108 protein-coding genes, 7 tRNA genes and 2 pseudogenes (1 of these 117 cut by a window edge) are annotated in these 114,974 nt (G+C 53.8%); 67 read left to right on the top strand and 50 right to left on the bottom strand.

From position 1 onward, the window contains the following. Positions 1-632: the 3' portion of a sulfate/thiosulfate ABC transporter ATP-binding protein CysA gene (gene cysA, locus ACMGGS_RS22535; RefSeq protein ID WP_176918577.1), read on the top strand. Its footprint begins 463 nt before the window's first position; only the last 632 of its 1,095 coding nucleotides appear in the window; its start codon lies off the left edge, out of view; the stop codon is at positions 630-632. Positions 633-751: 119 nt separating this feature from the next. Continuing rightward, positions 752-1,663: a cysteine synthase CysM gene (gene cysM, locus ACMGGS_RS22530; protein WP_414164451.1), complete on the top strand. Its 912-nt coding sequence runs from the start codon at positions 752-754 to the stop codon at positions 1,661-1,663. Between the two features lie 32 nt (positions 1,664-1,695). Here the strand turns inward: cysM and ACMGGS_RS22525 are convergent, their stop codons facing one another. Continuing rightward, positions 1,696-2,055: a YfeK family protein gene (locus ACMGGS_RS22525; protein ID WP_414164450.1), complete on the bottom strand. Its 360-nt coding sequence runs from the start codon at positions 2,053-2,055 to the stop codon at positions 1,696-1,698. A 257-nt stretch (positions 2,056-2,312) separates the two neighbouring features. Here ACMGGS_RS22525 and pdxK point away from each other — a divergent pair, with 257 nt between their 5' ends. Continuing rightward, positions 2,313-3,179 (top strand): pyridoxine/pyridoxal/pyridoxamine kinase, encoded by an 867-nt coding sequence (gene pdxK / locus ACMGGS_RS22520; protein ID WP_414164449.1) that lies wholly within the window; start codon positions 2,313-2,315, stop codon positions 3,177-3,179. Positions 3,180-3,221: 42 nt separating this feature from the next. Here pdxK and crr read toward each other — a convergent pair whose 3' ends face one another. The 5 genes from crr to cysZ all read right to left on the bottom strand — a co-directional run bounded on the left by crr (position 3,222) and on the right by cysZ (position 8,070). Beyond that, positions 3,222-3,731 carry a PTS glucose transporter subunit IIA gene (gene crr / locus ACMGGS_RS22515; RefSeq protein WP_049841435.1) on the bottom strand — a complete coding sequence of 170 codons (510 nt, stop codon included), beginning with the start codon at positions 3,729-3,731 and terminating at the stop codon, positions 3,222-3,224. A gap of 40 nt (positions 3,732-3,771) precedes the next feature. Further along, a complete protein-coding gene (ptsI, locus tag ACMGGS_RS22510) occupies positions 3,772-5,499 on the bottom strand; it encodes a phosphoenolpyruvate-protein phosphotransferase PtsI (protein ID WP_414164448.1) in 1,728 nt (575 codons plus the stop codon). 44 nt (positions 5,500-5,543) lie between these two features. Next, positions 5,544-5,801, bottom strand: a complete 258-nt coding sequence (gene ptsH / locus ACMGGS_RS22505) for a phosphocarrier protein Hpr (protein ID WP_002913505.1) — start codon at positions 5,799-5,801, stop codon at positions 5,544-5,546. A gap of 383 nt (positions 5,802-6,184) precedes the next feature. Continuing rightward, positions 6,185-7,156, bottom strand: coding sequence for a cysteine synthase A (gene cysK, locus ACMGGS_RS22500; protein WP_414164447.1), 972 nt, complete (start codon positions 7,154-7,156; stop codon positions 6,185-6,187). Positions 7,157-7,308: 152 nt separating this feature from the next. Further along, a complete protein-coding gene (gene cysZ / locus ACMGGS_RS22495) occupies positions 7,309-8,070 on the bottom strand; it encodes a sulfate transporter CysZ (protein ID WP_414164446.1) in 762 nt (253 codons plus the stop codon). Between the two features lie 230 nt (positions 8,071-8,300). On the opposite strand from cysZ, the gene zipA reads away from it, so the two are divergent. The 3 genes from zipA (at position 8,301) to ACMGGS_RS22480 (ending at position 11,614) form a co-directional block, all read left to right on the top strand. Next, positions 8,301-9,308, top strand: coding sequence for a cell division protein ZipA (gene zipA, locus ACMGGS_RS22490; RefSeq protein ID WP_414164445.1), 1,008 nt, complete (start codon positions 8,301-8,303; stop codon positions 9,306-9,308). Positions 9,309-9,376: 68 nt separating this feature from the next. Beyond that, positions 9,377-11,395 (top strand): NAD-dependent DNA ligase LigA, encoded by a 2,019-nt coding sequence (gene ligA, locus ACMGGS_RS22485; protein WP_414164444.1) that lies wholly within the window; start codon positions 9,377-9,379, stop codon positions 11,393-11,395. Then, on the top strand, positions 11,396-11,614 hold the full coding sequence (locus ACMGGS_RS22480; RefSeq protein ID WP_414164443.1) for a DUF3820 family protein: 219 nt from the start codon (positions 11,396-11,398) through the stop codon (positions 11,612-11,614). Here the strand turns inward: ACMGGS_RS22480 and ACMGGS_RS22475 are convergent. After that, positions 11,611-12,609 (bottom strand): bile acid:sodium symporter family protein, encoded by a 999-nt coding sequence (locus ACMGGS_RS22475; RefSeq protein WP_414164442.1) that lies wholly within the window; start codon positions 12,607-12,609, stop codon positions 11,611-11,613. The two genes, ACMGGS_RS22480 and ACMGGS_RS22475, sit on opposite strands and share 4 nt — an antisense overlap. A gap of 89 nt (positions 12,610-12,698) precedes the next feature. Here ACMGGS_RS22475 and ACMGGS_RS22470 point away from each other — a divergent pair, with 89 nt between their 5' ends. Then, positions 12,699-13,625 (top strand): LysR family transcriptional regulator, encoded by a 927-nt coding sequence (locus tag ACMGGS_RS22470; RefSeq protein WP_414164441.1) that lies wholly within the window; start codon positions 12,699-12,701, stop codon positions 13,623-13,625. On the opposite strand, the gene ACMGGS_RS22465 is transcribed toward ACMGGS_RS22470, so the two are convergent. The 5 genes from ACMGGS_RS22465 to ACMGGS_RS22445 form a co-directional block, all read right to left on the bottom strand. After that, the gene (locus ACMGGS_RS22465) at positions 13,616-13,918 is read right to left on the bottom strand and encodes a FlxA-like family protein (RefSeq protein ID WP_414164440.1); all 303 of its coding nucleotides are present in this window, start codon (positions 13,916-13,918) and stop codon (positions 13,616-13,618) included. The two genes, ACMGGS_RS22470 and ACMGGS_RS22465, sit on opposite strands and share 10 nt — an antisense overlap. Before the next feature lie 207 nt (positions 13,919-14,125). Further along, positions 14,126-14,201 (bottom strand) — tRNA-Lys (locus ACMGGS_RS22460). Positions 14,202-14,205: 4 nt separating this feature from the next. Further along, a tRNA-Val gene (locus tag ACMGGS_RS22455) sits at positions 14,206-14,281 on the bottom strand. 46 nt (positions 14,282-14,327) lie between these two features. After that, a tRNA-Val gene (locus ACMGGS_RS22450) sits at positions 14,328-14,403 on the bottom strand. Positions 14,404-14,447: 44 nt separating this feature from the next. After that, positions 14,448-14,523: transfer RNA gene (locus ACMGGS_RS22445), tRNA-Val, on the bottom strand. Between the two features lie 256 nt (positions 14,524-14,779). Here ACMGGS_RS22445 and gltX point away from each other — a divergent pair. Continuing rightward, on the top strand, positions 14,780-16,195 hold the full coding sequence (gltX, locus tag ACMGGS_RS22440; RefSeq protein ID WP_414164439.1) for a glutamate--tRNA ligase: 1,416 nt from the start codon (positions 14,780-14,782) through the stop codon (positions 16,193-16,195). A gap of 49 nt (positions 16,196-16,244) precedes the next feature. Here gltX and ACMGGS_RS22435 read toward each other — a convergent pair whose 3' ends face one another. Both ACMGGS_RS22435 and ACMGGS_RS22430 read right to left on the bottom strand, forming a co-directional pair. Beyond that, complete coding sequence (locus ACMGGS_RS22435) at positions 16,245-16,637, bottom strand: YfeC-like transcriptional regulator (protein WP_414164438.1); 393 nt, start codon at positions 16,635-16,637, stop codon at positions 16,245-16,247. After that, complete coding sequence (locus tag ACMGGS_RS22430; protein ID WP_194206247.1) at positions 16,634-16,999, bottom strand: YfeC-like transcriptional regulator; 366 nt, start codon at positions 16,997-16,999, stop codon at positions 16,634-16,636. The genes ACMGGS_RS22435 and ACMGGS_RS22430 overlap by 4 nt, the downstream gene beginning before the upstream one ends. 220 nt (positions 17,000-17,219) lie before the next feature. On the opposite strand from ACMGGS_RS22430, the gene ACMGGS_RS22425 reads away from it, so the two are divergent. Together ACMGGS_RS22425 and ACMGGS_RS22420 are read left to right on the top strand one after the other, a co-directional pair. After that, positions 17,220-17,295, top strand: a tRNA-Ala gene (locus ACMGGS_RS22425). 39 nt (positions 17,296-17,334) lie between these two features. Further along, positions 17,335-17,410: transfer RNA gene (locus tag ACMGGS_RS22420), tRNA-Ala, on the top strand. A gap of 182 nt (positions 17,411-17,592) precedes the next feature. On the opposite strand, the gene nupC is transcribed toward ACMGGS_RS22420, so the two are convergent. Further along, the gene (gene nupC, locus ACMGGS_RS22415) at positions 17,593-18,795 is read right to left on the bottom strand and encodes a nucleoside permease NupC (RefSeq protein ID WP_103674456.1); all 1,203 of its coding nucleotides are present in this window, start codon (positions 18,793-18,795) and stop codon (positions 17,593-17,595) included. A gap of 349 nt (positions 18,796-19,144) precedes the next feature. On the opposite strand from nupC, the gene ACMGGS_RS22410 reads away from it, so the two are divergent. Beyond that, a complete protein-coding gene (locus ACMGGS_RS22410) occupies positions 19,145-20,386 on the top strand; it encodes an Nramp family divalent metal transporter (protein ID WP_194206248.1) in 1,242 nt (413 codons plus the stop codon). A 37-nt stretch (positions 20,387-20,423) separates the two neighbouring features. Here ACMGGS_RS22410 and ACMGGS_RS22405 read toward each other — a convergent pair whose 3' ends face one another. The 3 genes from ACMGGS_RS22405 to ACMGGS_RS22395 form a co-directional block, all read right to left on the bottom strand. Then, positions 20,424-20,759, bottom strand: coding sequence for a DUF2502 domain-containing protein (locus ACMGGS_RS22405; protein ID WP_414164437.1), 336 nt, complete (start codon positions 20,757-20,759; stop codon positions 20,424-20,426). A 124-nt stretch (positions 20,760-20,883) separates the two neighbouring features. Then, a complete protein-coding gene (gene mgrA, locus ACMGGS_RS22400) occupies positions 20,884-21,882 on the bottom strand; it encodes an L-glyceraldehyde 3-phosphate reductase (RefSeq protein WP_414164436.1) in 999 nt (332 codons plus the stop codon). Positions 21,883-22,022: 140 nt separating this feature from the next. Then, positions 22,023-23,258 carry an ion channel protein gene (locus ACMGGS_RS22395; protein ID WP_414164435.1) on the bottom strand — a complete coding sequence of 412 codons (1,236 nt, stop codon included), beginning with the start codon at positions 23,256-23,258 and terminating at the stop codon, positions 22,023-22,025. A gap of 205 nt (positions 23,259-23,463) precedes the next feature. Between ACMGGS_RS22395 and glk the strand changes: the two genes are divergently transcribed. Next, positions 23,464-24,429, top strand: a complete 966-nt coding sequence (gene glk / locus ACMGGS_RS22390) for a glucokinase (protein ID WP_414164434.1) — start codon at positions 23,464-23,466, stop codon at positions 24,427-24,429. 42 nt (positions 24,430-24,471) lie between these two features. On the opposite strand, the gene ACMGGS_RS22385 is transcribed toward glk, so the two are convergent. Next, on the bottom strand, positions 24,472-25,203 hold the full coding sequence (locus ACMGGS_RS22385) for a LytR/AlgR family response regulator transcription factor (RefSeq protein ID WP_194206253.1): 732 nt from the start codon (positions 25,201-25,203) through the stop codon (positions 24,472-24,474). Positions 25,204-25,215: 12 nt separating this feature from the next. Continuing rightward, positions 25,216-26,913: a LytS/YhcK type 5TM receptor domain-containing protein gene (locus ACMGGS_RS22380; RefSeq protein WP_414164433.1), complete on the bottom strand. Its 1,698-nt coding sequence runs from the start codon at positions 26,911-26,913 to the stop codon at positions 25,216-25,218. A gap of 387 nt (positions 26,914-27,300) precedes the next feature. On the opposite strand from ACMGGS_RS22380, the gene alaC reads away from it, so the two are divergent. Next, a complete protein-coding gene (alaC, locus tag ACMGGS_RS22375; RefSeq protein WP_414164432.1) occupies positions 27,301-28,545 on the top strand; it encodes an alanine transaminase in 1,245 nt (414 codons plus the stop codon). A gap of 41 nt (positions 28,546-28,586) precedes the next feature. Here alaC and ypdK read toward each other — a convergent pair whose 3' ends face one another. The 6 genes from ypdK to ACMGGS_RS22345 form a co-directional block, all read right to left on the bottom strand. Next, entirely contained in the window at positions 28,587-28,658 is a 72-nt protein-coding gene (ypdK, locus tag ACMGGS_RS22370) for a membrane protein YpdK (protein ID WP_099458783.1), read from the bottom strand. Between the two features lie 384 nt (positions 28,659-29,042). After that, positions 29,043-30,206 carry a beta-aspartyl-peptidase gene (gene iadA, locus ACMGGS_RS22365; protein ID WP_414164431.1) on the bottom strand — a complete coding sequence of 388 codons (1,164 nt, stop codon included), beginning with the start codon at positions 30,204-30,206 and terminating at the stop codon, positions 29,043-29,045. Positions 30,207-30,218: 12 nt separating this feature from the next. After that, on the bottom strand, positions 30,219-30,680 hold the full coding sequence (locus tag ACMGGS_RS22360; protein ID WP_414164430.1) for a YjiG family protein: 462 nt from the start codon (positions 30,678-30,680) through the stop codon (positions 30,219-30,221). A 1-nt stretch (position 30,681) separates the two neighbouring features. Next, positions 30,682-31,338, bottom strand: coding sequence for a nucleoside recognition domain-containing protein (locus ACMGGS_RS22355; RefSeq protein WP_414164429.1), 657 nt, complete (start codon positions 31,336-31,338; stop codon positions 30,682-30,684). 186 nt (positions 31,339-31,524) lie between these two features. Then, a tRNA-Arg gene (locus ACMGGS_RS22350) sits at positions 31,525-31,599 on the bottom strand. A 75-nt stretch (positions 31,600-31,674) separates the two neighbouring features. Further along, complete coding sequence (locus ACMGGS_RS22345) at positions 31,675-32,604, bottom strand: formate/nitrite transporter family protein (RefSeq protein WP_414164428.1); 930 nt, start codon at positions 32,602-32,604, stop codon at positions 31,675-31,677. A gap of 311 nt (positions 32,605-32,915) precedes the next feature. On the opposite strand from ACMGGS_RS22345, the gene mlaA reads away from it, so the two are divergent. Next, positions 32,916-33,668, top strand: coding sequence for a phospholipid-binding lipoprotein MlaA (gene mlaA / locus ACMGGS_RS22340; protein ID WP_414164427.1), 753 nt, complete (start codon positions 32,916-32,918; stop codon positions 33,666-33,668). Positions 33,669-33,777: 109 nt separating this feature from the next. On the opposite strand, the pseudogene ACMGGS_RS22335 reads toward mlaA, so the two are convergent. Then, positions 33,778-34,179, bottom strand: a pseudogene (locus ACMGGS_RS22335) (transposase); the annotation flags it as partial. 244 nt (positions 34,180-34,423) lie between these two features. Between ACMGGS_RS22335 and ACMGGS_RS22330 the strand changes: the two are divergent. Together ACMGGS_RS22330 and ACMGGS_RS22325 are read left to right on the top strand one after the other, a co-directional pair. Further along, positions 34,424-38,584: an RHS element core protein gene (locus ACMGGS_RS22330; protein WP_414164426.1), complete on the top strand. Its 4,161-nt coding sequence runs from the start codon at positions 34,424-34,426 to the stop codon at positions 38,582-38,584. A 55-nt stretch (positions 38,585-38,639) separates the two neighbouring features. Continuing rightward, positions 38,640-39,407, top strand: a complete 768-nt coding sequence (locus ACMGGS_RS22325) for an ankyrin repeat domain-containing protein (RefSeq protein ID WP_414164425.1) — start codon at positions 38,640-38,642, stop codon at positions 39,405-39,407. A 107-nt stretch (positions 39,408-39,514) separates the two neighbouring features. Here the strand turns inward: ACMGGS_RS22325 and ACMGGS_RS22320 are convergent, their stop codons facing one another. Then, a complete protein-coding gene (locus ACMGGS_RS22320) occupies positions 39,515-39,781 on the bottom strand; it encodes a hypothetical protein (protein WP_414164424.1) in 267 nt (88 codons plus the stop codon). A 460-nt stretch (positions 39,782-40,241) separates the two neighbouring features. On the opposite strand from ACMGGS_RS22320, the gene ACMGGS_RS22315 reads away from it, so the two are divergent. The 3 genes from ACMGGS_RS22315 (at position 40,242) to ACMGGS_RS22305 (ending at position 41,219) form a co-directional block, all read left to right on the top strand. Then, positions 40,242-40,469 carry a hypothetical protein gene (locus tag ACMGGS_RS22315; protein WP_414164423.1) on the top strand — a complete coding sequence of 76 codons (228 nt, stop codon included), beginning with the start codon at positions 40,242-40,244 and terminating at the stop codon, positions 40,467-40,469. 144 nt (positions 40,470-40,613) lie between these two features. Further along, complete coding sequence (locus tag ACMGGS_RS22310) at positions 40,614-40,856, top strand: hypothetical protein (protein ID WP_414164422.1); 243 nt, start codon at positions 40,614-40,616, stop codon at positions 40,854-40,856. Positions 40,857-40,889: 33 nt separating this feature from the next. Next, entirely contained in the window at positions 40,890-41,219 is a 330-nt protein-coding gene (locus ACMGGS_RS22305) for an ISAs1 family transposase (protein WP_414164421.1), read from the top strand. Between the two features lie 53 nt (positions 41,220-41,272). Here the strand turns inward: ACMGGS_RS22305 and ACMGGS_RS22300 are convergent, their stop codons facing one another. Together ACMGGS_RS22300 and ACMGGS_RS22295 are read right to left on the bottom strand one after the other, a co-directional pair. Then, positions 41,273-41,509 (bottom strand): non-oxidative hydroxyarylic acid decarboxylases subunit D, encoded by a 237-nt coding sequence (locus ACMGGS_RS22300; protein ID WP_414164420.1) that lies wholly within the window; start codon positions 41,507-41,509, stop codon positions 41,273-41,275. A gap of 10 nt (positions 41,510-41,519) precedes the next feature. After that, complete coding sequence (locus ACMGGS_RS22295) at positions 41,520-42,947, bottom strand: non-oxidative hydroxyarylic acid decarboxylases subunit C (protein ID WP_414164419.1); 1,428 nt, start codon at positions 42,945-42,947, stop codon at positions 41,520-41,522. 208 nt (positions 42,948-43,155) lie between these two features. Between ACMGGS_RS22295 and ACMGGS_RS22290 the strand changes: the two genes are divergently transcribed. Further along, positions 43,156-43,560 carry a MarR family winged helix-turn-helix transcriptional regulator gene (locus ACMGGS_RS22290; protein WP_414164418.1) on the top strand — a complete coding sequence of 135 codons (405 nt, stop codon included), beginning with the start codon at positions 43,156-43,158 and terminating at the stop codon, positions 43,558-43,560. Between the two features lie 30 nt (positions 43,561-43,590). Here ACMGGS_RS22290 and fadL read toward each other — a convergent pair whose 3' ends face one another. After that, complete coding sequence (gene fadL, locus ACMGGS_RS22285; RefSeq protein ID WP_194206267.1) at positions 43,591-44,952, bottom strand: long-chain fatty acid transporter FadL; 1,362 nt, start codon at positions 44,950-44,952, stop codon at positions 43,591-43,593. A 362-nt stretch (positions 44,953-45,314) separates the two neighbouring features. Between fadL and ACMGGS_RS22280 the strand changes: the two genes are divergently transcribed. The 4 genes from ACMGGS_RS22280 (at position 45,315) to sixA (ending at position 49,908) form a co-directional block, all read left to right on the top strand. Then, positions 45,315-45,599 (top strand): YfcZ/YiiS family protein, encoded by a 285-nt coding sequence (locus ACMGGS_RS22280; protein ID WP_414164417.1) that lies wholly within the window; start codon positions 45,315-45,317, stop codon positions 45,597-45,599. Between the two features lie 159 nt (positions 45,600-45,758). Next, the gene (fadI, locus tag ACMGGS_RS22275) at positions 45,759-47,069 is read left to right on the top strand and encodes an acetyl-CoA C-acyltransferase FadI (protein WP_414164416.1); all 1,311 of its coding nucleotides are present in this window, start codon (positions 45,759-45,761) and stop codon (positions 47,067-47,069) included. Continuing rightward, a complete protein-coding gene (gene fadJ / locus ACMGGS_RS22270; protein WP_414164415.1) occupies positions 47,069-49,234 on the top strand; it encodes a fatty acid oxidation complex subunit alpha FadJ in 2,166 nt (721 codons plus the stop codon). Before fadI ends, fadJ begins: the two co-directional genes overlap by 1 nt. A gap of 188 nt (positions 49,235-49,422) precedes the next feature. Continuing rightward, a complete protein-coding gene (gene sixA / locus ACMGGS_RS22265; RefSeq protein ID WP_176920293.1) occupies positions 49,423-49,908 on the top strand; it encodes a phosphohistidine phosphatase SixA in 486 nt (161 codons plus the stop codon). 37 nt (positions 49,909-49,945) lie between these two features. Here sixA and smrB read toward each other — a convergent pair whose 3' ends face one another. Then, entirely contained in the window at positions 49,946-50,497 is a 552-nt protein-coding gene (gene smrB / locus ACMGGS_RS22260; RefSeq protein ID WP_176920294.1) for an endonuclease SmrB, read from the bottom strand. Between the two features lie 166 nt (positions 50,498-50,663). Between smrB and prmB the strand changes: the two genes are divergently transcribed. The 6 genes from prmB to ACMGGS_RS22230 are packed head-to-tail and all read left to right on the top strand — an operon-like array spanning position 50,664 to position 55,207. After that, positions 50,664-51,596 (top strand): 50S ribosomal protein L3 N(5)-glutamine methyltransferase, encoded by a 933-nt coding sequence (prmB, locus tag ACMGGS_RS22255; RefSeq protein ID WP_176920295.1) that lies wholly within the window; start codon positions 50,664-50,666, stop codon positions 51,594-51,596. 39 nt (positions 51,597-51,635) lie between these two features. Further along, positions 51,636-52,721: a chorismate synthase gene (aroC, locus tag ACMGGS_RS22250; RefSeq protein ID WP_414164414.1), complete on the top strand. Its 1,086-nt coding sequence runs from the start codon at positions 51,636-51,638 to the stop codon at positions 52,719-52,721. 2 nt (positions 52,722-52,723) lie between these two features. After that, positions 52,724-53,548 carry a penicillin-insensitive murein endopeptidase gene (mepA, locus tag ACMGGS_RS22245; RefSeq protein ID WP_414164413.1) on the top strand — a complete coding sequence of 275 codons (825 nt, stop codon included), beginning with the start codon at positions 52,724-52,726 and terminating at the stop codon, positions 53,546-53,548. Further along, the gene (locus tag ACMGGS_RS22240) at positions 53,549-54,358 is read left to right on the top strand and encodes a sulfite exporter TauE/SafE family protein (RefSeq protein WP_414164412.1); all 810 of its coding nucleotides are present in this window, start codon (positions 53,549-53,551) and stop codon (positions 54,356-54,358) included. Further along, positions 54,358-54,903 carry an elongation factor P hydroxylase gene (locus ACMGGS_RS22235; RefSeq protein WP_414164411.1) on the top strand — a complete coding sequence of 182 codons (546 nt, stop codon included), beginning with the start codon at positions 54,358-54,360 and terminating at the stop codon, positions 54,901-54,903. Before ACMGGS_RS22240 ends, ACMGGS_RS22235 begins: the two co-directional genes overlap by 1 nt. 25 nt (positions 54,904-54,928) lie before the next feature. After that, positions 54,929-55,207 (top strand): YfcL family protein, encoded by a 279-nt coding sequence (locus ACMGGS_RS22230; RefSeq protein WP_194206274.1) that lies wholly within the window; start codon positions 54,929-54,931, stop codon positions 55,205-55,207. Between the two features lie 139 nt (positions 55,208-55,346). Here ACMGGS_RS22230 and mnmC read toward each other — a convergent pair whose 3' ends face one another. After that, positions 55,347-57,359 carry a bifunctional tRNA (5-methylaminomethyl-2-thiouridine)(34)-methyltransferase MnmD/FAD-dependent 5-carboxymethylaminomethyl-2-thiouridine(34) oxidoreductase MnmC gene (gene mnmC / locus ACMGGS_RS22225; protein WP_414164410.1) on the bottom strand — a complete coding sequence of 671 codons (2,013 nt, stop codon included), beginning with the start codon at positions 57,357-57,359 and terminating at the stop codon, positions 55,347-55,349. A gap of 157 nt (positions 57,360-57,516) precedes the next feature. On the opposite strand from mnmC, the gene fabB reads away from it, so the two are divergent. Beyond that, positions 57,517-58,737 carry a beta-ketoacyl-ACP synthase I gene (gene fabB / locus ACMGGS_RS22220; protein WP_176920302.1) on the top strand — a complete coding sequence of 407 codons (1,221 nt, stop codon included), beginning with the start codon at positions 57,517-57,519 and terminating at the stop codon, positions 58,735-58,737. 97 nt (positions 58,738-58,834) lie between these two features. Next, positions 58,835-59,494, top strand: a complete 660-nt coding sequence (locus tag ACMGGS_RS22215) for a lysostaphin resistance A-like protein (RefSeq protein WP_414164409.1) — start codon at positions 58,835-58,837, stop codon at positions 59,492-59,494. Between the two features lie 78 nt (positions 59,495-59,572). On the opposite strand, the gene ACMGGS_RS22210 is transcribed toward ACMGGS_RS22215, so the two are convergent. The 3 genes from ACMGGS_RS22210 to ACMGGS_RS22200 form a co-directional block, all read right to left on the bottom strand. Continuing rightward, positions 59,573-60,103 (bottom strand): YbjP/YqhG family protein, encoded by a 531-nt coding sequence (locus ACMGGS_RS22210; RefSeq protein ID WP_414164408.1) that lies wholly within the window; start codon positions 60,101-60,103, stop codon positions 59,573-59,575. Then, complete coding sequence (locus ACMGGS_RS22205; protein ID WP_414164407.1) at positions 60,103-60,471, bottom strand: hypothetical protein; 369 nt, start codon at positions 60,469-60,471, stop codon at positions 60,103-60,105. Before ACMGGS_RS22205 ends, ACMGGS_RS22210 begins: the two co-directional genes overlap by 1 nt. A 152-nt stretch (positions 60,472-60,623) precedes the next feature. After that, positions 60,624-60,887 carry a helix-turn-helix domain-containing protein gene (locus ACMGGS_RS22200; RefSeq protein ID WP_414164406.1) on the bottom strand — a complete coding sequence of 88 codons (264 nt, stop codon included), beginning with the start codon at positions 60,885-60,887 and terminating at the stop codon, positions 60,624-60,626. A 210-nt stretch (positions 60,888-61,097) separates the two neighbouring features. On the opposite strand from ACMGGS_RS22200, the gene ACMGGS_RS22195 reads away from it, so the two are divergent. The 3 genes from ACMGGS_RS22195 to ACMGGS_RS22185 all read left to right on the top strand — a co-directional run bounded on the left by ACMGGS_RS22195 (position 61,098) and on the right by ACMGGS_RS22185 (position 64,445). Then, complete coding sequence (locus tag ACMGGS_RS22195) at positions 61,098-61,472, top strand: hypothetical protein (RefSeq protein ID WP_414164405.1); 375 nt, start codon at positions 61,098-61,100, stop codon at positions 61,470-61,472. Positions 61,473-61,625: 153 nt separating this feature from the next. Further along, positions 61,626-62,804 (top strand): MFS transporter, encoded by a 1,179-nt coding sequence (locus ACMGGS_RS22190; RefSeq protein ID WP_414164404.1) that lies wholly within the window; start codon positions 61,626-61,628, stop codon positions 62,802-62,804. A gap of 318 nt (positions 62,805-63,122) precedes the next feature. After that, positions 63,123-64,445, top strand: a complete 1,323-nt coding sequence (locus ACMGGS_RS22185; RefSeq protein ID WP_414164403.1) for a PTS sugar transporter subunit IIC — start codon at positions 63,123-63,125, stop codon at positions 64,443-64,445. A gap of 40 nt (positions 64,446-64,485) precedes the next feature. Here ACMGGS_RS22185 and flk read toward each other — a convergent pair whose 3' ends face one another. After that, a complete protein-coding gene (gene flk / locus ACMGGS_RS22180; RefSeq protein WP_414164402.1) occupies positions 64,486-65,490 on the bottom strand; it encodes a flagella biosynthesis regulator Flk in 1,005 nt (334 codons plus the stop codon). 107 nt (positions 65,491-65,597) lie between these two features. Here flk and pdxB point away from each other — a divergent pair, with 107 nt between their 5' ends. The 9 genes from pdxB to purF all read left to right on the top strand — a co-directional run bounded on the left by pdxB (position 65,598) and on the right by purF (position 74,592). Next, a complete protein-coding gene (pdxB, locus tag ACMGGS_RS22175) occupies positions 65,598-66,734 on the top strand; it encodes a 4-phosphoerythronate dehydrogenase PdxB (protein ID WP_414164401.1) in 1,137 nt (378 codons plus the stop codon). A 63-nt stretch (positions 66,735-66,797) separates the two neighbouring features. Further along, the gene (locus tag ACMGGS_RS22170; RefSeq protein ID WP_414164400.1) at positions 66,798-67,808 is read left to right on the top strand and encodes an aspartate-semialdehyde dehydrogenase; all 1,011 of its coding nucleotides are present in this window, start codon (positions 66,798-66,800) and stop codon (positions 67,806-67,808) included. A gap of 2 nt (positions 67,809-67,810) precedes the next feature. Further along, positions 67,811-68,623: a tRNA pseudouridine(38-40) synthase TruA gene (truA, locus tag ACMGGS_RS22165; RefSeq protein ID WP_176920310.1), complete on the top strand. Its 813-nt coding sequence runs from the start codon at positions 67,811-67,813 to the stop codon at positions 68,621-68,623. A gap of 27 nt (positions 68,624-68,650) precedes the next feature. Then, positions 68,651-69,310, top strand: a complete 660-nt coding sequence (locus tag ACMGGS_RS22160; RefSeq protein ID WP_176920311.1) for a DedA family protein — start codon at positions 68,651-68,653, stop codon at positions 69,308-69,310. Positions 69,311-69,455: 145 nt separating this feature from the next. After that, positions 69,456-70,370, top strand: coding sequence for an acetyl-CoA carboxylase, carboxyltransferase subunit beta (accD, locus tag ACMGGS_RS22155; RefSeq protein WP_414164399.1), 915 nt, complete (start codon positions 69,456-69,458; stop codon positions 70,368-70,370). Between the two features lie 70 nt (positions 70,371-70,440). Then, a complete protein-coding gene (folC, locus tag ACMGGS_RS22150) occupies positions 70,441-71,709 on the top strand; it encodes a bifunctional tetrahydrofolate synthase/dihydrofolate synthase (RefSeq protein WP_414164398.1) in 1,269 nt (422 codons plus the stop codon). After that, positions 71,699-72,388 (top strand): cell division protein DedD, encoded by a 690-nt coding sequence (gene dedD / locus ACMGGS_RS22145; protein ID WP_414164397.1) that lies wholly within the window; start codon positions 71,699-71,701, stop codon positions 72,386-72,388. The genes folC and dedD overlap by 11 nt, the downstream gene beginning before the upstream one ends. A gap of 164 nt (positions 72,389-72,552) precedes the next feature. Then, positions 72,553-73,041 carry a colicin V production protein gene (gene cvpA / locus ACMGGS_RS22140; protein ID WP_176920315.1) on the top strand — a complete coding sequence of 163 codons (489 nt, stop codon included), beginning with the start codon at positions 72,553-72,555 and terminating at the stop codon, positions 73,039-73,041. A gap of 33 nt (positions 73,042-73,074) precedes the next feature. Beyond that, positions 73,075-74,592 (top strand): amidophosphoribosyltransferase, encoded by a 1,518-nt coding sequence (purF, locus tag ACMGGS_RS22135; RefSeq protein WP_176920316.1) that lies wholly within the window; start codon positions 73,075-73,077, stop codon positions 74,590-74,592. Positions 74,593-74,822: 230 nt separating this feature from the next. On the opposite strand, the gene ACMGGS_RS22130 is transcribed toward purF, so the two are convergent. Both ACMGGS_RS22130 and ACMGGS_RS22125 read right to left on the bottom strand, forming a co-directional pair. Continuing rightward, on the bottom strand, positions 74,823-76,784 hold the full coding sequence (locus ACMGGS_RS22130; RefSeq protein WP_414164396.1) for a glycoside hydrolase family 127 protein: 1,962 nt from the start codon (positions 76,782-76,784) through the stop codon (positions 74,823-74,825). Between the two features lie 7 nt (positions 76,785-76,791). Then, on the bottom strand, positions 76,792-78,195 hold the full coding sequence (locus tag ACMGGS_RS22125; RefSeq protein ID WP_414164395.1) for an MFS transporter: 1,404 nt from the start codon (positions 78,193-78,195) through the stop codon (positions 76,792-76,794). 449 nt (positions 78,196-78,644) lie between these two features. Here ACMGGS_RS22125 and ACMGGS_RS22120 point away from each other — a divergent pair, with 449 nt between their 5' ends. Both ACMGGS_RS22120 and ACMGGS_RS22115 read left to right on the top strand, forming a co-directional pair. Further along, positions 78,645-79,652: a LacI family DNA-binding transcriptional regulator gene (locus tag ACMGGS_RS22120; RefSeq protein WP_414164394.1), complete on the top strand. Its 1,008-nt coding sequence runs from the start codon at positions 78,645-78,647 to the stop codon at positions 79,650-79,652. Between the two features lie 40 nt (positions 79,653-79,692). After that, complete coding sequence (locus ACMGGS_RS22115) at positions 79,693-80,274, top strand: UbiX family flavin prenyltransferase (protein ID WP_414164393.1); 582 nt, start codon at positions 79,693-79,695, stop codon at positions 80,272-80,274. Between the two features lie 82 nt (positions 80,275-80,356). On the opposite strand, the gene ACMGGS_RS22110 is transcribed toward ACMGGS_RS22115, so the two are convergent. Both ACMGGS_RS22110 and ACMGGS_RS22105 read right to left on the bottom strand, forming a co-directional pair. Then, a complete protein-coding gene (locus ACMGGS_RS22110; RefSeq protein ID WP_414164392.1) occupies positions 80,357-81,040 on the bottom strand; it encodes a hypothetical protein in 684 nt (227 codons plus the stop codon). Positions 81,041-81,065: 25 nt separating this feature from the next. Next, on the bottom strand, positions 81,066-81,503 hold the full coding sequence (locus tag ACMGGS_RS22105; protein WP_414164391.1) for a DUF5675 family protein: 438 nt from the start codon (positions 81,501-81,503) through the stop codon (positions 81,066-81,068). Between the two features lie 1,039 nt (positions 81,504-82,542). On the opposite strand from ACMGGS_RS22105, the gene argT reads away from it, so the two are divergent. From argT to hisP, 5 genes are all read left to right on the top strand, one after another. Beyond that, positions 82,543-83,325, top strand: a complete 783-nt coding sequence (argT, locus tag ACMGGS_RS22100; protein ID WP_414164390.1) for a lysine/arginine/ornithine ABC transporter substrate-binding protein ArgT — start codon at positions 82,543-82,545, stop codon at positions 83,323-83,325. 251 nt (positions 83,326-83,576) lie between these two features. Beyond that, on the top strand, positions 83,577-84,359 hold the full coding sequence (gene hisJ, locus ACMGGS_RS22095; protein ID WP_176920319.1) for a histidine ABC transporter substrate-binding protein HisJ: 783 nt from the start codon (positions 83,577-83,579) through the stop codon (positions 84,357-84,359). Positions 84,360-84,416: 57 nt separating this feature from the next. Beyond that, on the top strand, positions 84,417-85,103 hold the full coding sequence (locus ACMGGS_RS22090; protein ID WP_414164389.1) for a histidine ABC transporter permease HisQ: 687 nt from the start codon (positions 84,417-84,419) through the stop codon (positions 85,101-85,103). Then, complete coding sequence (locus ACMGGS_RS22085) at positions 85,100-85,816, top strand: ABC transporter permease (RefSeq protein ID WP_194206292.1); 717 nt, start codon at positions 85,100-85,102, stop codon at positions 85,814-85,816. The genes ACMGGS_RS22090 and ACMGGS_RS22085 overlap by 4 nt, the downstream gene beginning before the upstream one ends. Positions 85,817-85,823: 7 nt before the next feature. After that, positions 85,824-86,597, top strand: coding sequence for a histidine ABC transporter ATP-binding protein HisP (hisP, locus tag ACMGGS_RS22080; protein WP_414164388.1), 774 nt, complete (start codon positions 85,824-85,826; stop codon positions 86,595-86,597). A 29-nt stretch (positions 86,598-86,626) separates the two neighbouring features. On the opposite strand, the gene ACMGGS_RS22075 is transcribed toward hisP, so the two are convergent. The 3 genes from ACMGGS_RS22075 to yfcG all read right to left on the bottom strand — a co-directional run bounded on the left by ACMGGS_RS22075 (position 86,627) and on the right by yfcG (position 88,836). Further along, entirely contained in the window at positions 86,627-87,148 is a 522-nt protein-coding gene (locus ACMGGS_RS22075; protein ID WP_414164387.1) for a GNAT family N-acetyltransferase, read from the bottom strand. A 78-nt stretch (positions 87,149-87,226) separates the two neighbouring features. Beyond that, positions 87,227-88,120, bottom strand: a complete 894-nt coding sequence (locus ACMGGS_RS22070; protein ID WP_414164386.1) for a TIGR01777 family oxidoreductase — start codon at positions 88,118-88,120, stop codon at positions 87,227-87,229. Positions 88,121-88,206: 86 nt separating this feature from the next. Further along, positions 88,207-88,836 carry a GSH-dependent disulfide bond oxidoreductase gene (gene yfcG / locus ACMGGS_RS22065; protein ID WP_414164385.1) on the bottom strand — a complete coding sequence of 210 codons (630 nt, stop codon included), beginning with the start codon at positions 88,834-88,836 and terminating at the stop codon, positions 88,207-88,209. Positions 88,837-88,965: 129 nt separating this feature from the next. On the opposite strand from yfcG, the gene yfcE reads away from it, so the two are divergent. Further along, a complete protein-coding gene (gene yfcE / locus ACMGGS_RS22060; RefSeq protein WP_414164384.1) occupies positions 88,966-89,517 on the top strand; it encodes a phosphodiesterase in 552 nt (183 codons plus the stop codon). A 55-nt stretch (positions 89,518-89,572) separates the two neighbouring features. Continuing rightward, on the top strand, positions 89,573-90,118 hold the full coding sequence (gene yfcD / locus ACMGGS_RS22055; RefSeq protein WP_194206296.1) for an NUDIX hydrolase YfcD: 546 nt from the start codon (positions 89,573-89,575) through the stop codon (positions 90,116-90,118). A 2-nt stretch (positions 90,119-90,120) separates the two neighbouring features. Here yfcD and ACMGGS_RS22050 read toward each other — a convergent pair whose 3' ends face one another. Beyond that, on the bottom strand, positions 90,121-91,140 hold the full coding sequence (locus tag ACMGGS_RS22050; RefSeq protein ID WP_414164383.1) for a LacI family DNA-binding transcriptional regulator: 1,020 nt from the start codon (positions 91,138-91,140) through the stop codon (positions 90,121-90,123). 248 nt (positions 91,141-91,388) lie between these two features. Here ACMGGS_RS22050 and ACMGGS_RS22045 point away from each other — a divergent pair, with 248 nt between their 5' ends. The 5 genes from ACMGGS_RS22045 (at position 91,389) to ACMGGS_RS22025 (ending at position 95,440) form a co-directional block, all read left to right on the top strand. After that, entirely contained in the window at positions 91,389-91,832 is a 444-nt protein-coding gene (locus tag ACMGGS_RS22045) for a PTS sugar transporter subunit IIA (protein ID WP_414164382.1), read from the top strand. Between the two features lie 145 nt (positions 91,833-91,977). Next, positions 91,978-92,250 carry a PTS sugar transporter subunit IIB gene (locus ACMGGS_RS22040; protein WP_414164381.1) on the top strand — a complete coding sequence of 91 codons (273 nt, stop codon included), beginning with the start codon at positions 91,978-91,980 and terminating at the stop codon, positions 92,248-92,250. Between the two features lie 22 nt (positions 92,251-92,272). Next, positions 92,273-93,664 carry a PTS ascorbate transporter subunit IIC gene (locus ACMGGS_RS22035; RefSeq protein ID WP_414164380.1) on the top strand — a complete coding sequence of 464 codons (1,392 nt, stop codon included), beginning with the start codon at positions 92,273-92,275 and terminating at the stop codon, positions 93,662-93,664. After that, positions 93,661-94,494: a transketolase gene (locus ACMGGS_RS22030; protein WP_414164379.1), complete on the top strand. Its 834-nt coding sequence runs from the start codon at positions 93,661-93,663 to the stop codon at positions 94,492-94,494. Before ACMGGS_RS22035 ends, ACMGGS_RS22030 begins: the two co-directional genes overlap by 4 nt. Beyond that, positions 94,487-95,440: a transketolase family protein gene (locus ACMGGS_RS22025; protein WP_414164378.1), complete on the top strand. Its 954-nt coding sequence runs from the start codon at positions 94,487-94,489 to the stop codon at positions 95,438-95,440. The genes ACMGGS_RS22030 and ACMGGS_RS22025 overlap by 8 nt, the downstream gene beginning before the upstream one ends. A 41-nt stretch (positions 95,441-95,481) precedes the next feature. On the opposite strand, the gene yfcC is transcribed toward ACMGGS_RS22025, so the two are convergent. Continuing rightward, entirely contained in the window at positions 95,482-96,960 is a 1,479-nt protein-coding gene (yfcC, locus tag ACMGGS_RS22020; RefSeq protein ID WP_414166335.1) for a putative basic amino acid antiporter YfcC, read from the bottom strand. A 241-nt stretch (positions 96,961-97,201) separates the two neighbouring features. Between yfcC and ACMGGS_RS22015 the strand changes: the two genes are divergently transcribed. After that, complete coding sequence (locus ACMGGS_RS22015; protein ID WP_414164377.1) at positions 97,202-98,269, top strand: AAA family ATPase; 1,068 nt, start codon at positions 97,202-97,204, stop codon at positions 98,267-98,269. Next, entirely contained in the window at positions 98,266-100,077 is a 1,812-nt protein-coding gene (locus tag ACMGGS_RS22010) for a DUF2201 family putative metallopeptidase (RefSeq protein WP_414164376.1), read from the top strand. Before ACMGGS_RS22015 ends, ACMGGS_RS22010 begins: the two co-directional genes overlap by 4 nt. Here the strand turns inward: ACMGGS_RS22010 and ACMGGS_RS22005 are convergent. Together ACMGGS_RS22005 and ACMGGS_RS22000 are read right to left on the bottom strand one after the other, a co-directional pair. Continuing rightward, positions 100,074-101,855 (bottom strand): ATP-binding protein, encoded by a 1,782-nt coding sequence (locus ACMGGS_RS22005; RefSeq protein ID WP_414164375.1) that lies wholly within the window; start codon positions 101,853-101,855, stop codon positions 100,074-100,076. The two genes, ACMGGS_RS22010 and ACMGGS_RS22005, sit on opposite strands and share 4 nt — an antisense overlap. Next, positions 101,852-102,484, bottom strand: a complete 633-nt coding sequence (locus tag ACMGGS_RS22000; RefSeq protein WP_414164374.1) for a LuxR C-terminal-related transcriptional regulator — start codon at positions 102,482-102,484, stop codon at positions 101,852-101,854. Before ACMGGS_RS22000 ends, ACMGGS_RS22005 begins: the two co-directional genes overlap by 4 nt. A 179-nt stretch (positions 102,485-102,663) precedes the next feature. Between ACMGGS_RS22000 and ACMGGS_RS21995 the strand changes: the two genes are divergently transcribed. Then, positions 102,664-102,978, top strand: coding sequence for a hypothetical protein (locus tag ACMGGS_RS21995; RefSeq protein ID WP_276157614.1), 315 nt, complete (start codon positions 102,664-102,666; stop codon positions 102,976-102,978). 193 nt (positions 102,979-103,171) lie between these two features. Then, positions 103,172-106,234 carry an autotransporter domain-containing protein gene (locus ACMGGS_RS21990; RefSeq protein WP_414164373.1) on the top strand — a complete coding sequence of 1,021 codons (3,063 nt, stop codon included), beginning with the start codon at positions 103,172-103,174 and terminating at the stop codon, positions 106,232-106,234. Positions 106,235-106,298: 64 nt separating this feature from the next. Here the strand turns inward: ACMGGS_RS21990 and pta are convergent, their stop codons facing one another. Both pta and ackA read right to left on the bottom strand, forming a co-directional pair. Then, the gene (gene pta / locus ACMGGS_RS21985; protein ID WP_414164372.1) at positions 106,299-108,434 is read right to left on the bottom strand and encodes a phosphate acetyltransferase; all 2,136 of its coding nucleotides are present in this window, start codon (positions 108,432-108,434) and stop codon (positions 106,299-106,301) included. Between the two features lie 79 nt (positions 108,435-108,513). Continuing rightward, positions 108,514-109,716, bottom strand: coding sequence for an acetate kinase (gene ackA / locus ACMGGS_RS21980; protein ID WP_194206305.1), 1,203 nt, complete (start codon positions 109,714-109,716; stop codon positions 108,514-108,516). Positions 109,717-110,052: 336 nt separating this feature from the next. On the opposite strand from ackA, the gene yfbV reads away from it, so the two are divergent. The 5 genes and pseudogenes from yfbV (at position 110,053) to ACMGGS_RS21955 (ending at position 114,915) form a co-directional block, all read left to right on the top strand. Continuing rightward, on the top strand, positions 110,053-110,508 hold the full coding sequence (gene yfbV / locus ACMGGS_RS21975) for a terminus macrodomain insulation protein YfbV (protein WP_414164371.1): 456 nt from the start codon (positions 110,053-110,055) through the stop codon (positions 110,506-110,508). 85 nt (positions 110,509-110,593) lie between these two features. After that, positions 110,594-111,088, top strand: coding sequence for a YfbU family protein (locus ACMGGS_RS21970; protein ID WP_414164370.1), 495 nt, complete (start codon positions 110,594-110,596; stop codon positions 111,086-111,088). A 10-nt stretch (positions 111,089-111,098) separates the two neighbouring features. After that, positions 111,099-111,758 carry a sugar phosphatase gene (locus ACMGGS_RS21965; RefSeq protein ID WP_414164369.1) on the top strand — a complete coding sequence of 220 codons (660 nt, stop codon included), beginning with the start codon at positions 111,099-111,101 and terminating at the stop codon, positions 111,756-111,758. 77 nt (positions 111,759-111,835) lie between these two features. Continuing rightward, positions 111,836-113,668 (top strand): SLC13 family permease, encoded by a 1,833-nt coding sequence (locus tag ACMGGS_RS21960; RefSeq protein WP_414164368.1) that lies wholly within the window; start codon positions 111,836-111,838, stop codon positions 113,666-113,668. Between the two features lie 261 nt (positions 113,669-113,929). Further along, a pseudogene (locus ACMGGS_RS21955) lies at positions 113,930-114,915 on the top strand (IS110 family transposase). The last annotated feature ends 59 nt before the right edge of the window (positions 114,916-114,974 follow it).

Below are 114,974 nucleotides of genomic sequence, written 5' to 3'. Positions count from 1 at the left end.
CGCAAATCTTGCTGCTGGATGAACCGTTCGGCGCGCTGGACGCGCAGGTGCGTAAAGAGCTGCGACGCTGGCTGCGTCAGCTACATGAAGAGCTGAAGTTTACCAGCGTGTTTGTCACCCACGATCAGGAAGAGGCGATGGAAGTCGCCGACCGCGTGGTGGTCATGAGCCAGGGAAATATTGAGCAGGTGGACGTCCCGGATCAGGTCTGGCGCGAACCCGCTACCCGCTTCGTGCTGGAGTTTATGGGTGAGGTCAACCGGTTGAAAGGCACGATCCGCGGCGGACAGTTCCATGTCGGCGCGCACCGCTGGCCGCTGGGCTATACGCCTGCCTTTCAGGGGCCGGTAGAACTGTTCCTGCGTCCCTGGGAAGTGGATATTAGCCGTCGCACCAGTCTGGATGCGCCCTTGCCGGTTCAGGTACTGGAAGCCAGTCCCAAAGGCCACTACACCCAATTAGTCGTGCAGCCGCTGGGGTGGTATAACGAACCGCTGACGGTAGTTATGCAGGATGAAAACGCGCCGGTTCGCGGAGAAAGATTGTTTGTCGGCCTGCAAAATGCCCGGTTGTACAACGGCAATGAACGTATAGAATCCCGGCAGAAGCTTGCTCTGGCGGAGTCCGCCTGATAGGTTAATTTGCAAGTTTATCGCCCGGTGGCGTTTCGTTTACCGGGCCTGGAGCATATGTCATGATTTTGTAGGCCGGGTAAGCGTAGCGCCACCCGGCTTTTTCCTGGGCAGAAAACGTGAATACATTAGAACAAACTATCGGTAATACGCCGCTGGTCAAATTACAACGTCTGGGGCCGGACAACGGCAGTGAAATCTGGGTCAAGCTGGAAGGCAATAACCCGGCGGGATCGGTGAAAGACCGGGCGGCGCTGTCGATGATCGTCGAGGCGGAAAAGCGCGGCGATATCAGGCCGGGCGACGTGCTTATCGAAGCCACCAGCGGCAATACCGGCATCGCGCTGGCGATGATTGCCGCGCTGAAAGGCTACCGTATGAAGCTGCTGATGCCGGATAACATGAGCCAGGAGCGCCGCGCCGCGATGCGTGCCTACGGCGCGGAGCTGGTTCTGGTCAGTAAGGAGCAGGGCATGGAAGGCGCGCGGGACTTAGCGCTGGCAATGTCTGAAAACGGCGAAGGCAAGCTGTTGGATCAGTTCAACAACCCGGACAATCCGTTCGCGCATTACACCACCACCGGCCCGGAAATCTGGCGGCAAACGTCAGGCCGCATCACCCATTTTGTCTCCAGCATGGGCACCACCGGTACCATTACCGGCGTATCGCGTTTTCTGCGCGAGCAGGCAAAACCGGTGACCATTGTTGGCCTGCAACCGGAAGAGGGCAGTAGCATTCCGGGCATTCGCCGCTGGCCTGCAGAGTATATGCCGGGCATTTACAATGCGTCATTGGTGGACGAGGTGCTGGATATTCATCAGCAGGACGCAGAAAACACCATGCGCGAACTGGCGGTGCGCGAAGGCATTTTCTGCGGCGTCAGTTCCGGCGGCGCGGTAGCGGGCGCGTTGCGCGTTGCACGGGCAACGCCCGGCGCAGTGGTGGTCGCGATAATTTGCGATCGCGGCGACCGTTACCTTTCCACGGGCGTATTTGGCGAAGAGCACTTCAGCCAGGGAGCGGGGATTTAATCGGAACGTGCCATGGCAACATGGCGCTACGGTTACAAAGTCTTATCCGTTTGTGCAATCAGCGCATGCAAATACGGCTGCGCGTTTTCATCTTTTTTGCCGGGGATTTTCACAATGTAAGGCTTTCCGGTAATCGATGATGATGAGGCGACCTTATCGATAAATTGTTCGGCGGTATCAATGCGATTACGGGTGTTGCCCAGTTTTACGCGCAGGTGGGAAACCGCTTCCTCGCAGTTATGCGCATCGCCGTTACGAACAAAGGTCAGATCCTGTTTTTGCACCAGCGCGTTAAGCATGGCATTGATACGCGCTTCTTCGTGGGCATTCAGTTTGGCAAACGCAGGAAGCGCCCCCAGCAGGGCCACAACGGCACTAATCATTTTCTTCATTGAATAATCCTTTTCAGTTAATCAGTTACCGTTTGTCAGACCGCTGGCGGCGTAAGAAGTTGCACGTCTGGCGTCCAGTGGCGGACAAGACATTTGCTAACTTTTTCATAAACGCGCAAAATTCTTACCCGTCAGGGGTGGGCTAGCGCTCTCCTCTGATATCAGAAGACGGTGAAGCCGAAAACCGTCATTCATACAACGATGAAAATAATGTAGTAGCGAGGCGTTAACCCGCGAGCCAGCGACAGGAGAAGTGTGTGGGTCAGGATAGTGATATACAGTCAGTGCTTTTCGACGATAAACATCGCGCGTTACAGACCGATATTGTCGCCGTTCAGTCACAGGTAGTGTACGGCAGCGTTGGTAATAGCATCGCTGTACCTGCTATCAAAGCGAACGGTTTACGGGTGACGGCGGTGCCAACGGTGCTGTTCAGCAACACGCCGCATTACGAAACATATTATGGGGGGATTATACCCGCCGACTGGTTCCGTGGTTATCTACAGGCATTGAGCGAGCGCGATGCGCTACGCGAGCTGAAAGCCGTAACGACCGGTTATATGGGCAGCGCGGAGCAAATTGCCCTACTGGCGGAGTGGCTGAAAACGGTGCGGATAAGCCATCCGGAAGTCGCGATTCTGGTCGACCCGGTGATCGGCGATACTGATAGCGGGATGTACGTAAAAGCGGAAATTCCAGAAGCTTATCGCCACCACCTGCTGCCGCTGGCAGAGGGGCTGACGCCAAATGTATTTGAACTGGAAATGCTGAGTGGAAAACCCTGCGGCACGCTGCAAGAGGCGGTGGCTGCGGCGACATCGCTGCTCTCGGACACGCTGAAGTGGATTGTGATCACCAGTGCGCCAGGTGAAACCGGCGATACCATCAACGTGGCGGTAGTGACGGCGAAGGGCGTTGATGTGATTGAGCATCCTCGGGTGAAAACCGATCTTAAAGGGACGGGCGATCTGTTCTGTGCCGAACTGATTAGCGGTATCGTTAAGGGTGTTCCGCTGACCCTTGCGACACAGCATGCCGCAGAGCGGGTGCTGGAGGTCATGACCTGGACACAGCAATGCGGTTGTGACGAATTAATCCTCCCTCCGACAGAGCGCAAAGCATAAAAAAATGGCACCCTCGGGTGCCATTTTTCACTGCGGCAAGAATTACTTCTTGATGCGGATAACCGGAGTTTCACCAACGGTCACGCTGCCGGACAGTTTGATCAGCTCTTTGATTTCGTCCATGTTGGAGATAACAACCGGCGTCAGGGTAGACTTGGCTTTCTCTTCCAGCAGTGCCAGATCGAATTCAATAACCGGATCGCCAACTTTAACGCGCTGACCTTCTTCCGCGATACGCTTAAAGCCTTCGCCTTTCAGTTCAACGGTGTCGATACCGAAGTGTACGAACAGCTCAATGCCGCTGTCAGATTCGATAGAGAACGCATGGTTGGTTTCAAAGATTTTGCCGATGGTACCATCAACCGGTGCAACCATTTTGTTACCGGTTGGTTTAATAGCAATGCCATCACCAACGATTTTTTCAGCAAAAACTACGTCCGGCACGTCTTCAATATTCACGATTTCGCCAGACAGCGGAGCAATAATCTCAATAGTTCCGGTGTCTTTCTTATCATCAGAAACCAGAGATTTCAATTTATCAAACAAACCCATGATCTTCTCCTAAGCAGTAAATTGGGCCGCATCTCGTGGATTAGCAGATTGTTTTTTCTTCAATGAACTTGTTAACCAGCGTCATTAACTCGTCCGTTGTCGGTTGAGCAAGAGCCTGCTCTGCTAATACCTTCGCATCTTCGAAATTCGTGTTACGAATAATTTTCTTAATGCGCGGGATAGAAATGGAGCTCATTGAGAACTCATCCAGACCCATCCCTAACAACAGAAGTGTAGCACGTTCGTCGCCTGCAAGCTCACCACACATGCCTGTCCATTTACCTTCTGCATGAGAAGCGTCAATAACCTGCTTAATAAGCGTCAGTACGGACGGTGACATTGGCTGGTAGAGATGTGAAATCATATCATTACCACGGTCAACCGCCAGGGTGTACTGGGTTAAATCATTGGTACCAATACTGAAGAAATCGACTTCTTTCGCCAGATGACGAGCGATAGTTGCCGCAGCCGGTGTTTCCACCATTACGCCAATCTCGATTGACTCGTCAAAGGCTTTACCTTCGTCACGCAGTTCCTGTTTGTAGATTTCGATCTCTTTACGCAGCGCGCGGACTTCTTCTACAGAGATGATCATCGGGAACATAATGCGCAGTTTACCAAACGCGGAGGCACGCAGGATCGCGCGCACCTGATCGCGCAGGATCTCTTTGCGATCCATTGCGATACGCACGGCACGCCAGCCGAGGAACGGGTTTTCTTCTTTCGGGAAGTTCATGTACGGCAGTTCTTTATCGCCACCGATGTCCATGGTACGGACAATAACCGCCTGAGAACCACAGGCTTCAGCAACGGCTTTATAGGCAGAGAACTGTTCTTCTTCGGTCGGCAGGGCATCGCGATCCATAAACAGGAACTCGGTACGATACAGGCCCACGCCTTCAGCGCCGTTACGCTCAGCACCGTCTACATCACGCACGGTACCGATGTTGGCACACACTTCAACCTGATGACCGTCAAGGGTGATAGCCGGCAGATCTTTCAGTTTAGCCAGTTCAGCTTTTTCGCTGGCAACCTGCTCCTGAACGGCACGCAGTTGTTCAATTTCGTCGTTAGTTGGGTTGACGTAAACTTTATTGTTTACGGCATCCAGAATCAGATAATCGCCGTTTTTCACCTGAGCCGTTACGCTACCGGTGCCCACGATGGCTGGCAGTTCAAGGGAACGCGCCATAATAGACGTGTGGGAAGTACGGCCACCAACGTCAGTAATAAAGCCCAGCACCTTTTGCAGGTTCAGCTGTGCAGTTTCTGACGGGGTGAGGTCGGCAGCAACAAGAATGACTTCGTCCTGAATAGAACCCAGGTCGATAATTGGCATGCCCAGGATGTTGCGCATTAAACGCTTACCGATATCACGTACGTCAGCCGCACGTTCTTTCAGGTATTCATCATCCAGCTCTTCTAAAGCAGTTGCCTGCCCTTCGATAACTTCATGCGCCGCGGCATCCGCAGTCATGTGCTTATCTTTAATCAGGGCTATGATTTCCTGCTCCAGCTCCTCATCTTCGAGCAGCATGATATGCCCTTCAAAGATGGCTTCTTTTTCTTCGCCGAAAGTTTCGCCAGCTTTGGTTTTAATGGCTTCCAGCTGGGCAGACGCTTTGGCGCGACCGCTCAGAAAACGTTCAACTTCCTGATCGACTTTGTCGGCAGAAACCTTTTTCCGGTCGATGACAATCTCATCTTCTTTGAGCAACAGCGCGTTGCCAAAAGCGATACCCGGGGATGCTAAAATGCCTGAAATCATAACCCTACCTTACTTGTGACTGATATTGAAAAGAACCCGTGAACTTACTCGAGTTCAGCCATCAGTTTAACCAGATGCTCAACTGCTTTTTGCTCGTCTTCACCTTCAGCGGACAGGGTGACTACGGTACCCTGAGTCAGACCCAGAGTTTGCAGTTTGAACAGGCTTTTTGCGCTGGCGCTTTTGCCGTTAGATGTCACAGTAATTTCGGAAGTAAAACCTTTCGCTTCTTTCACAAACTGAGCTGCAGGGCGGGTGTGAAGACCGTTCGGAGCGGTAATAGTAACTTCTTGCTGGAACATTATATTTCCCCAACTTATAGGTTTAGTGTTGTGGATCTAAAGTTTAGCCTGTTGACCAAACTTTAGCCTGGATCAATAAGCGCCTGCGTTGACGGTTACGACACAGTCACCTGTAACGTAATCCGCAACAGGAACTACTGGCCGTAGACGTTTAGCGCGTCATTAAACATTATGCCGCGAAAGCGAGATTTGAACCAAATCATAAAATCGATTCAGCCAGTGGAAAAGCCACTTTTGAATAATTTCGCGGATCAAAATAATTCTGCTGGTTAAATACCAGACCTGACGGGGTGAAGCAATGCCTGTGGAAGCAAAAATTTGAAGTACGCCACAAAAAAAGCACCCGGGAGGGTGCTTTTTTACGCATTCTTTACAACCTGGCACTACTGTTGCAACTCTTTCTCTGTGAACAGATCGGCAAACAATGCAGTGCTCAGGTAACGTTCACCCGAAGAGGGTAGGATAACCACAATATTCTTATTGGTAAAGGTTTCATCTTCCTGCAATTTCAGGGCTGCCGCCACGGCTGCACCAGAAGAGATACCGGCGAGAATCCCTTCTTCTTCCATCAGCTTACGCGCCGTAGAAATCGCTTCTTCATTGGTAATGGCGACCACTTTATCGACCAGTTTAAGATCCAGGTTGCCAGGGATGAAGCCCGCGCCGATACCCTGAATTTTATGCGGGCCAGGTTTCAGTTCTTCTCCTGCCAGCGCCTGCGCGATAACCGGAGAATCGGTCGGCTCAACCGCCACGGTGATCAAATCGGTTTTGCCTTTGGTATTTTTAATGTAGCGACTTACGCCCGTCAGCGTGCCGCCGGTACCGACGCCTGAGATGAACACATCAACCTGACCGTCGGTATCTTCCCAGATTTCCGGGCCGGTGGTTTTTTCGTGAATTTCCGGGTTAGCCGGGTTGCTGAACTGCTGGAGCAGCAAGTATTTAGCCGGATCGCTGGCGACGATTTCTTCCGCTTTCTGGATAGCACCTTTCATGCCTTTTGCGCCTTCGGTCAGCACCAGATTTGCGCCCAGCGCTTTAAGCAGCTTGCGGCGCTCAACGCTCATGGTTTCCGGCATGGTCAGCGTGAGTTTATAGCCACGCGCGGCAGCGACATAGGCCAGCGCGATCCCGGTATTACCGCTGGTCGGCTCGACCAGTTCGATACCCGCTTTTAATACGCCACGTTTTTCGGCATCCCAAATCATATTGGCACCGATGCGGCATTTTACGCTGAAGCTCGGGTTGCGTGATTCTACCTTCGCCAGAATGCGTCCGTTACCGATACGGTTCAGTCGAACCAGTGGCGTATGACCGATAGTCAGCGAGTTATCTTCAAAAATCTTACTCATGGCCTGTCCTTAACTGTTTGAAATTTGGGATGACGGCACCAGCATACCTGCTCAGACAATATGCGGAAGTAAGGATTTCGCATATCTATATGCTACCGGGAAATAATGGTGTCCAGTATGGAATAAGACGCGGAATTATCCAGCCGCTGTGCTTATCGCCATAAAGCATGATCCTGACGGTACTGGTCTACCCACATCGACGTTGCCCCGCATATCGCCACGGGCATGATGATCAAGTTAACGAACGGGATCATGGTAAAGAGGTTAACCACCATTCCGAACTGCATATTGGTCATCTTGCGCTTTTGCAGCGCCTCGCGCATGGTGCGAAACGACACTTTATGATTATCGAAAGGATAATCACAGTACTGAATTGCCATCATCCAGGCGCTGAACAAGAACCACAGTACGGGCGCTACGGTTTGCCCGATGCCGGGAATAAAATAGAGGATCAACAGGATTACGGCTCGTGGCAGATACCAGGCCAGTTTCTGCCACTCACGTTTCATGACCCGTGGCAGATCTTTCATAATCCCGAGAATGCCGCTATCTGGCGGGGTTGCGCCGGTTAAGCGGGCCTCAAGCTGTTCTGCCAGCAGACCGTTAAACGGCGCGGCAATCCAGTTAGCAATCGTTGAGAAAAGATAACCGAAGACCAACAGGATGGAGATCACCGCCAGCGGCCATAAAATATAGCTGAGCCACTGTAGCCAGCCGGGCACATAGCTCAGCAGGGCAGGGATCCATTGATCAAGGCGGGTAAATAACCACCAGAACGCACCGCCCATCAGCAGAACGTTAATGAGTAGCGGCATAAAAACGAAACGCCGGATACCTGGAAGCGCGATCAATTTCCATCCCTGGGAAAAGTAAAAAATGCCGCTTCGTGATGAGGTTGAAGAGGATGACGTCATGTTCGGGCAAAGCTCCTTTTACTGCTGCCAGATGAGTTACGCGCCTATATTATCCGGTTGGATGACAATGACCAGATGAGAAATGTTCGAAAAAACAGCAAAAGGCACGATTTAGTTCATCTTTATGCGGTGAAATCCGCGAGCGCACTTGCACTCAACGTAATCGGCAAATACTCTTAAGGTGTAAATGTTTGCCGTGGTGGCAAGGTGTTAGAACAACAGAGAATATAATGATGCAGGATTTGCGTCTGATATTAATCATTGTTGGCGCGATCGCCATAATCGCTTTACTGGTTCACGGTTTCTGGACCAGCCGTAAAGAGCGCTCTTCTATGTTTCGCGATCGCCCACTTAAGCGCATGAAGTCGCAGCGTGATGATGACGAGTCTGATAACCGCGATTTCGACGATGAAGAAGTTGAAAGCGTAGGAGAAGTGCGCGTCCACCGGGTTAACGCCGCGCCTGGGGAACATGACGTGCCTCAACAGCCGCAGCACCGTTATCAGCCGCCTTATGAGTCGGCGCAGCCACGTCAGGCCCCGCCTGCTGTACCGCAGGAAGCGCCGGTGCGTCAGCCGCCCATTCAGCAACAGCCGCCGATGCAGCCGCAGCAGCCTGTTCAGCAGCCGCAGCCTGTTCAGCATGCGCAGCCCGCACAGCCTCAACAACCGGTGCAGCAGCAGCCCGTGCGCCAGGCACCGCAGCCGCCAGCACCGCAACACGCGCCGCAGCCGGTACATGAACCTCAGCCTGCGCCTGAACCGCAGCATCAGCCGCAACCGGCTGAAGTGGCTTCCGCGCCTGAAAAACCTAAGCGTGCCGAAACCGTTATTGTGATGAACGTCTCTGCACATCAGGGCGCGCAAATCAGCGGTGAGTTGTTGATCAACAGCATCCAACAGGCGGGCTTCAAGTTTGGCGAAATGAATATCTTCCATCGTCATCTGAGTACCGATGGCGGTGGTCCGGTACTTTTCAGTCTGGCGAACATGGTTAAACCGGGGTTCTTCGAGTCTGAATCAATGACGGACTTCGTTACCCCAGGCGTCACTATGTTTATGCAGGTGCCTTCTTACGGCGACGAGTTGCAGAACTTCAAACTGATGCTGCAATCCGCACAATATATTGCCGATGAGGTGGGAGGCGTTGTGCTCGACGATCAGCGTCGGATGATGACCCCGCAAAAATTACGTGAGTATCAGGATCGTATTCGCGAGGTGAAAGAAGCCAACGCGTAACGGCTGGCTGCTTCACTCTTCCTTCTGAACCCCCGCATGTCGGGGGTTTTTTATATTGATGGTGTGATATGGAATCTATTGAACAACAACTGACTGAGCTGCGAACCACGCTTCGCCATCATGAATATCTTTATCACGTGATGGATACGCCGGAAGTACCCGATGCCGAATACGACAGGCTGATGCGCGAACTGCGTGCGCTTGAGGAACAGCGTCCGGATCTGATTACCCCGGACTCGCCCACTCAGCGTGTCGGTGCTGCGCCGCTGACTTCGTTTAGTCAGGTTCGCCACGAAGTGCCGATGCTCTCACTGGACAACGTTTTTGATGAAGAGAGTTTTCTGGCGTTTAACAAGCGTGTGCAGGACCGACTTAAGAACACTGACGCGCTGACATACTGCTGTGAGCTTAAGCTCGATGGTCTGGCGGTCAGCATTCTTTATGAGAATGGCGTGCTGGTGCGGGCGGCGACGCGTGGTGACGGGACCACCGGTGAAGATATCACCACCAACGTGCGGACGATCCGCGCGATCCCGTTGAAGCTGCACGGCGAGGGCATTCCGGCGCGTCTGGAAGTACGTGGGGAAGTCTTTCTGCCGCAAAGCGGATTTGAGAAAATCAATGAGGAGGCGCGCAAAAAGGGCGGTAAAGTTTTCGCTAACCCGCGCAACGCGGCGGCAGGATCGCTGCGCCAGCTCGATCCGCGCATTACAGCAAAACGGCCGCTGACCTTCTTCTGCTATGGGATCGGTATTCTGGAAGGTGGCGAGCTGCCCGCCAGCCATATGGGGCGCTTGCAGCAGTTCAAAGCCTGGGGATTACCGGTAAGCGATCGCGTGCGTCTGTGTGATTCTCCGGAAGCGGTGCTGGCCTTCTATCATCAGGTGGGTGAAGATCGTCCAACGCTGGGTTTTGACATTGACGGCGTAGTAATCAAGGTGGATTCTCTGGCGCTTCAGGAACAGCTTGGCTACGTCTCCCGCGCGCCGCGCTGGGCAGTGGCGTTTAAATTCCCCGCTCAGGAGCAGATGACCACGGTGCGCGACGTTGAGTTTCAGGTGGGACGTACCGGAGCCATCACGCCGGTCGCCCGTCTGGAGCCGGTGCAGGTGGCTGGTGTATTGGTCAGCAACGCGACCTTACACAATGCCGATGAAATTGAGCGCCTTGGGCTGCGCATTGGCGACAGAGTGGTTATCCGCCGCGCCGGAGACGTGATCCCACAGGTCGTTAACGTGGTCATCTCCGAGCGCCCCGATGAAACGCGCCCCATTGTGTTCCCGGCCCACTGCCCGGTATGCGGCTCAGACGTTGAACGCGTTGAGGGCGAAGCGGTTACCCGCTGTACCGGCGGCCTGATCTGCGGTGCTCAGCGTAAAGAGGCGCTCAAGCATTTCGTCTCGCGTCGGGCCATGGACGTGGACGGCATGGGTGACAAGATTATCGATCAGCTGGTGGAGAAAGAGTATGTCCATACACCGGCTGACCTGTTCCGTCTGACAGCAGGAAAACTGACCGGTCTGGATCGAATGGGGCCTAAATCCGCGCAGAACGTGGTTAACGCGCTGGACGCCGCCAAAGAAACCACCTTTGCCCGTTTCCTGTATGCGCTGGGTATTCGTGAAGTAGGTGAATCTACGGCAGCAGGGCTGGCAAGCTATTTTGGCAGTCTGAAGGCATTAGCGGCGGCCACGGTTGACGATCTGCAAAAAGTGCCGGATGTCGGCGTGGTTGTCGCAAAGCACGTCTTTAACTTCTTTGAGGAAGACAGCAACCGTGACGTTATCCGCCAGCTGGTCGAAGAAGTGGGTATCCACTGGCCCGCGCCAGTGATCGTTAAAGCTGAAGAGATCGACAGCCCGTTTGCCGGGAAAACGGTGGTGCTGACCGGTAGCCTGACTCTGATGTCGCGCGATGAGGCCAAAGATCGTCTGGTGGCGCTGGGGGCAAAAGTGTCCGGCAGCGTGTCGAAGAAAACCGATCTGGTGATTGCCGGAGAAGCCGCAGGCTCCAAACTGGCAAAAGCACAGGAACTGGGGATTGAGGTTATTGATGAGGCGGAAATGATCCGCCTGCTGGGGGATTAAGTGGAGAAAGAGCAGCTTATCGAGATTGCCAATACCGTAATGCCTTTTGGTAAATATCAGGGGCGCAGGCTGATCGACCTGCCGGAGGAGTATCTGCTGTGGTTCGCCCGCAAAGATGAGTTCCCTGCCGGGCGGTTGGGCGAGCTGATGACGATAACGCTGCTGATCAAAACCGAGGGGCTGACACAACTGGTGCAGCCCCTGAAACGTCCGCTTTAAACTTTTGCGGCGTGGGTTGTTTCCTGCGCCTGCAACTTCTCGGTCTGGCGTTTATAGCGACGCGCCAGCACCGCACACACCATCAGCTGAATTTGATGGAAAATCATCAGCGGTAAAACCATCATCCCAATCACTGATACCGGAAAAAGAATATTGGCCATCGGGATGCCGTTCGCCAGGCTTTTCTTCGATCCGCAGAACACAATCGTGATTTCATCCGCTTTATTAAAACCGCCTTTACGGGCAACAAAAACGTTCACCGCAATGACGATCGCCAGTAATACCAGACTCACGATAACGATAAAGAGAAGTGAACCCGGCCCGACTTTATGCCAGATACCGTTAACCACCGCCTCGCTGAAGGCAGAGTAAACCACCAGCAGGATCGAGGTCTGATCGGTTTTGCCAATCCACTTTTTATGCCGCGCCACCCAGTCGCCAATCAGCGGCCGTGAAAGGTGTCCGAGGACAAACGGCAGCAGCAGTTGCAGCATAATTTTGCCGACCTGCTGTAAGCTTCCTTCTGCGCCGTGCATATTCATCACCAGCCCCACCAGCAGCGGTGAAAGGAAGATCCCCAGCAGGCTGGAGGCCGAAGCAGAACAGACGGCTGCGGCAACGTTACCGCCCGCCAGCGACGTAAAGGCAATCGCCGACTGCACCGTGGCAGGCAGAATGCACAGATAGAGGAAGCCAGTATAGATCTGCGGATCGACATTCACCGGCGCCCACCAGGCAAATAGTACCCCCAGAACCGGAAACAGGATGAACGTGCTGCACATGACCCATAAATGCAGCCGCCAGTGGCTGCCGCCCGCGATAATTGCCTCACGCGATAGCTTGGCACCGTGCATAAAAAACAGCAGCGCGATGGCCGCCGTGGTCAGCCACTCAAAGTACTGCACAAAATTGCCGCGCGCAGGGAAGAAGGAGGCCAGCAATACCACACAGACCAGGGTAAGCGTAAAGGGATCAAGGATACGAAAAAGTTTCATAATGGCTCCTGAAAATCGATATTCCTATTGTGCTTCTTCCGGTTTGAGAAATAAAATTGATTTATTGCATCTATTCATGAATAAAACATATGAATTATTCACTCCGTCAGCTTCGTGTCTTTGTTACCGTCGCTCAGGCCCGAAGTTTCAGCCGGGCAGGGGAGATCGTTGGATTAAGTCAGTCGGCTGTCAGCCACAGCGTTAAAGAGCTGGAGCAACAAACCGGCGTGCGCCTGCTGGACAGGACCACGCGTGAAGTGGCGCTGACCGAGGCCGGGCAACAACTGGCCTCGCGGCTTGAGCGAGTGCTGGATGAACTTCACAGCACGCTGCGGGAAGCGGGGCGGGTGGGCACGCAGTTAACCGGGAAAGTCAGGATCGCCGCCAGTCAGACTATCTCCGCGCATCTTATTCCCCGTTGCATCGCTGAAAGTAACCGTTGCTATCCGGAGATCGATTTTGTGCTGCACGATCGCCCGCAGCAGTGGGTGCTGGAGAGCATTCGTCAGGGCGAAGTGGATTTTGGTATTGTTATCGACCCCGGCGCGGTCAACGATTTGCAGTGTGAAACGATCCTTTCCGAACCTTTTTTACTGTTGTGCCGTCAGGATCACCGCTTTGCCCGCCGCGAAAGCATCGACTGGCACGATCTTCAGTCTGAGCGGCTGGTCCTTCAGGACTACGCCTCTGGCAGCCGACCGCTGATTGATGCCGCGCTGGCTCACTTCTCTGTGAACGCCCGGATCGTGCAGGAGATTGGTCACCCGGCCACGCTGTTTCCGATGGTCGAAGCGGGCATCGGCATCAGCGTGCTTCCCGCGCTGGCGCTGCCTCTACCGCAGGACAGTCATTTGATTGTCAAACGCATGATACCGGGAGTGGAGAGGCAACTGATGCTGGCACGCAGGAAAAATCGCTCACTCTCCACCGCCGCGCAGGCGCTGTGGGAAATCGTTCGCGCCCAGGCAGGCGAGCTGGCCGCCGGGCGGGCGCAGGATCCACTCTATCAAATATAGATATCGATCTGATTGTCGGCGGAGGGGCGATTAACGCCTTCGACTTTTTGCTGCTGCTCCTGTTGTGACTTTTCCAGCTGCTTGCTTTGCAGCATCGCCAGCTGCGCCTGAAGCATTTCGATTTGCGACTGAATCAACTCCTGCTGCTTTTGCTTCTCATCCGCGCCGAGGCTGGAATCTGCCAGCTCTTTAAGCTGCTGGGTGAGTTTGGTTATCTGCCGGTAAATTCCGGCGATCTCGGAAGAGGCGCTCCCGCTGCTTTGTGCGGGTAAAGCGGAGGAAATGGTGGTCATGATTTTTACCCTTTTGGCTATAAATAAGGGTTATCGGCAGAAAACGATGAAACACCATCGTTAATTGACATTCGCTGGTGGAATAAAGGTTATTGCTGAAGGTGTTATGGCCCGGCAGGTTATAGCTGCCGGGCGAGATAGCGATCAGGATTTGTGGCGCTGTGCCTGAAAACAACAAAAGCGCCAGAAGGCGCTTTTGTTTGAATTTGGTGGGTCGTGCAGGATTCGAACCTGCGACCAATTGATTAAAAGTCAACTGCTCTACCAACTGAGCTAACGACCCGAAGTGGTGGGTGATGACGGGATCGAACCGCCGACCCTCTCCTTGTAAGGGAGATGCTCTCCCAGCTGAGCTAATCACCCACTTCGGTACTTCAATTTACTGCAAGAAATCCAGCTGGCGAGAAAGTGGTGGGTGATGACGGGATCGAACCGCCGACCCCCTCCTTGTAAGGGAGGTGCTCTCCCAGCTGAGCTAATCACCCACTTCTCAATTTCTTGCTTCACACGGCGGAGACTACCGAAGTAGTGGTGGGTGATGACGGGATCGAACCGCCGACCCTCTCCTTGTAAGGGAGATGCTCTCCCAGCTGAGCTAATCACCCCCGCTGTGTGGAGTCGCATTATAGGGAGAGTTGAAAATGAGTCAACGCCTTTTCTTAAGTTTTTGTTCGTTCGTCGTAAAATTAAACAAAACCATGATTGAAGGCGCAATTCGGCATGATTTCTAAACAAAAACAGGAAAGCATAACGTTCCCACGGTAACAACATTGAGGAATCAGGCGGGAGTGATAGAATATCCGCCTCGCATTTTTCAGGATTTGCCGGTTGTCGGCATCTTTATAAACGTAAGGCCTTTTCATGAAAATCAAAACTCGCTTCGCGCCCAGCCCGACCGGCTATCTGCACGTCGGCGGTGCACGTACTGCTCTTTACTCCTGGCTTTTTGCCCGTAATCACGGCGGTGAGTTTGTGCTGCGTATTGAGGACACCGACCTTGAGCGCTCCACCCCGGAAGCTATTGAAGCCATTATGGACGGTATGAACTGGCTGAGCCTGGAGTGGGATGAAGGCCCGTACTATCAAACTAAACGCTTTGACCGTTATAACGCGGTGATTGACGAGATGCTGGAAGCGGGTACCGCCTATAAGTGCTACTGCTCTAAAGAACGTCTGGACGCACTGCGTGAAGAACAAATGGCGAAGGGCGAAAAGCCACGCTACGACGGCCGCTGCCGCCACGGTCATGAACATCATGCGGATGACGAGCCGTGCGTGGTGCGTTTTGCTAACCCGCAGGACGGCTCGGTTATTTTTGACGATCAGATCCGTGGTCCGATTGAGTTCAGCAACCTGGAGCTGGACGATCTGATTATCCGCCGCACCGATGGCTCGCCGACTTACAACTTCTGTGTTGTGGTTGATGACTGGGATATGGAAATTACCCACGTCATCCGTGGTGAAGATCATATCAACAACACGCCGCGTCAGATCAACATCCTGAAAGCGCTGAACGCGCCGGTGCCGGTCTACGCTCACGTTTCCATGATTAACGGCGACGACGGCAAAAAACTGTCCAAGCGCCACGGTGCGGTAAGCGTAATGCAGTATCGTGACGATGGCTACCTGCCGGAAGCGCTGCTCAACTATCTGGTGCGCCTGGGCTGGTCGAGCGGCGATCAGGAAATCTTCACCCGTGAAGAGATGATTAACCTGTTCTCCCTGAATGCGGTGAGCAAATCAGCGAGTGCGTTTAATACCGAAAAACTACAGTGGCTGAACCACCACTATATCAACACGCTGGCACCGGAATATGTGGCTACCCATTTACAGTGGCATATTGAGCAGGAAAATATCGATACCCGTACCGGCCCGCAGCTGAGTGAGCTGGTGCAACTGCTGGGCGAGCGCTGCAAAACGTTGAAAGAGATGGCGCAGAGCTGCCGCTATTTCTATGAAGATTTTGCTGAGTTCGACGCGGATGCCGCGAAAAAACACCTGCGTCCGGTAGCACGTCAGCCGCTGGAAGTGGTGCGCGACAAACTGTCTGCACTCTCCGACTGGACAGCGGAAAACGTGCATCATGCCATTCAGGCGACGGCGGACGAGCTGGAAGTCGGGATGGGTAAAGTCGGTATGCCACTGCGCGTAGCGGTGACCGGGGCAGGACAGTCTCCGGCGCTGGACGTGACGGTACACGCTATTGGTAAGACACGCAGCATTGAGCGCATCAATAAAGCGCTCGCCTTTATTGCTGAGCGTGAAAAACAGCAGTAATAGCATCAATCATGCCTGAGGAGGATTGGCACCGCCTCAGGCATCCCTTTTAGCTTTCGTCGCTAATCCCCAGACGATTCAGAAAAACGCGAATCCCTTCCCGCGCTAAAAAGACATTGAGCTGTTGCTGCTCTGTCGGTGTCAATTTTTGCAGTATCTGGTAAATCTGATGAAGTGGAGTGTTCACGTCAACCACGCCATATTCATGACCGACATCGTTGGCCAGAAGAGGCATCGTATGGTGGCGTAGCGCCGGCACATTGGTCAGATATTCGCACACCTGCTGGTTAATATGAATCAGCCTTGCTCGTCCACCCTTTACGCCCGGAATTTTCTCGGTATGCCACTTTTGCTCGCGGACCCAGCGGTTGATGGTTTGCTTCGTCATACCGAGGCATTCCGCTAACTCATCGGTTGTCATTTTACTTTGTAATGTGATCATGATGGCTGGCTACGAATTCCAAGACGTTCCAGCAAACCGGTGATGCCTTCACGTAGTAAAAGTGAGGTGAGTTGTTTTTGTTCGGTATCGGTCATTTCATTGGCTAGCGTCAGGAGCAGCATGTCAAACGAGGTGTCATTGACCGCTGCATGGTAGGTTGCCGTATTGTCAGAAGCCCGACGGGCGCTGCGGATGAATTCCCGCACCTGTTCATCGACGTGAACCAGCCGTGCTTTACCACCTTGTACGCCTGGTTTTGGCGAGGTTTCCCATCCCTCTTTGCGTACCCACTTATTAATAGTCTGCCGGCTGTAACCGGTGAGACGCGCGATTTCATCCGGCGTCATTCGTTCCTTGATCATACTATTCCCTGACCAGGTGTGTGGAATTAGTAGTTCATGTTATAGCATCATTTTACAGGAAAGCGTGATAAGAATAACGGCATGCTGCGAGGCGGCTCGCAACCTGATTTGGGGTTGCCTGCTTTTTCAGCAAACGAAAGGCAGAAACCTATTTTGCCGTTGACACTGAGGAAGGGAATTCATATTATGCCGCCCGTCTACTCGACAAGCTTTACGCAACGGGGCTATAGCTCAGCTGGGAGAGCGCTTGCATGGCATGCAAGAGGTCAGCGGTTCGATCCCGCTTAGCTCCACCAAATCCTGCTCCCATCAGGTTTGGTGCGTAAAGATGATGTGGGGCTATAGCTCAGCTGGGAGAGCGCTTGCATGGCATGCAAGAGGTCAGCGGTTCGATCCCGCTTAGCTCCACCACCATTCAGACCCTCGCCTTTGGCGGGGGTTTTTTTATTCCGTCAGATAAAAAGACAACGCCTTCCGCCATCATTCCTTTATCGCGCTGATTGCCATAATGGCGAGGCATACGCTTTTTATGCGTAGGATAAACGACAGGCGTAAAAAAGCCGGGAACGCGTCCCGGCTTATTCAGAAGAGGATTACAGTACCAGCGCGGCGATAGACGCGGACAGTACGCTCACCAGTGTTGAACCGTAGACCAGCTTCAGGCCGAAGCGGGAAACCACGTTACCTTGCTCTTCATTCAGGCCCTTGATGGCACCCGCGATAATCCCGATAGACGAGAAGTTAGCGAAGGATACCAGGAAGACGGAGATAATGCCCTGCGAACGCGGCGACAACGTAGCGGCCACTTTTTGCAGATCCAGCATCGCCACGAATTCGTTTGAGACCAGTTTGGTTGCCATGATGCTACCAACCTGCAACGCTTCATGTGCCGGAACACCCATCACCCAGGCAACCGGGTAGAAGATGTAGCCAAGGATTTCCTGGAAGGAAATGCTATGGCCGAACCAGCCGGTGACGGTGGCAAACAGGGCGTTCAGTGCAGCAATCAGGGCGATAAAGCCAATCAGCATCGCAGCAACGATAATGGCCACTTTAAAACCTGCCAGAATGTATTCACCCAGCATTTCGAAGAAGCTCTGGCCTTCGTGCAGGTTCGACATCTGGATGTTTTCTTCATGCGCGTCAACGCGGTAAGGGTTGATCAGCGACAGAACGATAAAGGTACTGAACATGTTGAGCACCAGCGCGGCGACGACATACTTAGGTTCAAGCATAGTCATGTACGCACCAACGATAGACATGGATACCGTAGACATCGCGGTTGCCGCCATGGTGTACATGCGGTTACGCGACATCTTGCCGAGAATATCTTTATAGGCGATAAAGTTCTCGGACTGTCCCAGAATCAGCGAGCTGACGGCGTTAAAGGATTCCAGCTTGCCCATGCCGTTGACTTTGGAGAGCAGGAAACCAATCGCACGAATCACCACCGGCAGCACACGGATATGCTGCAAAATACCGATCAGCGCGGAAATAAAGACGATAGGGCACAGCACTTTCAGGAAGAAGAATGCCAGACCTTCATCATTCATTTTGCCGAAGACAAAGTTAGTCCCTTCGTTCGCAAAGCCGAGGAGCTTTTCGAACATTTCGGAGAAGCCTTTCACAAAACCCAGGCCAATGTCCGAGTTAAGGAAGAACCAGGCCAGTAAAACTTCAATCACCAGAAGTTGAACGACATAGCGAATGCGAATTTTTTTACGGTCGCTGCTGACCAGCAGAGCGAGCAGCGCAACAACGACTAACGCCAGGATAAAGTGCAGAACGGCGGACATATTTGCTCCGAATATGAGGCAGGTTTAGTTTTCGTGCACATTCTATGTAACAACACCAAAGAAAACGAGATCAAACCCGCAATATAGTAAGTTCCTGTGAGCAATCTCAAAAATAGTGATCTACCAGACATTTTAATTATGTCGCCCGAAAGGGTGAAATGTTGCGCTGATGTACTACTCTGTTAACATTAGCACCGATAACTAAAACAAATACCATTCCACCAGACATCCAGCCCGGCCATTGTTTCGGCCTATCAGAGAAATCAATTTCAACTCTATAAATGATCTTGATAATCATTCTCATTTTGATAGCATGAAACATAGCAAAGGCTATATTTAGAGGCAAAGAATGAGCAACAGTCGCGTTGAGAGTAGTACCGGCAGGGCCGCGCGCAGGCTAAGACTGGCGCTAATGGGGCCAGCATTCATTGCCGCTATCGGCTATATCGATCCGGGCAACTTTGCCACCAACATCCAGGCAGGGGCGAGTTTCGGCTATCAGCTGCTGTGGGTGGTAGTCTGGGCGAACCTGATGGCGATGCTGATCCAGGTGCTGTCCGCCAAGCTGGGGATCGCTACCGGCAAAAACCTGGCGGAACAGATTCGCGATCACTATCCGCGCCCGCTGGTCTGGTTTTACTGGGTGCAGGCGGAAATCATCGCCATGGCGACCGATCTGGCGGAGTTTATCGGGGCCGCGATTGGTTTTAAAATGCTGTTGGGCGTTTCGCTGTTGCAGGGGGCGGTGCTGACCGGGATCGCGACTTTTTTAATCCTGATGCTCCAGCGTCGCGGGCAAAAACCGCTGGAAGTAGTGATTGGTGGGCTGCTGCTGTTTGTCGCTGCGGCCTATATCGTTGAGCTGATCTTCTCCCGCCCCGAAATGGCGGCCCTGACCCGGGGCATGATTATTCCTTCACTGCCGGGAACGGACGCGGTATTCCTGGCGGCAGGCGTGCTGGGCGCGACGATAATGCCTCACGTTATTTATCTGCACTCTTCCCTGACCCAGAATCAACACGCCGGTACGCGTAAAGAGCGTTACTCCGCGACTCGCTGGGACGTGGCGTTTGCGATGACTATCGCCGGATTCGTTAACCTGGCGATGATGGCGACCGCGGCGGCGGCATTTCACTTCAACGGCCACACCGGGATTGCGGATCTGGAAGAGGCATATCTGACGCTGGAACCGCTGCTCAGCCATGCTGCGGCAACGGTATTTGGCCTGAGTCTGGTAGCCGCCGGGCTGTCGTCAACGGTTGTCGGGACCCTTGCCGGGCAAGTGGTGATGCAGGGCTTTATTCGTTTCCACATTCCGCTGTGGGTGCGCCGCACGGTGACGATGCTGCCGTCGTTTATTGTGATCCTGATGGGGCTGGATCCGACGCGGATTCTGGTGATGAGCCAGGTGCTGCTCAGCTTCGGTATCGCGCTGGCGCTGGTGCCGCTGCTGGTGTTTACCAGTAACCGTGAACTGATGGGGGAACTGGTCAATAGCACCCTGGTTAAGCGGACCGGCTGGACGATTGTGGTGCTGGTGGTGGTGCTTAACGGCTGGCTGCTGGTGGGAACGTTACTGGATTTAGCCTGATAAAACGCCGTGACCTGATCCAGGCCACGGCGTTATCTTAATGATGGTGTCCGTGATGGCCGCGTCCGGGAGGACCACGACGGTCATTGCGGTCGTGCCAGCCTTCGCGATAGCCGCGTTCATAAGCGCGGCGGTTATCCCATCCCCGATGGCGTGGAGGTTCATGACGCCACCAGCGGTTTTGCCGCCATTCGTAATTCCGGTGCCAGTAATCACGATCGCGCCAGTGGCCGCCGTCCCAGTAGTGACCTGAACGATCGCGATCGCCAATCTGTAACTTAACCGATGGCAACAGGGTAATTTCTTCTGCACTGGCAACAAGCGGGGCGGTTGAGGCGGCCAGTACCACAGCCAGAATCAGCGACCTGAACATAATTTTCTCCTTCACGACCGGATCGATATCGGCCTGTTAAACAAATATTACGGGGCGGTAAAGCCCCGTAGCATCGGTTTAACTCTTAAATTACGTTCAGGCGCATTTTTTGTTAAAAAACGTGTCAGTCAGCCCGGTTCAGAATCGCGTCGATGGCGGCGCACTCCTGCTCGCTGAACTGGCGGTTTTTAAGCATTCCTGCCGCGTCATCAAGCTGTCCAGTTTTGCTGGCACCGATCAGCACAGACGTCACGCGGTCACCGCGCAGCACCCAGGCAAGCGCCATCTGCGACAGCTTCTGCCCGCGTTTTTCTGCCAGCGCGTTAAGCTGGCGGATTTTTTCGACTTTGCCTTCGGTAATTTGCTCCGGGTTCAAAAAGCGGCTGCCGCTGGCGGCGCGGGAGTCCGGCGGAATGCCGTTAAGATAGCGATCCGTTAACAGGCCGCCTGCCAGCGGTGAAAAGGCAATACTGCCCACGCCTTTTTCCTGTAGCACGTCCAGCAATCCGCCTTCCACCCAGCGCTCAAACATCGAATATTTGGGCTGGTGGATAAGGCACGGCGTGCCGAGATCGTTCAGAATATCGATTGCCTGACGCGCCAGATCGGCTGGATAGTTAGACAGGCCCACGTAAAGCGCTTTGCCCTGACGCACGATATGATCCAGCGCGCGCATGGTCTCACTTAGCGGCGTATCAGGATCCGGGCGATGATGATAAAAAATGTCCACATACTCCAGCCCCATCCGCTTCAGGCTTTGATCGAGGCTGGAAATAAGATATTTGCGTGAACCCCAGTCGCCGTAAGGACCGTCCCACATGGTATAGCCCGCTTTGGAGGAGATAATCAGCTCATCGCGGTAGGGCAGAAAATCTTCGCGCAGAATGCGGCCAAAATTGCTTTCGGCCGATCCCGGAGGCGGGCCGTAGTTGTTGGCTAAATCAAAATGGGTAATGCCAAGATCAAATGCGTGCTGCAAAAGCTCGCGGCTTTTTTCCACCAGCGTTGCATCGCCGAAGTTGTGCCATAGCCCCAGCGATACCGCCGGAAGCTTTAGCCCGCTCTGCCCACAGCGACGATACTCCATGGTCTCATAACGTGCGGAATTTGCCTGGTAAACCATGCTTTTATCCTTCTCGAAAGACAAATGTATGCGTTTACACAGTACACGCTTTCAGGCGTAATTACCTGACGGTGTTCACAAAAAAACGTGTTTCTCAGACTATTGTCCCTGTGGAGCTAAGAGGTAACCCGATAATCTTGTTACTCTTTTTTACGGTATGCCATGAGCATCGGCTTACCCGCCAGTAAAAGCCATGCCGGAAGCATCACGATGCACAGCAACGGCAGCAGCGTCGTGTCCGGGACAACAACCGCCGCCATAAACAGACTTAGCCAGCCGTCGCGCGTTACCACCAGCACCAGCCCGAGAATGGCACAGGAAACGGTAATGGCGGCGGGCACAGCCTCGACATGCGCGTGCAGCCCCAGTCCCAGGGCTACCGCGACAAAGACTGCCGGGAAGATCCGTCCACCACGAAATCCGCAGGCGGCGGCAACGATCAACGCCGCCAGTTTCACCACCGCAATCAGTAAAAAATCGGAGGCGCTCAGCGTCTGGCTGAAGCCCAGTTGCTGCATCTCATCCAGCCCTTTAAACAGCGTAATGTGACCGCCAATGATACCCAGAAGGCCGAGGGAAAATCCCCCGACGCCGAGGATCAGCACCGGGTATTTAAGCCGGTGCATCAGCGTATGCAGACGGGGCAGGCACCAGACCCCGACCATCCCCACCGCGATACCAATGGCGACCACCACCGTGCCACTGACGATATCGACCAGCTTTAGCTGGGTGTAATGCGGGATCGCCAGCGAAAACTGTGGATGAAAAAAGAGGCCGGTCGTTAGCGCACCCGCGGCAGCGGCCAGTAGCGGGGCAAACAGTCGGTCCCACATCGGGACCTCGCTATTGCCGCTTAACGTTTGGGAGAAAATTAGCGCCGCCGCGACGGGCGTGCCAAACAGGGCACCAATCGTCCCGGCAGACGCAAGGATTGTCCAGTCCAGGGCGTTAACCCGCGGGAAAAACCGTGCGCCCAGCGCCACGGCCAGCGCAATATTCACCGCCATCACCGGATGTTCCGGCCCGAGACTAACGCCGCCTGCCAGTCCGAGAATTAACGCTATCACCAGCCCCGGAAGCGCCACGGGATTGACCGGTGCACCGATCAGCGGTTCGGTAGCCGGATCGGGACCACCATGGCCTGCGCTATACTGGATCACTAAACCCACCGCCGCCCCGGTCAGGGTCAGTATCAGCACCATCCACACTGAGGAGTCCAGCGCAATCCCCAGCCGCGCAGGTACGCTCGTCCACAGAACAAACTGCAGCACGGCGGCAATTTTCATGACCGCTATCAGAATCAGACTGGAGGCAATTCCAATGCACAGGGCAGGGACAGACAGTATCAACATGGTTCTGGCTCGCGGATGGAGCATGATGATTTCCTTTTAACTGAGTTCGGGCATCACTCTGCCCACACTTTTACAGCGCGTTAGTGCAAATGGTGCTGAAACGGTAAAGTTATTATGTGACATAGATCTATAATCCGGGGGCACTTATGATATGGACATTGTTGTTAGCTCGCCATGAACTTACAGTGTGCCAAAAGATTTATTCTGACTTTAGCGGAGCAGTAAAAGAATGACAAAGTATGCTTTAGTGGGGGACGTGGGGGGCACGAACGCGCGCCTGGCGTTATGCGATGTCACCAGCGGTGAAATTTCTCAGGCAAAAACCTATTCAGGGCTGGATTATCCCAGCCTGGAAGCGGTGGTGCGCGTTTATCTGCAGGAACATAACGTTGAGGTCACAGACGGTTGCATCGCTATTGCCTGCCCGATTACCGATGACTGGGTGGCGATGACCAACCATACCTGGGCGTTTTCGATTGCCGAAATGAAAAAAAATCTCGGCTTTGAGCATCTGGAAATCATCAATGATTTTACCGCGGTATCAATGGCCATTCCGATGCTGAAAGCTGAACATCTGATCCAGTTTGGCGGTGCGCAGGCCGTGGCAGGTAAACCGATTGCTGTATACGGTGCGGGAACCGGACTTGGCGTCGCGCATCTGGTGCACGTCGATAAGCGTTGGGTCAGCCTGCCGGGCGAGGGCGGTCACGTAGATTTCGCGCCAAACAGCGAAGAAGAAGCGATCATTCTCGAAGAACTGCGTGCCGAGCTGGGACACGTTTCCGCCGAGCGCGTGCTTTCCGGACCGGGGCTGGTGAATCTGTACCGGGCGATTGTGAAATCCGACGGACGGCTGCCGGAAAACCTGCAACCGAAAGATATTACCACCCGCGCGCTGGAAGATAGCTGCATCGACTGTCGTCGTGCGTTATCCCTGTTCTGCGTCATTATGGGCCGTTTTGGCGGTAATCTGGCGCTCACGCTCGGCACCTTCGGCGGGGTGTATATTGCCGGTGGTATCGTGCCGCGTTTCCTGGAATTTTTCAAAGCGTCAGGTTTCCGTGGCGGCTTTGAAGATAAAGGCCGTTTTAAAGCCTACGTCCAGGATATCCCGGTGTACCTGATTGTTCACGATAATCCTGGTCTGCTCGGCTCCGGCGCGCATTTGCGTCAGACCATGGGGCAGACGCTGTAACCTAAGCCAACAACGCGCCGGGTTTTCCCGCCCGGCCACAATCTACAGATGCATTAACTGACGAAACTCTTTCACTTTGCTGCGGCTGACCGGTACCTCAAATTCAAGATCGCGCAGGCGCAGAATGTAGGTGTTGTTAAACCACGGCTCAATCTCGCGAATTTTATTCAGATTCACGCAGTACGAGCGGTGGCAGCGGAAAAAATGCGACGCAGGCAGCTTGCTGCAAAACTCGGTGATGTTCATTGGCATCACCCAGGATTCGCGTTTGGTATAGACGAAGGTCATTTTTTCATGGGCTTCAGCATAATAAATATCGTTGATGCTGGTGACGTAAATACGCTCGTCTTTAATCAAATTGATAGTGTCATTTTCACGGATGACGGCGGGGCTGACGCCGGTACCCGTTTGCTGCTGCCACGCGCTTTCCAGCTTTTGCAGCATGGTAATAATCCGCGATTCCTGGTAAGGCTTGAGGATGTAGTCAAACGCTTCCAGTTCAAAGGCTTCTACCGCATGTTCCTTCCAGGCGGTAATAAACACGATAAACGGCTTATGCGCGAACTGGCTGATATTTTGCGCCAGCAGCACGCCGTCCAGCGAAGGAATGTTGATATCAAGAAATAGCGCATCGACTTTGTTGTGCTGTAGAAATTTCAGCACGTCGAGACCATCATCAAACGTGCCGACAATCTCCATCTGGCTGTGCGCTTTAATAAGCCAGCTTAGCTCCTGCTGTGCCAGAACTTCGTCTTCGACAATAATGACTTTCATTGTTTTCTCCGGTCAGGTCAGCAGCGTTGCCGGCGCGGCAAGCGGCGTGCGCTGGTTCGGTACATAAAACGCAATTTCGGTACCCGGCTCCAGTCGGCGGATGTGCAGCCCTTCGCCGTACAGCAATCTGACCCGGTGATGAACGTTAAGCAGGCCGATTTTATTGCCCGGCATCTCATTGGCTTCTACCCGTTCGATGACCTGAGGATCGATACCGTTACCGGTGTCGCGGACACTAATCCGCACCCGATTGCCGCACTCGGCAATACTGATGGTCACCACGCCTTTGCCTTTGCAGGGTTGAATGCCGTGAATAATGGCATTTTCTACCAGCGGCTGAATCAACAGGCTGGGAATGACGCAGCTTACCTCATCGTCAATGTCATAAATGACCGTCAGTTTGTCGCCGAATCGCGCCTGCTCAATCGCAATGTAGTCTTTGATCTGATACAGCTCTTTTTTAATGTCGATCTGCTCGTCGTCGTTTAACTCAATGTTATAGCGCAGATAGCGGGAAAGATTGTAAATCAGCTGGCGCGCGGTATCCGGATTGAGGCGAATGGAGGAGGAAATCGCATTCAGGGCGTTAAACAGGAAATGCGGATTAATTTTGCTCTGCAATGCGCGTAGCTCGGCTTTATTTGCCATCTCCCGCAGCTGCTCGGCGCGGGAAACCTCCAGCTGCGTGGAGATTATCTGCGACAGACCAATCGCCATTTCCTGTAACGATGAGGTGATCTGGTGGGCGTGGCAATAGTAGATTTTGAGCGTGCCGGTCACGATGCCTTTTTCCCATAGCGGGATCACCAGCATGGAGTGAATCTCCGGCGTGCGGTGGGCTTCATCATTGTTTTTGATGATGATTTTACCGGAATTGATCGCCTGCCGGGTCGTGGGGCTTATGGAATCATCGTTGTCATGGTAGTTATCTTCGCCGACGCCGACATAGGCCAGTACACGATCGTTATTGGTGATCGCGACTGCATCCGCATTGATATCGCGGCGGATAATATTGCAGACCTGGCGCAGGGATTCGACATTGACGTTGCGAAACAGCGGCAGTGTTTTATTGGCAATATCCAGCGCCAGCTTAGCCTGGCGGGCAGCGCTGGCCTCTTTTTCCCCCTCCACGCTGCGCACCAGCAGGACGATAAAGCCAATACAGACGCTGCCGAGGATCATTGGCACGCCAATTTTAGACACAATATCAACACCCAGAGCCAGGGTGGGCGCCCAGATGACGACAAGGATCATCGTCAGGGTTTCACAGAGCATTCCGCCGAGAATGCCGATGCGCCAGTGCTGTGCTTTGGGAACCTTTTGGTGAATGATGCCAGAGAGGATCCCGGCAATAATGCTGGTAATAAAACAGGGAACCGCCGTCACGCCGCCAATATCGATCAGGTAGCGATGGATCCCGGCAATAATGCCGGTCAGGATCCCCACCCACGGCCCGAACAAAATGCCGCCGGACATCACCGCGATCACCCGCACGTTGACCAGCGAACCTTCCACCGGCACGCCTGACCAGGTGCTGAACAGGGCGAATAGCGAAAAGAGCGCGGTCACCGCCAGCAGTTCCTGGGGAGTATGCGCTGATTTGTGCAAGAGTTCGCGAAACAGGCGGATGCGGATCAGGAAAAACAGGCAGATAAGCATCAATGCCGCGCGATCGAAAACCGCCAGCAGCATAGTAAATATTTCGTGCATGGGACGACCGTGTAAAGCGTGTGAAAACACTATGATAAAAAACCTGGCGACAGATGACCAGCAGCACGTTTTACTGTTGAATGGGGAAATACCACAAAATTAAAAGGGGATTGGATAATGTGTGCATACATGCTGGGAACCTGCGCGCAGGTGAACGCTTTGAGGTAAATTATTTTATATCATTGTGTTAAATAAATATTTCATTTATCGCTAAAAACATCCTGATTTAAACGGTTGTCGTTTTTAAACTTCCTGTTTTAACGGATGGCCATTATTTTTGTCTTTCCCTCTCGACAGCGGGAATTTTTTCAGGTTATTTTCTAAACGTGCCACATCAGTGGCCGCGTCGCTCGGACGGTCCGGGCGCTAACGTAATCTGAGGTATTTATGGCTGAGTTCACTCCTGAACGCCGTTTCACGCGTATCGATCGTCTTCCCCCTTATGTTTTTAATATTACGGCTGAGCTGAAAATGGCTGCGCGTCGGCGCGGCGAAGATATTATCGATTTCAGCATGGGCAACCCCGACGGGGCGACGCCGCCGCATATTGTTGAAAAGCTGTGTACCGTGGCGCAGCGTCCGGATACGCACGGCTACTCTACCTCACGCGGCATTCCGCGCCTGCGTCGTGCTATCTCGCGCTGGTATCAGGATCGTTATGCGGTCGATATCGATCCGGAAAGCGAAGCCATTGTCACCATCGGTTCGAAAGAGGGGCTGGCGCATTTGATGCTGGCGACGCTCGATCATGGCGATACGGTGCTGGTGCCAAATCCCAGCTATCCGATCCATATTTATGGCGCGGTCATTGCGGGTGCGCAAGTGCGCTCCGTCCCGCTGGTGGAAGGCGTCGATTTCTTTAACGAGCTTGAGCGTGCTATCCGGGAGAGCTATCCCAAGCCGAAGATGATGATCCTCGGCTTCCCGTCGAATCCTACCGCGCAATGCGTGGAGCTGGAATTTTTCGAAAAAGTCGTCGCGCTGGCAAAGCGTTACGATGTGCTGGTGGTACACGATCTGGCCTATGCGGATATTGTCTACGACGGCTGGAAAGCCCCGTCCATTATGCAGGTTCCCGGCGCGCGTGATGTGGCGGTTGAATTTTTCACCCTGTCGAAAAGTTACAATATGGCGGGCTGGCGTATCGGTTTTATGGTGGGGAATAAAACGCTGGTCAATGCGCTGGCGAGAATTAAGAGCTACCACGACTACGGTACGTTCACGCCGCTTCAGGTGGCGGCCATTGCCGCCCTGGAAGGCGATCAGCAGTGCGTGAAGGATATTGCCGAGCAGTATAAACGCCGCCGCGATGTACTGGTTAAAGGGCTGCATGAAGCCGGATGGATGGTTGAGATGCCCAAAGCGTCTATGTACGTGTGGGCCAAAATTCCGGATCAGTATGCGGCAATGGGGTCACTGGAGTTTGCTAAAAAACTGCTTCAGGATGCGAAGGTCTGCGTTTCGCCGGGCATCGGCTTTGGTGATTATGGCGACACTCACGTCCGCTTTGCGCTGATCGAGAACCGCGATCGCATCCGTCAGGCTATTCGTGGCATTAAAGCCATGTTCCGGGCGGATGGCCTGCTTCCTGCCGTGCCGAAGGTCGTGGCGGAAAGTACAGGGCAGGAATGAAAAAAGCGCCGTCAGGCGCTTTTTTTACACTCATTTTTTGCTCAGATCATTAAGGCAAATGTTCCGGCCCAGACAATTACCATCACCGAAATGCCCATAAAAAAATATTTCACGTTTCATCGCTCCGCGTATCCATTGATACGCCAAAAGAACAAGGCTCACTGAGTATAGAGAGCTGACGCTGCACCCGTCCCGAATTGAGATTTATCTCTTTTCTGACACCAGCACCACCCCAGAATTTTGCGTCTGGTAACGCAACACGGGGGGTAATGTACGCCTAAAAAAGTGTGGTGACAAGCGTCGTTTTTCTATTTAAATTTAGTTACTTATGAGTGTCTCATATCGGCGACACTTTGATTTCCTCAGGTAATAAATCAACATCCAGCGAACCTGATTATTTCACTCAGGTGAATATAAATAAGACGTAATTGTAATTCATTCAGACGATGCTGGCAGGGGAGAGGGCGAAGGTTGGATAACCTTCGCCGCGATGATTTTTATTCAAACGTGCCCTTAACGCAGACACTGCCATCACGCATCATGGCCTTTCCTTTTGCCCAGACGTCCTGCACGCGCAGATCGTCATTCAACACCACCAGATCCGCATCGCAGCCTACTGCGATTTGGCCTTTATGCACCAGCCCCAGGAACTCAGCAACATTGCGTGTCAACGGATGCAGCGCCACGTTTAGCGGGATGTTATGTTGCTGCACCAACTGGCGGACCGTTTCCGGCATTGATTCAAAACCCGCTACGCCGAAGCCAATTAAGTTACCTTCTTCATCGAACTCCGGCTGGCTACCGTTACCGTCAGAGCTTAACGTCAGGCGTGACAGATGGACTCGGTCCGTTAGCGCGGTGGCAATCGCCGTTGCCGGATCGACGGGCGCATCAATACTGCTGGTAATATCAATATAGCCGCCTTCACGGGCAAAATGCTGCGCCGCTAAAAAGAGCGTTTCTGAGCGGTTGACGTGCGTCGGCAGGAGCTTAGTGATGGGAACATCGGAGTTCTGTAACACCTCATAGATCGGTTCAAGCAATCGTGGACTGTCTCCCATATGAAAGACGCTAATGCCCGCTTTGCTACCCAGAAGCCCCCCGGTTCTTGACTGCGCAGCCATCGTCGCCAGCTCGCTGCTTTGCGGGGCGGACGAACGATGATCGGAGACAGCGCATTTCACGCCGATCACTTTATCGATCAGCGCCACATCACGGTCGATGCTGCCGGTAAGGGTGGTGGAGGGAAGCGAATAGGAGCCGGTAAGCATCCACGCGCTAATCCCTTCATATTCCAGCGCACGCGTTTTGGCGAGTAATGATTCCGGATGACGCGTAATACCATCCGTCCCCAAAAGCCCAACTACCGAGGTGATACCTGCTTTAATCAGATGCGATAAGCGCACCTCAGGCGTGCGGGTATGGGGACCTGCTTCGCCGCCGCCGCCGATCAAATGAACATGCTGATCGATAAACCCCGGGCACAGGATCGCGCCGTTCAGCTCGATCACTTCGCAATCGGGTAATGCCTGTGGGTCGATATTCATCTCAATAGCGACAATTTTGCCGCCGGCAACCAGCACGTCCCGCAGGCCAAGATGATCGGGTGAGTAAACCTCTGCCTGACGGAAGAGTTTTAGCCCCAGCACTGACAAATCCATATAAGACTCCTTTTAAACCAGTGCCTGCATCACCCACAAGGAGAGCAGAGCGTTGATGACACAAATGGTAATAATGTGCGGGTAATACTTCGGCTTCACGCCGGCGGTACCCAGGCAGCGACCCACGTTTTGTACCGGGTTCCCCATCAAATAAATGGCGGGCAGAAGCACAGTGGCATCATGGCCGGTCAGTACACCGGCTATCACCAGACTGGCGCATACACCCACCCCGCCACCCATACTCATGACCGCAGCCAGCAGCACCGTTGCGGCTTCTCCCGGCAGGCCCCACAGCGCCATCACCGGCTGGCAAATTTTACCGACGATCTCGAGCAGCCCGGTGACGGTCAGCGCCTGAATGATAACGAATGCCATCACCACGTTGGGCAGCAGGCTGGTCGTGGCGATGGTAAACCCACGCCGCGCCCCGTCAGTAAAGAGATCCATGATATTTTTACGTGTTTGTACGGTCACGTTACGCTCTCCCTGCCTGACGGCTTTCTATCTGTGCAATCCACAGCCTGAGCAGGTTTGCGCCGATAAATTTAAACACGAGGATCACGGCCAGCGGCGTAATAACCGGAACGGTGATGGTGGTAAACAGCGCAGCGGCGGACGAAAAATAGTTGGTAATAATGGCACTGCCGCTGGTCTGATACATGGCAAATATGGCTCTTTCTTCCTCGTTGATGACGCCTTCTTCCGCCAGCTCTTTGGTCATCCCTGCTGCCGCATCGGTATTTTGCAGGTTGGCAATCAGTGCCAGAGAGCAGATACCAGGGATGCCGAGTAGCGGACGCAGGATCGGGGTCATTAGTTGCTGGGCGGCGCGCAATCCACCCAGCCCTTCAGTAACAGAGATAATTCCCAGCGAGAGAATGACTGAGGGGGCCAGTTCCAGTGCGAAGAGAAAACCATCTTTTGCGCCGGTGCCGCCAATGCCCCGAAAGGAGATGGCTTTTTCACCCGCCGCGTTAATCTGCCCGAATGAACCGTTCAATACGGTAAAATCAAAAACTCGCCACCATTCGGTACTTTTCGCGAACATACCCGAAAAGAAGATAATGGTGACAAAAAAAGCCAGATAACCCACCCAACTGACCTTTCCCTGCCCCGGAGAGGCATTTTTCATCTTGTCCTCCTGACAAAAAGTGAATAGTCAGATGAACATAAAACGAAATTTGCGCTAAAGACGAGAGGCGTGGGCGCATTATAGGAATAAATTTAGAGCAGTATGCGTAGACGATGACATGCGATGTCAGTGGTGATGAGGGTTTGCAGGTGATTGTTTCAAAAAAGTAAAAGTGGGATGGCATGATGGTGTCCCCTGCAGGAATCGAACCTGCAACTAGCCCTTAGGAGGGGCTCGTTATATCCATTTAACTAAGGGGACAAGGCGGCAAGAGTATAACGGTAATTCGTTACTGCGTTAAGCATCTTGCCGCCTGACTGCTCAAAGAGTCGCCATTCAGCCTTGTTTAGCCTCTTTTTCCCGCTCTTTGGCCTGTGCCTTTGCTTCCGCCTTACGCGCGTTACTCATGTCATTGCGGATCTGCGCGTGGCTGAGCAGGGCGAAAATAAAGGTGCCGCCGCAGATGTTACCGGCCAGCGTCGGCAGGGCGAAAGGCCAGAAAAACTCCTGCCAGGGCAGGGTACCGTTAAACACCAGATACAGCACCTCGACCGTGCCCACCACGATATGCGTGGTATCCGCCAGGGCGATAAGCCAGGTCATCAGGATAATGACCACAATTTTTGCCGAGCCTGCGGAAGGGAACATCCACACCATAGTGGCAATAATCCAGCCGGAGATAATGGCGTTGGCAAACATTTCAAACGGTGTGTTTTTCATGATGTCCATACCGATTTTTACAAAGGCATCGCGGGTTGGCTCATCAAATACCGGCATATATTCAAATGCCCACGCAGCGATGCCAGTGCCGATCAGGTTACCCAGCAGTACCACGCCCCACAGCCTTAGCAGCAGGCCTATATTACGCAAGGTAGGGCTTTGCATAATCGGCAGCACCGCCGTGACGGTGTTTTCCGTAAAGAGCTGCTGGCGCGCCATGATGACAATCACAAAGCCGAAGGTGTAGCCCAGGTTTTCCAGCAGAAAACCGCCCGGCACGCCTTCAAGCTGGACGTGAAAAATGCCTTTGGCAAGGAGCGATGCCCCCATCGACAGGCCGGCGGCAATGGCTGACCACAGCAGGGCCATCGCATCGCGCTCCAGTTCCTTTTCCCCATCCTGGCGAATATGTTCGTGGATTGCCATCGCACGGGAGGGCAGCCGATCCTCATCAACTTCAATGTCTTTACCCTGCGATTTTTCGTCGCTCTCAACCGCGTGCTCGTCTTCTTCTTTACCAATTTTTTCTTCTTCTAACTTGTCCATGCGTTTCACCTGCTTCGAAAATATCTTCTAAGCGTAGCGGCTTTGCGGGGAAACGAGGATGCGTAACATGACGATTTTTTTTGGTCTGAAAGCATAAATAGTGTTAAGAATGTTTCTGCGTATGTTTACACTCTTTGATGAAACCAGACCGCCAAATACAGGCTATGCTGAATGCAGGTCGCAGCCATATTGCCCGTGTGCGTAGACATCGTGAAACGTGCTGATACAATCACTTGCACGCGATGAGACGGATTTTCACCCGTTCCGTCAGATGGCAAACAGCGATAGCCATATTTTACAGGGAGACATCTATGAATTTTCGGCTGTCGGCGCTTGCAGTGGGCGCTACTTTACTGGTGGGCTGCGCAAGCTCCGGGGACCAACAGGGGCGTTCGGATCCTTTCGAAGGGTTTAACCGCACCATGTACGATTTCAACTTTAACGTGGTGGACCCGTATGTTCTGCGTCCTGTCGCGGTGGCGTGGCGCGATTATGTGCCGCAACCTGCGCGTACCGGCCTGGGAAATTTCACCGGCAACCTTGAAGAGCCGGCGACGATGGTTAACTACTTCCTGCAAGGCGATCCGTATCAGGGGATGGTGCATTTCACGCGCTTCTTCCTGAACACGTTATTAGGAATGGGCGGCTTTATCGACGTTGCCGGTATGGCGAACCCGAAACTACAGCGTGTTGAACCGCACCGTTTTGGTAGTACGCTCGGTCATTATGACGTGGGTTATGGTCCTTATTTGCAGCTTCCCTTCTACGGCAGCTTTACCCTGCGTGAAGATGTCGGCGACATGGCGGATACCACCTATCCGGTACTCTCCTGGCTGACATGGCCGCTGTCAGTGGGTAAATGGGCGGTGGAAGGTGTCGAAACCCGCGCGCAACTGCTGGATTCAGACGGTCTGCTGCGTCAGTCTTCCGACCCGTATATCATGGTACGTGAAGCCTACTTCCAGCGTCATGACTTTATCGCTAACGGCGGCAAGCTGAAGCCGCAGGAAAACCCGAACGCTAAGGCGATTGAAGGCGATTTAAAAGATATCGACTCAGAATAAACGAAAGGCCGCAAACCTGACTGTTTGCGGCCTTCAGACTGCTGACGAACCCCATGTCTTTGCATGGGGTTCTTCTTTTGTCGCGACCGCAGATCGCGATATTTTTCCGTTACCACGCCACTATGGGGTTCTGCCTGCCTGACCGCGCCTTGAACCTTTCTGATACCGCTTTCAGTACCCTGAACAGCCAGTAAAAAAGCGCCAGCAGCGCCATCTTCTTCATGCTTCTTCATGTTCTGCGCCGCCGCCGCAAGCCAGCACTGCATCTGTACCTTCATCAGACCACGGAACCGCGCATACCGGTGACCATGGTGCTGTTTCGCATCCGCGAAGCTACGCTCCACCGTTTCCTTACGCCGCGCATACACCTTTTTCCCCATTTCGTCAGCCGCAGCGCATTCGCCTTCTCCTCCGATTCTTCCCATACGTGCCGCGTTATCGTCTTCTGCATTTTGCTGTTTTTTGTGCACTTGTCCCGTTCCGAGCAGACCGCGCATACCTTCCTCTCTGACCAAAGAAATGGGCCTGCCGGATATATAAGACAGGCGACGATAAACATAACTGAACCGCTGTATACGGACCCGTACGTACGGTGGTGTGGGCGGAGGCTGATCGTGAGATCTGCTCCTATCCCTATTGATTTTGTGAATATAAATATTTTCCTAAAATCGTTTTGTCCTGTTCTGTATCTTACTTTCCTCTCTCACTGAAGAGTAGTCTCCTTTCGTGCAGTATTTTAACAGAGGGATTTGACGATGAGCGGAAAACCAGCGGCACGGATGGGCGACATGACCCGGTACGGTGGCCCGATAGTCCAGGGGTCGGCAGGCGTAATGATTGGGGCGCCAATGGGCGTGGCCTGTTCAGTATGTCCGGGCGGCGTCACCTACGGTCCCCCGGTAAACCCGCTGCTGGGTGCAAAGGTGCTGCCGGGCGAGACGGATATTACGCTGCCCGGACCGCTGCCGTTTGTGCTTACCCGCATCTACAGCAGCTACCGCACGAAAACACCTGCTCCGGTCGGGATGTTTGGCCCCGGCTGGAAAATACCTGCTGATATCCGCTTACAGATTTCTGCGCGTGAACTGATACTGAACGACAGCGGTGGAAGGAGTATTCATTTCGAACCGCTGTTTGCAGGCGAAGCGTCATTCAGCCGCAGCGAATCCTTCTGGCTGGCACGGGGCGGGGCGCTGAAGCTGCATGAAAGCCATCCGCTGCATGTGCTCTGGCAGTCGCTGCCGGAAGATATCCGGCTGAGCCCGCACGTTTATCTGGCGACGAACAGCGTGCAGGGGCCGTGGTGGATACTGGGACGGGCTGAATATGTTCCGGGGCCGGATGAGATACTCCCCGCACCGCTGCCGCCGTACCGGATACTGACGGGGCTGGCGGATAAATTCGGCCGCACGCTCACCTTCCACCGCGAGGCGGCCGGAGAATTCACCGGCCAGGTTACGTCTGTAACCGATGGTGCAGGCCGCCGTTTCCGGCTGGTGCTGACCACACAGGCGCAGCGGGCGGAGGCGGCAAAGGCCGGTTCCGGCATCATCACGACCGCCACCTCCCCTTTTCCGGTATCTCTGCCGCCTTATACGGAATACGGCCGGGATAATGGTATCCGTCTGTCGCAGGTGTGGCTGGTGGCTGACCCTGAGTACCCGGATGACCTGCCCGCCACGCCGCTGGCGCGCTATGACTACACGCCGCGCGGGGAACTGCTGGCGGTGTACGACCGTGGCGGAGTGGCGGTGCGTCACTTTGAGTATGACCCGCAGCATCCGGGGCGAATGACCGCGCACCGCCACGCGGGCAGGCCACAGATGCGCTACCGCTATGATGAGACGGGACGCGTCACAGAGCAGTTAAACCCGGAAGGGCTGAGTTACCGCTACCGCTATGAGAAGAACCGCATCACCATCACCGATAGCCTGAACCGTCGGGAGATACTGCACACGAAAGGTGAAGGTGGCCTGAAACGGGTGGTGATGAAGGTGTCAGCCGATGGCAGCGTGACGCACAGTGAATTTGACCCGGCGGGACGCCTGATGGCGCAGACGGATGCCGCCGGGAGAAGGACAACGTACTGGCTGAATGTGGCGAACGGCACCGTTTCGTCGGTGACCGGCCCGGACGGCAGAAAGACGCAGTTTTACTATCAGGGCGGACAGCTGACATCCGTCATTTATCCGGACGGGTTACGCAGCAGCCGGGAGTATGATGACAGGGGCAGGCTGACGGCGGAGACGTCGCGCACGGGCGGGACAACGCGGTATTTTTATGCTGACCTGCGGAGTGAGCGGCCTTCTGCCATGCAGGACGCCACCGGCAGCCGGAAGCAGATGACCTGGAGTTCTTACGGCCAGTTGTTCACGTTCACCGACTGTTCAGGATATGAGACGCGGTATGAGTATAACCGCTTCGGCCAGATGACGGCGGTTCACCGTGAGGAAGGGCTGAGCCTTTACCGCCGCTATAACAGCCGGGGACAGTTAACGGCCATCAGGGACAGCCAGGGCCGTGAAACCCGCTATGACTATAACGGGGCAGGCGACCTTATCGCGGTGACCGGTCCGGACGGCAGCCGCACGGAAACGCAGTATGATGGCCGGGGAAACGTGCTCAGTACCACGCAGGGCGGGCTGACGCGGCGGATGGCATATGACGCGGCGGGCCGGGTGACGTCGCTGACCAACGAGAACGGGAGCCACAGCGACTTTACCTGGGATGCACTGGACAGGCTGACAGAGCAGCGCGGCTTTGACGGCAGGGTACAGCGCTACGGCTATGACCTGACCGGGCAGCTCACACAGAGCGCTGACGAAGACCTTATCACGCAGTGGCACTATGATGCGTCGGACAGGCTGACGCACCGCACGGTGAACGGGGAGCCGGCAGAGCAGTGGCAGTATGACAGGCACGGCTGGCTGACGGAAGTGAGCCATATCAGCGAAGGGCTGCGGGTGGCGGTACAGTACGGTTATGACGACAGGGGTCGCCTCACCCGCGAGCGGCAGACGGTGAGTGACCCGCAGACGGGGGAAGTGCTGTGGGAGCATGAGACGCAGCAGGAATACAGCGCACAGGGGCTGGCAAACTGCCTGAAACCGGACGGTCTGCCGCTGGTGGAGTGGCTGACGTACGGGAGCGGTTACCTGGCGGGAATGAAGCTGGGGGACATGCCTCTGGTGGAGTACACGCGGGACAGGCAGCACCGGGAGGTGCAGCGGCGGTTCGGTTCAGACAGCCTCCCGGACAGCTATGAACTGACGACAGCGTATAACCCGGGCGGGCAGCTTCATGGCCAGCACCTGAACCACCCGCAGCTTGACCGGGAGTACGGTTACGATGCGGGTGGCAGGCTGGTGCGCATCAGCGGGCCGCAGCAGACCCGGGAGTACCGCTACAGCGAGGCCGGACGCCTGACCGGGGTGCATACGACCGCCACGAATCTGGACATCACCCTGCCGTATGCCACGGACCCGGCAGGAAACCGGCTGCCGGACCCGGAGTTTTATCCGCAGAGCAGCAGCACGGTATGGGCAGATAACCGCATCACGGAGGATGCGCAGTACCTGTACCGGTATGACCGTTACGGGAGGCTGACGGAGAAAACCGACCGTATCCCGGAGGGCGTTATCCGGATGAACGACGAGCGGACGCACCAGTATGAATACGACAGCCAGCACCGGCTGGTCCGTTATGTGCGCACGCAATACGGGGAGACGCAGGCGGAAAGCCGGTATGTGTACGACCCGCTGGGCCGGCGCATCAGTAAGCGGATGTGGCGGCGCGAACGCAGCCTGGCAGGTTACATGGCGCTGGTTCAGCGTCCGGAAGTGACGTGGTACGGCTGGGAGGGCGACAGGCTGACAACCATCCAGACACAGCAGAGCCGCGTCCAGACGGTGTACGCGCCGGGGAGCTTCACGCCGCTGGTGCGCATCGAGACCGACGCGGCAGAGCAGGCGAAGGCGAAATACCGCAGCCTGGCGGAGAAGCTGGAGCAGGAGGGGAGCGGGGACGGTCAGGCGATGCAGTTCCCGCCGGTGCTGGTGCAGATGCTGGACCGGCTGGAGGGAGAACTGAGGCGCAACGCGGTGAGTGAGGAAAGCCGGGCATGGCTTGCACAGTGCGGGCTGACGCCGGAGCGGATGGCGGCGCAGCTTGAGCCACGGCATGAGCCGGAGAGAAAACTCCATCTTTACCACTGCGACCACCGCGGTCTGCCGCTGGCGCTGATTAGCCCGGACAACACCGTGGCGTGGCGTGCGGAGTATGATGAATGGGGAAACCAGTTGCATGAGGAGAATCAGGCGCACCTGGAGCAACTGATACGGCTGCCGGGACAGCAGTATGACGAAGAGTCAGGGCTGTATTACAACCGGCACCGGTACTATAATCCGGGGCTGGGAAGGTATATCACGCAGGACCCGGCAGGGCTGGAAGGGGGGTGGAATCTGTATGCCTATCCGCTCAATCCGGTCACGGATACAGATCCTCTGGGGCTTTGGCAGGAGGACTCTATAGAACAGGCTGGCCCATCTTGGTTTATCGCTGACCCTATGGGTAAGTATAGACAGCAAGCTGCAATAGATTTAACGAAATGGTGGAATTTATCCGATTCCATGCAAAAACCAGTTCGTTCACCAGACGAAGAAAATCAAGCGGAGGCTGAATATAGTGCGTACAAACAACGATGTGAGCAAAAACCTGATAGTAACCTGAGTCGTTGTGCTGCTGCAATATTTGAAAAAAATAGACATGAAGATTGTCTTAAAATGAGATCTGATTGGGACAGAAAATGGTTTCCAGGAAGACATGATAAAGATATACAAAATGAGAAAAAAGCTTTGAGAAGTGCTATAAAGGATGTTATCAATCGCTGTAAACCAACAAATGGTGTTCCAAGATAACATTTGTAATGTACAAGTATTTCTATTTAAATCAATAAACTATAGGGTGTGATTAATGAGTAATTTCTATTCCAGTGATTTTCCAGATTTTTTCTGTAATCCAGGAAGCTATCATTTGAAATCGAAACTTCATGCAGATTATCCTATAAATAATGCAGCATTTTTTGGTGATATTGAAAAAGTTAGGGAATTGATAAAATTAGGTGTTGATATAGATGCACGTGGCGATCTTGGATATACAGCATTGCATCATGCTGTATATCAAGGATATGTAGATATTGTTAGACTTTTATTAGAATCCGGTTCAAACATTTATCTGGAAACTGAGCTAGGGAAATCTGTCTTTGATTTGGCGATAATGGTTGAACGGTATGATATTCATAAAATTCTTTCAGATTATTCTAGCCCCAAGCTTAAGGTAGCTCTTTCAGAGCTTTTGGTTAATTATTCAAAACGTTACTTTTATGGGGATACTATAGATTTGGAATCAATAACAGAATGTGGGGAATACCCTATCCACATTGCTGTAAAGAGAAAAAAGATTGATGAAGTAATGTGCCTAATAAATGCAGGGGCAAATTTGAATGTTAAAACAGACGATGGATTTGAATTTACGCCATTACATTATTCCATAGGGAGGAAATATTTTGAAATAATGAGATTACTTTTAAAAAATAATGCAGCATATGAATTGGAAAGTGGGATGGGATATTCCCCTCTGGATTTGGCTGTGATAATGGGAGATAGGAAAAGTATTTTTTACCTGTATGGGTTTATAACTAGCAAAAAAGATAATGATTATATGATCAATCCTTTTGGTTAGTGATAAATATCAATAAAATATGTATTGGTCGCATAGGGTTTTGGCAATTACTGCATTTTTCAGCAATTCTTGACGTTGATCAGTAACCAAGAAAATAGGGCTATTCTTTATGAGAGTTCTAAATAGCGCAACTGCGCCGCCTGTCCGCCATCAGCGACGGCTACGGCTACGGCAATACCGCAACGTTTGATTACCGGGATAAACACCTGGTTCAGGTCAGACACAGCGACAGCTATGTGTTGGATCTGGACTGGAAGGACGGGCGGCCCGCCACAATAACCCTCACCGTGCAGGAGAACACGCAGCGCCTCGTCACCTGCCGGTATGATGAGCATGGAAGGCTGGTGGAGTGCGATTCCTTCCAGTTTACACATTGCTGGCACCGCTACGACCCGGAAAGGAGAATGGTGTTCTGGCGGGGCGAAGAAGGCACGTAGGTGGCGTTATGCTATGACGCACAGGGCCGTGTTACGGAGACGAAAACGCCGGAAGGGTACTATAACGACCGCTTTATCTATAACGACGCGGAGCGGCAGAACACCTACGTGGATGAGGAAGGTGGCCTGACGCATTACTGGTACAACGAAGACGGCCTGACGGTCCGTGAGGTCGACCCGCTGGGCCGGGAGACGCTGACTGAATGGGAGAACCACTGCCGTAAAACCGTAACCGATGCGCGGTGTTGGTGGGGGGTTGTATGTACCTTGGTTGCTCCGGGTGTTGGAACCGTTGGTTGTGGTGTTGGAGGGGCAGTTACTGGTGCCAGTGCAGGTAGCGTTGGAGGGGCACTCGTTGGTGCTACTGTAGGTACAGGAATTGGAGCTGGAATAGGGTATGTCGCAGGGGGGAACTGTTGATATTTGGGAACATATAATGCAAATGGCTAAAGGAGGTGTTCAAAATAAAGATAATGAATACTCACGTGAAGCCAGAAATCATCCAGATCCTTGTCAATGGCTCAAAGATATGTATGATTCAGCAACATGTAATACTGAAAGGTTAAAAATTAAAACAGTCCCAAAAGCTCTTAAATGCCGACATAGTTCAATAAAAAAAATGTGAGGAGCGAATGATGACGTGGTATGTTGCAAGTGTAATAATGAGCATACGTAAAAAAATGGTAAGCAGAAGAATATTCCTGTTTATGAAAATTTCATATTAATTGAAGGAAATACTAGCGAGGAAGCCATAAAAAAGGTGAGAGCGATGGCAATCGAAGAGGCGGAGATCTCAAGTGATGGATTAGTGCTTAATGATAAGCCTGCCTATATGTTTTTTGAAGGAATAAAAAAGCTAATAACAATAAGCAACCCCACAGATATCAATATGGACTCGCTTCCACCAGTTAGTGGCACTGAACTAACTTATTCTGAATATTTGGTGAAAAATAAAAACCAAATGAAAAATTTAGTGCAAGGGAAAGCTGTTAAACTCAAATATATAGATTAGAATAATTATGATATGGTTCACAGGAAATGGCAAGTGAGTAAATTTGCTGAAAGAATGGAACCGGCGATTAGGTACTATATAAGTTCAGCAGAACTTACAGCAAAAGAGTTTACGGAATCAATAAGAGAGCACTGGTATATCGAGACAAAATTACACTGGAGACTTGATTGCGCAATGAGAGAAGATGAATGCAGAATAAGACGTGGTGATGCAGCGGAAATAATATCTGGAGTGCGTCACATAGCAATAAATATGTTAACACTGGATAAAAGTTTCAAGGCGGGGCTAAAAAGGAAGATGAAACGGGCAGCAATGGATGAAGAGTATCTTAGCTCGGTCCTTGCAGCGTGCGGATGTTCATGATTTTTCCCTGGTGGAGTGAGAGGACGGCGGGAGCGATCCCGCCTCCTACTCGATTAGCGTTTATCCGCCGCCAGCAAAGGCGGAATGCTCGGCACCATCGGCGATTCATCTATATCTTTCTGCGTCATGCGAAACGCTTCAGGATAATGCTCGCGGCTGGTGCGGCGCAGCGGTTCGGTATCGCGCCAGGTGTACAGGCAGTGCTGGCACTGGTATACCGTCCAGCCATCTTTTACCGGCGATGTCGCCATTACTTCAATATGTTCATCGGCGCAACGTGGACAAATCATCTTTTCCTCCTTACTTACGGTTAGCCAGCATAGCGGTCAGTTTTTCAGCCCAGGCTTTGGTTTCAGGCAGATCCTGCACCGGCTGGCTGTAATGACCACGGTTGTCCGGCGCAACCGGGGTGGTGGCGTCGATAATCAGTTTGTCGGTGATGCCCGCCGGGCTTGAACCGGGGTCGAGTTCCAGCACCGACATGTTCGGCAGTTGCACCAAATCTCCCGCCGGGTTGACCTTCGAGGAGAGCGCCCACATCACCTGCGGCAGGTTGAACGGGTCAACGTCTTCATCGACCATAATGACCATTTTGACGTAACCCAGGCCGTGCGGCGTGGTCATGGCGCGCAGGCCAACCGCGCGAGCAAAGCCGCCGTAGCGTTTTTTGGTGGAGATAATGGCCAGCAGGCCGTGGGTGTACATGGCATTGACCGCCTGCACTTCCGGGAACTCCGCTTTCAGTTGCTGATATAACGGCACGCAGGTCGCAGGCCCCATCAGGTAGTCGATTTCCGTCCACGGCATCCCCAGATACAGCGATTCAAAAATCGGTTTGCTGCGATAAGAGACTTTATCAATACGTACCACGGTCATGTTACGACCACCCGAGTAGTGACCGGTAAATTCGCCGAACGGCCCTTCGATTTCACGTTTGCGGCTTTCGATCACCCCTTCGAGGATCACCTCCGATCCCCACGGCACGTCAAAGCCGGTCAGCGGCGCGGTGGCAATCGGGTAGGGGCTTTCGCGTAACGCGCCCGCCATTTCATACTCTGACTGATCGTATTTCAGCGGCGTTGCGCCCATCAGCGTGATGATCGGGTCGTTACCGAGGGTGATGGCAATCGGCAAATCTTCGCCGCGCTCCTCCGCTTTATGGAGATGCAGCGCAATGTCATGCATCGGAATCGGTTGCAGGCCAAGCTTGCGCTTGCCTTTGACTTCCATACGGTAGATGCCGACGTTCTGCTTGCCAAAATTATCCGGATCGAGCGGATCGCGCGAAACGACGCAGGCTTTGTCGAGATAGAAACCGCCGTCGCCGTCGTTGAGGCGGAACAACGGCAGGATGTCGAACAGGTTGATAGCATCACCGTCAACGGTGTTTTCCGCCCAGGGCAGATTTGCGCGGCGTTCCGGCGCTACGGGGAAGTTGTCCCAGCGGCGAATAAACTCGTCGATTTGTTTTCTCACCGGCGTGTTCATCGCTAATCCCAGCGAAATCGCATGGTTCTGCCAGGAGCCGATAGTATTCATGGCCACACGGGCATCGATGAAACCACGAATATTGTCAAACCACAGTGCGGGTGCGCCGTCGCCGATACGGCCCGTCGCATTCGCGGCGGCGGCCAGATCCGGTTCGGCATTGACCTCTTCACTGATTTTCAGCAGTTGCCCCTGGTCATCCAGCGCCTGCAAAAAGCTGCGTAAGTCATCGAAAGCCATTATTTATTCTCCTGTGAAAGACTCAGCAGGGCCACCTGCAAAGCATCCTCATTTGTTCGTATGCGAACTTTATTTATGGAAATTACACCTCAATCCCCTGGCTGACAACATGTTGACCACCGACGCGCACGTTTAATCAATATGCGAAGGGTGATTATCGATGACCTAAAACGCTATGATAAAAGAAAGCACTTGCGAGGGAGCAACCATGAAATTACGGGATGAAGCTTTTCATCTTTTACGCCAGCTCTTTCAGCAACACACCGCCCGCTGGCAGCACGACTTGCCTGAACTGACCAAACCACAATATGCCGTGATGCGTGCCATTGAAGAGCATCAGGGTATTGAACAGGTGGCGCTGACGGAAGCGGCGGTGAGTACCAAAGCCACGCTGGCGGAAATGCTTAGCCGCATGGAAAGCCGTGGTCTGGTGCGCCGGGAGCATGATCCTTCAGACAAACGTCGTCGGTTTGTGTTCCTGACCGCAGAGGGAAAGCGTTTACTGGAGAAAAGCAGGCCCGTTGGTGACGGGGTCGATGAGGCGTTTCTGACGAAACTGAGTGCCGGGGAGCGCGAGCAATTTAGCGCCCTGATTAGCAAAATGATGAAATAAACCCGGCGACGGACGCCGCCGGGCAGAAAATTAGAACGCGTAGTTAAAGTTAACGCCGTACAGCCAGGCTTTACCTTCAGATTTGAACTGGTATGGACCTTCTTCAAATTTGACGTGCTGGCCGTGCATGTAAGAAACACCCGCATCCACCGAGGCATCTTTATTAAAGGCGTAGGTTGTACCGGCGCTCAGCCACATACGATCCTGGTCAGGAATCGAGATCGAGCGCTGATCTGCCGGAACCGGACTGTCATCAAAGGCGATACCGCTGCGGAAGGTCCAGTTATCATCCATATAATAGGTCGTGCCTAACGCAATACGGTAAGCGTCTTTAAAGCCTTCATCTTTGTAGAACAGGGTATTACCGCCGTTACCTTTGGCTTTCAGTTCCTGGAACTGGCTCCAGCTGGTATAGGCCAGGCTATAGTGAACGGCCCATTTCGGCGCGACGCGGTTATAACCGGAGACTTCCCACATTTCAGGTAAATGCAGGCTGAGTGAACCGTCGATAGTTGAACCGCCGGTGCCGTATGGCAGGCCGAGGCCCAGCGCGGCATTCACCGGATTCAGCGTCGCCGGGAGGCTGCTCTTATAGTCGCCATCAAAGTCGACTTTAATTTCCGAGCGGTAGGTCAGGGCATAGCGATTATTCTTATCAACTTCATACAGAATACCGGCGTTCCAGCCAAAGCCCCACTCGTCGCCTTTCAGATGCGCAATTTGTGTATCGCGGCTAATCCCACCCGCCTGTGCGCCAACCGCGGCTGCCTGCTGCGGCGTAAGCTGGCCGGACCGCACCAGCGCAGGAATATTTGCGCCGATAATTTGCGGCAGGTCGCCAGCGTAGCGCTCCACTTTCGCGCGTGCATAGACAGCATCAAAACCGAGGCCGAAGCTCCAGCTATTATTTAAGCGGTAAGCGCCGCTTAAATTCAGATTCAGTGTTTCAAGATCGGTTTTCCCGCCCATCGAACCTGCGGCGAAACTGTCATTAAATTCGGTTGCCAGACCATAATTGGAGGTGACGGAAGCGCCCCAGCCAAATTGATCGTTAATCGGGGCGACAAAGTGCAGGTTCGGTACCCATGCGGTCGGCGCAATATTATCCTGGCTGGCGTCATTACCAACAGCAGAGCGGCCCGATACGTTCACATCCGGGTCCACAAAAACCGCGCCGCCTGAAAAGGTAGGGCGATCAAACATGGTAATAAGAGCAGGGTTACGGCTGACGTTTCCGGCGTCATCCGCAATAGCGCCTTCGCCTGAATACGCGCGGCCAAGACCAGAGGAAGAAAATTCATTTAGCTGGAAGCCTGCTGACCAGGCTTGAGTTGAAACGATTGCCACTGCCACTGCGAGAGCAGACTTGGTGAACCGGGTTTTCTGGCTCATGACCATAACCTCATTGAGTTATTTTTTATTTAAAAAAGTTACATGGTGTAACGAAGTGCGAAGTGTAGGGTCTGTTGTACGGCAGAGAAAGCAGACCAGTGACGAGAGTATAGGTCTGACCAGATGGTATGTTGCAAGTATGTTTCTAAATTTTTTCGGATATGATCTAAGAAACGCGATCCCGCTGGCAAATTTGCCCCCTTTGCTCGCTGCTAATGAGGGCGAATTTTGTTTTAGATCATTTTTAAATGTGATTTTTATCACTAATCCGCTTACAGGAAATTAACGACTGGAGACCCTCGGTTGTAGAGCGTAAAATAGACGCAATAGTGTTCAGGTGTGATAGAAAGAGGAAATCTACAATGAGTAAATGTAGTGCTGATGAAACTCCGGTTTGCTGCTGTATGGATGTTGGTACCATTATGGACAATACCGACTGCACCGCGTCTTACAGCCGTGTATTCGCTAACCGCGCTGACGCACAAGAGACGCTGGCAGCGCTGACTGAAAGAGCACGCGGCGTTGAGTCTGAGCCATGCCAGATTACCTCAAACTTTACCGATGTGGCTGAAGGCGTAAAACTGGATATCGACTTCCAGTTTGCCTGCGAAGCCGAAACGCTCATTTTCCAGCTCGGCCTGCGTTAAACCTCCTTCCAGCGCCTCCCCCTGCGGAGGCGTTTTCTTTTCTATCCGTGTGTTTTAGCTCCCACTTTTCTCCACCTCCGCTTGGCGAAATGTAAAAAAATGGTTAAGACTATGTTCAGGTCAGACCACTTAATTTATTTTTGTTAACAGGGGAGCGTTATGAGTCAGGCACTACCGCTTGTCACCCGTCAGGGCGATCGCATTGCCATTGTTTCCGGGTTACGGACGCCCTTTGTCCGCCAGGCAACCGCCTTTCACGGCGTTCCGGCTATCGATCTGGGAAAAATGGTGGTCGGTGAGATGCTGGCTCGCAGCGAAGTTCCACCAGAAATCATCGAACAACTGGTCTTCGGCCAGGTTGTGCAGATGCCGGAAGCGCCGAATATCGCCCGTGAAATCGTGCTCGGCACTGGCATGAGCGTGCACACCGATGCCTATAGCGTCAGCCGTGCCTGTGCCACCAGTTTTCAGGCGGTGGCAAACGTGGCGGAAAGCCTGATGGCCGGGACTATTCGCGCCGGGATCGCCGGTGGCGCGGACTCTTCTTCTGTTTTACCGATTGGCGTCAGTAAAAAACTGGCCCGCACGCTGGTGGATGCAAATAAAGCCCGCACCCTGAGCCAGCGCCTGCAACTCTTTTCCCGCCTGCGCTTACGTGACTTGCTGCCGGTGCCGCCTGCGGTCGCCGAGTATTCGACCGGTCTGCGCATGGGGGATACTGCGGAACAAATGGCGAAAACCTGGGGCATCACGCGTGAAGAGCAGGATGCGCTGGCGCATCGATCGCATCAGCTTGCTGCCCGCGCATGGGAAGAGGGTAAGCTGGCAGACGAAGTGATGACGGCTTATGCACCGCCTTACCGCGATCCCGTTGAGCGCGACAATAATGTGCGCACCACTTCTTCGCTGGCTGACTATGCCAAACTGCGTCCGGCGTTCGACCGCAAACACGGGACGGTGACGGCGGCCAACAGTACCCCTTTGACCGACGGCGCGGCGGCAGTGATCCTGATGACCGAATCGCGCGCCAGAGAGCTGGGGCTGGTGCCGCTTGGCTACCTGCGTAGTTACGCTTTCACCGCCATCGACGTCTGGCAGGATATGCTGCTCGGCCCGGCATGGGCCACGCCGCTGGCACTGGATCGCGCAGGCTTAACGCTCGCCGATTTAACCCTGTTCGATATGCATGAAGCTTTTGCTTCGCAGACCTTAACCAACCTGAAAATGCTCGCCAGCGACCGCTTTGCCCGCGAGGTGCTGGGACGAACCCAGGCCACGGGGGAAGTGGATGACAGTAAGTTTAACGTGCTGGGGGGATCGATTGCCTACGGTCATCCTTTCGCTGCCACCGGGGCGCGGATGATTACCCAAACGCTGCATGAACTTCGTCGACGCGGCGGCGGATTTGGTTTAGTGACCGCCTGTGCAGCGGGTGGTCTTGGCGCGGCAATGGTTCTGGAGGCCGAATAATGGAGATGACATCAGCATTTACGCTCAGCGTGCGGGCGGACAACATTGCAGTAATCACTATCGACGTGCCCGGCGAAAAAATGAATACCCTGAAGGCGGAATTTGGTCATCAGGTACGCGCTATCCTCAAGCAAATCCGTGATAACAAAGCCCTGATCGGCGTGGTCTTCATTTCCGCGAAAGACGACAATTTTATTGCCGGGGCCGATATTAATATGATCGGCAACTGCAAAACGGCGCAGGAGGCGGAAACGCTGGCGCGTCAGGGGCAGCAAATCATGGCGGACATCCATGCATTGCCCATCCCGGTGGTAGCCGCCATCAATGGAGCCTGCCTGGGCGGTGGTCTCGAACTGGCGCTGGCCTGCCATGCGCGGATCTGCACTGACGATCCCAAAACGGTGCTCGGCTTGCCGGAAATGCAGCTTGGGCTGCTACCCGGTTCTGGCGGGACCCAGCGTCTGCCGAGGCTGATCGGCGTCAGTACCGCGCTGGAGATGATCCTGACCGGCAAACAGCTCAGAGCGCGGCAGGCGTTAAAGGTGGGGCTGGTCGATGAAGTGGTGCCGGTCTCCATATTGCTGGACGCTGCCGTTGAGCTGGCCAAAAAAGGGCGTCCGAGCCGTCGCCTGCCGGTGCGCGAGCGGATCCTGGCCGGGCCTTTAGGTCGTAACGTGCTGTTTCGCGTGGTGGGCAAAAAAACCGCGCATAAAACCCAGGGCAACTATCCGGCGACCGAACGGATTTTACAGGTCATTGAAACCGGATTAAGTCAGGGCAGCAGCAGTGGTTATGATGCCGAGGCGCGTGCCTTTGGTGAACTGGCGATGACGCCGCAGTCAAGCGCGCTGCGGGCCATTTTCTTTGCCAGCACCGACGTTAAAAAAGATCCGGGCGCTCAGGCGTCAGCAGGACCGCTGCGGTCCGTGGGCGTCCTCGGCGGTGGCTTAATGGGCGGCGGCATTGCCCATGTCACCGCCAGCAAAGGCAAACTGCCGGTGCGGATCAAAGATATCAAGCCGCAGGGTATTAACCACGCGCTGAAATACAGCTGGGAGTTGCTGGAGACCAAAGTCCGCCGTCGCCATCTTAAACCGGCTGAGCGTAACAGCCAGATGGCGTTAATTTCTGGTACGACGACCTATCACGGCTTTCGTCATCGCGATGTAGTGATTGAAGCGGTATTTGAAAATCTGGCGCTGAAACAGCAGATGGTGGCGGAAGTTGAAGCGCACTGCGCGCCGACGACCATTTTTGCCTCTAATACCTCCTCGTTGCCTATCAGCGATATTGCCGCGCAGGCGGCACGTCCGCAGCAGGTGATCGGCCTGCACTTTTTCAGCCCGGTAGAAAAAATGCCGCTGGTGGAGGTGATCCCCCATGCGACTACTTCGCCGCAAACTATTGCTACCACCGTGAAGCTGGCGAAAAAACAGGGTAAAACGCCGATTGTAGTGGCCGATAAAGCCGGGTTTTATGTTAACCGCATTCTCGCACCCTATATCAATGAAGCCATGCGTCTGCTGACGGAAGGCGCGAAAATCGACCAGGTTGACCGCGCGCTGGTAAAATTTGGTTTCCCGGTCGGCCCTGTCCAGCTACTTGATGAGGTCGGCATTGATACCGGAACGAAGATTATTCCGGTGCTGGAGGCGGCATATGGAGAACGTTTTAGCCCGCCGGCAAATATTATTAACGCAATTTTGAACGACGATCGCAAAGGCAGAAAAAATGGCCGCGGTTTCTATCTTTACCCGCTAAAAGGGCGTAAAAGCAAAAAGCAACCCGACCCGGCGATTTACCCGCTGATTGGGTCCAACGGGCAGAGCAGCGCACTCTCACCCCAACAAATGAGCGAAAGATGCGTCATGATGATGCTAAATGAGGCGGCGCGATGCTATGCGGAGGGTATTATCCGCAGTGCGCGTGATGGTGATATTGGTGCCGTTTTTGGCATTGGCTTCCCCCCATTTTTGGGAGGGCCATTCCGCTATATGGATACGCTGGGGGCTGATGAAGTGGTTGCGGTTCTGCAACGTCTTGCCGCCCAGTATGGCCCACGTTTTACCCCGTGCGATGCCTTGTTACGCATGGCGGAGCAACGGCAGACCTTTTGGTCGCGCAAAGAAACTGACCCGGAAATTGAAGGTCAAATAAGAGAGTGATAGCGCTGTAAAGGATCAGTCGGTTATTTTGTAAACACTGATTGACTATACTTATACCATTAAGGTAAAACACAGCGTTTCATTGAGCAAACGGATAAGGCACAATGCCCGGCCACCTGGCTTTCTGCATGAATACGATGTCCTCTGCAGAAAATCCTGGTGCTTCTGGTTAACAAAAGCGGTGCAATATGCAAGTTTTTATCATGCGTCACGGCGACGCAGCTCTCGAGGCTGCCAGCGACTCGGCTCGTCCATTAACCCATTGTGGTTGTGATGAATCCCGTCTCATGGCAACCTGGCTGAAAGGTCAAAAAGTGAATATTGGACGCGTTCTGGTCAGCCCGTACTTACGCGCTGAACAAACGCTGGATGTGGTAGGGGAGTGTATGCACCTGCCTGCAAAAGTCGATGTGCTGCCCGAGCTTACGCCCGGCGGCGATGTCGGTCAGGTACATGCGTATCTTCAGATGCTGGCCGATGAAGGCGTAACGTCGGCACTGGTGGTCTCTCACCTGCCGCTGGTCGGCTATCTGGTGGCTGAACTCTGCCCTGGCGAAACGCCGCCGATGTTCTCCACCTCGGCAATTGCCAGCGTCACCCTTGATGCTGACGGCAAAGGTACCTTCAACTGGCAGATGAACCCCTGCAATCTGAAGATGCCAAAAGCGATCTGATGCTCGGCGGGTAGCGTTTAAGCAACCCGCCAGATCTCTATGGCAGCTCCGGTGGCTGCCACTCTTCCACTTCAATCAGTACCAGCAATGCGGCATCTCCGCCGTACTCTTTTGACGCCTGATGAAAGGCCATCACATGTGGATGCTGGGCCAGCCATAGCGGCGTTTGCTGCTTAAGGATATGTTTGCCGTGGCCGTGCATAACGCAGGCGCAAAAAACATGCTCGCGACGGCAGGCGGCAATCAGTGCGCCCAGCTCCTGCTTCGCCTGTTGTTGCGTTAATCCGTGCAGATCCAGAAACAGTTCCGGTGAGTAATCGCCGCGCCGCAGCTTTTTCAGCTCGAAATGGCTGACATCCTCGCGCACGTATTTCACCGGCCCGTTAGTATTCAGCAACGGCTGGAATTCATCGGAAAAGAAATGGCTGGCGTCGGCCTGCTCCTGAATAAGCCGCTTTACCGGCACTTCGGTGATTTTTTTACGGATGGGGCGATGAACAATGGTGTCCTGCTTAATCTGGCGCGTGCCGGTCATCAACTGACGGAACAGCGCCTTATCCTCCCCGGTCAGTGGTTCTTTCTTTTTCATTTCACAGTCTCATCAACACTTTCGGGTAGTTTACCCGACTCCGGGGCGGCCTGTTCAGCGAAAACGCATTTTTTCCCCGTTTCGACCGCGCGTGAATGCTGATTTATCACCGTCTTCGTGGCAAACTAGCCGCCGAATTTAATGCGAGCATGCCCTGGAGAGCACGATGGATAAAATTTTTGTTGATGAAGCGGTAAACGAGCTGCAAACCATTCAGGACATGCTGCGCTGGTCGGTTAGCCGTTTCAGCGCGGCAAATATCTGGTACGGCCACGGCACCGATAACCCGTGGGATGAAGCCGTGCAACTGGTACTGCCGACGCTCTGGTTACCGCTGGATATTCCGGAAGATATGCGCAGCGCGCGCCTGACCTCCAGCGAAAAACACCGCATCGTGGAGCGGGTGATCCGCCGGGTCAACGAGCGTATCCCGGTCGCCTACCTCACGAATAAAGCGTGGTTCTGCGGCCACGAATTCTATGTTGACGAGCGCGTGCTGGTGCCGCGTTCGCCAATCGGTGAACTGATTAACAACCGCTTTGCCGGGTTGATTAGCCATGCACCGCAGCACATTCTGGATATGTGTACCGGCAGCAGCTGTATCGCTGTCGCGTGTGCATATGCGTTCCCGGAAGCCGAAGTAGATGCGGTTGATATTTCGCCGGAAGCGCTGGCGGTGGCCGAGCACAATATCGAAGAACATGGCCTGATCAATCAGGTGACGCCGATCCGTTCCGATCTGTTCCGCGATCTGCCGACGTTGCAGTACGATCTGATCGTCACCAATCCGCCGTACGTGGATGCGGAAGATATGTCCGACCTGCCGAATGAGTATCGCCACGAGCCGGAACTGGGTCTTGCCTCCGGCAGCGACGGTCTGAAGCTGACGCGTCGCATTCTCGCCTGCGCCCCGGACTATCTCACTGACGACGGCATTCTGATTTGTGAAGTGGGTAACAGCATGGTACATCTGATGGAACAATACCCGGATGTGCCGTTCACCTGGCTGGAGTTTGATAACGGCGGTGACGGCGTCTTTATGCTGACCAAAGCGCAGCTGGTGGCGGCGCGCGAATATTTCAGCATCTACAAAGACTAATCCGGCGCTCAACAACACAACAACGACAACGGAGCCGTGATGGCAGGAAACAGTATTGGACAACTTTTTCGCGTAACCACCTTCGGTGAATCGCATGGTCTGGCGCTTGGCTGCATTGTGGATGGCGTGCCGCCGGGCATTCCGCTGACCGAAGCCGATCTGCAACACGACCTGGACCGCCGCCGTCCAGGCACCTCGCGCTACACCACCCAGCGCCGCGAACCGGATCAGGTCAAAATTCTGTCCGGCGTTTTTGACGGGGTGACCACCGGGACCAGTATTGGTCTGCTGATCGAAAATACCGACCAGCGCTCGCAGGATTACGGTGCCATCAAAGATCTGTTCCGTCCGGGGCATGCTGACTATACCTATGAGCAAAAATATGGCCTGCGCGACTATCGTGGCGGCGGGCGTTCTTCTGCCCGCGAAACGGCCATGCGCGTAGCGGCAGGGGCGATCGCCAAAAAATACCTGGCGCAGAAATTCGGCATTGTTATTCGCGGCTGCCTGACCCAGATGGGCGATATTCCACTGGCGATCAAAGACTGGGATCAGGTTGAGCAGAACCCGTTCTTCTGTGCCGATCCGGATAACATCGAGGCGCTGGATGAGCTGATGCGCGGCCTGAAAAAAGAGGGCGACTCTATTGGCGCAAAAGTTACTGTCGTCGCGGATGGCGTGCCGCCGGGGTTGGGTGAGCCGGTATTCGATCGTCTGGATGCCGACATTGCCCACGCGCTAATGAGCATTAACGCGGTGAAAGGGGTCGAAATCGGCGATGGTTTTGAGGTAGTCGCCCTGCGCGGCAGTCAGAACCGCGATGAGATCACTCAGGCGGGTTTCCAGAGCAACCATGCGGGCGGCATTCTCGGCGGCATTAGCAGCGGCCAGCAGATTGTTGCCAACATCGCGCTGAAGCCCACCTCCAGTATTACCGTGCCGGGGCGCACCCTCAACCGTAGCGGCGAGGAAGTGGAGATGATCACTAAAGGTCGCCACGACCCGTGCGTTGGCATCCGCGCCGTGCCGATTGCCGAAGCGATGCTGGCAATTGTGCTGATGGACCATCTGATGCGTCAGCGCGCGCAAAACGCTGACGTCACGACAACGCTTCCACGCTGGTAACCATGAAAAAAGCGCTTCTTGCACTGCTGGCGCTGGTCGCCAGCGCCACAGCCCCGGCGGCAACACCGTGGCAGAAAATTACCCAGCCGATCCCCGGTAGTCCGCAGTCAATTGGCGCGTTTGCTAACGGCTGCATTATTGGCGCGCAGGCGCTACCGCTTGAATCGGACGACTATCAGGTGATGCGCACCGATCAGCGTCGCTACTTCGGCCATCCGGATCTGCTGCTGTTTATTCAGCGTCTGACCAGCCGGGTGCATAATCTCGGCATGGGAACGGTGCTGATTGGCGATATGGGGATGCCGGCAGGCGGACGCTTTAACGGCGGCCACGCCAGCCACCAGTCGGGGCTGGATGTCGATATCTTTCTGCAGCTGCCGAAAACGCGCTGGACCTCAGCGCAGCTTCTGAAGCCGCAGGCGCTGGACCTCGTCTCCCGTGACGGCAAGCACGTGGTCTCATCGCTGTGGCAGCCGGACATCAGCAACCTGATCAAGCTAGCGGCGCAGGATACCGAAGTGACACGCATTTTTGTCAATCCGGCCATCAAGCAGCAGCTTTGTCTGGATGCCGGCACCGACCGCGACTGGCTGAATAAGGTCCGTCCGTGGTTCCAGCATCGCGCGCATATGCATGTGCGGCTGCGCTGCCCGGCCGACAGTCTGGAGTGTCAGGATCAGGATCCACCGCCGCCGGGCGACGGTTGTGGAGCCGAACTGCAAAGCTGGTTTGAGCCAGCAAAACCTGGAACAACTACACCTGCGAAGAAGACGCCGCCTCCGCTGCATCCTTCCTGTCAGGCGCTACTGGATGAGCATGTACTGTAAATGGATACGTTTAACCAACTGTTTATGATGTCACCGCTGATGCTGGCGGTTATGTTTTTTGTCGCCTTGCTGGCCGGATTTATCGACTCGCTGGCCGGCGGCGGGGGACTACTGACGGTGCCCGCGCTGCTGGCGGCAGGCATGTCGCCTGCACAGGCGCTGGCCACCAATAAGCTTCAGGCCTGCGGCGGTTCGCTCTCTGCTTCGCTCTACTTTATTCGCCGTAAGGTGATGAATCTGGGCGAGCAGAAATTGAACATTCTGATGACCTTTATCGGGTCGACCAGCGGCGCGCTGCTGGTGCAGTTTGTTAAAGCAGATTTGCTGCGTCAGATCCTGCCGATTCTGGTGATTTGCATCGGTCTCTATTTTTTATTAATGCCGAAGCTGGGCGAAGACGATCGCCAGCGTCGATTATACGGCTTGCCGTTTGCGCTGGTGGCAGGCGGCTGCGTGGGTTTCTACGATGGTTTTTTTGGCCCCGGCGCGGGGTCGTTTTATGCCCTGGCATTTGTCACGCTGTGCGGATATAACCTCGCCAAATCCACCGCTCACGCCAAAGTGCTTAATGCCACGTCCAATGTGGGTGGCCTGCTGCTTTTTATTCTTGGCGGCAAAGTGATTTGGGCGACGGGCTTTGTAATGCTGATTGGACAATTTATCGGCGCCCGCATGGGGTCGAGACTGGTGCTCAGTAAAGGACAAACGTTGATCCGCCCGATGATCGTCATCGTCTCTGCGGTAATGAGCGCCAAATTACTTTATGACAGCCACGGACAGGAGATCCTCCACTGGTTGGGGATGAACTAATGAACAGTACGCATAATTACGAGCAGTTGATTGAGATATTTAACCGCTGCTTTGCCGATGATTTTAATACCCGTCTGATTAAAGGCGACGACGAACCGATCTATCTTCCTGCTGACGACAGCGTGCCGTATCACCGCATCGTCTTCGCCCATGGCTACTACGCCAGCGCGCTGCATGAGATTTCTCACTGGTGCATCGCCGGTAAAGCGCGCCGTGAGCAGGTCGATTTCGGTTACTGGTACTGCCCGGACGGTCGCGATGCGGCCACGCAGGGTAAGTTTGAGGATGTGGAAGTCAAACCGCAGGCCTTTGACTGGCTGTTCTGTGTAGCGGCGGGCTATCCCTTTAATGTCAGTTGCGACAACCTGGAAGGCGAATTCGAACCGGACCGCATTGTTTTCCAGCGTCGCGTACATGCGCAGGTGATGGCTTACCTGGAACAGGGGATCCCGGAACGTCCGGCACGTTTTATTCAGGCATTACAACAGTATTATCATACGCCGTCGCTGACGGCAGAACAGTTCCCGTGGCCGGAAGACCTGTAGCCACGTTAAGACAAGAGGAAAGAAGATGATCGCGGAGTTTGAATCACGTATCCTGGCATTAATTGATGATATGGTTGAGCACGCCAGTGATGACGAGTTATTTGCCAGCGGTTATCTGCGAGGGCACCTGACACTGGCGGTAGCGGATCTGGAAAGTGGCGATGACCATTCACCGGAAGCCGTTTACGCGCAGGTGACCAATAGTCTGCAAACCGCGATTCATGCTGGTGAGCTTTCTCCGCGCGATCAGTCGCTGGTGCTGGGGATGTGGGATACGTTGTATCAGCAGGCGAAGTTTAAATAACGGCTGGCGCTGTACGCATAATGCCGGGTGGCGGCTTCGCCTTACCCGGCCTACGAAATCCTACAATATCAACGCCATAGCATTACTTGTAGGCCCGCGCAAGCGCAGCGCCGCCGGGCATCCGCGGATGGAGCGGCCGTCACTCCACCGCCGTTTTCACCTTTTTCCCTTTCAACAACTTCCTCACCCAGAAACGATTAGGGTTCAGCGCTGCCAGCGTTTCCGCATCCAGCGGCAAGGGGTCATCGCTCATCTGCGATGCCAACACTTCCGCCGCCAGCGGGGCGCTGCACAAACCGCGTGAACCGAGCGCGCCCAGCATAAACAGATTGTCGTAAACCGGTGCGCTGGCCGCGTTTTCTCTGCTCTCCGCCAGTCCGGCATAGGCGCATAGCGTAGCCTCGTAGTCCGGTACGTTACCGAGCATCGGCAAATGATCGCGGGTGGCGCTGCGCACACCGCAACGGGCTTCGCCTGCGCTTACATCCACGTCCTGCGCCCACGGCGCATCGGGGAAGCAGTCAATAAGCCGCTGACGATTATGCTGCTGATCGGCTTGCGTGTACTGAATCTCATCCTGCCCGCGATGGTAGCTGGCCCCGATGCAATGCTGCTGATTATTAGGGTTTTGCGGCGTCAGATAGCCGTCATAGCACAGCACCTGCCGCAGTCGGGAGAGCAACGGCGTGGTCGGGATATGACTCACCTGACCGCCGACGGCGTACAGCGGAAGCGTTGCCGTCTGGGGGAAACGGGTAATTTTGTGCCCGTTTGCCAGCACAACCACCTTATGCTGCATCTCGTCGCCATCCGCAAACGCTAACTGCCAGTGGACTGCCGTTTTTTCCAGAGTGACCAACTGCTTTTGCCAGACGGTGCGCAAGCCGTGACGGGTTGCCAGCGCCAGCGCGGCGGCCGTGAGCTGTGCCGGGCACAGCCAGCCGCCGAGCGGGTACTGCACGCCGCCGCAGCCAGTGGCGACGCCGGTGGTCCGGGCAATCTGCTGAGCGTCAACGGCGACGGCAATTTCGGGTGGCAGGGCCATTTCCAGCAGTTGATCTATCTTCTGCTGACTTTTGACGTCCCAGCCTGTCTGGGTCACGCCGCACCAGTCATGATCGAACGCGACGGGCAGGGCATCGTAAAGACGGCGGGCAAAGGTGAAGGCGGCCGGAAAGAAGCGTGCCAGCGCCGGATCGTGAGCGCTGATCAACGGATAGAGCGCGCCCTGGCGGTTTCCGGACGCGCCCTGAGCGGGCAGGGCATCCTCACAGTAAAGCGTCACCTGCCAGCCGCGACGCAGGAGCGCCAGCGCCAGTAACGCACTGGCGATGCCTCCACCGATGATTGCTGCCTCACGCGCGGTCGTTCCCGTGCGGGCGAACCACGGCGCGTGAGCGAGAGGCGCAGACGTCTGCTCCATCACGCCCGTCAGCATCTCGCGCTTGCGGCCAAACCCTTTACGTTTGCGCATGGTAAAACCGGCTTCCTGCAACCCCCGGCGGACAAAACCCGCTGAGGTGAAGGTGGCCAGCGTGCCTCCCGGACGGGCAAGCCGCGCCATGGCAGCAAATAGTTGCGGCGTCCACATATCCGGGTTTTTCGCCGGGGCAAAACCATCCAGAAACCAGGCATCCACACTCTGCTGAAGGGAATCATCCAGCCGATCGGTAAGCTCATTAATGTCGCCGAACCACAGATCAAGCGTGATCTGACCCTCCTCCAGTAGCAGTCGGTGGCATCCGGCAAACGGCAACGGCCACTGGGCCTGAAGCTGCTGCGCCCAGGTCGCCAGTTCCGGCCAGTGCTGGTGCGCAAGCCGCAGGTCTTCTGCCCGCAGAGGGAATTTCTCGAAACTAATGAAATGCAGCCGTTGCAGAGTTGCCTGCGGATGCGCGTTGCGAAAGGCGGCAAACGCCTGCCACAACGTTAAAAAATTCAGTCCGGTCCCAAATCCGCTTTCTGCGACCACAAAACAGGGACGAGAATGCGTGGTGAAACGTTCCTGTAACTGATTGCCCTCAAGAAAAACGTAACGCGTCTCCTCCAGCCCGTTATCGTTTGAGAAATAGACATCATCAAAATCTCGAGAAACAGGTGTACCCTCATTGTTGAATTCAAGGTTGGCGGGTTGTATGGCGTTATGTTTCACGTAAGTTACTCGTCTGACAGGTAGTAGCACGATCTTAGCGATGTGTGCGGGCCGGAGCAAATTTCAACATAATTTGGCTGATCGGACTTGTTCGGCGTACAAGTGTACGCTATTGTGCGATTCGAATCTTTAAATAGTGGACTTACAGAGGTATTGAATGAAACGTGCAGTGATTACTGGCCTGGGCATCGTTTCCAGCATCGGTAATAACCAGCAGGAAGTCCTGGCATCTCTGCGTGAAGGACGTTCAGGGATCACTTTCTCTCAGGAGCTGAAGGACGCCGGCATGCGTAGCCACGTTTGGGGCAACGTAAAACTGGATACCACTGGCCTCATCGATCGTAAAGTCGTGCGCTTTATGAGCGATGCTTCTATCTATGCATACCTTTCAATGGAGCAGGCTGTTGCTGATGCCGGTCTCTCTGACGAGGTTTACCAGAATAACCCGCGTGTCGGCCTGATTGCAGGGTCCGGCGGCGGCTCCCCACGATTTCAGGTCTTCGGTGCAGACGCCATGCGCGGTCCGCGCGGTCTGAAAGCCGTGGGTCCTTACGTCGTGACGAAAGCGATGGCCTCTGGCGTGTCTGCCTGCCTCGCCACCCCGTTTAAAATCCACGGTGTGAACTACTCTATCAGCTCCGCGTGCGCCACCTCCGCGCACTGTATCGGCAATGCGGTAGAGCAGATCCAACTGGGTAAACAGGACATTGTATTTGCTGGCGGCGGTGAAGAGCTGTGCTGGGAAATGTCCTGCGAATTTGACGCTATGGGCGCGCTGTCGACCAAATATAACGACACGCCGGAAAAAGCGTCCCGTACTTATGACACCCACCGCGATGGTTTTGTTATCGCTGGCGGCGGCGGTATGGTCGTGGTCGAAGAACTCGAACATGCCCTGGCACGCGGTGCGCATATTTACGCGGAAATCGTTGGTTATGGCGCAACCTCTGACGGTGCTGATATGGTGGCTCCGTCAGGTGAAGGTGCGGTGCGTTGCATGCAGATGGCCATGCACGGTGTCGATACCCCTATCGATTACCTGAACTCCCACGGCACGTCCACCCCGGTTGGCGACGTGAAAGAACTGGGCGCGATCCGTGAAGTCTTTGGTGACCACTCTCCGGCTATCTCTGCAACGAAAGCGATGACCGGTCACTCTCTGGGTGCTGCTGGCGTGCAGGAAGCGATCTACTCGCTGCTGATGCTGGAACATGGCTTTATCGCGCCGAGCATTAACATCGACGAGCTTGACGAGCAGGCGGCTGGTCTGAACATCGTTACCGAGCCGACCGAGCGCGAACTGACGACCGTAATGTCCAACAGCTTCGGCTTTGGCGGCACCAACGCTACGCTGGTTATGCGCAAGCTGAAAGCGTAAGCGGGGCGGTTTTCGCAAAAGGACAAAAGCTGGCTATATGATGTAGCCAGTTTTTTTGCATTTAAGGGTAGATAATACAGGGACCGTAAAACAAATCATGAATAGCCTCTCAGATCGCCTGAATCATACATTGTCATGCCTGGCAGGGTTTATCGGCTGGTATGCATGCTTTTTTCTGGTATGGTTTTTACCCGGTTATACTGCGCTTTATAAGTCAGGGCTGGCATTGTCATTTGTTACTGCCGTTATCCTTTGCCCTTTCGCCGTGCTGGCGTGGAAATTATACTCCCGACATTACGCCTTTCTGACGCTGGGACGCTTCACCTTTCAGGATTTTCTGCTGCCTGCATTTGCGTTGATTGTGCTGACATATATCCACGGCTATTTTGCTCAGCCGGAGCCGTGGCTTAGTGAACTGCCTCAGCAAACGCCCTTTGTGAAATGGGCAACTATTCTGTCGATAAGCCTCTTTGCGCCGATTAACGAAGAGATTATTTTCCGCGGATTTGTGCTCAATAGCAGCATTGGCTGGGGGCGTTATGCAAAAACGGCAGGCATCATTGTCACGTCCGGGCTATTTGCACTGATCCACATTCAGTACTCGGCGATAAGCACGTTCATTTACCTTTTCATTTTTTCAGCCATTTTATGCACGGTGAGGATCAATAACGGTGGACTGCTCATCCCGATGCTGCTCCATGCGCTGAATAATAGCTGGGCCTGCTTTGTGCTCTTTAATTTTTCTGCTGCAAAGTAGTGTCAGGGCACTTGTTTGGGCGGTATCCGGGTTTTTTACCTCTACAGCTAGCGCTCGCCATCGAAACCTGCGGCGGCGTTATGCCGGGGGAATATTTTCTTTCTTTAGCTGCTCTGCCCACGCCGCTGCCTGTGCCACCGCGCCAGCGCTGTAGATGGCCTGCTCATAATGATGTCCCTCGTCTCTGACACGATAAATCTTCCAGGTGCCATTTTCCCGTCGGGTAAAGACTTTCAGATGTTGTTCCGGGTCTCCCGGACCGCCGATCCAGACATCTACCTGCTCACCCCCCAGAAATGCGCTTGCTTTTCCTGATCTGAACGTCGCCGCCCACGCGGGTGAAAAATCCTGTACATATAAAAAATAGTCCGAGCTGACGATCTCCTGTTCATCAAGACTGGCGATATATTTCAGCCTGGTAATGACATCGTTAGCCACATAGTGTTGATACAGTGGATCTGAATAATCATCGAGGGCAGTCGTGTCGTCGGCGGTGTAGCGCGCCATATAGTGATGATAAAACTGTCTGACCGTATCAGTACTGTCATGAGGTGCAGCACTACAGCCACCGAGAGTGACTATCATTAGCAGCATAAAAAGTATTCGCATTATTCTTTCCTGTATATTTTGTAGGCCGGCTGCGCCGCTCTGTAGCCTGGGCCTCCCCACATGTCGCGCTGTTTAAAATCGGAGTACCAGTCCTGCCCGTCATAAATAGCCATATGGCCGCTGGGGTTACCCCCTTCATAAGGCTGAATGACGACCACATCGCCAGCCTTCGGTGACTCATAGGGTCCGATAGATCTAAATCCTGCTGTTTCCAGCAGAGGACCGTAATCTTTCGCATGAAAGGTATTCCCGATATTAATACCTCCCGCCGCAATCGCCTTGCGGGTATATTCCGCACACTTTCTTATTGAGTGAGCATGAGCATTTGCTTTCGCATAATTCCCTGCTGAACGTTTATTCCAGACCATAACAATCCCTATTACGTGTTTACGTTACAGGTTTTATTAAGCGCCTGTGCCGATCGCGCTTTTTTACAAAAGATGCTGAAGCAGGGCGGGTTATAAAAAAGTTAGAAGTAATTACATATGATTTATAATGTTTAGTATTATATATATTTAAATTATGAATCAGTTCCAGACAAATGTTTTTCAGCAGGCGTGTCGTTTTTAGTGGAGGGATAGCGCGATGGCCATATCACTTCAGGAGAGACGTCCAGCGCATCGGCAATAATCGCTTCGGCCTTCGCCCAGCGGCGGGTGAAAACATTTCGCAGAGAATCGGGAGACAGGCCCGCTTCGCGCGACAAATCGCGCAACGTTTTACCTTTCTTTTCCAGTGCGCTTTTTATATCTGCGCGATGCCAGTCCTGGATTTTACTTTCCATTGAATAATCCTTACTATTATATCGGTGCCGATATACCTGTTTGAGCCAGGAATGAGGCACCTTAAATCACAAAAGAAAGTTAGTAAAGAATGTTTCTTTCTTTTTTATCAGGATGAATTGTCGACCAGAACGGGTAATACAAGCCCATCGACTATATTTTGTGACGCAAAAGTTAAAAACATTCTTTATCAGGGAAAGGAAAACGATCTGATGGCAAAAGAGTGGTTTACGGTGAAGGAGTGTCTGGCATTGCCCGGCTATCCTGGAACAGCGCCCTCGGTGCGCGAACGGCTTAATCAACTGGCGAAGGACAAACCAGACCTTATTCGCAAGCGTAAAGGTTCAAAAGCCTGGGAGTACCATATTTCTCTGTTTCCCCTGTATGTCCGCCCCTGGCTGCTTAATGAACCTGTTTACGGTCGGGCCGAGGAGGAGGCCGGGACGTTGCCGCTTGAAGAGACGTGGCGCTTTATTTTCAGACAGCTGACAGCGGAACAGAAACAGCGCGCTATTTCGCTCTTTAACTCTCAGGGGATCGGTGCGCTTTTGCCCGCAGTGATAAGTAATGATGACGTAGAGTGTTGACAATCCTCGCTCCCGGCAGGCAAAATTCCGCCCCAACATTATCAACGCGATAATGCGTAAGCGTTTAACGTTATCCAACGCACCTTAATCCTGTTTATTTGGGTGAAGGGGGCGTGGCTTCTTCCCGCCTTACTTCGCATTTAGGAGTAATGCATGTCATCTGCAACACCTCAGAACAATTCCACGTCGGGAAATACCGCGCTTTTTCGCATCGCTTTTGCCGTTTTTCTGACCTATATGACGGTCGGGATCCCGCTGCCGGTCATTCCGCTGTTTGTGCATCAGGAGCTGGGTTATGGCAACACCATGGTGGGCCTGGCCGTAGGTATTCAGTTTCTTGCGACCGTGTTAACCCGTGGCTATGCCGGACGTCTGGCCGATCAGTACGGCGCAAAACGCTCGGTGATGCAGGGCATGTTCGCCTGCGCGTTAGCGGGTGGTGCCTGGCTGCTGGCGGCGCTGTTGCCTGTTGATCCAATGGCAAAATTTGGCCTGCTTATCGTTGGCCGCCTGATCCTCGGTTTTGGTGAAAGTCAGCTGCTGACCGGCACCCTGACCTGGGGCATGGGGCTGGTCGGGCCTGCGCGCTCGGGTAAAGTGATGTCCTGGAATGGGATGGCCATCTTTGGCGCGCTGGCCGCCGGTGCGCCGCTGGGGCTGTTTATTCACGACCGCTACGGTTTTGCCACGCTGGCGATTGTTACCATGTTACTGCCGCTGCTGGCCTGGGCCTTTAACGGCACGGTACGCAAGGTGCCTGCGCACGGCGGGGAGCGTCCTTCATTATGGAGCGTGGTCGGGCTTATCTGGCAGCCAGGCGTAGGTCTGGCGTTGCAGGGTGTCGGGTTTGCCGTTATCAGCACGTTTATTTCCCTTTATTTCGCCAGTAACGGCTGGTCAATGGCTGGCTTTACGCTCACCGCCTTCGGCGGTGCTTTCGTGCTGGTGCGGATCCTGTTTGGCTGGATGCCCGATCGTCTGGGCGGCGTCAGGGTCGCTATTTTCTCGCTGCTGGTTGAGACCGCCGGGCTGGCGCTGCTGTGGCTGGCACCCGTCTCCTGGGTGGCGATGGCTGGCGCAGCGCTGACGGGGGCCGGATGTTCGCTCATTTTCCCGGCGCTGGGGGTTGAAGTAGTGAAGCGCGTACCGCCGCAGGTCCGTGGCACGGCACTGGGAGGCTACGCGGCCTTCCAGGATATCGCGATGGGACTCACCGGCCCGCTGGCGGGAGTGCTGGCGACGTCATACGGCTACCCATCGGTTTTCCTGGCAGGCGCGGTCTCCGCAGTGGTTGGGATTATTGTCACGCTGGTATCGTTTCGTAAAGCGTAAATCAAAACCTGTCGCTGCCTCCATCAGAGGAGCAGCGACGCCTGCTTATAATTAACGCTGTTTGGGTGATAAAAATCAACGTTATTAGCTGAACGCTTATTTTTAAGCTGATATTGCACAGTGTTTTGGCTTTAATTATTTATGCTATTAATATGAAGTATTAATTGCTTTTGTTTTATATATATTACTGGACAAGGTATAGGGTTATTATTCCCGTTTCAGTAACTAAATGTGATCAAAATAACAAAAGAAAAGGTTAACGTTCAATAAAGTGTGGCTATCCGAAGGAGGTAAGTTTTTGTAAAGCAAGGAGTCAGTATGTCGTTTATGAACTCGTTTGAACGAGGGATGGAGAAAATCCTGGTCCCGGTGGCGATTAAACTGAATTCGCAGCGGCATGTCTCTGCAATTCGTGATGCGTTTATTTTATCGTTCCCGATTGTGATGGCCAGTTCTATCATTGTATTAATCAATTTTGCCATATTATCGCCGGATGGTTTTCTGGCAACCTTGCTCCATCTGAAGGCGATATTCCCCAATCTTGAGAAGGCGCAGGCTATTTTTACGCCAGTGATGAATGGTTCGGTGAATATTATGTCGATCCTGATTGCTTTCCTGGTGGGCAGAAATATGGCTAAAAGCTTTCACGAAGACGATCTGCTCTGCGGTTTGACCGCCATTGGCGCTTTCTTTGTGGTATATACGCCATATCAGGAAATCAGCGGTCAGACTTATATGACCACCAAATATCTCGGCCCGCAGGGGCTGTTTGTTGCGGTGATCGTGGCGATGCTATCCAGCGAACTATTCTGCCGGTTAGCGAAAAACCCCAAAATCACCATTACTATGCCGGACGCTGTTCCACCCGCGGTGGCGCGTTCTTTTAAGGTGCTGATCCCCATCATCGTGGTAATGATGCTTTTCTCGATCCTCAATTACCTGTTGCTGATGCTTTCTCCGGAAGGGCTGAACGACCTGATCTACAAGCTCATTCAGGCTCCGCTGAAAAATATGGGGACCAATATCTTTGCGGTACTTATTCTCGGCGTGGTGTCTAATCTGCTGTGGTTCCTCGGCATCCACGGACCCAATACCATTGCGGCGATCCGTGAATCGATTTTTTCCGAGGCCAATCTGGAAAACCTGTCGTGGGCGGCGCAGCACGGCGATACCTGGGGCGCGCCTTACCCGATTACCTGGACGGGTATCAACGATGCCTTTGCCAATTACGGCGGCTCAGGCATGACGCTGGGACTGCTGCTCGCGGTTTTTATCGCGTCGCGTCGTTCTGATTACCGCGATCTGGCGAAGATGTCTTTTGTGCCGGGGCTGTTTAACATTAACGAGCCGGTGATGTTTGGGCTGCCCATCGTTCTGAACCCGATATTCCTTATACCCTTTATCCTGGTGCCGATGGTCAGTTCGCTGATTGGTTATATCTTCATTAGTACCGGTATTATTCCACCCATCGCATATGCCGTGCCGTGGACCACGCCCGGCCCACTAATTGCATTCTTCGGTACCGGAGGAAACTGGATGGCGTTAGTGGTGGGGCTTCTGTGTCTGGCCGCGGCAACGCTTATCTATCTGCCGTTTGTGATCGCGGCAAATAAGGTCAATGCCACGCAACCCACCGAGTAAGCATCACGCCCCTGCGCCGTTCTGGCGCAGGGGCAAGCCTTTACAGCACCAGCCACAGCACAGCGAAAGCCACGAGCAGTGCAATTAACATCAGACCGGGACGCGCTGACATCGCTTTGACGGTGTCATATAACGGCGCAAACGGACGATGGATCGGCTGAATATCGCCAATTTCCGGGGCATGCTGCGGGCGTTCTGCCCGGCGCAAAAAGACCTGATTCAACAAATCCTGCACCTGTGCCGTGGTCAGTACAGATTGCGGGGTCACCTGCCAGTGTTGCCGGGCGTGATCCTGAAGCTGATCCCATTCCTGCGGTTCCAGCGGCTGCTTGAGCGCGGCCTGAAGCGTGTGCAGCGTTGGCGCAGGCTGCGTGCTTAACGTCTGCCGCGCCTGGAGCCAGGTCACCAGATGGGTAAACTGTTTGGCCGGGATCAGCTCCCCGGTTTTCACCCCGGAAAGCTCCAGCATTGACTGCCAGATCAGCTTGCCGGATTCACCGGTGGCCGCCGCCAGCTTCGTCACCAGTTGATTAAGCGTATTATGTTCAGCCGGCAGCAGGGGACGATCGGTCCCTGGCCGTTGCTGCGGCTGCGGAATGGATAGCTCGTTATTCTGGAGTAGCGTGAGCACGCCCTTAAGCTGCTCAGGTGAAAGCTGGCTGAGCGCGGTTTGTCCGTATTGCTGGCGGATAAAATCGCTCACCGCCTGGCGATTATTACCGAGATTCAAAAGCTCGGTGAGCTGCGCCAGCGTCTGACGGTTGCTGTGGCTCTGCTGAGCCGCATCCAGCCGCTGCGTAAGATGTTGCTCGGCGGCAGGAAAATGACGCGACAGCAGCGGCATCTCATTTTTCAGACCAAGATCGTGTTTTATCCCGGCCCAGACTTCAGCGCTTTGTTGGCGAGTCAGCGCGACCAGACGCGTAATTAAGCGTTCCAGCACGGTACGCTGCTGGGTGGAAAGCGGCTGCTCTCCGGCGACTGAAGATGTGGCAGGTCCATCACCCGGAGGGCGAGCGGGCATACCTGAGATGGGTTGCGTCATTCGGGATCCTTAGTGTCATCATACTCAACCAGGTTTGCGAGTATGCCTGGCGGCGGGATTATGGCACACTTGCCTGATGATCTCTCGTTTCAGACAGGTACTTTATCGTGAAAATCCTCGTTGATGAAAATATGCCCTACGCGCGTGAACTGTTCAGCCGTCTGGGCGAGGTAACAGCGGTGCCGGGACGTCCGATCCCGCTGGCGGCGCTGGCGGGTGCAGACGCGCTGATGGTACGTTCGGTCACGAAAGTGAATGAAGCGCTATTGGCGGGGCAGGGCGTTAAATTTGTCGGCACCGCCACGGCAGGCACCGATCATGTTGACGAAGCATGGCTGACGCAGGCGGGAATTGGTTTTTCCGCCGCGCCGGGCTGTAATGCCATTGCCGTCGTTGAGTATGTCTTCTCCTCGCTGCTGATGCTGGCAGAACGCGATGGCTTTACCCTCACCGATCGCACGGTAGGGATCGTGGGTGTGGGTAACGTTGGACGGCGTCTGGCCGAGCGTCTTGAGGCGCTGGGCGTGCGCACGCTGCTCTGCGATCCGCCACGTGCCGACCAGGGTGATGCAGGCGATTTCCGCTCGCTGGACGAGCTGGTACAGGAAGCCGACGTGCTGACTTTCCATACGCCGCTGTATAAAGACGGGCCGTATAAAACGCTGCATCTGGCAGACGATGCGCTTATTCGTCGCCTGAAACCCGGCACCATTCTGATTAACGCCTGTCGCGGACCGGTCGTGGATAACGCCGCACTGTTAGCCTGCTTGCAGGCGGGACAGGCGCTGAGCGTGGTGCTGGACGTCTGGGAGCCGGAGCCGGATCTATTGACCGACTTGCTGGATCGGGTCGATATCGGCACGCCGCACATTGCCGGTTACACGCTGGAAGGCAAAGCGCGTGGCACCACTCAGGTCTTCGAGGCGTTTAGCGAGTTTATCGGTCAACGCCAGCAGGTCGCGCTGGCAACCCTGTTGCCCGCACCGGAATTTGGCCGCATCACCTTGCAGGGATCGGTCGATCAAGCCACGCTAAAAAGGCTGGTGCATTTGGTGTATGATGTGCGCCGCGACGATGCGCCGCTGCGAAAAGTGGCAGGCGTACCGGGTGAGTTCGACAAGCTGCGTAAAAATTATCTTGAGCGCCGCGAGTGGTCTTCATTATATGTGCAGTGCGACGACGCTGAGGCGGCAACGCTGCTGCATCAGCTCGGTTTTAACGCCGTTCATCACCCCATTCGTTAATCCTGTTTTTTTACTCCCTGCCTGATGGGGCGGGGAGCATCGCTATTTCTGGAGTACATCATCATGTCTGAAGGCTGGAATATTGCCGTACTGGGCGCTACGGGCACCGTAGGCGAAGCTTTGCTTGAAACGCTTGCCGAGCGTGAATTTCCGGTAGGTGAACTGTACGCCCTCGCGCGTAGTGAAAGCGCCGGAGATTCCCTGCGCTATGCAGGCAAAACCGTGCGCGTGGAAGATGCCGCTGATTTTGACTGGACGCAGGTGCAACTGGCCTTTTTCGTGGCAGGCGCTGAGGCTGCGGCAACGTATGCCGAGGATGCTGCCAACGCCGGTTGCCTGGTGATTGATACCAGCGGCCTGTTCGCCCTTGAGCCAGACGTTCCGCTGGTGGTGCCGGAGGTGAACCCGTTCGTGCTGGCCGACTACCGCAATCGCAATATCATTGCGGTTCCCGACAGCCAGACCAGCCAGTTGCTGATCGCGCTTAAGCCGCTGATCGATGACGGCGGACTGTCACGCATTATCGTCACCAGCCTGCTTTCCGCCTCCGCGCAGGGTAAAAAAGCGGTGGATGCGCTGGCGGGGCAGAGCGCGAAGCTGCTCAACGGTATCCCAATTGATGAAGACGATTTCTTTGGCCGTCAGCTGGCATTTAACCTGATGCCGTTCGTGCCGGATCGCGAAGGCACCGTGCGCGAAGAGCGTGTCATTGTTGATCAGACGCGCAAAATTTTGCAGGACGAGGGGCTGATGATTTCCGCGAGCTGCGTGCGCTCCTCTGTCTTTTACGGCCACGCGCAGATGGTTAGCTTTGAAGCCATGCGCCCGCTGGCTGCGGAAGAGGCGCGTGATGCCTTTGCGCGTGGTGAAGATATCGTCCTGTCCGAGGAAAATGATTTCCCGACCCAGGTGGGCGACGCTTCCGGCAGTGCGCACCTGTCAGTTGGCTGTGTGCGCAACGACTACGGGATGCCGGAACAGGTCCAGTTCTGGTCCGTTGCCGATAACGTCCGCTTTGGCGGCGCGCTGATGGCGGTCAAAATCGCCGAGAAACTGGTGCAGGAGTACCTGTAATCATGACGGAGGTGTTACAGCAGCCGCTCATGAAAATTGCGCTCGGCATTGAGTACGACGGCAGTAAATATTACGGCTGGCAGCGGCAGAATGAAGTGCGCAGCGTGCAGGAAAAGCTGGAGAAAGCGCTCTCAAAAGTAGCCGACGAGCCGATTAACGTTTTCTGCGCCGGGCGTACCGACGCGGGCGTTCACAGCACCGGCCAGGTCGTGCATTTTGAAACGCGCGCCGTGCGTCAGGATGCGGCATGGACGCTGGGTGTAAATGCGAATTTACCTGGTGACATTGCCGTGCGCTGGGTTAAACATGTGGCGGATGACTTTCATGCGCGTTTTTGCGCCACGGCGCGCCGTTACCGTTACGTCATCTACAATCAGCGTTTACGTCCGGCAGTGTTAAGCCAGGGCGTGACCCATTATTACCTGCCGCTGGACGCCGCACGGATGCATCGTGCTGCCCAGTCGCTGTTAGGTGAGAATGATTTTACGTCGTTTCGGGCGGTGCATTGTCAGTCGCGCACCCCGTGGCGTAACGTGATGCACATTAACGTCGAGCGTTACGGTGCTTACGTGGTGGTTGATATCAAAGCGAATGCCTTTGTTCATCATATGGTAAGGAATATTGTCGGCAGTCTGATGGAAGTGGGCGCGAACAACCGGCCAGAGAGCTGGATAGCAGAACTGCTTGCTGCAAAGGATCGGAATCTGGCGGCAGCAACGGCAAAAGCGGAAGGGCTGTATCTGGTGGCGGTAGATTACCCTGACCATTTCGATCTTCCGGTCATGCCGATGGGCCCGCTGTTTTTAGCGGACTAAGTGGATTGTATAAAGGCATATAACCCCATGGATCTGATCTATTTCCTGATTGATTTCATTCTGCATATTGATGTGCATCTGGCGGAGCTGGTCGCGGAGTACGGCGTCTGGGTTTACGCTATCCTGTTTTTGATCCTGTTTTGCGAGACGGGGCTGGTCGTTACGCCATTTCTGCCGGGCGATTCGTTGTTGTTCGTGGCCGGGGCGCTTTCCGCGCTGCCCACCAACGATCTGAACGTGCATCTGATGGTGATGCTGATGATCGTCGCGGCGGTACTGGGCGATGCGGTGAACTATACGATTGGGCGCGTGTTTGGCGATAAGCTGTTCAGTAATCCGAACTCGAAAATTTTTCGCCGTAGCTACCTGGATAAAACCCACGCGTTCTATGATAAGCACGGCGGGAAGACGATCATTCTTGCGCGTTTTGTGCCCATCGTCAGAACCTTTGCCCCTTTTGTGGCAGGAATGGGGAAGATGTCGTATCGTCATTTTGCCGCCTATAACGTCGCGGGCGCGTTGCTGTGGGTGCTGCTCTTTACCTATGCAGGCTACCTGTTCGGCGATCTCCCGGTGGTACAGGAAAACCTTAAGCTATTGATTGTCGCGATCATTGTGCTGTCGGTTTTGCCAGGCGTGGTTGAAATCATCCGCCACAAACGGGCAGCGTCAAAGCTGAGAAAATGACGGGGTAACGGCGGTTCGACCACTTTTTTATCCCAACTTGCGAACCGTTATGTTTTAATGTGCAACATTCATGGTCAGGCGGGAGTGAAAATCCATCCCGGCTGACAAAACTGGCATCGACCAGGTTCAGGCAGAAAGGTTATCAATGAGCTGGATTGAACGAATTAAAAGCAACATCACTCCCACCCGCAAGGCCAGTATCCCTGAAGGGGTGTGGACGAAGTGCGATAGCTGTGGTCAGGTTCTTTATCGGGCCGAGCTGGAGCGCAATCTTGAAGTATGTCCCAAGTGTGACCATCATATGCGTATGTCGGCGCGTAATCGCCTGCATAGCCTGCTGGATGAAGGATCGCTGGTCGAGCTGGGAAGCGAGCTTGAGCCTAAAGACGTACTGAAGTTCAGAGATTCCAAAAAGTACAAAGATCGTCTGGCAAGTGCGCAGAAAGAGACGGGCGAGAAAGACGCGCTGGTGGTGATGAAAGGCACGCTCTATGACATGCCGGTCGTTGCAGTGGCTTTCGAATTCACCTTCATGGGTGGGTCAATGGGTTCCGTCGTCGGTGCACGTTTCGTCCGTGCGGTTGAACAGGCGCTGGAAGATAACTGTCCGCTGATCTGCTTCTCCGCCTCAGGCGGCGCGCGTATGCAGGAAGCGCTGATGTCATTGATGCAGATGGCGAAAACCTCTGCGGCGCTGGCAAAAATGCAGGAGCGCGGTCTGCCGTATATTTCGGTGCTGACCGACCCGACAATGGGGGGCGTTTCCGCCAGCTTCGCCATGCTGGGCGACCTGAACATCGCTGAGCCAAAAGCGCTGATCGGTTTTGCCGGTCCTCGTGTTATTGAGCAGACCGTGCGTGAAAAACTGCCGCCGGGCTTCCAGCGCAGTGAATTCCTGATCGAAAAAGGCGCGATTGATATGATCGTCCGCCGTCCGGAGATGCGCCTGAAGCTGGCCAGCATCCTGGCGAAGCTGATGAATCTTCCGGCACCGGATCCGGACGCACCACGTGAAGAGGTGGTGGTACCGCCGGTACCGGATCAGGAAATCGAGGCCTGATAATGCACAAGGGCAGGGCCAGACGGCGCTGCCCTTTTGCTTTCCTTTCCCGTTAAACGTTGCGGACATCATGGAAAAAGAACTCATCCCTGACGCCACGTCGCCCCTGACGACGTGGCTTTCTTATCTGGAAAATCTGCACGCGAAGACGATCGATTTAGGGCTGACGCGCGTCGGCGAGGTTGCCGCTCGCCTGAATGTGCTACGTCCTGCTCCCTTCGTCTTCACCGTGGCAGGCACCAATGGTAAAGGCACTACCTGCCGCACGCTGGAATCGATCCTGACGGCAGCGGGCTATAAAACCGGTGTCTACAGCTCGCCGCATCTGGTGCGCTATACCGAGCGCGTGCGCGTACAGGGCGCTGAATTGCCGGAAGCGGCGCATACGGCCTCTTTTGCGGCGATTGAAGCGGCGCGTGGTGAAACCTCACTCACCTATTTTGAATATGGCACGCTGTCGGCGCTGTGGCTGTTTAAACAGGCGCAGCTCGACGTGGTGATCCTCGAAGTGGGACTGGGCGGACGGCTTGACGCGACCAATATGGTGGACGCGGATGTGTCGGTGGTGACCAGCATCGCGCTCGATCATACCGACTGGCTTGGCCCGGACCGTGAAAGCATCGGGCGGGAAAAGGCTGGCATTTTCCGCGCCGGTAAACCTGCTATCGTTGGTGAGCCGGATATGCCCCAGTCGATTGCCGCTGTCGCGCAAGAAAAAGGCGCGAGCCTGCGGCGTTGCGGCGTTGACTGGCATTATAATGTCAACGAACACGACTGGCGCTTTGTCGATGCACAGGGCGAACTCAACGCGCTGCCTCTGCCGCAGGTGCCGCAGCCGAATGCGGCCACCGCGCTGGCAGCGCTGCGCGCCAGTCGCCTTAAGGTCAGCGAGCAGGCGATCCGTGACGGCATTGCCAGCGCGATCCTGCCGGGCCGTTTTCAGATCATCAGCGACGCGCCGCGAGTGATCCTTGACGTGGCGCACAATCCGCATGCGGCGGCATATTTAGCCGGGCGTCTCAAAACACAAGCAAAAACCGGGCGCGTGCTGGCGGTCATTGGTATGCTGCATGATAAAGATATCGCCGGGACGCTGGCCTGCCTGACGGACATTGTAGACGGCTGGTATTGTGCGCCGTTAGAGGGGCCGCGCGGCGCATCGGCAGAGCAGTTACTGTCGCATTTACCCGACGGTGAGATCTATGCCACAGTAGGGAAGGCGTGGCATGCCGCGATGGCGAATGCACAGCCAGAAGACACCGTGCTGGTGTGTGGATCGTTCCACACGGTAGCGCATGTAATGGAAGAAATAGAGGCGGGGAGATCCGGTGGCAAGTAAGTTTCAGAACCGTTTAGTGGGCACTATTGTGCTGGTCGCGCTGGGCGTTATCGTCCTGCCCGGCCTGCTCGACGGCCAGAAAAAACATTATCAGGATGAGTTTGCCGCAATCCCGCTGGTGCCGAAAGCGGGCGATCGCGACGAACCTGATATGCTGCCTGCCGCAACGCAGGCGCTACCTGCTCAGCCGCCAGAAGGCGCGGCAGAAGAGGTGAGGGCGGGCGATGCTGCGGCGCCGACGCTGGACCCGTCGCGTCTGGCGGCGAACAACGGTGCAGATATAGACCAGATCCCGGTCCAGCCCGATCCGCCAAAACCGAAACCGGCTGACAAACCACAGCCAAAACCGTCGCGTGACAAAACCAGCGAACAACTGGCCGCGGCCAGCGAAACGCCGCCTGCGAAGCCGGTCGCAGAGGATAAACCTGCGCCAACCGGAAAAGCGTATGTGGTGCAACTGGGCGCATTGAAGAACGCGGACAAAGTCAGCGAGATCGTCAGCAAACTTCGCGGCGCGGGGTATCGGGTTTATACATCGCCTTCGACGCCGGTACAGGGTAAAATCACCCGCATCCTGGTGGGGCCTGACGCGTCGAAAGATAAGCTTAAAGGCTCGCTGGGTGAGCTGAATCAGTTATCGGGTTTGAACGGCGTAGTGATGAACTACAGCGTGAACTAGGGCGGAGGGCTTTGCCCCTCGTACCCCAAAATGGCGATGGCGTTGATTATTTTTTCAGCGCCATTTTTATTTGACCAGGGACGGGAAATCCCTACGCAAACGTTTTCTTTTTCTGTTAGAATGCGCCCCAACTGGATGACAGGGCGTAACATCTTGGGACATATATGGTCTGGATTGATTACGCCATTATCGCGGTACTGGGCTTTTCTTGCTTAGTGAGCCTTATCCGCGGCTTTGTTCGTGAAGCATTATCGCTGGTGACATGGGGCTGCGCCTTTTATGTTGCCAGCCATTACTACACGGAACTGTCTGTCTGGTTTACGGGCTTTGAAGATGAACGGGTTCGAAATGGGATTGCTATTGCGGCGCTGTTTATTGCGACGCTCATCGTAGGTGCCATCGTGAACTACGTGATAGGTCAACTGGTGGAGAAGACCGGGCTATCGGGTACAGACAGGGTATTGGGGATCTGCTTCGGCGCGTTGCGTGGAGTATTGATTATCGCCGCTATTTTGTTCTTTCTCGACACGTTCACCGGGATGGCGAAGAGCGATGACTGGCAGCACTCGCAGTTTATTCCTTATTTTTCCCCTGTCATCAGATGGTTTTTCGAATACCTCCAAAGCTCGTCAAGTTTCTTGCCCAAAGTATAAGCTTTGGGTTGTAGCTTAACGAGGAAAAGACGTATGTGCGGTATTGTCGGTATCGCCGGTGTTATGCCGGTCAACCAGTCTATTTATGACGCGTTAACGGTGCTTCAGCACCGTGGGCAGGATGCCGCAGGCATCATCACCATTGATGCGAATAACGGCTTTCGTTTGCGTAAAGCTAATGGTCTGGTGAGCGATGTGTTCGAAGCACGTCACATGCAGCGTATGCAGGGCAATATGGGTATCGGCCACGTTCGCTACCCGACTGCTGGCAGCTCCAGCGCCTCTGAAGCGCAGCCTTTCTACGTTAACTCTCCCTATGGTATTACGCTTGCTCACAACGGCAATCTGACCAACGCGCACGAACTGCGTAAAAAGCTGTTCGAAGAGAAGCGTCGTCACATTAACACCACCTCTGACTCTGAAGTTCTGCTCAACGTATTTGCCAGTGAGCTGGATAACTTCCGCCACTATCCGCTGGAAGCAGACAACATTTTTGCTGCTATTGCCGCCACCAACCGCCTGATTCGCGGTGCTTACGCCTGTGTGGCAATGATCATCGGTCACGGTATGGTTGCCTTCCGCGATCCAAACGGCATTCGTCCGCTGGTGTTGGGCAAGCGTGAAATTGGCGATGGCCGCACCGAATACATGGTTGCCTCTGAAAGCGTGGCGCTGGATACCCTCGGCTTTGAATTCCTGCGCGACGTCGCGCCGGGCGAAGCGGTCTATATCACCGAAAAAGGGCAGCTCTTTACCCGCCAGTGCGCCGACCATCCGGTGAGCAATCCGTGCCTGTTTGAATACGTCTACTTCGCGCGTCCGGATTCCTTCATCGACAAAATTTCCGTCTACAGCGCCCGCGTCAATATGGGCACAAAGCTCGGCGAAAAAATTGCCCGCGAGTGGGAAGATCTGGATATCGATGTGGTGATCCCGATCCCGGAAACCTCCTGCGATATCGCGCTGGAGATCGCCCGTATCCTGGACAAACCGTATCGTCAGGGCTTCGTGAAAAACCGCTATGTTGGCCGTACCTTTATCATGCCGGGTCAGCAGTTGCGCCGTAAATCAGTGCGCCGCAAGCTGAACGCCAACCGCGCCGAGTTCCGCGATAAAAACGTGCTGCTGGTGGACGATTCCATCGTGCGCGGTACCACCTCTGAGCAGATCATCGAAATGGCACGCGAAGCCGGTGCGAAGAAAGTGTATCTTGCCTCCGCCGCGCCGGAAATCCGTTTCCCGAACGTCTACGGCATCGATATGCCAAGCGCCAACGAACTGATCGCGCATGGTCGTGAAGTGGATGAAATCCGTCAGATCATCGGCGCGGACGGGCTGATTTTCCAGGATCTCGACGATCTGATCGACGCAGTACGCGCGGAAAACCCGGAAATCCAGCAGTTCGAATGCTCGGTCTTTAACGGCATTTATGTGACCAAAGATGTCGACCAGCAATATCTCGATTATCTGGACTCCCTGCGTAATGACGATTCCAAAGCGGTCCAGCGTCAGAACGAAGTGGAAAATCTGGAAATGCATAACGAAGGGTAAATCCTTTACAACGCCTGGCAATGCCAGGCGTTCAGACTGCTGACAAACGTTATACCGTGCAATTATGCCTGGCGGCGCTTCGCTTGCACAGGCCTACAGGTTGCGACTAACCTGTTGATGTTGATGCCTTTCGTAGGCCGGGTAAGGCGAAGCCGTCACCCGGCAAAACGGCGCATACACTTGTAAAACAGGTTTTTCATCAACGCACGCCAGGCGTTGTTTCTGCTGCTTCAGGCTTCGTCCACCCAGATCCGCATTTCGCCTTCGCCTCGATTGGCCCAGCTAAACCACGGAATAAAGGTTAACGTCTGATTCTTCACGGGCGTTTGTTGTCGATCGAAGCTGTAAAGCGGCTGATCTTCAGACGGTGTCGTCACGCGGACTCCATCGGCCTGCAACAGTATTTTTCCTTTCAGTACGCCAGTGCCGGCAATTTCCCGAAATCCGCTTTGTGCAGGCAATGAAAGATTATGCAATTCTGCGCCGTTATCCGCCTCTTCCTGGCAATACACCAGCGGCCCGCGCTGGATGGCCACTTTACCCGCCGCATGGCGCACCAGAGGGTTAGCGTAAACCCGCTTAACGCGCATCGGCAACAGCAGGGTAAGGGTATCACCCTGATGCCACCGACGATGAAGATGCAGATATCCTTTAATTCTTTCGCCATGAGCTGCTTCGCCGTTAACCAGGAACTGCGGATCGTCGCACCACTCCGGCAGACGCAGCGCCAGAGTATGCTCGACCGGCTGCGGATTATCGAAGGTGATTTCGACGCGTTCATTCCAGGGGTAATTTCCGGCGATCGTCAGCCGCAGGTCTCCGCCATTAACAGCAAATTGCGCCTGGCTGCCCGCGTAGATGTTGATAAACAGCGCGTCCGGGCGCGGCGTAAAAATATAGTGACCAATAGCGACCAGCGTGCGGGCGATATTGGGCGGACAGCAGGCGCAGCCGAACCAGCGCTGACGCACCGGTTTAATGTGATCATAGATATGGTTGTGCGGAATGCTCTTCGGATAAGTCTCAAGCGGGTTAACGTAGAAAAAATGTTTGCCATCCAGCGCCATACCGCCGAGCACGGTGTTATAAAACGCGCGCTCCATGACATCGGCGTAGCGTGAATCGCCCTCCATTTCCAGCATCCGGCGAGCGAACATCATCAGGCCAATGGAAGCACAACTTTCACCGTAAGCGGTGTCATTCGGCAGGTCGTAATCGCTGGTAAATGCTTCACCAATCGCCTGTGAGCCGATGCCGCCAGTGATATACATGCGTCGCTGCACCAGATTATCCCAGATGCGCAGGCAGGTCTGGCGTTTCTCTTCGTCCTGCGTGGTGCGGGCGAGATGCGCCAGTCCGGTCATCAGATAAACCGAGCGGACGGCATGCCCGACCGCCTGATCCTGTTCCTTCAGCGGTTTATGTGCATGCGTGTAGGCTTTATCTTTCACCATCCAGGCATCGCCCCAGTTATCCCAGTGCCAGGTACCGCCGCGTTTTTCAAACTCAATATCATAGTAGTAAGGCTGCTGGCCGCGCTCTTCAAGAAAGAAACGTGCCAGCGCCTGATAACGCGGTTCCCGGGTCACTTCATAGAGGCGCATAAGCGCCAGCTCGATTTCCGGATGTCCGGGATAGCCGCGGAGCTGGCCTTCGTTCGGACCAAAAATGTCAGCAATATGGTCGGCGAAACGGCAGGCGATATCCAGCAGCCGGCGCTTACCGGTGGCCTGCCAGAACGCCACCGCCGCTTCAAACAAATGCCCGGCGCAGTAAAGCTCATGGCACTCTGCAAGGTTTGTCCAGCGCATGCCCGGCTCTTTCACGGTGTACCAGGTATTAAGGTAGCCGTCTTCGCACTGCGCCAGTGCCAGCAGTTCAATAACCTCATCGGCGGTTTTTTCCAGCGTCACATTGGGCTTCTGGCTTAGCGACCAGGCGACCGCCTCCAGCCATTTGGTGACATCGCTATCCTGAAAAACCATACCGTAAAACTCACCCTCCTGTAGACCTGCGGCAATACGGTAATTGGTCAGGGCGTGGCTCGGTTCCGTATCAGGAAGCGTGTCGTTAAGTGCCTGCCATTGCCAGGGAATAACAACTTCTCTAATCAACCGCTGGTACTCTCCCAGGAACGGATCGGTAATGGTGATTCGGTTTAGATCGGCTTCGATCACATCAGACTGCATCATGTTTACCTCAGGAAATGTGTGAATGTCGTTGTTGAAGATCGTGAGAAATGCGTTGCATTAAGGGGCCATTCAGGCGGCACTTAAGCAGGCATAACGCCAGTACGAGGTGGAAAATTGCCGGGACCAGACTTTGTAAGGTGTTAATGCCCTGGATTGACGCTGCGGTCTGATTTTCCAGACCCGGGCGATAAGCCACGAGGATCAGAATCAGGCTGATAATGCCGCCGGATGACGCCCATGAGAGCTTGATAAAAAAAAGGTTAAACGCGAAGTTCATGCCGGAAGAGCGCACGCCGTTCTTCCATTCGCCGTAGTCATCGGCAAACGCCATAATGGAGAAGTGCAGCGGCAGGGTAAATCCAAGAACAATATTGTTGATTAAAATGCAGACCAGCCACAGCGTCTGGTATTGCGGTCCGGTCGGTAAAAACCACATTGCCACGCCAAAGGCGACCAGCGTCAGATTGGTGTAGTAATACAGTTTTACCATGTCGATACGGCGAGAAAGAGGATTTACCACGATCGCTCCCAGGATAGCCGCAAAGGTCACGATGGCGAAAAACAGCGACATAAACCCGGCGCTGCCCTGAAGGGAGTAAGAAATAAAATACATGTAGCCGCCGCCGCGGATACAGAGAATATTCACCAGTAAAAAAGACATTATTAGCATCATTAAAAGCTGATCGTTTTTTCGCAGCCCCTGCAGATGCTGACGCAGGGTAAACGTACCCGCCAACGATAACGGCACCCGTTCTTTGACCCAAAAGAAACACAGCAGGAACATCACTACGCCAATCGTGCAGAGTACGGTGACGCCGTATTGATAGCCCGTCGCCAGATCGCCTTTGCCGAAAACGTCCACCATCCACGGTAGCCCGACGGAGACCAGAAAACCCGCAATTCCGCTAAGCACAAAACGCCACGACTGACAGGACATGACCTGATCGTGGCGGTTGGTCATCGCATTGATCAAGGCGCAGTAGGGAACGTTGATCGCTGTGTAACCTACTGAAAGTAAAAAGTAGGTGCCGAACGCCCAGGCAATTTTCATGTTCGGACTCAGGTCCGGTACGGTAAAAGTCAGAATGCCAATGATGCCCAGCGGAACGGCGATCCATAGCTGCCAGGGGCGAAAACGGCCCCAACGGCTACGGGTGCGGTCTGCAATAACGCCCATCACCGGATCGGAGACGGCGTCGAAGATCCGCAATAGCAAAAACATCGCTCCGACAATGGCCGGGCTAAGACCGAAAATGTCGGTATAGAAGAAAAGCAAAAAACCGCTAATCAAGTCAGAAATGCAGTGTCCTCCGGCATCCCCTAATCCATAGCCTATCTTTTCGCGGGTAGAGAGCGTTTCACCCGCATCAACTATCTGCATTTCAGTATCCAGATCGTGAGCAGTAGTCATAACCAATCCTTTTATGCGTTAACACGTTGTGAGGGATAAAAAGTCATTACGACATATCTCTGACTATTTTTAGTAAAAAACAACGTTGCCAAGCATAGATCTGCAAAGGGCTTGCGGTACATATCGGGCTGCTTTCATTGTGAAAATGATCTGAATTTTTACTATAAAAATTTTTTAAATGCCGATATAGATCACAAATGTTTGCTTATAGCTGCTTTGTGCCTATGTTTTTCGTTATTTTCATAAATTTTTTTACGAGAAATGACGCATGGCAAAAGGATGGCGTGAAACGTTTTTAGTATAAAAGAAGGCAAAGCGGTTGAATGCCACATACTATGGCATGGTACTCTTAGCGTTTCTTTTGCATAACAGATAGCAGGCGGCTTTACGGATCACCCGTCATGCGGGTTGAAAAGAGGCGCTGTCCCGGAAGGGGAAGAACAAACGGAATGGTAAAAAAAACCAGAATTAAAGATATCGCTTCCGCGTGCGGCGTTTCTCTCGCCGCGGTGTCCAGGGCGCTGAAAGGGCAGCCGGGGTTGAGCGATGAGACGCGTCAGCGGATCTTGTCCATGGCGGAAGCTGAAGGCTATGACTTCAGCCGTTTGCGCAGCGGACGCATTAAGCGGCTGCTGTTCCTTCTCCACCGTCAGCACAATATTGCCAGCGCGCTGCCTTTTTACTCCACCGTCATGCTGGGGGTGGCGGACGCCTGCCGGGAAAATGATATCGCGATGAGCTTCCAGCCCATCGGCCCCGATGATTCAATAGCGGAGCTTATCGCGTTACATCAGCCTGACGCGTTAATTTGCGCTGGATATCTCGAGGCGGAAATTCTTGCCGGGCTGCGTAAAATTTCATTACCCATTGCGCTGGTAGATTTGTGGGCGGCGGATTTTCCCTGCGTAAACCCGGATAACTATCACGGCGGATTTGTGGTCACGCGCCACTTAATTGAGCTGGGGCGGCGCAAAATTGCGTTTCTCGGCAATTCTCAGCACCATTACAGTATCCGTCAGCGTCTTGAAGGCTATCAGCAGGCGCTATTCGACGCGGGGCTGTCGATGCCGCAGGAATACCGGACAGAAATGCCGCCCGTCAAAGACATCGAACAGGCGCTGACAGATGGCATGAACAAGCTGCTGGCCCTGCCGCAGCCACCCGATGCTATCTTTGCCTATAACGACGTGGCGGCGCTAATCGCGATGCGAGCCTGCACACGTCAGGGATTTCGGGTGCCAGAAGATATCGCTGTTGTCGGTTTTGATGATATTGATACCGCGGCGTGGGCGCACCCGCCATTGACCACGGTAGCGGTAGATAAACGCGAACTCGGACGCGATGCGTTTCGTCTGTTGTTAAACGAGCAGGGGGAAAGAAATTTGCTTCTGCCAGTTCGCCTGGTCGTTCGTGAAAGCTCTTCTGGTGGCCTGACGCCTTTGCGTTCGCCGTCTTAATCGGGCAAAATTTGCCAAAGCGACTTAAAGGACGACGAATGTGAAGAGACTCATCATAGGGATTTCCGGGGCCAGCGGCGCGATTTACGGCGTGCGGCTGCTACAGGTTTTACGTGACGTCGCCGAGGTCGAAACTCATCTGGTGATGAGCCAGGCCGCCCGGCAGACGCTGGCGCTGGAAACGAATCTTTCCCTGCGCGAGGTTCAGGCGCTGGCGGATGTGGTTCATGACGCCCGCGATATCGCCGCCAGTATCTCCTCCGGTTCGTTTAAAACGGCGGGCATGGCGATCCTCCCGTGCTCGATCAAAACGCTCTCCGGCATTGTTAACAGCTATACCGACGGGTTGCTGACCCGCGCGGCGGACGTGGTGCTGAAGGAGCGTCGGCCGCTGGTGCTGTGCGTGCGGGAAACACCGCTGCATCTGGGGCATCTGCGTCTGATGACCCAGGCGGCGGAGCTGGGCGCAGTGGTCATGCCGCCAGTGCCGGCATTTTACCACCGGCCGCAGACCATTGACGATCTGATCAACCAAACCGTTAACCGGGTACTGGACCAGTTCGATATCGAACTACCGGAAGACCTTTTCACCCGCTGGACGGGCGGTGCTGCCGCTGAGTGAAACGCATAAAATGATGCCCTGTTACAGGGCATCATTCGACTCCATCATATTTTGACAATAATATACTTATTACTCGTTTTTTTTAATTATTTAAATTAAGATTTTTAATCTCGATATATCCTTTAGGTGTGCCTATGAAATCAGGAGCATTATAATCATAGACCCCAACTAGCATCCATTTGTCGTCTATAGTTTTTATTTTAACTAATGCATTTGTCGCATGTACCTGAGCAACAATTTCTGATTGAAGTGAGGGGCTTTTTCTTAAATATATATCCTTCAGATCTTCTCGCGGCTCATAAGTTGTTGTATATGGGTTTGATATATCACACAATATAGCCCTCTGCATGGTATCGATATCTTTTAATGTTATCGATGCTAATGGGGTGTAGGATAGTAACTGAGCAGAACTGAATGTTCCATCACAATCACCTGTCTCGACTACGTTATCAATAATAATGTTCCCACTGTTTTCTATATGGCCTTCGCTATGTTTATAAAATGAAGGTGGGATCTTTTTAAAATATAGATTAATTACATGTTTAATGTCACTTTGCTTCATATCAAGCATAATAACTTTAACAGACTTAGATTTTTCTGTAACAAGATAGCGCAAATGTAATTTAGGTGTGCTTTTGGTAAAGTCTTTGTTCCATTCAAGCTCCCAATACGCTTGTAGAACGCCATTATGAACCTCTTTTGGGGCGGCAAAAGAATTTTGAGAAATAAATAAAAATAACAATAGAAATACAGATTTCTTTAGCATATTGATGCCCTTATTCATCTTGCCATTAAATACGTTCACCTAAATTTTGGCTAATTACAACTTCAAATTTTTCTATACCTATGCTACTTATGTATGTCTGTAATGCTGTAAACGCTATTCCACTTTGCATTACGCGATCTTGACTAAAGGTACTGCCTACAATCAGACAGCCTTTAGTGTCATTTACGGTATTCCCACAATGAATAAGAATTTTCCTTGACTCTGAGACATTGATATTATGAAGCAATATTAGAGGGTTATGTGCTGGCATGGAAGGGCTGTGGTGCCATTTTAGTTTATAAGTGCCAACCGGGATCCTTTTACGTTGATTTGACATAGTCGTATCGGGGCCTGGGCACTCCAGTATATATCCCTTTATACGAGTTCCAGCAATATAATACCTACTGATTGTCGACAATCCAGTGTCAAAAAAACGCTCAATTTTGATAATATTCTGAGCCATTTAGATATCTCCTTTTTATTTATAAATTAATATAATAAACGCCATGCTTAATAGTCATAATTATATTTATTGCAACAATGTATTTACCGTTGTCAGTAAATAAAAACGCCACGATGTAAGCTTATAAAAGCTATGTTAGTTAGTAGTGCCGTGAATGAGGTTGTGACTTTCATTCACCCATGAATGATAAATGATTTCTATGTCTTCAGTGAAGTATATTGATTGCATGAATTATACCATGTTATATCATCCATAATATTCCCATAAAAAGAGGGCGTGTCTTGTTAATTACAAATATATCTTATGAGAGCGTGCTCTGGAAATCAACTGGTTTATTTATGTTTTAATCCGTGAAGTTTCTATTTTCTGAAAGATGTTGGGAGGATACAAAGAGGCACAGAAGGTATGTTCGATAAGTGTATCAAGCAAAATAATCTTTTATAGTTGATTGATGTTTTTATATTTATCAATTGGTTGACAGTATTAGCAATGTTGCCTCCTCATAGATCAGGCAAGAAATCGATATCTAAGTTATCGTCAGATGGCAGGTACTACATTATGGACGGGAGTATTCCCTACAGCACGCTAAAGTTTTATATGACGGCATCATTTAATAAATTTAATCCTTAATGTGGGCGATAATAATCATTCAGAATATGAATGAAATAAAATCCATGATGGTTAGCGATGAATATATTTGCATACTTATCAAGATCGGTTGCTGAGTGACGTGCAAGGACGCGCCATCGAAAGAAAGCCAAACCAGGCACCCGCCGCATCTCATCGACTATTTGTCACACCTTCATGCCCTGTTTCAGGGCATTTTTGTAACCGCGATCATATCCCCGACATTTTCCTTCTTTTACCGCTGCGGTTCGCCCGCCGGACCTGCTATCTTTCACCTTACGATAGTTTGCAACGTTTTATTAACACATCCGTGTACCCCCGTTCCGGGCGCAGAGATGGCACAAAACCTGCAAGGCTTATCCGCAGCACAACACGACAGCACATAATAAAATCACCACATTGAGGGGAATGTATGAAGAAGTCGGTCCTGGCTCTGTCTTTACTGGTCGGTTTAAGCAGCGCCGCCAGCGTTTATGCCGCGCTACCGCAAACGGTGCGGATTGGCACTGACGCCACCTATGCGCCTTTTTCCTCGAAAGATGCAAAAGGGCAGTTTGTCGGTTTTGATATCGATCTGGGCAACGAAATGTGCAAACGCATTCAGGTCAAATGTACCTGGGTCGGCAGCGATTTTGATGCGCTCATTCCGTCGCTGAAAGCGAAAAAAATCGATGCGATTATCTCCTCCCTCTCCATTACGGAAAAACGCCAGCAGGAAATTGCCTTCTCTGACAAGCTCTACGCTGCCGACTCTCGTCTGATTGCTGCCAAAGGCTCGCCAATCCAGCCGACGCTGGAATCACTGAAAGGCAAACACGTTGGCGTGCTTCAGGGGTCCACTCAGGAAGCCTATGGCAACGACCACTGGCGCAGCAAAGGGGTGGATGTCATTGCCTACGCTAACCAGGATCTGATCTATTCTGACCTCGCCGCAGGCCGTCTCGACGCCGCATTACAGGATGAAGTCGCCGCCAGCGAAGGGTTCCTCAAGCAGCCCGCCGGGAAAGAGTTTGCTTTTGCCGGTGCCTCGGTAAAAGACAAAAAATTCTTTGGCGACGGGACGGGCGTGGGCCTGCGCAAGGATGATACCGAGCTGAAAGCCGCGTTTGATAAGGCGCTGAAAGAGCTGCGTGCAGACGGCACCTACGACAAAATGGCGAAAAAGTATTTCGATTTTAACGTTTACGGCGACTAAGCCTGCAACAACGAAATCGACGATACTCCGTGCCGGCTCGCCAGCACGGAGTATTAATGGGATTTATGCATCGTGGTGGTGCAAAGCGTGCACCACCACGATGCATAAATGCATAGTTAAGCGTTTTTAATGCGAAAAAAACGCGATAAGCGTACAGAATATTTTGCCTTGCCGCCCCGAATAGTGGCACGATACCTGCACCTTATTTTGCCCATAAATCCCATTAGAATGACGGTTTGTCGAGGATAATAATGAAAAAGCTGGTGTTGTCTCTTTCTCTGGTTCTGGCGGTTTCCAGTGTCTCTGGCGCATTCGCGGCCCTTCCGCAAAAATTACGTATCGGTACCGATCCCACCTACGCCCCTTTTGAATCAAAAAATTCGCAGGGTGAATTAGTGGGTTTTGATATCGACCTGGCGAAAGAGCTGTGCACGCGGATCAAAACGCAGTGCACCTTTATGGAAAGCCCGCTGGATGCGCTGATCCCCTCCCTGAAAGCGAAAAAAATCGACGTCATTATGTCCTCGCTGTCGATTACCGAAAAACGCCAGCAGGAGATCGCCTTCACCGACAAACTGTATGCCGCCGACTCGCGTCTGGTAGTGAAGAAAGGAGCTGACATCACGCCTGATCTCGACAAACTTAAAGGTAAACGCGTGGGCGTACTCCAGGGAACCACCCAGGAAACCTATGGCAACGTCCACTGGGCACCGAAAGGCGTTGAGATCGTCTCCTATCAGGGCCAGGACAATATCTACGCTGACCTGACCGCCGGACGTATCGATGCGGCGTTTCAGGACGAAGTGGCGGCCAGCGAAGGCTTCCTGAAGCAACCGATCGGCCAGGATTATGCGTTCGGCGGCCCGTCGATCAAAGATGAAAAACTGTTCGGCGTGGGCACCGGGATGGGCCTGCGTAAAGAGGACAACGAACTGCGCGAGGCGCTGAATAAAGCCTTCGCCGACATGCGCGCTGACGGAACATACGACAAACTGGCGAAAAAGTACTTCGATTTTGACGTTTACGGCGGTTAATCTCCGCCCGGACCCGGCTACTAAACGCCGGGTCTGCACCAGGACAGGAAGGACGGAATGCTGCACGGGTTTTCACAGGTAATTTTACAGGGCGCGATAGTCACGCTGGAGCTGGCCTTAAGTTCCGTGGTGCTGTCAGTGCTGATCGGCCTGATTGGCGCGGGGGCAAAGCTTTCCGGGAGTCGCCCGCTGGCGCTGATCTTTGAAGGCTATACCACGCTGATTCGTGGCGTGCCGGATCTCGTGCTGATGCTGCTGATCTTTTACGGTCTGCAAATTGCCCTTAATAGCGTCACCGATGCGCTGGGCCTGGCGCAATTTGATATCGATCCGATGGTGGCGGGCATTATTACCCTCGGCTTTATCTATGGTGCCTACTTCACCGAAACCTTTCGCGGCGCGTTTATGGCGGTGCCGAAAGGGCATATTGAAGCGGCGACGGCGTTTGGTTTTACCGGCGGCCAGGTTTTTCGCCGTATTCTGTTTCCGGCGATGATGCGTTATGCGCTGCCGGGCATCGGCAATAACTGGCAGGTGATCCTCAAGGCAACCGCGCTGGTCTCGTTGCTTGGGCTGGAGGATGTGGTGAAGGCGACGCAACTGGCAGGTAAAAGTACCTGGCAGCCGTTCTATTTCGCTATCGTCTGCGGGCTAATTTACCTGCTATTTACAACGGTTTCTAATGGTGTGCTGCTGCTGCTCGAACGCCGCTATTCCGTGGGTGTGAAGAGGGCTGACCTGTGATCGACATTATTCAGGAATACTGGCAGTCATTATTATGGAGTGATGGCTATCGGATGACCGGCGTGGCGGTGACGCTGTGGCTGCTGATCTCCTCGGTAGTGATGGGCGGTATCCTTGCCGTGTTCCTCGCTATTGGCCGGGTCTCCAGCAATAGACTTATCCGTTATCCTATCTGGCTATTCACCTATGTGTTTCGCGGCACGCCGCTTTACGTTCAGCTTCTGGTGTTCTATTCCGGCATGTATACGCTGGAAGTCGTGAAAGGCACCGAGCTACTGAATGCTTTTTTTCGCAGTGGCTTGAACTGTACGGTGCTGGCGCTGACGCTCAATACCTGCGCCTACACCACCGAGATTTTTGCCGGCGCGATTCGCTCGGTGCCGCATGGTGAAATTGAAGCAGCACGCGCGTATGGTTTTTCGACTTTCAAAATGTATCGCAGCATTATTCTGCCTTCAGCGCTGCGCATTGCGCTGCCTGCGTACAGCAACGAAGTGATTTTAATGCTCCATTCGACCGCGCTGGCATTTACCGCCACAGTGCCGGACCTGCTCAAAATTGCCCGCGATATCAACTCGGCGACCTATCAACCGTTCACCGCGTTCGGTATTGCGGCCGTTCTGTATTTAATGATTTCTTATGTGCTGATTAGTTTATTCCGCAAGGCGGAAAAGCGCTGGTTACAGCACGTGAAACCTTCATCGACGCACTGAGAATACGATGTCTGAAAACAAATTAAACGTTATCGATCTGCACAAGCGCTACGGCGAGCATGAGGTGCTGAAAGGGGTTTCGCTAACGGCTAATGCCGGAGATGTGATTTCGATTATCGGCTCCTCAGGGTCGGGCAAAAGTACCTTTTTGCGCTGCATTAACTTTCTCGAAAAGCCGAGTGAAGGCACCATTACCGTCAGCGGGCAGAATATTACCCTGGTGCGTGATAAAGACGGACAGCTGAAGGTCGCCGATAAAAATCAGCTTCGGCTGCTGCGCACGCGGCTCACCATGGTGTTTCAGCACTTTAACTTGTGGAGCCACATGACGGTGCTGGAAAACGTGATGGAAGCGCCGATTCAGGTACTGGGTTTGAGTAAACAGGCCTCGCGCGAACGGGCGATGAAATACCTGGCAAAAGTGGGCATTGATGAAATGGCGCAGGGTAAATATCCGGTGCATTTGTCGGGCGGGCAGCAGCAGCGCGTTTCCATCGCCCGTGCGCTGGCGATGGAGCCGGAAGTATTGCTGTTTGATGAGCCGACCTCCGCGCTTGACCCGGAGCTGGTGGGCGAAGTGCTGCGTATCATGCAGCAACTGGCCGAAGAGGGGAAAACCATGGTGGTAGTGACGCATGAGATGGGCTTTGCCCGCCACGTCTCCTCCCACGTCATTTTCCTCCATCAGGGCAAAATTGAGGAACAGGGCGAACCGGAGCAGTTGTTTGGCAACCCGCAGAGTCCTCGTTTGCAGCAGTTTTTGAAGGGATCGCTGAAGTAGCGTTGGTGGGCTGGTCCTCCCGCGGAGGATCAGCCTGCCTGCAAAAAATCATCCTTCGTCAGACGAAACGCCCAGTCGTCATAATATTCATCGTTAAGCAAAAAGGCCTTTTCCAGCACCTGTACCCGATTAAAGCGTGCCTTTTCCAGCACTCTCACCGAGCCGGTATTCTCCGCCAGTACCCACGCATTCAGTGCGTTGACGTTCGCCTGGTAAAACGCGTATTCACATATCGCCTGTAGCGCTTCGCTGGCAATTCCGCGCCCCTGCACCGCCGGTAAAACGGAATAGCCCACATCCGCCTCTTCAGGATGCTGTTTGCTGATACGCAGGCCAACATCGCCTAACGCGGTATCATCGCCGTGCAGACGAATGACAAAGGCATTTTTTTCCAGCAGTCGTTGTTCAAACACGCGGCGGGTATCTTCTTCTGACGCAATGCCAGCCATATAGCGCATCACGTCGTTATTCTGGCGCAAAGCGCGAAAAAAGGGCCAGTCAGATTCCTGAAAGGATGAAAGCGTAAAGCGGGGAGTCAGCAGCGTGAGCATGAATATCATCAGTCCGGTGAAACAGGCAAATAACCATATCACCGGTCTGCAAATAAAATCATCCCTGAATCAACGTGGCTACCCTACCAAATCCTGTAGTGCTTCCTCCAGATCGTGCCAGCGGAAGGCAAAACCGGCGGCCTCAAGTCGCTTCGGCAGCGCGCGCTGGCCGCCTAACACCAGCACCGAGGATTCGCCCATCATCAGTTTCACCACCGTGGCAGGCGCACGCAGGATGGCCGGACGATGTAGCGCATGGCCGAGGGCGTGAGCGAACTGCTCGTTGCGTACCGGGTAGGGGGAGACCATATTAAACGGGCCGCGCAGGTCGTTATCCAGCAGCCAGAGAATAGCGTTGACCATATCATCAATATGGATCCACGCCAGATATTGACGGCCATCACCAATTGGCCCGCCAACGCCGAGGCGAAAAATCGGCGTCAGTTTCGCCAGCATACCGCCATGGCGAGCCAGCACCGCGCCGGTTCGCAGCAGGCAAATACGGGTTTTATCGCTTTGCGCGCCGCAGGCAATTTGCTCCCAGCGGGCGCACAATTTATGGGTGAATTCGTTATGCGGCGGTTCTTCTTCATTTACGACGACCTCGCCTAAATCGCCGTAGTAGCCAATCGCCGACCCGGAAATAAACACCTCTGGCGGTGTGTCGCTGGCGTTGATCAAATCAACCAGCTGCTGAGTCATATTCCAGCGGCTATGGCACAAGCGCTGCTTCTGCGCCTCGGTCCAGCGTTTATCGGCAATCGGTTCTCCCGCCAGGTTAATCACCGCATCGATCTCATTGAGATGCGTCTGGCCTGCCAGACCTTTCCAGTACGTTACCCGATCGCTGAATCTCTGCCGCGCCTTTTCCGGATTTCGCGTGACCACGGTAACCTTATGCTTTAGTTCCAGTAAGCGCGGAATAAGGTGGCGGCCTACCAGACCGGTGCCCCCGGTAATCAGAATATTCATGCAACCTCCACGGTGGCGCTTAACGCTGCCAGCTCAGGGTCATTGATACGGCGTCGGCATAGCGCAGCGCATAAAGTTTATCGATCCTACACGGGCTGTGCCAGCTGGAGCGCTTTTTCCGTCGCCGGGCGATGAAGAATGCGCTGGTACCAGTTGTTTACCGCCGGATAATTATTCAAATCAATTCGCTGGCGCTGAGCGGAGTGCACCCACGGCCAGCAGGCCATATCGGCGATGCTGTAGTTTTCACCGCCAAGCCACGGCGAATGCCCCAGCCGTTTGTTGAGCACGTTATAAAGACGCTGCGTTTCAACCTGATAACGTTCAATGGCGTATGGCACCGGCTGTGGCGCAAAATGGTTAAAATGATGATTCTGTCCAAGCATCGGCCCCAGCCCGCCAACCTGCCAGAATAGCCACTGAAGCGTGGTGTGACGTTCGCGCAACTCGCCGCTGAGGAACTGACCCGATTTTTCCGCCAGATACAACAGAATTTCCCCGGATTCAAACAGGCTCAACGGTTCGCCGCCGTCGGCAGGGGAATGGTCGACAATTGCAGGGATCTTATTATTTGGCGAAATAGCGAGGAAATCGGGGCGAAACTGATCGCCTTTACTGATATTGACCCGAATCAACTGGTAGTCGATCCCAGCCTCTTCAAGAAAGAGCGTGATCTTATGACCATTAGGGGTCGGGGCATAGTAGAGATCAATCATTATTTTATGCTCAGCTTTGTTCAGGTTATGAGAAAGTATAGGCGGTTGCGGCCAGGCGGGTTTTCATCAAGGCGGGAAATTGTAAAATCCCGTACTATCGGGTAATCAATGTAAGAGGAGATAACCGCGATGAAACTGATGTTTGCCTCGGATATTCATGGTTCGTTACCGGCGACGGAGCGCGTGCTGGCGCTTTTCGCGCAGAGCGATGCGCGCTGGCTGGTCATTCTGGGAGACGTGCTTAACCACGGTCCGCGCAACGCGCTGCCGGAAGGGTACGCGCCCGCAGAGGTGGCAAAGCGGCTTAATGAACAGGCGGACCGTATTATTGCCGTGCGCGGCAATTGTGACAGCGAAGTTGACCAGATGCTGCTAACGTTTCCGATAATGGCCCCGTGGCAGCAGGTTTTAATCGCCGACCGGCGGCTTTTTCTGACTCATGGGCATCTGTTTGGGGCTGACAAACAACCCGCGTTATCACCAGGAGATATCCTGATTTACGGCCATACGCATCTGCCAGTGGCGGAAAAACGTGACCGCATCTACCATTTTAATCCAGGCTCGGTGAGTATCCCGAAAGGCGGCAATGACGCCAGTTATGGCATGCTTGATAACAATGTTTTGCGCGTTATCGCACTCAATGATCAACGGGTTATTGCAGAAATAGCGATTAATCCGTAACTTACCCGTCAACCATAAACGCGCCTTTAGAGCGCTTGTAAGAGAAGGTTTTCTGATGGTGGAGCAGACGCATTTGGCAGGTATGGAGTGGGTGGACATTGTCAACGAGGACAATGAAGTCGTAGCACAGGCAACTCGCTCGCAAATGCGCGCGCAGTGCCTGCGTCATCGTGCAACGTATATTGTCGTCCACGATGGAATGGGCAAAATTCTGGTGCAGCGCCGCACCGAAAACAAAGACTTTATGCCCGGCATGCTGGATGCTACCGCAGGCGGCGTTGTGCAGGCCGATGAAGGCATGCTGGAATCCGCGCGTCGGGAAGCAGAAGAAGAGCTGGGCATTGCCGGCGTGCCGTTTGCCGAGCATGGTCAGTTCTACTTCGAAGACAAACACTGCCGCGTCTGGGGTGGGCTGTTTAGCTGTGTCTCACACGGTCCTTTTGCGTTACAGGAAGAGGAAGTCAGCGAAGTGAGCTGGATGGAGCCGGCAGAAATTACTGCCCGCTGTGATGAATTCACTCCGGATTCATTAAAAGCGCTGGCGCTGTGGATGACGCGCAACGCCAATAATGAGGCATCGAAACTGGAAGTTGCGGAGTAAGTTTAACAGCTATCACGCAGGCAAAGCTTCGAAGCAATCGGTGCTTTGCTTTTCCACGTTTCATCATTCAGGCGCGCCAGCAGTGCGCGTCCTGCTTCAACCCCAATCTGTCGGTGCGGCACGGAGATCGTCGTCAATGGCGGCTGGCAGACCCGGCTAACGTCGCTATCACCAAAACCAACAATCGCCAGATCGTCCGGCACTTTTATTCGCCTGCGCTGGCATTCGTACAGCGCGCCGCAGGCCAGTTCGTCTGAGACACACACCAGTGCATCCAGCTCCGGCCAGGCAAGTATAAACTCCGGTAACTGGGCCGCGCCGGTTGAAAATGTCGGCGGGGCCGCCGCATTAATTACCCGGTTCGGTGACATATGGTGGCGCAGCATCGCTTTATACCAGCCCTGAAGGTGCTGCTGAAAGATCCACTGTTCCTGATTAGCGCACAGCAGACCAATGTTCTGATATCCGCGCTCAATCAGCGTCTGCGTAAGCTCAAACATTGCCGCCACGTTATCAATGCCAATATTCATATCAATAGGGGAGGTGCTTACCGCGCCAATTTCCATCACCGGGATAGTGGCGTTTTTTAACCATTGTCGCACGGTTTCGCTGTGCTCAACGCTTAACAGGATGGCTGCGGCAAGATTGGAGGCCAACAGTGTCTCGAGCAGTTTCTCTTCCTGCTCCAGGCGGTGCTGAGACTCCGCGAGCATGATCTGATATCCGGCAGGCTGCAGCACCTGCTGTAAGCCAGCAAACATTTCCGAGCAGCCGGACTCCGCCAGATTCGGCACGACCATGGCGATAGTCCACGACGAAGCAGAGGCCAGGGCGCTGGCGGCCAGGTTTGGCATATAGCCAAGCTCATGAACCGCAGCTTCAATTTTCTCACGTAGTTTGTCTGAAACCTGCTCCGGTGTGCGGATCGCCCGCGATACGGTCATTGTCCCTACGCCTGCAAGCTGGGCAACATCTGCCAGCGTGACCTTACCGGTATTTCGCCGTTTTCGGGTGATAGCCATTCTGTTTCCTGCGTAACCTCAATGAACTTATACGCTTTTTCGTTTTGTTTGCGCGCGTTTGAGATCGTTAGTATACGCCTGATAACCTCATCTTTGATGCGATTTCAGGCAATGATTGTAATTTGATAGCGCTATCACACTTTTGATAAAGGCTTTTTGATAGCGCTATCTTTGTGACTGTTATCACAGCTAACGGTGATTTCCTCGCATACAGTTTGTTCACCTTTTCAGCAAGTGAGGAAAGCGTAATGCTCGAAAAATGGCTTACGGATAGCACCATACAAACGCTTGAGTGCGTCAATCACTGGACGCAGGCGCTGGAGATCTGTGCGCAACCGCTGCTTGAGGCGAAGGTGATTACGCCCGATTACGTCACGGCGATCGTTCAGCAGCACCAAACGCTCGGTCCTTACTTTGTATTAGCACCAGGGCTTGCCATGCCGCACGCACGCCCCGAAGAGGGGGCGCAGGGCATGGGGTTATCCTTACTGAAATTACACCAGGGGGTTTCATTTGCAGCCGGAGAGTTTGACCCGGTCGATCTGATTATTATGTTGGCAGCGCCGGATAAGCATAGCCATATTGACATGATCGCCGCGCTGGCCGAATTATTTTCCAGCGAGTCTGAAATGGAAAAATTACACAAGGCAAATCATCCAGAGGAGATAAAAGCCATTATCTACGCGTTCTGAATTTCGCGTCATAAAACAATAACTCAGTTATTGACAAATCAGGTGGTCGCCCCGTGTTCCACGGGCGGTTTGTTATCAGCCTCAATAACTCCATTATGTTGCCAAACATGATGCGCATGTACTCTACTTAAAATAAGGTGAAATAATGAAAATCATGGCGATTTGTGGTTCCGGTCTTGGTAGTAGTTTTATGGTCGAGATGAATATTAAAAAAGTGCTCAAGAAGCTGAATATCGACGCTGAGGTTGAACACTCGGATTTATCTTCAGCGACGCCCGGCGCGGCGGATTTGTTTGTCATGGCGAAAGATATTGCCGATAGCGCCAGCATGCCCGCCAGTCAACTCGTGGTTATCAATAATATTATTGACATCAATGAACTGGAAGCGAAGCTCAGTGCTTACTTCGACCAACGGTAACTCACTATAAAGCGAGGTGGATATGTTTATCCTTGAAACGCTAAATTTTGTCGTTGATATATTAAAAGTACCCTCGGTACTGGTGGGGCTTATTGCATTGATTGGCCTGGTTGCGCAGAAAAAATCGTTTTCGGACGTTGTAAAAGGCACCGTTAAAACTATTCTCGGTTTTATTGTGCTGGGTGGCGGGGCAACCGTATTAGTCGGTTCCCTTAATCCGCTGGGAGGGATGTTTGAACATGCATTCACGATTCAGGGGATTATTCCAAATAATGAAGCGATAGTGTCTATTGCGCTGGAAAAATACGGTGCCTCTACCGCACTTATTATGGCGTTTGGGATGGTGGCGAATATTGTTGTCGCCCGATTTACGCGTCTTAAATACATTTTTTTAACCGGTCATCATACCTTTTATATGGCCTGTATGATTGGCGTGATCCTGACGGTTGCCGGATTTGAGGGTATCGGTCTGGTATTCACCGGTTCGTTGATCCTCGGGCTGGTCATGGCCTTCTTCCCCGCGCTGGCACAGCGTTATATGAAACGTATCACCGGCAATGATGATATTGCTTTCGGTCATTTTGGCACCCTGGGCTATGTGCTTTCAGGCTGGATTGGCAGCGTTTGCGGTAAAAACTCCCGTTCTACGGAAGAGATGAACCTGCCGAAAAATCTCAGCTTCCTGCGCGACAGTTCAATCTCTATTTCGCTAACCATGATGATCATCTATTTGATTATGGCGGTCTGCGCCGGGCGCGAATATGTAGAGAGTCAGTTTAGCGGCGGACAAAACTATCTGGTCTACGCCATTATCATGGCGATCACTTTCGCAGCGGGCGTCTTTATTATTCTTCAGGGCGTGCGTCTCATTCTTGCGGAAATCGTGCCGGCATTTACCGGCTTTTCGGAAAAGCTGGTGCCTAATGCCCGTCCGGCGCTGGATTGCCCGGTGGTCTACCCGTATGCGCCGAATGCGGTATTGATCGGTTTTTTGTTCAGCTTCCTGGGCGGACTGGTGGGATTGTTCCTTCTCGGCCAGATGAAACTGGTACTGATCCTGCCAGGCGTGGTACCTCACTTTTTTACCGGTGCAACGGCTGGCGTTTTTGGTAACGCTACCGGAGGCAGACGTGGCGCGATGCTGGGCGCGTTTGCTAATGGGCTGCTGATTACCTTCCTCCCCGTACTACTGCTACCTGTACTGGGCGCACTGGGCTTTGCCAATACCACCTTTTCCGACGCCGACTTTGGCGTAATAGGGATTGTGTTAGGCAACCTGGCGCGCTATCTGCCGCCGCTGGCGATTACGGGTGTCGTCGTGGCGCTATTCGCCGTGCTGGTTATCTATAACATTCTGGCGAAAAATCGTTCCGCCGGTAATCCAGGGCACACCAATACCGGAGAAAAGTTATGAGTAACATCAAAGAGCTGACACAACTGGCGCGCGATATCCGCCTCGCTACGCTGAAATCGTTGACGACGCTGGGATTTGGTCATTACGGCGGCAGCATGTCGGTGGTCGAAACGCTGGCGGTGCTGTATGGCGACGTTATGAATATCGATCCGGCCGATCCTGACTGGCCGCAACGTGACTACTTTGTTCTGTCGAAAGGGCATGCCGGGCCAGCGTTATATAGCACGCTGGCAATCAAAGGCTATTTTCCGGTCGAAGAACTACAGACGCTTAATCAAAACGGCACCCGGCTGCCGAGCCACCCTGACCGCCTCAAAACCCGCGGCGTGGATGCCACCACGGGTTCACTGGGGCAGGGCATTTCCATCGCTGGCGGGATGGCGCTGTCGCATAAGCTTGCCGGGCGCGATAACCGCGTTTTCTGCATCGTGGGGGATGGTGAGTTAAATGAAGGACAATGCTGGGAGGCGTTCCAGTTTATTTCGCACCACTGTCTGAATAATCTGACCATTTTTATCGACTGGAATAAGCAGCAGCTCGATGGGGAGCTGGATGAAATTATCTGTGCTTTTGATCTTGAAGAGAAGTTCCGCGCTTTCGGCTATGACGTCTGCAAGGTGAAGGGCGACGATATTGCCGGTCTGCTGGAGGTAGTAAAACCGCGCCCGCAGGCTACAGACCGCCCGCGCGTGGTGATCCTTGACAGTATTAAAGGGCAGGGGGTGCCGTATCTGGAACAGTTAGGCAATTCCCACCATCTGCGCCTGACGGACGAAATGACGCAGGAAATTACCCGCACCATTGAACAACTGGAGGCCGCGCATGATTAAGGTTGCACCCATCGGGGAAAAAGACAGTATTGAAATGCGTAAGGTCTACGCAGGCTTTGTCAGTGAGCAGATTGAGGCGGGTAGCGAGATCATCGCCCTTGAAGCGGATTTGATGAGTTCCATGGCGATGGACGGCGTGCATAAAAAACACCCGCAGCAGGTGATTAATTGCGGGATTATGGAAGCGAATGTGATTGGCACGGCTGCCGGACTGGCGCTCACCGGACGCAAACCTTTTGTGCACACTTTCACCGCGTTTGCCAGCCGCCGCTGTTTTGACCAGCTCTTTATGTCGCTCGATTATCAGCGCAATAACGTTAAAGTTATCGCCTCTGACTCAGGCGTTACCGCCTGCCATAACGGCGGTACACATATGTCCTTTGAAGATATGGGTATTGTGCGCGGACTGGCAAACTCCATCGTGCTGGAGGTGACCGATGCGGTGATGTTTGACAACATCCTTCATCAGCTTATGGCGCTTGATGGTTTTTACTGGGTACGCACCATCCGTAAGCAGGCAGCGAAAATTTACGCCGAGGGATCGGTCTTTACGATTGGCAAAGGCAACGTGCTGCGTGAAGGCAATGACATTACGCTCATCGCCAACGGCATTATGGTTACCGAAGCACTGAAGGCTGCGCAGATACTGGAAGTGGAAGGGGTGAGCGCTGCGGTTATTGATATGTTCACCCTTAAACCGATTGACCGCATGCTGGTGAAAAATTACGCCGAGAAAACCGGTCGCATCGTGACCTGTGAGAATCACAGTATTCATAATGGCCTCGGCTCAGCGGTGGCAGAAGTACTGGTGGAGAACAGTCCGGTTCCGATGCGTCGCGTCGGCGTTAAAGAGCGCTATGGACAGGTGGGAACGCAGGACTTTTTACAGCAGGAATATGAACTTACGGCAGAGCATATCGTGAAGGCGGCGAGAGAACTCCTGTAATATCAGCATCGCCGGGCAGGCCGCCCGGCGATGCTTTTCGATCAATGATATCCCATCAACTGCGCGCCAATTACCACCACGCTGGACATAATAAATAATAGCCCCAGCAGCGATGCGCCCACTTTAAGCCAGTGGCGGAAATCGACCCGGCACACGCCCAGCGTTGCCATCAGCGAGGCGGAGGTAGGGTAGATAATATGGCTAAAGCCGTCGCCAAACTGGAACGCCAGCACCGTCACCTGACGATTAACCCCCACCAGATCGCCGAGCGGTGCCAGCAGCGGCATGGTCAGCGCCGCCTGACCCGATCCCGAAGTGACAAAGAAGTTAAATACGGCCTGGAACAGCAGCATAAACCAGGCGGCCACGGCATTGTTCAGGCCACTGATACCCTGCGCGATAGCGTGGAGCAGGGTGTTCAGCACGCTGGCATCGCCCGCTTCGCCATTGCCGATGAGCAGTAAAATGCCTTTTGCAAAGCCTACCAGCAGCGCCGGCGCTATCATCATCCTCGCACCTTCCGTAAATGAAGATGCCATGATATTCACCGTCATACCATTCAGGCGGAAAACCACGCCAATAATGCCGATAACGACGCCCATGGTGAAAAACTGGCTGGCGATTTCAGGGATAAACCAGGCGTTAACCACGACGCCCCAGATCACCCAAATGATGACTGCCGTTAGTACCAGCAGCACCAGCCAGTCGCCGAGCGTGAAGGCGCGCTGGACGATATCCTCCTGCTTTTCGCGGAAGTAGCGGTCAGATCCATGCACTCTCGACAGGTGGGGATTTTTCTTCACTCGGGCCGCATAGCCCAGGGTAAAAACCAGCCCGATAAGCGTAGAAACCACCCAGACGACAATGCGCAGTCCGGAGCCGGAAAGCACCGGCACACCGGCGATACCCTGCGCAACCACCACGCAAAACGGGTTCATCCACGAACTTGCAAAACCAATCTGGGTCGCAATATAGGTGACCAGCACCGTGGTAATACTGTCATAGCCCAGCCGCACCATCAGCGGGGCGATAATAATGGCGAACGCCACCGCCTCCTCGCCCATGCCAAACACCGCACCGCCGAGGGAAAACAGAATAAACAGCACCGGAATAAATAACACTTCATTGCCGTGCGTATGACGGATCAGCGCCATAATGCCGTTATCAATGGTGCCGGTACGCATGACGATGCCAAACGCGCCGCCAATCACCAGCATAAACATGATAATGCCCACCGCGGTGCCGAATTTAGAGCCGGAGGTTAAGCCTTCAAAGGGAAAATTCATCAGGCCAGGGCGTTCTTCGCCGGTGGTAAAAAGCTGAACGCGGTGATACTGCGCTTCCCCCGCCCCATTGGTCAGAATACGAAATGAGTGAGGATCAACAACGTGGCGGGTTTTGGTTTGTCCATCGACCTGATACTGCACCTCCTGACTATCAAACAGGCCGACCGGAATAACCCAGGTCGCCAGACTGGTCAGGATGGCGACGAAGAAGATGATGACCAGCGTGTCGGGCATTGCCCATTTTCTGCCGGGTTGAGCATTCTGTATAGTGGACATAGCAAACTATCCCTGTTGCAAGGCAAGGGCATAAGTATGCGAATAGTGGAATAGTTATTCAATCTTGCGTTACGGATGGGCGCGAAATTCAGAATTTATAAAGGCCAGTGCTATTTTTAGCAGTTGCGGTGGCGTCGTGGGAGCGTATTTTAAAAGGTTATGCTGAAAATTGTGCATAACGACGAAAAGGAATCACCGCATGCAGTCTGCGATTCAGCTAACCCCTGAACAAACGTTTGATTTTCTCCTTAACGTTGCCATTACCCGTCCTGTGTTTCTGTGGGGCGCGCCGGGGATTGGTAAAAGTGCGCTGGTACGGCGTTTTGCCGACGAAGTGGGGATGGAGTGCGTCTCCCTGCTCGGAAGCCAGCTGGCCCCGGAAGATCTTCTCGGTATCCCGCAAATTGATGGCCAATGTTCGCGTTTTTATCCGCCCGCAAATATCGTGCGCCACAAACCCTTTGTGCTGTTTCTCGATGAACTCAACGCCTCATCGCATGAAATCCAGAAAGCATTCTATTCCCTGATCCTCGAGCAGCGTATTGGTGAATACCGCCTGCCGGAAGGCACGGTGGTCATCGGTGCCGGGAACCGGGCGAAAGACGCCGCGATTGTTAAACCAATGCCATCGGCGCTGATTAACCGTATGGTACACGTTCACTTGCGTGCCGATCATCGCCAGTGGCTGCACTGGGCGATTAACGAGGCCGGTCTCCATCCGTGGGTGGTGGAATACATCCAGCTGCGCCCGGATCAGCTCTGGAATGAACCGCCCAAACACGAGGAGCCTTTTTCCACGCCGCGTAGCTGGCATATGTTATCGGATGCACTTTTCTCCTTCGGCGAGGATATCCCGGTGGAAATGCTCGAGGCGCTGATTTACGGGCTGCTTTCCCCGGCGCACGCAGGCAGCTTCAAAGGCTTTGTTAAGCAAATCCGCCAGAAACATACGGTCACGGCGATTTTAAAAGGTGACGCGGTGTGGCCGGACGATCCTACCGATCGCGACGTGCTCTATTTTCTGGCCCAGTCATTCCGCTCCCATCTGTATAAAGAGTTGCCGGTTGACGATCAATCCCTGCGCAGCGAGCACAAACGGCTGGCGGTGCAGGCGAAAGATTGCCTGAAAACCCTGGCGCGCATTAGCGTGGAGATTGCCCAGTCGGTGATGAGCGAAGATGAAAATGGTAAAAAATTACCTGCCTGGTTTTTGATTGAGGTGGCGCGCGATCTGCCTCGTCTGGCGGCACGGGCAAAATCGTCATGAGTAAAGCGGTGCGCAATCCGGCGCTGGAGGCGTGCAAGGCGGGCATTGCCATCGTGGCGAAACATCCGCTGTTTGCACCGATGTGGTCGCGGGTGTATGAACGTTTTGACCATGACCGTACCTACGTCTCTTCGAAAGGCTGGTTAAGTATCGGCAATGATGGCTACTTGTGGCTCAACGCAAAGCGGCATGCCACGCCTGAACAGTGGGCGCGGATGATCGCCCAGGCGCTGTCGGCGCTCGGCTTTGGTCTGATCCGCGACCCTGCGCCAACGCCCGCGCTGCAATGGGAGCTGGCGGTGCTGATCGCCATGATGCGTTTTTGCGACGAACTGAAAATCGGCCCGTTGCCGGAAGAGTTACAGTCTTTTCCCTTTCCGCAGGGAAACCACGCGGACGCCGATGCGCTTTTCCGCCAGATGCAGGCAGAGGGCATCGCGGATGAACTGTATCAGTGGCATATGCGCTACTGCGGCGGTGAACAAAGCTGCTTTCATTTTTCCGCGCCGAAGAAATACTATTCTTCGCCTCCCGACTGGAAAATGCTGCTGGCCGACGGACTGAGCAATAGCGTGAGTCTGGCGCTGGAGCAGGCGGGGGGCTATCAACCTTCCGATCACAGTCAGTACAAAATGAGCGCGGCGCAGAAAGCGCGTCAGCACATTATGACGCTTTATCCGCTGTTGGGTGCGCTGGCCGCCAGTTTTGATATCGAAGAGGACGGTCAGCTTTGCAGCCAGTATGACATCGCTGTGGCAGCGATTGATGTCAGCATTGGCAAGATCTGGATTAACCCTCACGCTCGTCTGCAGCATGATGAACTGGTATTCGTCTTCGCGCATGAGCTACTGCATGCGGGGCTGAACCACGCCTCGCGCCGTCGCGGACGCGATGCTGAATTGTGGAACGTCGCCTGCGATTTTATTATTAATGACTGGCTGATCCAGATGCAGATTGGCACGCCGCCAGAACTGGGGCTGCTTTACGATCCCCAGTTCAGCATGATGTCGGCAGAAGAGATCTACGATGCGCTGGCGCAGAATATGCGTCAGTCGCGCAAGTTAATCACCCTGCGCGGGCGTGCCGGGGGCGACATCCTGACGGAAGAAAATGAAAGCCGGTTTACCGATGCCGAAGCCTGGTGTCGGCGGGCGCTGTATCAGGGGCTGGACCGCTGCCTGTACGCACCAACGCGCGGAACGCTGCCGGCAGGTCTTATCGAAGAGATCCGCAGTCTGGCCCAGCCGCCGGTTCCCTGGGATGTGGCGCTGGCGGAGTGGTTTGACGAGCATTTTCCGCCGCCGGAACAGCGGCGCAGCTACGCCCGGCCCTCGCGTCGCCAGAGCGCCACGCCCGCCATTCCTCGTCCGGCTGTAATGAAGCCCTCAGAAGAGGAGCGCCGTTCGCGGGTGTTTGGCGTCGTGCTCGACACCTCAGGCTCAATGGATCCGCAACTGCTGGGCAAAGCGCTGGGCGCGATTGCCAGCTATTCTCTGGCGCGGGAGGTTTTTGCGGTACGTTTTATTTGCTGTGACGCCAGAGCGTACGATCGCGGCTGGGTGCCGCCGGAGCAGCTTTTGCATCACTTCACCCTTCAGGGGCGCGGCGGTACCGTGCTACAGCCGGGAATAGATATGCTCAACGCGCTGGCGATGAAAGGCGATTTCCCCAAAGGCGGGCCGGTACTGGTGATCACCGACGGCTATTGTGAAGATCGGATAAGCGTGGCAATGGAACATGCGTGGTTATTACCGCAGGGGAGGCGCCTGCCTTTTGTGCCGCGCGGGAAAGTGTTTCAGTTGAGCTAACGCGTGGTCCACTGCGTCAAAAGAGCATACAGCTTCGCAGGCTCCAGCGGCTTGCGCAGCACCAGATAGCCTTCCTCCTCGGCCTCCTGCAACGTTGGCGAATTGAATTCGCCGCTGACCATCGCGCCGCTCACCTCCGGCAGACGTTCGAACAGCGCTTTAAGAACGTCAAAGCCGCTCTCACCGGATCGTAGACGCTGATCGCACAGCACGGCAAACGGCCTGAAACCTTCATCAATAATGGCGAAAGCTTCCCCGGCGGAGGCTGCACAGCGCACCGTGATCCCCCAGGTGCTCATCAAACTTTCCCACGCGGAGGTGACCAGCGGATCGTCGTCTACCACCAGGCAGGAACCGCGCAGCGGCGCATAGCGCGCGGGTGCAACCGTATTTTCCCCGGCAGGCAGGCTTTCAGGCATATTTTCGTCCCCGACGTACTGGGTAAAACGCATCCAGAACCGCGAACCTTTCCCTTCAACAGAATGCATACCGTACCTGACCTTCATCAGCTTGGCGCAGCGTGCGACGACGGCCAGCCCCAGGCCGTGACCGGCACTGTCGATTTTCCATGCCAGTTCGGGACGATAGTAAGGGGAGTAAATCTTGCCTTTCTCTTCATCGGCGATACCCACGCCGGTATCCCAGACTTCTGTCAGGCACTCCGCACCGCGCGGACGAATGGCGACCAGCACGCCACCTTGTTGTGTATAGCGCAGCGCATTTTGTATCAGGTTAATCAGCGATTGCCGCATGAGTAGCGGATCGCCCATCACGATAATACGTCGTTTGGGTCGCCAGATACGCAGGGTCAACGAACGGCTATTGGCCTCTTCACGAAACAAGGCTATCACTGAATTGAGCAGGGCACCGATATCCACCCGCGTGGTGGCAATACTGACGTTGCCGGATTCTATTTTGCTGAGATCGAGCAGCGAGTTGAACATCAGGTGTACTGAACGCACGCTTTGTTGCAGATCCAACAGTTGTGGCGTGAGGGTATCATCGCGGTTTTTGTGAATGATGGCCTCAATAAGGAAGCCCATCGCGTGTACCGGCTGACGCAGATCGTGGCTGGCAGTGGTCAGAAACTGATTTTTATCCAGCAACGCCTGTTCCGCCTCTTCTTTGGCCTGACGAAACTGTTCCGCCAGGCGGGAGCTTTGTTCTTCAAGCCGCGCCTGCTGGATGAAAAATGCATGCGACGTTAAGGCGTGACGGTAAATGGCAAAACCATACAGCAGGTTCAGCATCAACACGATGAACATAGCGTCGTTAAGCCGCCAGAGGATGCCGAGGGTTAATAGTCCCCAGGAGGCGAAGAAAAAGCGGGTGAAGGTACTGATCACCGGGGTCAAATGGGTTGCATTAGCGGCGACAATGGCGGCAATGCTGATATTAAGTAGCAGGAAAAAATCGAAATTACGCGTTTGCGGCATAATGGCATAGAGCGACGAAATACCTAACCCATGGAGAAAAGCGATATTATTAACCCGTGGCAGCCAGCGGCGTAATACGGCGTCTGCCTCATGTTCTTTGCTATCACGCAGATAATGGCGATGCCATATTCTGATGGCGACGGCGCAGAACAGGTAAACGATTATCCAGGCAATCGTCGGACCCAGTTCATCATCCAGTAAATAGAGCCAGATCGCGAAGGGAATGCCAACAAAAGGCACGGCAGAAAAGCTGAAAACCAGGCGCAGAAACGTGTTGTCGAGCATGCTGATCTGCGCACGGGAAGAAATGCCATCGTTTTGTAAATCCTGAGAAAAAATCATTGCGATGACCCGCGCTTGCTATGGAGCAGGGTAATGGCCTCAACCCGGCTATTGACGCCAATTTTTTTCAGGATATTGCTAATATGCTCTTTTACGGTAGGCTCAGAAATTGAGAGTTGTGACGCGATCCTTTTATTTGGTAAGCCGCGCATCATCATATTGATAACGTCTATCTGGCGCGGCGTTAAGTTAAATTTCCGCAGCAAATCATTGTCGTTTACTACCGCTGCTGGATCATCTATTGGAAACCATTCTTTATTTTCTTTCAGTGCCATTACCGCTCGCGCGAATTTTTCTGGCGACTCGTTTTTCAGCACAAAACCATGCCCGCCAGCATGTCGTACTTTTAACCATAGGTCGTTATTTTCATCACCACTAACAACCAACAGACGTACCTTAGGATAGCGTTCTTTTATTTCTTTAAGTAATTTCAAAGCCGTGCCGGAAGAGAGCCAAAAGTCAATAACCAATAAACGTGGGGGGCCATAGTCCAAAATATGACGGTAGCAATTATCCTCAGAGGTTACCACGCACGCCTTTTTAAATTGACAATGCGTATTGAGGAAATTGGCGATACCGCTGGCGACTAACGGATGGTCATCGACGACCAACGCATAATCCTGGTGCAAAGGTCTCTCCTTTTCACTGTGGGTCTCAGAAAAAAACTGACGAATTTTATTAATGAACCTTCCCTACTTTAGGAGGGTTTTTTTGTTTAGGAAAGAAAAATATATTATCTCAGGATGTTGGTATAAGAAAATATAAAGCCATTCAGCGTTCGCAACTGTCTGGCGAAAAAGGATAATTTATGAAAAAAGTACTCATCGCTTTAACCACTACGATGATGATAGCGGGTTGTTCCACAATGAAAACCGACCAGGCAGTTCCGTTGCTGCAAGCGGAAACAGCGAAAATGCTGGGCCTCGGTTCATCTGATGAAATTACCGTAACGAATGTGAATGGCGCGCAGCCTGATGCGCTGGGCGGGCAAAAACTTTCTTATCGGGCGACTACCGAAAAAGGGCGGATTTTTGATTGCTCATCACTGATGATGCCAGGCATTTTGGGTTCTGCGCCAACATTAAGTGCGCCAACCTGCGTGCCAATAGTCACCCATAAATAATCTGTTACGGGAACAATGTTACTGTTTCCGGCTACTATCTGGCGACGCGAGAGCAAACAATAAGCTCTCGCTGCGCTGAAGAGTAAACCTGCAAGCCTGCTTTCGCGAAATAACGGGTTAAACATCGTGGTGAACTGGTTTTTTATAACAGCGACCTTCGCGATATCACGCTAATAAAAAACGGAGAAAGCCCGTGAGTGAAAATCTGTCGCATCCGCTAGCGGTTAAAACACCGCTTTCAAAACTTTACCTCGCGTTATTCTCGGCACCCCTACTATTTTTGGCACCTGTCGACAGTGCACGCGCCGATGATGTTATTTTTGACGGCGAATCGACCGTTACTGAGTCGCTGGGCTATACCGGAAATATGTATGTAGGACGTAATCAAAGCGGAAACCTGCTTATCGATAATGGCAAAATTACCGCCTATAACATTAATATTGGCAGGGTATCTAACGGGCAGGTTTATGACAGTCTGGTAACCGTCAGAGGACCCAATGCCGAATTAAATGCGGTCAACGATCAGTATGTTTTACGTGGTGATCTGAATCTCGGACTGGCCACGTTGCGGGTCGAAGATGGCGCGCTGGCCAGCGCGAAAGAGATCGTCGTTGGCGCGAATCGGGGTTATGACAGCCACCTTATTGCGACGGGAGCTGGCTCCCGGGTTACCAGTAACTATCTCAGCGTAGGTACTGATTTAGGCGCGCGCTCCACCGTATTGATTGAAGATGGTGCGCTAATGGAGACGGCAAATCAGGCGCGCATTGGTGACGGTTTCGGGCCGGATGAAGCTGACAAAGGTAACCCAAAAGTGACGGTGACGGGCAATAACTCCCGGTGGAATGTCACCAATGCGCTCACCCTTAACGGCGATCTGGACGTACTGAACGGCGGGGCGGTGAATGTTGGCAACGTGGAAGTCAACGGTGTATCAGGATCGAGTAAAACCGCCGAATTATATATTGCCGGTGAAGGTTCACGCTTTACCAGCGGCAGCAGCGTTGCGGTGGGGGATTACGGCAATGGCGTACTTTCGGTGACCGATGGCGGGGTGTTCTCCGCAGGCAATAACGAACTGGTGCTGGGGACCACCAGTTCAGGTTCAAACCGGGGTGCGCTGATCATTGGTAGCCGGGGCAATATGGATACCGGCACTGGCTTGACTGAGCCAACGCTTGACGCAGCAGGCAGGGCAGGGGTTGTTGACGCACAAACCGCAATTAATCTGCGGGGCGGACTTTTCGGCAGCTATGTGTACTTTAACCATACTGAAGAAAATTATGAATTCAGCAACACGATGAGCGGAGAAGGCGACGTAATTAATACTGCCGGGCAGACGACGTTAAGCGGCGATCTTACGCAACTGCAGGCTAACGTCACTGCCCGTGGTGGAAAAATCACCATCGCGGGCGACATCAATACCCGTGAAGAAGACAGTCCTTTCGATGTGCAAACCCTGAGCGCTGAGAACGGAGGTACGTTGATCCTCAATGGCACCGCTGGCTCGGACGTTAGTAATGGGCTGGGTTACAGTAGCGCCGCGTCCATTAAAGACGGTGGCACGCTGGGCGGTAACGGTACCCTCGGGCAGACTGAGATTTTGGCTGGCGGCCATATCTCACCCGGTGACGGCAATATCGGCACGCTGACATTAAAGCGGTATCTCAACTTTATTGGTGAGTCGTTCTACGATGTCGACATCGCAGGCGATGGTCGCAGCGATCAACTGCTGGTGGAGGGAAAAACCACCATTAGCGATCAGGCGAAGGTGCAGGTGACCGCGCTGGATCCGCAGACCAGCTATCAAACCGGGCAAAACTATCGCATCCTGACGTCAAATGGCGGTATTGACGGCCAGTTTGCCTCGGCGATTTCCAAATCTGCCTTCCTGGATGTGGCGCTTAACCAGAGCGCGAATGCGGTTGATTTAACGATCGCGCAGAAAGACACGGGTGGTGAAAACCCCGGCGGCGGCGATCCGGGTGGTGAAAACCCCGGCGGCGGCGATCCGGGCAGTGAAAACCCCGGCGGTGGCAATCCGGGCGGTGAAAACCCCGGCGGCGGCGATCCGGGCAGTGAAAACCCCGGCGGTGGCAATCCGGGCGGTGAAAACCCCGGTAGTGGCAATCCGGGCATTTTCCAGACGGTAGCGGAAACCAGCAATCAGTGGAACACCGCTGGCGCGCTCTCCACACTGACGCAGAGCGGTCCTTCGCTGGCGCTATACAACTCGCTGTTGTTGTTGAGCGCACCAGAAGCGCGTGAGGCGTTCAACCAGCTTTCGGGGGAAGTCTATCCGTCCATGCAGTCAAACCTGATCGCGGGCAGTAACAAACTGTTCAATGTCCTGAATCAGCGTATGCTGCGCGTGTTCGATAATGATGCGCTCCCCGTACCACCGATGGCGATGTCACTGGTGCAGCCGCTGCAGGATCAAAACAATGGTGTGTGGGGCCAGACGTTTGGCTCCTGGAGCAAAAACAGCGGTGACGGTAATACCGGTAAGCTGGATGGCAACACCGCTGGCTTCCTGATAGGAGCCGATCGCAAACTGGATGACAATAACGTGCGCATCGGTGGCTATTTTGGCTACAGCCGTGGTGATTATGACGTCGACAGCCGCCGTTCCAGCATCGACAGTGATAACTACCACCTCGGCCTGTATGCGGCAGGACAGCAGGAGGCGTTCTCCTTGCGCGGCGCAGTCGGTTACACCTGGCACAAAATTGATGGCGAACGTAATGTTGATTTCAGTGGCTTCTCGGATCGCCTGAAATCGGATTACGATGCGAACTCGCTGCTGGCGTTCACCGAAGCGGCTTACCGTTTTGGTCAGCCAGAACTCAACGTCGAGCCGTTCATCAATCTGAGCTACGTTCGCCTGCACACGGATAATTTTGAGGAAAAAGGCGGTGCTGCTGCGCTGAGCGTGCGTAATGAAACCATGGACACCTTTTTGTCCACGCTGGGTGTTCGCGGTATAACCGAACTGCCGCAGAATGTCAGCCTGTATGGTTCACTCGGCTGGCAGCACGCTTATGGCGATAAAACGGCGTCATCGCGGATGGCGTTTACCGGCAGCGATACGTTTGTCACTCAGGGTAACGCGGTCGATGAGGATACGCTGGTGGGGGATGTTGGCATAAGCGTCAGGCTGTCGCGTACTGCCAGTCTGGATCTCGGCTACCAGGGGCAATATGGCTCTGATACCCGTGATAATGCGGTCAACGCTAATGTCCGCTGGTCATTCTGATCCCGCGTGAGCCGTAAAAAAAGGCCGCAACGTTTACCGTTGCGGCCTTTTTATTCTTCAGCCGTTACTGCTGCTGGGAAGACTGGATCGCGGTCAGAGCGATGGTGTAAACGATATCGTCAACCAGCGCGCCACGTGACAGGTCGTTCACCGGCTTGCGCATGCCTTGCAGCATCGGCCCGATAGAGATCAGGTCGGCAGAACGCTGTACCGCTTTGTAGGTGGTGTTACCGGTGTTCAGATCCGGGAAGATGAACACGGTCGCGCGACCGGCTACCGGAGAGTTCGGCGCTTTGGATTTCGCGACATCAGCCATTACCGCGGCGTCATACTGCAGCGGACCGTCGATCATCAGGTCAGGACGTTTTTCCTGCGCCAGACGGGTCGCTTCGCGTACTTTCTCTACATCGCTGCCTGCACCAGAGGTGCCGGTGGAGTAGGAGAGCATTGCCACGCGCGGCTCGATACCAAAGGCAATCGCGGAATCCGCAGACTGGATAGCGATTTCTGCCAGTTGTTCAGCGGTCGGGTCTGGGTTAATCGCGCAGTCACCGTACACATAAACCTGTTCCGGCAGCAGCATGAAGAACACGGAAGAGACCAGTGAGCTACCCGGCGCGGTTTTGATTAACTGCAGCGGTGGACGGATGGTGTTCGCAGTGGTATGAACGGCACCGGAAACCAGACCGTCAACTTCGTCCTGTTCCAGCATCAGCGTGCCGAGGACCACGTTATCTTCCAGCTGTTCGCGGGCAACGGCTTCGGTCATACCTTTGCTCTTACGCAGCTCAACCAGGCGAGCAACGTAGCTTTCACGAACCACTTCCGGATCGACGATTTCGATACCAGCGCCCAGTTCTACACCCTGAGCAGCGGCAACGCGGGTGATTTCATCCGGGTTACCCAGCAGCACGCAGGTGGCGATACCACGTTCGGCACAGATAGCCGCGGCTTTAACGGTACGCGGCTCGTCGCCTTCCGGCAACACCACGCGTTTGCCCGCTTTGCGTGCCAGCTCGGTCAGCTGATAGCGGAATGCCGGCGGAGACAGGCGACGGCTGCGTTCTGACGTTGCGGTCAGAGACTCAATCCAGTCGGCGTTAATGTAGCTGGCAACGTATTCCTGCACTTTCTCAATACGCTCATGGTCATCAACCGGTACTTCCAGGTTGAAGCTCTGCAGGCTCAGCGACGTCTGCCAGGTGTTAGTGTTGACCATGAATACCGGCAGGCCGGTGGCGAAAGCGCGTTCACACAGCTTGCCAACGCGCGGGTCCATTTCGTAGGCACCGGTCAGCAAGATGGCACCAATCTCAACGCCATTCATGGCGGCCAGACAGGCGGCAACCAGCACATCAGGACGGTCGGCGGAGGTTACCAGCAGTGAACCCGGACGGAAATGTTCGAGCATGTGCGGGATGCTGCGTGCGCAGAAGGTCACGGATTTCACGCGGCGGGTATTAATATCGCCTTCGTTAACGATGGTCGCATTCAGGTGACGCGCCATATCAATAGCACGCGTGGCGATCAGATCGAAACTCCACGGCACCGCGCCCAGCACTGGCAGAGAGCCGTGCAGCTGAGCCGGATCGATTTTCACGATCTGCGCTTTGGTGGAATCGTCAAAAATTTCGGACAGATCAGGACGGGTACGGCCCTGATCGTCAACTGGGGCATTCAGTTTGTTGACGATAACGCCGGTGATGCTGGCATTTTTCGCGCCGCCGAAGCTGCTGCGGGTCAGCTCAATACGCTCTTTCAGCTGTTCCGGAGTATCGGTACCCTGAGACATCACGAACACGATTTCGGCGTTCAGTGTTTTAGCGATTTCGTAGTTCAGCGACTGGGCAAACTGATGTTTACGCGTCGGCACCAGACCTTCGACCAGCACGACTTCAGCGTCTTTGCTGCTTTCGTGGTAGTTGGCGATGATCTCTTCCATCAGCACATCTTTCTGATTGCTGGAGAGCAGAGATTCAACGTGGCTCATTTTCAGCGGTTCAGCCGCTGGCAGGCCAGAGTTTGCACGCACGATAGTGGTGGTCTGGTCAGGAGCATCGCCACCGGCACGCGGTTGTGCGATAGGTTTGAACACGCTCAGGCGCACGCCTTTACGTTCCATAGCGCGGATCACGCCGAGGCTGACGCTGGTCAGGCCGACGCTGGTTCCGGTCGGGATCAGCATAATAATACGGGACACGGTTTATCCTCTTTCGTTACCACCCGGTTTGGGCGGGAGATAAAACAGCACCGCCAGCATGGGCTGGCGGTGAGGTGAATCAGGCAGTCAGACGGCTGGCGTCTTGCGCGATGACCAGTTCTTCGTTAGTTGGGATCACCACCGCAGGACGAGTGCCTTCCTTGTTGATGAAACCGGTGTTACCGAAGCGGGCAGCCAGGTTGCGCTCGTGGTCAACTTCAAAGCCCAGTACGCCCAGACGGCCCAGAGACAGTTCGCGCACCATCGCGGCATTCTCACCAATACCACCGGTGAACACAACGGCGTCCAGACGACCATCCATTAGCGCAGTGTAGGAGCCGATGTACTTCGCCAGACGGTGACAGTAAACGTCCATTGCACGTTTCGCGTCTTCTTTAGTCTGGTAGTTGTCTTCGACATAACGGCAGTCGCTGGTCACTTCGGTCAGACCCAGCAGGCCAGACTCTTTGGTCAGCATCTTGTTGATCTGTTCGATGCTCATACCCAGGGTGTCATGCAGATGGAAAATAATTGCCGGGTCGATATCACCAGAACGGGTACCCATCACCAGACCTTCCAGCGGGGTCAGACCCATAGAGGTATCAACGCATTTACCGTTGCGGATAGCAGAAACGGAACCGCCGTTACCCAGGTGGCAGGTGATGATGTTCAGTTCTTCTACCGGTTTGTTCAGCAGTTTTGCCGCTTCCTGAGTTACGTAGAAGTGGCTGGTGCCGTGTGCGCCATAACGACGAACGCCGTGTTCTTTATACAGGCTGTACGGCAGGGCGTAGAGGTAAGATTCTTCCGGCATAGTTTGATGGAACGCGGTGTCAAATACGGCCACGTTTTTATCTTTCAGATTCGGGAAGGATTTCAGCGCCTCAGCGATACCAATCAGGTGCGCCGGGTTGTGCAGCGGTGCAAAAGAGGCAGAATCTTTGATACCCTGAATAACCGACTCGTCGATCACTACGGAACGGGTGTATTTTTCGCCGCCATGAACGATGCGGTGGCCAATAGCGGTCAACTGAGCGGACAGTTCTGGTTTTTGTGCCAGAATAGTATTAACGATAAAGTTCAGCGCTTCGCTGTGAGCGGCACCTGCACCTAAAGCCGCTTCTTGTTTACCGCCGTCCATTTTCCATTTGATGCGTGCTTCCGGCAGATGGAAACATTCGGCTAAACCAGAAATGTACTCGTCACCGTTGACTGCATCAATGATTGCAAATTTCAGTGAGGAGCTACCGCAGTTCAGAACCAGTACTAACTTACTCGACATGGAAGTACCTATTTATGATACGTGGCTAAAAAAACGTCAGGAGTCTAAAGCGTAGCGCATGACGACACTGACATTTATGATTAACATCATGCTCAAATCGCTTTTCGGGCACGATGGAAGAAATTCATTTGAGTCTATGTCATTTTGCATAATTTTCAGCCAACGGCAGACTATGCGACAATTTGACAAGCCTGAGAATGTGGATTAAGGCACTCTCAGGCGGGCACAGGATACCCGATACCGGGGCCTCGTGACAAAATGTTTTGAACGATGCCGTACTCAGTTGTTGTTTTGCACAAATTTTTTAATTTTTATATGTGAAGTTGAGGTAGAGCCATGTCGACACCAGAAACCAGCCCGTCGGGATTCTTCAGCCATTTTCGTCGGGGCCAGCACTACGCAAAGACGTGGCCGATGGAAAAACGCCTCGCGCCAGTGTTTGTTGAAAATCGGGCGATCCGTGCGACACGTTTCGGGATCCGTATTATGCCGCCCGTTGCGATATTTACCCTTTGCTGGCAAATCGCGCTGGGTGGACAGCTGGGGCCTGCGGTCGCCACGGCCATCTTTGCCATCAGCCTGCCAATGCAGGGACTCTGGTGGCTGGGTAAACGATCGGTCACGCCGCTCCCTCCTTCTATTTTAAACTGGTTTTATGAAGTGCGTGGGAAACTTCAGGAAGCGGGGCAGGCGCTCGCACCTGTTGAGGGGAAACCCGATTATCAGGCATTAGCTGACACGCTTAAGCGCGCCTTCAAACAACTGGATAAAACTTTCCTGGATGATTTGTAATTACACCCCAATTACGCATATAAAAGAAGGCACATAAATAATGTGCCTCTTTTTTTAACGCCGTGAAGTGCTAAAGGAGTCAGAAATGGAAATGACCAACGCTCAACGCCTGATTTTGTCTAATCAGTACAAAATGATGACCATGCTCGACCCGGACAATGCCGAACGCTATCGTCGCCTGCAAACCATCATTGAGCGTGGCTACGGCCTGCAAATGCGCGAGCTGGATCGTGAATTCGGCCAGCTCAATGAAGAAACCTGCCGTTCCATCATCGATATTATGGAGATGTACCACGCGCTGCGCGTCTCCTGGGACAATCTCAAAGATAAAGACACCATCGACGAGCGTCGCGTAACCTTCCTCGGCTTTGATGCAGCGACCGAAGCGCGCTATCTCAGTTACGTCCGTTTTATGGTTAATACCGAAGGCCGCTACACCCATTTCGACGCGGGTACTCACGGTTTTAATGCGCAAACCCCGATGTGGGAAAAATATCAGCGCATGCTGAGCGCCTGGCATAACTGCCCGCGCCAGTATCACTTAAGCAGTAACGAGATTAACCAAATCATTAACGCCTGAGGGGGCTGCTGTGCTGTGCAAAGGATTTCTGTTTGATCTCGATGGGACGCTGGTCGATTCGCTTCCTGTGGTAGAAAGATCATGGTGTCAGTGGGCAGATCGGTTTGGTATCAGCCATGATGAAATACTGAATTATATTCATGGTAAGCAGGCGATTACCTCCCTGCGTCACTTTCTGGCGGGAAGGCCGGAAGAAGAAATTCTTGCTGAATTTACCCTTCTTGAACGCATCGAAGCCACCGACACCGACGGTATTGTCGCGCTACCGGGGGCGCTGGAACTGCTGAAGACGCTTGAGCAAAACAACATTCCGTGGGCAATCGTGACGTCAGGCTCCATCCCTGTTGCTCATGCGCGTCATAAAGCGGCAGGTTTACCGGTGCCAGAAGTGTTTATCACCGCCGAACGCGTGACGCGCGGCAAGCCGGAGCCGGATGCCTATCTGCTCGGCGCTGAGCTGCTGGGGCTGGCTCCCCAGGACTGCGTGGTGGTGGAAGATGCGGCCGCTGGCGTGCTTTCTGGCCTTGCCGCCGGATGTCGCGTGATGGCGGTAAATGTTCCTCAGGATATGCCACGACTGAATGAAGTCGATTTTAATCTCAACACGCTTGCCAACGTTATCGCTCAAAAACAACCCGATGGTACGGTCAGGGTAACCATTAACGCCTGATCTCATGATATAGCCCCGCTTCTGCGGGGCTTTTTTATGGCACTATAAGAATTCCCCTGGGCTGACAAGGATATGTTGTGAACGGTGAATTAATCTGGGTTCTCTGTCTTCTGGCGGTGGCGGTCATTCTGTTCGCCACGGGTAAAGTTCGCATGGATGCGGTAGCGCTGCTGGTGATCGTGGCGTTTATTCTGAGCGGTACGTTAACGACGGAAGAAGCGTTTTCCGGCTTCAGCGATCCGAACGTTATCCTGATAGCGGCCCTGTTTATTATTGGCGACGGGCTGGTGCGTACCGGCGTGGCGACCAGTATGGGGGCGTGGCTAATCAAAGTCGCTGGCAACAGCGAAATCAAAATGCTGGTCTACCTGATGCTCACCGTCGCCTGCCTGGGCGCATTCATGAGTTCAACGGGCGTCGTCGCCATTTTTATTCCGGTGGTGCTCAGCGTCGCCACCCGGATGCAAACCTCTCCCTCACGGCTAATGATGCCGCTAAGTTTTGCCGGGCTGATTAGCGGCATGATGACCCTGGTGGCCACGCCGCCGAATATGGTGATCAACAGCGAATTATTGCGTGCAGGCATGGACGGGTTCGGGTTCTTCAGCGTCACGCCTATTGGCGTGGTGGTGCTGGTGCTGGGCGTGATTTACATGCTGCTGATGCGCTTTATGCTGAACGGCGAAAAACAGGAACCCCTGCGGGAGGGCGGCAAACGCTCATCATTTCGCGACTTAATTAAAGCTTATCATCTGACGGGACGGGCGCGGCGGCTGGCAATACGTCCGGGTTCACCGATGATCGGGCAGCGGCTGGACGATCTTAAACTGCGCGAGCATTACGGTGCCAACGTAATTGGGGTGGAGCGCTGGCGACGCTTTCGGCGGGTCATTGTTAATGTGAACGGGGTTTCTGAATTTCGCGCCCGTGACGTCCTGCTGATTGATATGTCGGCGGCAGATGTTGATTTACGTCAGTTCTGCGGCGAGCAAATGCTGGAACCGATGATTTTGCGCGGAGAGTATTTTTCCGAACAGGCGCTGGATGTCGGCATGGCGGAAATTTCGCTGATCCCCGATTCTGAGCGAGTAGGTAAAACGGTGCGGGAGATGGCTTTTCGCACTCGCTATGGACTGAATATTGTCGGCCTGAAGCGCGACGGCGTTGCCATGGAAGGGGCAGTGGTGGATGAACCTTTGCAGGTTGGCGACATTATGCTGGTGGTGGGAAACTGGCGGCAGATAAGCCAGCTGGCACAAACCGGGCGCGATTTCGTGGTACATAACATGCCTATTGAGGAGAGCGACGCGTCTCCCGCACACAGCCAGGCCCCGCACGCGGTATTTTGTTTGATGCTGATGGTGGCTCTGATGCTGACTGACGAAATTCCCAACCCGGTGGCGGCGATTATCGCCTGCCTGCTGATGGCGAAGTTTCGCTGCATCGATGCCGCCAGCGCTTACAAAGCGATCCACTGGCCAAGCGTGATTCTGATCATCGGCATGATGCCTTTTGCGCTGGCGCTACAAAAAACCGGCGGTATCGATCTGGTGGTGAAAGGGTTGATGGAACTTGGCGGCAGCAGGGGACCGTATTTTATGCTGATCTGCCTGTTTGTCATGTGTGCGGTGATCGGATTGTTTATTTCGAACACTGCTACCGCCGTACTGATGGCCCCTATCGCGTTGGCGGCGGCCAAATCGATGGGCGTTTCGCCGTATCCATTTGCGATGATGGTGGCAATGGCCGCTTCCGCCGCCTTTATGACTCCGGTTTCTTCTCCGGTCAACACGCTGGTGCTGGGGCCGGGGAAATACAGCTTCAGCGATTTTGTTAAAATCGGCGTGCCGTTTACTGTGCTGGTGATGGTGGTTTGCGTGCTGCTTATCCCGGTGCTGTTTCCGTTCTGACTGAGGGCGGCATTGTGCGGTTTTGCCGGGTGGCGGCTTCGCCTTACCCGGCCTTGTATCCTGAACAGATAGCTGATTAGCTGTCAGCTATCTGAAACGGGAGAAGCTTGTATCCGGCCTGAAGACACCGATCTTCCGATGTAGCTTAAGCCTCCCGTTTCACCTTTCACGTCACTCAAAATCCGTACGGTAACCAGAAGCACTGACTTCGTATGTACAAGGCTGGAATGGCGTGTTGGCTCAGGTGAAAGGAGGTGTTCTGTGTGTACTCTTGGTATTGACGTCAGTAAAAATAAAATCGATCTTTGTCTGCTTGTTGCCGGCCCCGGCGGCAAAAAAAACACAAGGTTCTGAACAATGAACCCGCCGTGGCCCGCAGGGTTGTCGACTGGCTGAACGCACAAAAATGCGTTCCGGGAAGCGTGACAGTCGTGCTGGAAGCGACGGGTATCTATCATGAAAATCTGGCGTATGGCCTCCATGAGGCTGGCGTCAGAGTCTGCATGGCCAACCCACATCGTGTCCGCGAATTTGCCTGCGGGATGGATATCCTCAACAAGAATGATGCTGTCGATGCATTCGTACTGGCCTGTTATGGCGCGCTGAAACACCCGAATATCTGGGTTCCGCCTTCACCCGAAGTGCGCAAGCTGCGGGCTCTGCTGCGGCAGCGGGATGCCCTGAGAGAGGATGTGCAGCGTACGGTGAACCGGCTGGAAAAAGCGACTTCAACGTCCACACCACGGGAAGTCATCCTTTCACTGGAGCGGACGAAAAGCTGGCTGAATGACGAACTGGCCCGGATAGAAAAGCTCATAACCGATCATACGGATAACGATCCGGGGCTGAAGGCCGATCTTGATTTACTGAAATCGATCAAGGGTGTGAAAGATCAGGTCGGGCGGGAAATGCTGGCACTGCTGAAGGACGGAACGTTCAAAAGCGCCTCACAGGCGGCGGCGTATCTGGGGATCACCCCGGTAGAGAAAACATCGGGAAGCTCAGTACGTGGCAGACCGCATATGTCAAAAACAGGACCGTCAGGTGTGCGGGCCAAGTTGTACGTGGCAGCCCTGAGCGCGAGCCGCTGGAACAGGCAGGCAAAGGCTGTCTATGAAAGGCTGGTCGCGAAAGGCAAGGCAAAGAAAGCCGCGCTGGGGGCCGTCATGCGCAAGCTGGTGCATCTGTGCTTCGGCGTGTTAAAAACGCGGCTTCCCTGGGATGAAAATTATGCAGCTACCGCTTGACGTTCAAGACGGTAGCTACGGTATATTACTCAGACTTACGCCTGCAATTAAGTTTGTTT

The organism is Superficieibacter sp. BNK-5 (genome assembly GCF_047456055.1).
GTDB lineage: Bacteria > Pseudomonadota > Gammaproteobacteria > Enterobacterales > Enterobacteriaceae > Superficieibacter.
This window is presented reverse-complemented; position numbering and strand designations above follow the sequence as displayed.

Coding starts and splice junctions, on each gene's coding strand:
- ACMGGS_RS21970 (WP_414164370.1), top strand. CDS start 110,594: ATGGAAATGACCAACGCTCAACGCCTGATTTTGTCTAATCAGTACAAA.
- ACMGGS_RS22310 (WP_414164422.1), top strand. CDS start 40,614: ATGGCAATCGAAGAGGCGGAGATCTCAAGTGATGGATTAGTGCTTAAT.
- ACMGGS_RS22330 (WP_414164426.1), top strand. CDS start 34,424: ATGAGCGGAAAACCAGCGGCACGGATGGGCGACATGACCCGGTACGGT.
- yfbV (WP_414164371.1), top strand. CDS start 110,053: ATGTCGACACCAGAAACCAGCCCGTCGGGATTCTTCAGCCATTTTCGT.
- ACMGGS_RS22030 (WP_414164379.1), top strand. CDS start 93,661: ATGAGTAACATCAAAGAGCTGACACAACTGGCGCGCGATATCCGCCTC.
- ACMGGS_RS22385 (WP_194206253.1), bottom strand. CDS start 25,203: ATGAAAGTCATTATTGTCGAAGACGAAGTTCTGGCACAGCAGGAGCTA.
- ACMGGS_RS22435 (WP_414164438.1), bottom strand. CDS start 16,637: ATGATCACATTACAAAGTAAAATGACAACCGATGAGTTAGCGGAATGC.
- ACMGGS_RS22130 (WP_414164396.1), bottom strand. CDS start 76,784: ATGATGCAGTCTGATGTGATCGAAGCCGATCTAAACCGAATCACCATT.
- fadJ (WP_414164415.1), top strand. CDS start 47,069: ATGGAGATGACATCAGCATTTACGCTCAGCGTGCGGGCGGACAACATT.
- ACMGGS_RS22070 (WP_414164386.1), bottom strand. CDS start 88,120: ATGAATATTCTGATTACCGGGGGCACCGGTCTGGTAGGCCGCCACCTT.
- gltX (WP_414164439.1), top strand. CDS start 14,780: ATGAAAATCAAAACTCGCTTCGCGCCCAGCCCGACCGGCTATCTGCAC.
- ACMGGS_RS22300 (WP_414164420.1), bottom strand. CDS start 41,509: ATGATTTGTCCACGTTGCGCCGATGAACATATTGAAGTAATGGCGACA.
- ACMGGS_RS21995 (WP_276157614.1), top strand. CDS start 102,664: ATGAAAAAAGTACTCATCGCTTTAACCACTACGATGATGATAGCGGGT.
- folC (WP_414164398.1), top strand. CDS start 70,441: ATGGAAAAAGAACTCATCCCTGACGCCACGTCGCCCCTGACGACGTGG.
- mepA (WP_414164413.1), top strand. CDS start 52,724: ATGAAAAAAGCGCTTCTTGCACTGCTGGCGCTGGTCGCCAGCGCCACA.
- ACMGGS_RS22015 (WP_414164377.1), top strand. CDS start 97,202: ATGCAGTCTGCGATTCAGCTAACCCCTGAACAAACGTTTGATTTTCTC.
- ACMGGS_RS22315 (WP_414164423.1), top strand. CDS start 40,242: ATGTCGCAGGGGGGAACTGTTGATATTTGGGAACATATAATGCAAATG.
- iadA (WP_414164431.1), bottom strand. CDS start 30,206: ATGGATTTGTCAGTGCTGGGGCTAAAACTCTTCCGTCAGGCAGAGGTT.
- alaC (WP_414164432.1), top strand. CDS start 27,301: ATGGCTGAGTTCACTCCTGAACGCCGTTTCACGCGTATCGATCGTCTT.
- ACMGGS_RS22325 (WP_414164425.1), top strand. CDS start 38,640: ATGAGTAATTTCTATTCCAGTGATTTTCCAGATTTTTTCTGTAATCCA.
- ACMGGS_RS22205 (WP_414164407.1), bottom strand. CDS start 60,471: ATGGTCTGGAATAAACGTTCAGCAGGGAATTATGCGAAAGCAAATGCT.
- aroC (WP_414164414.1), top strand. CDS start 51,636: ATGGCAGGAAACAGTATTGGACAACTTTTTCGCGTAACCACCTTCGGT.
- prmB (WP_176920295.1), top strand. CDS start 50,664: ATGGATAAAATTTTTGTTGATGAAGCGGTAAACGAGCTGCAAACCATT.
- ACMGGS_RS22010 (WP_414164376.1), top strand. CDS start 98,266: ATGAGTAAAGCGGTGCGCAATCCGGCGCTGGAGGCGTGCAAGGCGGGC.
- nupC (WP_103674456.1), bottom strand. CDS start 18,795: ATGTCCGCCGTTCTGCACTTTATCCTGGCGTTAGTCGTTGTTGCGCTG.
- ACMGGS_RS22410 (WP_194206248.1), top strand. CDS start 19,145: ATGAGCAACAGTCGCGTTGAGAGTAGTACCGGCAGGGCCGCGCGCAGG.
- ACMGGS_RS22380 (WP_414164433.1), bottom strand. CDS start 26,913: ATGCACGAAATATTTACTATGCTGCTGGCGGTTTTCGATCGCGCGGCA.
- fadI (WP_414164416.1), top strand. CDS start 45,759: ATGAGTCAGGCACTACCGCTTGTCACCCGTCAGGGCGATCGCATTGCC.
- ACMGGS_RS22215 (WP_414164409.1), top strand. CDS start 58,835: ATGAATAGCCTCTCAGATCGCCTGAATCATACATTGTCATGCCTGGCA.
- ACMGGS_RS22430 (WP_194206247.1), bottom strand. CDS start 16,999: ATGATCAAGGAACGAATGACGCCGGATGAAATCGCGCGTCTCACCGGT.
- ptsH (WP_002913505.1), bottom strand. CDS start 5,801: ATGTTCCAGCAAGAAGTTACTATTACCGCTCCGAACGGTCTTCACACC.
- ACMGGS_RS22320 (WP_414164424.1), bottom strand. CDS start 39,781: ATGTGTAAACTGGAAGGAATCGCACTCCACCAGCCTTCCATGCTCATC.
- ACMGGS_RS22125 (WP_414164395.1), bottom strand. CDS start 78,195: ATGACTACTGCTCACGATCTGGATACTGAAATGCAGATAGTTGATGCG.
- ACMGGS_RS22040 (WP_414164381.1), top strand. CDS start 91,978: ATGAAAATCATGGCGATTTGTGGTTCCGGTCTTGGTAGTAGTTTTATG.
- flk (WP_414164402.1), bottom strand. CDS start 65,490: ATGACGCAACCCATCTCAGGTATGCCCGCTCGCCCTCCGGGTGATGGA.
- ligA (WP_414164444.1), top strand. CDS start 9,377: ATGGAATCTATTGAACAACAACTGACTGAGCTGCGAACCACGCTTCGC.
- ACMGGS_RS22345 (WP_414164428.1), bottom strand. CDS start 32,604: ATGGACAAGTTAGAAGAAGAAAAAATTGGTAAAGAAGAAGACGAGCAC.
- ACMGGS_RS22110 (WP_414164392.1), bottom strand. CDS start 81,040: ATGCTAAAGAAATCTGTATTTCTATTGTTATTTTTATTTATTTCTCAA.
- ACMGGS_RS22290 (WP_414164418.1), top strand. CDS start 43,156: ATGAAATTACGGGATGAAGCTTTTCATCTTTTACGCCAGCTCTTTCAG.
- ACMGGS_RS22045 (WP_414164382.1), top strand. CDS start 91,389: ATGCTCGAAAAATGGCTTACGGATAGCACCATACAAACGCTTGAGTGC.
- hisJ (WP_176920319.1), top strand. CDS start 83,577: ATGAAAAAGCTGGTGTTGTCTCTTTCTCTGGTTCTGGCGGTTTCCAGT.
- cvpA (WP_176920315.1), top strand. CDS start 72,553: ATGGTCTGGATTGATTACGCCATTATCGCGGTACTGGGCTTTTCTTGC.
- ACMGGS_RS22035 (WP_414164380.1), top strand. CDS start 92,273: ATGTTTATCCTTGAAACGCTAAATTTTGTCGTTGATATATTAAAAGTA.
- ACMGGS_RS22160 (WP_176920311.1), top strand. CDS start 68,651: ATGGATCTGATCTATTTCCTGATTGATTTCATTCTGCATATTGATGTG.
- ACMGGS_RS22210 (WP_414164408.1), bottom strand. CDS start 60,103: ATGCGAATACTTTTTATGCTGCTAATGATAGTCACTCTCGGTGGCTGT.
- mlaA (WP_414164427.1), top strand. CDS start 32,916: ATGAATTTTCGGCTGTCGGCGCTTGCAGTGGGCGCTACTTTACTGGTG.
- ptsI (WP_414164448.1), bottom strand. CDS start 5,499: ATGATTTCAGGCATTTTAGCATCCCCGGGTATCGCTTTTGGCAACGCG.
- fadL (WP_194206267.1), bottom strand. CDS start 44,952: ATGAGCCAGAAAACCCGGTTCACCAAGTCTGCTCTCGCAGTGGCAGTG.
- ACMGGS_RS22185 (WP_414164403.1), top strand. CDS start 63,123: ATGTCGTTTATGAACTCGTTTGAACGAGGGATGGAGAAAATCCTGGTC.
- argT (WP_414164390.1), top strand. CDS start 82,543: ATGAAGAAGTCGGTCCTGGCTCTGTCTTTACTGGTCGGTTTAAGCAGC.
- mgrA (WP_414164436.1), bottom strand. CDS start 21,882: ATGGTTTACCAGGCAAATTCCGCACGTTATGAGACCATGGAGTATCGT.
- ACMGGS_RS22090 (WP_414164389.1), top strand. CDS start 84,417: ATGCTGCACGGGTTTTCACAGGTAATTTTACAGGGCGCGATAGTCACG.
- ACMGGS_RS22470 (WP_414164441.1), top strand. CDS start 12,699: ATGAATTATTCACTCCGTCAGCTTCGTGTCTTTGTTACCGTCGCTCAG.
- yfcC (WP_414166335.1), bottom strand. CDS start 96,960: ATGCCCGACACGCTGGTCATCATCTTCTTCGTCGCCATCCTGACCAGT.
- ACMGGS_RS22405 (WP_414164437.1), bottom strand. CDS start 20,759: ATGTTCAGGTCGCTGATTCTGGCTGTGGTACTGGCCGCCTCAACCGCC.
- cysZ (WP_414164446.1), bottom strand. CDS start 8,070: ATGACGTCATCCTCTTCAACCTCATCACGAAGCGGCATTTTTTACTTT.
- smrB (WP_176920294.1), bottom strand. CDS start 50,497: ATGAAAAAGAAAGAACCACTGACCGGGGAGGATAAGGCGCTGTTCCGT.
- truA (WP_176920310.1), top strand. CDS start 67,811: ATGACGGAGGTGTTACAGCAGCCGCTCATGAAAATTGCGCTCGGCATT.
- ACMGGS_RS22005 (WP_414164375.1), bottom strand. CDS start 101,855: ATGATTTTTTCTCAGGATTTACAAAACGATGGCATTTCTTCCCGTGCG.
- yfcG (WP_414164385.1), bottom strand. CDS start 88,836: ATGATTGATCTCTACTATGCCCCGACCCCTAATGGTCATAAGATCACG.
- yfcE (WP_414164384.1), top strand. CDS start 88,966: ATGAAACTGATGTTTGCCTCGGATATTCATGGTTCGTTACCGGCGACG.
- ACMGGS_RS22280 (WP_414164417.1), top strand. CDS start 45,315: ATGAGTAAATGTAGTGCTGATGAAACTCCGGTTTGCTGCTGTATGGAT.
- cysK (WP_414164447.1), bottom strand. CDS start 7,156: ATGAGTAAGATTTTTGAAGATAACTCGCTGACTATCGGTCATACGCCA.
- purF (WP_176920316.1), top strand. CDS start 73,075: ATGTGCGGTATTGTCGGTATCGCCGGTGTTATGCCGGTCAACCAGTCT.
- ACMGGS_RS22235 (WP_414164411.1), top strand. CDS start 54,358: ATGAACAGTACGCATAATTACGAGCAGTTGATTGAGATATTTAACCGC.
- ACMGGS_RS22025 (WP_414164378.1), top strand. CDS start 94,487: ATGATTAAGGTTGCACCCATCGGGGAAAAAGACAGTATTGAAATGCGT.
- hisP (WP_414164388.1), top strand. CDS start 85,824: ATGTCTGAAAACAAATTAAACGTTATCGATCTGCACAAGCGCTACGGC.
- crr (WP_049841435.1), bottom strand. CDS start 3,731: ATGGGTTTGTTTGATAAATTGAAATCTCTGGTTTCTGATGATAAGAAA.
- ACMGGS_RS22395 (WP_414164435.1), bottom strand. CDS start 23,258: ATGCTCCATCCGCGAGCCAGAACCATGTTGATACTGTCTGTCCCTGCC.
- ACMGGS_RS22240 (WP_414164412.1), top strand. CDS start 53,549: ATGGATACGTTTAACCAACTGTTTATGATGTCACCGCTGATGCTGGCG.
- ACMGGS_RS22120 (WP_414164394.1), top strand. CDS start 78,645: ATGGTAAAAAAAACCAGAATTAAAGATATCGCTTCCGCGTGCGGCGTT.
- ACMGGS_RS22170 (WP_414164400.1), top strand. CDS start 66,798: ATGTCTGAAGGCTGGAATATTGCCGTACTGGGCGCTACGGGCACCGTA.
- accD (WP_414164399.1), top strand. CDS start 69,456: ATGAGCTGGATTGAACGAATTAAAAGCAACATCACTCCCACCCGCAAG.
- sixA (WP_176920293.1), top strand. CDS start 49,423: ATGCAAGTTTTTATCATGCGTCACGGCGACGCAGCTCTCGAGGCTGCC.
- ACMGGS_RS22465 (WP_414164440.1), bottom strand. CDS start 13,918: ATGACCACCATTTCCTCCGCTTTACCCGCACAAAGCAGCGGGAGCGCC.
- zipA (WP_414164445.1), top strand. CDS start 8,301: ATGATGCAGGATTTGCGTCTGATATTAATCATTGTTGGCGCGATCGCC.
- ACMGGS_RS22105 (WP_414164391.1), bottom strand. CDS start 81,503: ATGGCTCAGAATATTATCAAAATTGAGCGTTTTTTTGACACTGGATTG.
- ackA (WP_194206305.1), bottom strand. CDS start 109,716: ATGTCGAGTAAGTTAGTACTGGTTCTGAACTGCGGTAGCTCCTCACTG.
- glk (WP_414164434.1), top strand. CDS start 23,464: ATGACAAAGTATGCTTTAGTGGGGGACGTGGGGGGCACGAACGCGCGC.
- ACMGGS_RS22195 (WP_414164405.1), top strand. CDS start 61,098: ATGGCAAAAGAGTGGTTTACGGTGAAGGAGTGTCTGGCATTGCCCGGC.
- ACMGGS_RS22295 (WP_414164419.1), bottom strand. CDS start 42,947: ATGGCTTTCGATGACTTACGCAGCTTTTTGCAGGCGCTGGATGACCAG.
- ACMGGS_RS22525 (WP_414164450.1), bottom strand. CDS start 2,055: ATGAAGAAAATGATTAGTGCCGTTGTGGCCCTGCTGGGGGCGCTTCCT.
- ACMGGS_RS22230 (WP_194206274.1), top strand. CDS start 54,929: ATGATCGCGGAGTTTGAATCACGTATCCTGGCATTAATTGATGATATG.
- ACMGGS_RS22190 (WP_414164404.1), top strand. CDS start 61,626: ATGTCATCTGCAACACCTCAGAACAATTCCACGTCGGGAAATACCGCG.
- fabB (WP_176920302.1), top strand. CDS start 57,517: ATGAAACGTGCAGTGATTACTGGCCTGGGCATCGTTTCCAGCATCGGT.
- ACMGGS_RS22200 (WP_414164406.1), bottom strand. CDS start 60,887: ATGGAAAGTAAAATCCAGGACTGGCATCGCGCAGATATAAAAAGCGCA.
- ACMGGS_RS22475 (WP_414164442.1), bottom strand. CDS start 12,609: ATGAAACTTTTTCGTATCCTTGATCCCTTTACGCTTACCCTGGTCTGT.
- ACMGGS_RS22075 (WP_414164387.1), bottom strand. CDS start 87,148: ATGCTCACGCTGCTGACTCCCCGCTTTACGCTTTCATCCTTTCAGGAA.
- ACMGGS_RS22050 (WP_414164383.1), bottom strand. CDS start 91,140: ATGGCTATCACCCGAAAACGGCGAAATACCGGTAAGGTCACGCTGGCA.
- yfcD (WP_194206296.1), top strand. CDS start 89,573: ATGGTGGAGCAGACGCATTTGGCAGGTATGGAGTGGGTGGACATTGTC.
- ACMGGS_RS22355 (WP_414164429.1), bottom strand. CDS start 31,338: ATGAAAAATGCCTCTCCGGGGCAGGGAAAGGTCAGTTGGGTGGGTTAT.